This window comes from Streptomyces sp. NPDC059866 (assembly GCF_042731325.1).
GTDB lineage: Bacteria > Actinomycetota > Actinomycetes > Streptomycetales > Streptomycetaceae > Streptomyces > Streptomyces flavusporus.
Map to the genome: position 1 here is coordinate 54,549 of NZ_JBHWJT010000001.1, position 112,221 is coordinate 166,769.

At 70.9% G+C, this 112,221-nt stretch carries 104 protein-coding genes and 1 riboswitch (1 of these 105 cut by a window edge); of the genes, 46 read left to right on the forward strand and 58 right to left on the reverse strand.

What is annotated here, in order from left to right:
• Positions 1-143: 143 nt before the first annotated feature.
• From ACFV7R_RS00295 to cobI, 10 genes are all read left to right on the forward strand, one after another.
• Positions 144-893, forward strand: coding sequence for a lysozyme (locus tag ACFV7R_RS00295; protein ID WP_385258871.1), 750 nt, complete (start codon positions 144-146; stop codon positions 891-893).
• A 142-nt stretch (positions 894-1,035) separates the two neighbouring features.
• Positions 1,036-2,274: an anion permease gene (locus ACFV7R_RS00300; RefSeq protein WP_385258079.1), complete on the forward strand. Its 1,239-nt coding sequence runs from the start codon at positions 1,036-1,038 to the stop codon at positions 2,272-2,274.
• Between the two features lie 30 nt (positions 2,275-2,304).
• The gene (locus tag ACFV7R_RS00305) at positions 2,305-2,526 is read left to right on the forward strand and encodes a hypothetical protein (RefSeq protein ID WP_129797171.1); all 222 of its coding nucleotides are present in this window, start codon (positions 2,305-2,307) and stop codon (positions 2,524-2,526) included.
• Positions 2,527-2,635: 109 nt separating this feature from the next.
• Positions 2,636-2,780, forward strand: a riboswitch (cobalamin riboswitch).
• A 105-nt stretch (positions 2,781-2,885) separates the two neighbouring features.
• Positions 2,886-3,830 carry a cobalamin biosynthesis protein gene (locus ACFV7R_RS00310; RefSeq protein ID WP_385258082.1) on the forward strand — a complete coding sequence of 315 codons (945 nt, stop codon included), beginning with the start codon at positions 2,886-2,888 and terminating at the stop codon, positions 3,828-3,830.
• Positions 3,827-5,338, forward strand: coding sequence for a cobyric acid synthase (locus tag ACFV7R_RS00315; protein ID WP_385258084.1), 1,512 nt, complete (start codon positions 3,827-3,829; stop codon positions 5,336-5,338). Before ACFV7R_RS00310 ends, ACFV7R_RS00315 begins: the two co-directional genes overlap by 4 nt.
• A complete protein-coding gene (gene cobN / locus ACFV7R_RS00320) occupies positions 5,335-8,988 on the forward strand; it encodes a cobaltochelatase subunit CobN (RefSeq protein WP_385258087.1) in 3,654 nt (1,217 codons plus the stop codon). The genes ACFV7R_RS00315 and cobN overlap by 4 nt, the downstream gene beginning before the upstream one ends.
• Positions 8,985-10,979: a putative cobaltochelatase gene (locus tag ACFV7R_RS00325; protein ID WP_385258089.1), complete on the forward strand. Its 1,995-nt coding sequence runs from the start codon at positions 8,985-8,987 to the stop codon at positions 10,977-10,979. Before cobN ends, ACFV7R_RS00325 begins: the two co-directional genes overlap by 4 nt.
• Entirely contained in the window at positions 10,979-11,578 is a 600-nt protein-coding gene (cobO, locus tag ACFV7R_RS00330; protein ID WP_385258091.1) for a cob(I)yrinic acid a,c-diamide adenosyltransferase, read from the forward strand. The genes ACFV7R_RS00325 and cobO overlap by 1 nt, the downstream gene beginning before the upstream one ends.
• Positions 11,572-13,011 carry a cobyrinate a,c-diamide synthase gene (locus ACFV7R_RS00335; protein WP_385258094.1) on the forward strand — a complete coding sequence of 480 codons (1,440 nt, stop codon included), beginning with the start codon at positions 11,572-11,574 and terminating at the stop codon, positions 13,009-13,011. Before cobO ends, ACFV7R_RS00335 begins: the two co-directional genes overlap by 7 nt.
• On the forward strand, positions 13,008-13,757 hold the full coding sequence (cobI, locus tag ACFV7R_RS00340) for a precorrin-2 C(20)-methyltransferase (RefSeq protein WP_385258096.1): 750 nt from the start codon (positions 13,008-13,010) through the stop codon (positions 13,755-13,757). Before ACFV7R_RS00335 ends, cobI begins: the two co-directional genes overlap by 4 nt.
• Positions 13,758-13,768: 11 nt before the next feature.
• On the opposite strand, the gene ACFV7R_RS00345 is transcribed toward cobI, so the two are convergent.
• Positions 13,769-14,473, reverse strand: coding sequence for a ZIP family metal transporter (locus ACFV7R_RS00345; RefSeq protein ID WP_385258099.1), 705 nt, complete (start codon positions 14,471-14,473; stop codon positions 13,769-13,771).
• A 100-nt stretch (positions 14,474-14,573) separates the two neighbouring features.
• Here ACFV7R_RS00345 and cobM point away from each other — a divergent pair, with 100 nt between their 5' ends.
• From cobM to cobC, 6 genes are read left to right on the forward strand one after another with little or no spacing between them, the layout of a single operon-like run.
• Complete coding sequence (cobM, locus tag ACFV7R_RS00350) at positions 14,574-15,392, forward strand: precorrin-4 C(11)-methyltransferase (protein WP_385258101.1); 819 nt, start codon at positions 14,574-14,576, stop codon at positions 15,390-15,392.
• The gene (gene cbiE / locus ACFV7R_RS00355) at positions 15,389-16,624 is read left to right on the forward strand and encodes a precorrin-6y C5,15-methyltransferase (decarboxylating) subunit CbiE (protein ID WP_385258104.1); all 1,236 of its coding nucleotides are present in this window, start codon (positions 15,389-15,391) and stop codon (positions 16,622-16,624) included. Before cobM ends, cbiE begins: the two co-directional genes overlap by 4 nt.
• Complete coding sequence (cobJ, locus tag ACFV7R_RS00360) at positions 16,621-18,303, forward strand: precorrin-3B C(17)-methyltransferase (protein ID WP_385258106.1); 1,683 nt, start codon at positions 16,621-16,623, stop codon at positions 18,301-18,303. Before cbiE ends, cobJ begins: the two co-directional genes overlap by 4 nt.
• Positions 18,300-18,890, forward strand: a complete 591-nt coding sequence (locus tag ACFV7R_RS00365) for a precorrin-8X methylmutase (RefSeq protein WP_224739764.1) — start codon at positions 18,300-18,302, stop codon at positions 18,888-18,890. Before cobJ ends, ACFV7R_RS00365 begins: the two co-directional genes overlap by 4 nt.
• Entirely contained in the window at positions 18,887-19,816 is a 930-nt protein-coding gene (locus ACFV7R_RS00370; RefSeq protein WP_129797183.1) for a sirohydrochlorin chelatase, read from the forward strand. The genes ACFV7R_RS00365 and ACFV7R_RS00370 overlap by 4 nt, the downstream gene beginning before the upstream one ends.
• The gene (cobC, locus tag ACFV7R_RS00375) at positions 19,806-20,867 is read left to right on the forward strand and encodes an Rv2231c family pyridoxal phosphate-dependent protein CobC (protein WP_385258110.1); all 1,062 of its coding nucleotides are present in this window, start codon (positions 19,806-19,808) and stop codon (positions 20,865-20,867) included. Before ACFV7R_RS00370 ends, cobC begins: the two co-directional genes overlap by 11 nt.
• Here the strand turns inward: cobC and ACFV7R_RS00380 are convergent.
• The 6 genes from ACFV7R_RS00380 to ACFV7R_RS00405 form a co-directional block, all read right to left on the reverse strand.
• Positions 20,815-22,731 carry a DUF2264 domain-containing protein gene (locus ACFV7R_RS00380; RefSeq protein WP_385258112.1) on the reverse strand — a complete coding sequence of 639 codons (1,917 nt, stop codon included), beginning with the start codon at positions 22,729-22,731 and terminating at the stop codon, positions 20,815-20,817. The genes cobC and ACFV7R_RS00380 overlap by 53 nt on opposite strands.
• A gap of 174 nt (positions 22,732-22,905) precedes the next feature.
• The gene (locus ACFV7R_RS00385) at positions 22,906-23,952 is read right to left on the reverse strand and encodes a LacI family DNA-binding transcriptional regulator (protein WP_385258874.1); all 1,047 of its coding nucleotides are present in this window, start codon (positions 23,950-23,952) and stop codon (positions 22,906-22,908) included.
• A 44-nt stretch (positions 23,953-23,996) separates the two neighbouring features.
• On the reverse strand, positions 23,997-25,646 hold the full coding sequence (locus ACFV7R_RS00390) for a sugar ABC transporter substrate-binding protein (protein WP_385258114.1): 1,650 nt from the start codon (positions 25,644-25,646) through the stop codon (positions 23,997-23,999).
• Positions 25,647-25,685: 39 nt separating this feature from the next.
• A complete protein-coding gene (locus tag ACFV7R_RS00395) occupies positions 25,686-26,573 on the reverse strand; it encodes a carbohydrate ABC transporter permease (RefSeq protein ID WP_129797187.1) in 888 nt (295 codons plus the stop codon).
• Positions 26,570-27,424 carry an ABC transporter permease gene (locus tag ACFV7R_RS00400; protein ID WP_385258117.1) on the reverse strand — a complete coding sequence of 285 codons (855 nt, stop codon included), beginning with the start codon at positions 27,422-27,424 and terminating at the stop codon, positions 26,570-26,572. The genes ACFV7R_RS00395 and ACFV7R_RS00400 overlap by 4 nt, the downstream gene beginning before the upstream one ends.
• 212 nt (positions 27,425-27,636) lie before the next feature.
• Complete coding sequence (locus ACFV7R_RS00405; RefSeq protein WP_385258120.1) at positions 27,637-28,548, reverse strand: SCO1860 family LAETG-anchored protein; 912 nt, start codon at positions 28,546-28,548, stop codon at positions 27,637-27,639.
• A gap of 222 nt (positions 28,549-28,770) precedes the next feature.
• Here ACFV7R_RS00405 and ACFV7R_RS00410 point away from each other — a divergent pair, with 222 nt between their 5' ends.
• Positions 28,771-30,021 carry a serine hydrolase domain-containing protein gene (locus tag ACFV7R_RS00410; protein ID WP_385258123.1) on the forward strand — a complete coding sequence of 417 codons (1,251 nt, stop codon included), beginning with the start codon at positions 28,771-28,773 and terminating at the stop codon, positions 30,019-30,021.
• An 18-nt stretch (positions 30,022-30,039) separates the two neighbouring features.
• Here ACFV7R_RS00410 and ACFV7R_RS00415 read toward each other — a convergent pair whose 3' ends face one another.
• From ACFV7R_RS00415 to ACFV7R_RS00430, 4 genes are read right to left on the reverse strand one after another with little or no spacing between them, the layout of a single operon-like run.
• Positions 30,040-31,131 (reverse strand): amidohydrolase family protein, encoded by a 1,092-nt coding sequence (locus ACFV7R_RS00415; protein WP_385258125.1) that lies wholly within the window; start codon positions 31,129-31,131, stop codon positions 30,040-30,042.
• A 25-nt stretch (positions 31,132-31,156) separates the two neighbouring features.
• A complete protein-coding gene (locus ACFV7R_RS00420) occupies positions 31,157-31,951 on the reverse strand; it encodes an amino acid ABC transporter ATP-binding protein (RefSeq protein ID WP_385258127.1) in 795 nt (264 codons plus the stop codon).
• Positions 31,948-32,775, reverse strand: a complete 828-nt coding sequence (locus tag ACFV7R_RS00425) for an amino acid ABC transporter permease (RefSeq protein WP_385258130.1) — start codon at positions 32,773-32,775, stop codon at positions 31,948-31,950. Before ACFV7R_RS00425 ends, ACFV7R_RS00420 begins: the two co-directional genes overlap by 4 nt.
• A complete protein-coding gene (locus tag ACFV7R_RS00430; protein WP_385258131.1) occupies positions 32,772-33,617 on the reverse strand; it encodes a transporter substrate-binding domain-containing protein in 846 nt (281 codons plus the stop codon). The genes ACFV7R_RS00425 and ACFV7R_RS00430 overlap by 4 nt, the downstream gene beginning before the upstream one ends.
• A 174-nt stretch (positions 33,618-33,791) precedes the next feature.
• Between ACFV7R_RS00430 and ACFV7R_RS00435 the strand changes: the two genes are divergently transcribed.
• The 5 genes from ACFV7R_RS00435 (at position 33,792) to thpD (ending at position 38,415) form a co-directional block, all read left to right on the forward strand.
• Entirely contained in the window at positions 33,792-34,892 is a 1,101-nt protein-coding gene (locus tag ACFV7R_RS00435; protein WP_385258877.1) for a pyridoxal-phosphate-dependent aminotransferase family protein, read from the forward strand.
• Positions 34,893-35,237: 345 nt separating this feature from the next.
• Complete coding sequence (ectA, locus tag ACFV7R_RS00440) at positions 35,238-35,753, forward strand: diaminobutyrate acetyltransferase (protein WP_129797195.1); 516 nt, start codon at positions 35,238-35,240, stop codon at positions 35,751-35,753.
• 63 nt (positions 35,754-35,816) lie between these two features.
• Entirely contained in the window at positions 35,817-37,088 is a 1,272-nt protein-coding gene (ectB, locus tag ACFV7R_RS00445; RefSeq protein ID WP_129797196.1) for a diaminobutyrate--2-oxoglutarate transaminase, read from the forward strand.
• Between the two features lie 21 nt (positions 37,089-37,109).
• A complete protein-coding gene (locus tag ACFV7R_RS00450) occupies positions 37,110-37,514 on the forward strand; it encodes an ectoine synthase (RefSeq protein WP_129797197.1) in 405 nt (134 codons plus the stop codon).
• A gap of 7 nt (positions 37,515-37,521) precedes the next feature.
• Positions 37,522-38,415: an ectoine hydroxylase gene (gene thpD, locus ACFV7R_RS00455; protein ID WP_385258135.1), complete on the forward strand. Its 894-nt coding sequence runs from the start codon at positions 37,522-37,524 to the stop codon at positions 38,413-38,415.
• Between the two features lie 139 nt (positions 38,416-38,554).
• Here the strand turns inward: thpD and ACFV7R_RS00460 are convergent, their stop codons facing one another.
• The 5 genes from ACFV7R_RS00460 to ACFV7R_RS00480 form a co-directional block, all read right to left on the reverse strand.
• The gene (locus ACFV7R_RS00460; RefSeq protein WP_385258137.1) at positions 38,555-39,607 is read right to left on the reverse strand and encodes a maleylpyruvate isomerase family mycothiol-dependent enzyme; all 1,053 of its coding nucleotides are present in this window, start codon (positions 39,605-39,607) and stop codon (positions 38,555-38,557) included.
• Between the two features lie 25 nt (positions 39,608-39,632).
• Positions 39,633-40,232 (reverse strand): RNA polymerase sigma factor, encoded by a 600-nt coding sequence (locus tag ACFV7R_RS00465; protein ID WP_385258139.1) that lies wholly within the window; start codon positions 40,230-40,232, stop codon positions 39,633-39,635.
• 45 nt (positions 40,233-40,277) lie between these two features.
• The gene (locus ACFV7R_RS00470) at positions 40,278-41,327 is read right to left on the reverse strand and encodes an aminotransferase class V-fold PLP-dependent enzyme (protein ID WP_385258141.1); all 1,050 of its coding nucleotides are present in this window, start codon (positions 41,325-41,327) and stop codon (positions 40,278-40,280) included.
• Between the two features lie 96 nt (positions 41,328-41,423).
• A complete protein-coding gene (locus tag ACFV7R_RS00475) occupies positions 41,424-42,137 on the reverse strand; it encodes a DsbA family oxidoreductase (RefSeq protein WP_385258143.1) in 714 nt (237 codons plus the stop codon).
• Positions 42,138-42,231: 94 nt separating this feature from the next.
• Complete coding sequence (locus ACFV7R_RS00480; protein WP_385258145.1) at positions 42,232-42,840, reverse strand: DUF1349 domain-containing protein; 609 nt, start codon at positions 42,838-42,840, stop codon at positions 42,232-42,234.
• Positions 42,841-43,385: 545 nt separating this feature from the next.
• Here ACFV7R_RS00480 and ACFV7R_RS00485 point away from each other — a divergent pair.
• Complete coding sequence (locus ACFV7R_RS00485) at positions 43,386-43,754, forward strand: hypothetical protein (RefSeq protein ID WP_385258147.1); 369 nt, start codon at positions 43,386-43,388, stop codon at positions 43,752-43,754.
• A gap of 223 nt (positions 43,755-43,977) precedes the next feature.
• On the opposite strand, the gene ACFV7R_RS00490 is transcribed toward ACFV7R_RS00485, so the two are convergent.
• On the reverse strand, positions 43,978-45,507 hold the full coding sequence (locus ACFV7R_RS00490) for an aldehyde dehydrogenase (NADP(+)) (protein WP_385258149.1): 1,530 nt from the start codon (positions 45,505-45,507) through the stop codon (positions 43,978-43,980).
• Positions 45,508-45,640: 133 nt separating this feature from the next.
• Here ACFV7R_RS00490 and ACFV7R_RS00495 point away from each other — a divergent pair, with 133 nt between their 5' ends.
• From ACFV7R_RS00495 to ACFV7R_RS00510, 4 genes are all read left to right on the forward strand, one after another.
• Positions 45,641-46,414, forward strand: coding sequence for an IclR family transcriptional regulator (locus tag ACFV7R_RS00495; RefSeq protein ID WP_385258151.1), 774 nt, complete (start codon positions 45,641-45,643; stop codon positions 46,412-46,414).
• 4 nt (positions 46,415-46,418) lie between these two features.
• The gene (locus tag ACFV7R_RS00500; RefSeq protein WP_385258154.1) at positions 46,419-46,889 is read left to right on the forward strand and encodes a GNAT family N-acetyltransferase; all 471 of its coding nucleotides are present in this window, start codon (positions 46,419-46,421) and stop codon (positions 46,887-46,889) included.
• Positions 46,890-46,969: 80 nt separating this feature from the next.
• Positions 46,970-47,527, forward strand: a complete 558-nt coding sequence (locus ACFV7R_RS00505; protein ID WP_385258156.1) for a LuxR C-terminal-related transcriptional regulator — start codon at positions 46,970-46,972, stop codon at positions 47,525-47,527.
• A 55-nt stretch (positions 47,528-47,582) separates the two neighbouring features.
• Positions 47,583-49,025, forward strand: a complete 1,443-nt coding sequence (locus tag ACFV7R_RS00510) for a peptidoglycan D,D-transpeptidase FtsI family protein (RefSeq protein WP_385258158.1) — start codon at positions 47,583-47,585, stop codon at positions 49,023-49,025.
• A gap of 69 nt (positions 49,026-49,094) precedes the next feature.
• Here the strand turns inward: ACFV7R_RS00510 and ACFV7R_RS00515 are convergent, their stop codons facing one another.
• Positions 49,095-50,552: an NCS2 family permease gene (locus ACFV7R_RS00515; protein WP_385258161.1), complete on the reverse strand. Its 1,458-nt coding sequence runs from the start codon at positions 50,550-50,552 to the stop codon at positions 49,095-49,097.
• A 226-nt stretch (positions 50,553-50,778) separates the two neighbouring features.
• On the opposite strand from ACFV7R_RS00515, the gene ACFV7R_RS00520 reads away from it, so the two are divergent.
• The 3 genes from ACFV7R_RS00520 to ACFV7R_RS00530 all read left to right on the forward strand — a co-directional run bounded on the left by ACFV7R_RS00520 (position 50,779) and on the right by ACFV7R_RS00530 (position 53,140).
• Entirely contained in the window at positions 50,779-51,345 is a 567-nt protein-coding gene (locus ACFV7R_RS00520; protein ID WP_385258162.1) for a SigE family RNA polymerase sigma factor, read from the forward strand.
• Positions 51,342-52,220 (forward strand): hypothetical protein, encoded by an 879-nt coding sequence (locus ACFV7R_RS00525; RefSeq protein WP_385258165.1) that lies wholly within the window; start codon positions 51,342-51,344, stop codon positions 52,218-52,220. The genes ACFV7R_RS00520 and ACFV7R_RS00525 overlap by 4 nt, the downstream gene beginning before the upstream one ends.
• Positions 52,221-52,306: 86 nt before the next feature.
• A complete protein-coding gene (locus ACFV7R_RS00530) occupies positions 52,307-53,140 on the forward strand; it encodes a pectate lyase (RefSeq protein WP_385258166.1) in 834 nt (277 codons plus the stop codon).
• A gap of 152 nt (positions 53,141-53,292) precedes the next feature.
• On the opposite strand, the gene ACFV7R_RS00535 is transcribed toward ACFV7R_RS00530, so the two are convergent.
• On the reverse strand, positions 53,293-54,447 hold the full coding sequence (locus ACFV7R_RS00535; RefSeq protein ID WP_385258168.1) for a right-handed parallel beta-helix repeat-containing protein: 1,155 nt from the start codon (positions 54,445-54,447) through the stop codon (positions 53,293-53,295).
• Between the two features lie 344 nt (positions 54,448-54,791).
• Here ACFV7R_RS00535 and ACFV7R_RS00540 point away from each other — a divergent pair, with 344 nt between their 5' ends.
• Positions 54,792-57,002, forward strand: coding sequence for a family 43 glycosylhydrolase (locus ACFV7R_RS00540; RefSeq protein WP_385258169.1), 2,211 nt, complete (start codon positions 54,792-54,794; stop codon positions 57,000-57,002).
• On the opposite strand, the gene ACFV7R_RS00545 is transcribed toward ACFV7R_RS00540, so the two are convergent.
• The 18 genes from ACFV7R_RS00545 to ACFV7R_RS00630 all read right to left on the reverse strand — a co-directional run bounded on the left by ACFV7R_RS00545 (position 56,983) and on the right by ACFV7R_RS00630 (position 76,669).
• Positions 56,983-58,110, reverse strand: coding sequence for a dienelactone hydrolase family protein (locus tag ACFV7R_RS00545; RefSeq protein WP_385258171.1), 1,128 nt, complete (start codon positions 58,108-58,110; stop codon positions 56,983-56,985). The genes ACFV7R_RS00540 and ACFV7R_RS00545 overlap by 20 nt on opposite strands.
• Entirely contained in the window at positions 58,097-59,257 is a 1,161-nt protein-coding gene (locus ACFV7R_RS00550; protein WP_385258173.1) for a pectinesterase family protein, read from the reverse strand. Before ACFV7R_RS00550 ends, ACFV7R_RS00545 begins: the two co-directional genes overlap by 14 nt.
• Positions 59,258-59,351: 94 nt before the next feature.
• Positions 59,352-60,668, reverse strand: coding sequence for a polysaccharide lyase family 1 protein (locus ACFV7R_RS00555; protein ID WP_385258175.1), 1,317 nt, complete (start codon positions 60,666-60,668; stop codon positions 59,352-59,354).
• A gap of 18 nt (positions 60,669-60,686) precedes the next feature.
• Positions 60,687-61,499, reverse strand: coding sequence for a rhamnogalacturonan acetylesterase (locus ACFV7R_RS00560; protein WP_385258177.1), 813 nt, complete (start codon positions 61,497-61,499; stop codon positions 60,687-60,689).
• A gap of 125 nt (positions 61,500-61,624) precedes the next feature.
• On the reverse strand, positions 61,625-62,986 hold the full coding sequence (locus ACFV7R_RS00565) for an ABC transporter substrate-binding protein (protein ID WP_385258178.1): 1,362 nt from the start codon (positions 62,984-62,986) through the stop codon (positions 61,625-61,627).
• A gap of 52 nt (positions 62,987-63,038) precedes the next feature.
• Complete coding sequence (locus ACFV7R_RS00570) at positions 63,039-64,109, reverse strand: polysaccharide lyase family 1 protein (RefSeq protein ID WP_385258180.1); 1,071 nt, start codon at positions 64,107-64,109, stop codon at positions 63,039-63,041.
• 28 nt (positions 64,110-64,137) lie between these two features.
• Positions 64,138-65,661, reverse strand: coding sequence for a family 43 glycosylhydrolase (locus ACFV7R_RS00575; RefSeq protein WP_385258181.1), 1,524 nt, complete (start codon positions 65,659-65,661; stop codon positions 64,138-64,140).
• Entirely contained in the window at positions 65,658-66,539 is an 882-nt protein-coding gene (locus tag ACFV7R_RS00580) for a PmoA family protein (RefSeq protein ID WP_385258184.1), read from the reverse strand. The genes ACFV7R_RS00575 and ACFV7R_RS00580 overlap by 4 nt, the downstream gene beginning before the upstream one ends.
• Positions 66,536-67,726, reverse strand: coding sequence for a Gfo/Idh/MocA family protein (locus ACFV7R_RS00585; protein WP_385258186.1), 1,191 nt, complete (start codon positions 67,724-67,726; stop codon positions 66,536-66,538). The genes ACFV7R_RS00580 and ACFV7R_RS00585 overlap by 4 nt, the downstream gene beginning before the upstream one ends.
• Positions 67,726-68,601: a carbohydrate ABC transporter permease gene (locus tag ACFV7R_RS00590; protein WP_129797524.1), complete on the reverse strand. Its 876-nt coding sequence runs from the start codon at positions 68,599-68,601 to the stop codon at positions 67,726-67,728. The genes ACFV7R_RS00585 and ACFV7R_RS00590 overlap by 1 nt, the downstream gene beginning before the upstream one ends.
• A gap of 20 nt (positions 68,602-68,621) precedes the next feature.
• The gene (locus tag ACFV7R_RS00595; protein WP_224736891.1) at positions 68,622-69,557 is read right to left on the reverse strand and encodes a carbohydrate ABC transporter permease; all 936 of its coding nucleotides are present in this window, start codon (positions 69,555-69,557) and stop codon (positions 68,622-68,624) included.
• 79 nt (positions 69,558-69,636) lie between these two features.
• A complete protein-coding gene (gene araD, locus ACFV7R_RS00600) occupies positions 69,637-71,367 on the reverse strand; it encodes an L-arabinonate dehydratase (RefSeq protein WP_385258188.1) in 1,731 nt (576 codons plus the stop codon).
• On the reverse strand, positions 71,364-72,272 hold the full coding sequence (locus tag ACFV7R_RS00605; RefSeq protein ID WP_385258190.1) for a dihydrodipicolinate synthase family protein: 909 nt from the start codon (positions 72,270-72,272) through the stop codon (positions 71,364-71,366). Before ACFV7R_RS00605 ends, araD begins: the two co-directional genes overlap by 4 nt.
• Positions 72,269-72,937 (reverse strand): GntR family transcriptional regulator, encoded by a 669-nt coding sequence (locus tag ACFV7R_RS00610; RefSeq protein ID WP_129797229.1) that lies wholly within the window; start codon positions 72,935-72,937, stop codon positions 72,269-72,271. The genes ACFV7R_RS00605 and ACFV7R_RS00610 overlap by 4 nt, the downstream gene beginning before the upstream one ends.
• A 134-nt stretch (positions 72,938-73,071) precedes the next feature.
• The gene (locus ACFV7R_RS00615; RefSeq protein WP_385258192.1) at positions 73,072-73,824 is read right to left on the reverse strand and encodes an MBL fold metallo-hydrolase; all 753 of its coding nucleotides are present in this window, start codon (positions 73,822-73,824) and stop codon (positions 73,072-73,074) included.
• 41 nt (positions 73,825-73,865) lie between these two features.
• A complete protein-coding gene (locus tag ACFV7R_RS00620; RefSeq protein ID WP_385258195.1) occupies positions 73,866-74,456 on the reverse strand; it encodes a TIGR03086 family metal-binding protein in 591 nt (196 codons plus the stop codon).
• 111 nt (positions 74,457-74,567) lie between these two features.
• Entirely contained in the window at positions 74,568-75,731 is a 1,164-nt protein-coding gene (locus tag ACFV7R_RS00625; protein ID WP_385258196.1) for a hypothetical protein, read from the reverse strand.
• Positions 75,728-76,669 (reverse strand): 5-dehydro-4-deoxyglucarate dehydratase, encoded by a 942-nt coding sequence (locus ACFV7R_RS00630; RefSeq protein ID WP_385258199.1) that lies wholly within the window; start codon positions 76,667-76,669, stop codon positions 75,728-75,730. Before ACFV7R_RS00630 ends, ACFV7R_RS00625 begins: the two co-directional genes overlap by 4 nt.
• A gap of 232 nt (positions 76,670-76,901) precedes the next feature.
• Between ACFV7R_RS00630 and ACFV7R_RS00635 the strand changes: the two genes are divergently transcribed.
• The 8 genes from ACFV7R_RS00635 to ACFV7R_RS00670 all read left to right on the forward strand — a co-directional run bounded on the left by ACFV7R_RS00635 (position 76,902) and on the right by ACFV7R_RS00670 (position 84,603).
• On the forward strand, positions 76,902-77,726 hold the full coding sequence (locus ACFV7R_RS00635) for an NAD-dependent epimerase/dehydratase family protein (RefSeq protein WP_385258200.1): 825 nt from the start codon (positions 76,902-76,904) through the stop codon (positions 77,724-77,726).
• 282 nt (positions 77,727-78,008) lie between these two features.
• Positions 78,009-78,779 (forward strand): DeoR/GlpR family DNA-binding transcription regulator, encoded by a 771-nt coding sequence (locus ACFV7R_RS00640; RefSeq protein WP_385258202.1) that lies wholly within the window; start codon positions 78,009-78,011, stop codon positions 78,777-78,779.
• Between the two features lie 78 nt (positions 78,780-78,857).
• Positions 78,858-80,228: an ABC transporter substrate-binding protein gene (locus ACFV7R_RS00645; protein WP_385258205.1), complete on the forward strand. Its 1,371-nt coding sequence runs from the start codon at positions 78,858-78,860 to the stop codon at positions 80,226-80,228.
• A complete protein-coding gene (locus ACFV7R_RS00650; RefSeq protein ID WP_385258206.1) occupies positions 80,225-81,166 on the forward strand; it encodes a carbohydrate ABC transporter permease in 942 nt (313 codons plus the stop codon). Before ACFV7R_RS00645 ends, ACFV7R_RS00650 begins: the two co-directional genes overlap by 4 nt.
• Positions 81,163-82,008: a carbohydrate ABC transporter permease gene (locus tag ACFV7R_RS00655; protein ID WP_385258209.1), complete on the forward strand. Its 846-nt coding sequence runs from the start codon at positions 81,163-81,165 to the stop codon at positions 82,006-82,008. Before ACFV7R_RS00650 ends, ACFV7R_RS00655 begins: the two co-directional genes overlap by 4 nt.
• Positions 82,005-82,994, forward strand: a complete 990-nt coding sequence (locus tag ACFV7R_RS00660) for a zinc-dependent alcohol dehydrogenase family protein (protein WP_385258212.1) — start codon at positions 82,005-82,007, stop codon at positions 82,992-82,994. Before ACFV7R_RS00655 ends, ACFV7R_RS00660 begins: the two co-directional genes overlap by 4 nt.
• A gap of 102 nt (positions 82,995-83,096) precedes the next feature.
• Complete coding sequence (locus ACFV7R_RS00665) at positions 83,097-83,321, forward strand: hypothetical protein (protein WP_385258215.1); 225 nt, start codon at positions 83,097-83,099, stop codon at positions 83,319-83,321.
• A 64-nt stretch (positions 83,322-83,385) separates the two neighbouring features.
• Complete coding sequence (locus tag ACFV7R_RS00670; RefSeq protein ID WP_385258879.1) at positions 83,386-84,603, forward strand: TerD family protein; 1,218 nt, start codon at positions 83,386-83,388, stop codon at positions 84,601-84,603.
• A gap of 67 nt (positions 84,604-84,670) precedes the next feature.
• Here ACFV7R_RS00670 and ACFV7R_RS00675 read toward each other — a convergent pair whose 3' ends face one another.
• A complete protein-coding gene (locus ACFV7R_RS00675) occupies positions 84,671-86,254 on the reverse strand; it encodes a TROVE domain-containing protein (RefSeq protein WP_385258218.1) in 1,584 nt (527 codons plus the stop codon).
• A 520-nt stretch (positions 86,255-86,774) separates the two neighbouring features.
• Between ACFV7R_RS00675 and ACFV7R_RS00680 the strand changes: the two genes are divergently transcribed.
• Together ACFV7R_RS00680 and ACFV7R_RS00685 are read left to right on the forward strand one after the other, a co-directional pair.
• Positions 86,775-89,033, forward strand: coding sequence for a PQQ-binding-like beta-propeller repeat protein (locus ACFV7R_RS00680; protein WP_385258220.1), 2,259 nt, complete (start codon positions 86,775-86,777; stop codon positions 89,031-89,033).
• Entirely contained in the window at positions 89,030-91,351 is a 2,322-nt protein-coding gene (locus ACFV7R_RS00685; protein WP_385258223.1) for a protein kinase, read from the forward strand. Before ACFV7R_RS00680 ends, ACFV7R_RS00685 begins: the two co-directional genes overlap by 4 nt.
• Here ACFV7R_RS00685 and ACFV7R_RS00690 read toward each other — a convergent pair.
• Together ACFV7R_RS00690 and ACFV7R_RS00695 are read right to left on the reverse strand one after the other, a co-directional pair.
• Positions 91,317-92,765: an alkaline phosphatase PhoX gene (locus ACFV7R_RS00690; protein ID WP_385258225.1), complete on the reverse strand. Its 1,449-nt coding sequence runs from the start codon at positions 92,763-92,765 to the stop codon at positions 91,317-91,319. The genes ACFV7R_RS00685 and ACFV7R_RS00690 overlap by 35 nt on opposite strands.
• Before the next feature lie 158 nt (positions 92,766-92,923).
• Positions 92,924-94,357 carry a hypothetical protein gene (locus ACFV7R_RS00695; RefSeq protein WP_385258227.1) on the reverse strand — a complete coding sequence of 478 codons (1,434 nt, stop codon included), beginning with the start codon at positions 94,355-94,357 and terminating at the stop codon, positions 92,924-92,926.
• 260 nt (positions 94,358-94,617) lie between these two features.
• Here ACFV7R_RS00695 and ACFV7R_RS00700 point away from each other — a divergent pair, with 260 nt between their 5' ends.
• Complete coding sequence (locus ACFV7R_RS00700) at positions 94,618-96,444, forward strand: endonuclease/exonuclease/phosphatase family protein (RefSeq protein WP_385258230.1); 1,827 nt, start codon at positions 94,618-94,620, stop codon at positions 96,442-96,444.
• Positions 96,445-96,457: 13 nt separating this feature from the next.
• Here the strand turns inward: ACFV7R_RS00700 and ACFV7R_RS00705 are convergent, their stop codons facing one another.
• The 6 genes from ACFV7R_RS00705 to ACFV7R_RS00730 all read right to left on the reverse strand — a co-directional run bounded on the left by ACFV7R_RS00705 (position 96,458) and on the right by ACFV7R_RS00730 (position 99,830).
• Entirely contained in the window at positions 96,458-97,198 is a 741-nt protein-coding gene (locus ACFV7R_RS00705) for an SRPBCC domain-containing protein (RefSeq protein WP_385258231.1), read from the reverse strand.
• A 17-nt stretch (positions 97,199-97,215) separates the two neighbouring features.
• Positions 97,216-97,845, reverse strand: a complete 630-nt coding sequence (locus ACFV7R_RS00710; RefSeq protein WP_385258233.1) for an ArsR/SmtB family transcription factor — start codon at positions 97,843-97,845, stop codon at positions 97,216-97,218.
• 131 nt (positions 97,846-97,976) lie between these two features.
• Entirely contained in the window at positions 97,977-98,537 is a 561-nt protein-coding gene (locus ACFV7R_RS00715) for a DUF3618 domain-containing protein (protein ID WP_385258236.1), read from the reverse strand.
• The gene (locus ACFV7R_RS00720; RefSeq protein ID WP_385258237.1) at positions 98,534-98,983 is read right to left on the reverse strand and encodes a phage holin family protein; all 450 of its coding nucleotides are present in this window, start codon (positions 98,981-98,983) and stop codon (positions 98,534-98,536) included. Before ACFV7R_RS00720 ends, ACFV7R_RS00715 begins: the two co-directional genes overlap by 4 nt.
• Before the next feature lie 23 nt (positions 98,984-99,006).
• Positions 99,007-99,699: a hypothetical protein gene (locus ACFV7R_RS00725; protein WP_385258240.1), complete on the reverse strand. Its 693-nt coding sequence runs from the start codon at positions 99,697-99,699 to the stop codon at positions 99,007-99,009.
• Positions 99,696-99,830 (reverse strand): hypothetical protein, encoded by a 135-nt coding sequence (locus ACFV7R_RS00730; protein WP_276322797.1) that lies wholly within the window; start codon positions 99,828-99,830, stop codon positions 99,696-99,698. The genes ACFV7R_RS00725 and ACFV7R_RS00730 overlap by 4 nt, the downstream gene beginning before the upstream one ends.
• A 175-nt stretch (positions 99,831-100,005) precedes the next feature.
• On the opposite strand from ACFV7R_RS00730, the gene dapA reads away from it, so the two are divergent.
• A complete protein-coding gene (dapA, locus tag ACFV7R_RS00735) occupies positions 100,006-100,920 on the forward strand; it encodes a 4-hydroxy-tetrahydrodipicolinate synthase (RefSeq protein WP_385258243.1) in 915 nt (304 codons plus the stop codon).
• Between the two features lie 104 nt (positions 100,921-101,024).
• Here the strand turns inward: dapA and ACFV7R_RS00740 are convergent, their stop codons facing one another.
• The 4 genes from ACFV7R_RS00740 to ACFV7R_RS00755 all read right to left on the reverse strand — a co-directional run bounded on the left by ACFV7R_RS00740 (position 101,025) and on the right by ACFV7R_RS00755 (position 103,317).
• Positions 101,025-101,249 carry a hypothetical protein gene (locus ACFV7R_RS00740; protein WP_129797249.1) on the reverse strand — a complete coding sequence of 75 codons (225 nt, stop codon included), beginning with the start codon at positions 101,247-101,249 and terminating at the stop codon, positions 101,025-101,027.
• Positions 101,250-101,375: 126 nt separating this feature from the next.
• On the reverse strand, positions 101,376-102,365 hold the full coding sequence (dapD, locus tag ACFV7R_RS00745) for a 2,3,4,5-tetrahydropyridine-2,6-dicarboxylate N-succinyltransferase (protein ID WP_385258247.1): 990 nt from the start codon (positions 102,363-102,365) through the stop codon (positions 101,376-101,378).
• A 53-nt stretch (positions 102,366-102,418) separates the two neighbouring features.
• Positions 102,419-102,997 (reverse strand): TetR/AcrR family transcriptional regulator, encoded by a 579-nt coding sequence (locus ACFV7R_RS00750; protein WP_385258250.1) that lies wholly within the window; start codon positions 102,995-102,997, stop codon positions 102,419-102,421.
• Entirely contained in the window at positions 102,997-103,317 is a 321-nt protein-coding gene (locus ACFV7R_RS00755; protein WP_385258251.1) for a DMT family transporter, read from the reverse strand. Before ACFV7R_RS00755 ends, ACFV7R_RS00750 begins: the two co-directional genes overlap by 1 nt.
• A 189-nt stretch (positions 103,318-103,506) precedes the next feature.
• Between ACFV7R_RS00755 and ACFV7R_RS00760 the strand changes: the two genes are divergently transcribed.
• Complete coding sequence (locus ACFV7R_RS00760) at positions 103,507-104,328, forward strand: AbfB domain-containing protein (RefSeq protein WP_385258253.1); 822 nt, start codon at positions 103,507-103,509, stop codon at positions 104,326-104,328.
• Positions 104,329-104,396: 68 nt separating this feature from the next.
• On the opposite strand, the gene ACFV7R_RS00765 is transcribed toward ACFV7R_RS00760, so the two are convergent.
• From ACFV7R_RS00765 to ACFV7R_RS00800, 8 genes are read right to left on the reverse strand one after another with little or no spacing between them, the layout of a single operon-like run.
• Positions 104,397-104,729 carry a metal-sulfur cluster assembly factor gene (locus ACFV7R_RS00765; RefSeq protein ID WP_385258255.1) on the reverse strand — a complete coding sequence of 111 codons (333 nt, stop codon included), beginning with the start codon at positions 104,727-104,729 and terminating at the stop codon, positions 104,397-104,399.
• Entirely contained in the window at positions 104,726-105,190 is a 465-nt protein-coding gene (sufU, locus tag ACFV7R_RS00770; protein ID WP_129797255.1) for a Fe-S cluster assembly sulfur transfer protein SufU, read from the reverse strand. The genes ACFV7R_RS00765 and sufU overlap by 4 nt, the downstream gene beginning before the upstream one ends.
• Positions 105,191-105,201: 11 nt before the next feature.
• Positions 105,202-106,458 carry a cysteine desulfurase gene (locus ACFV7R_RS00775; RefSeq protein ID WP_385258258.1) on the reverse strand — a complete coding sequence of 419 codons (1,257 nt, stop codon included), beginning with the start codon at positions 106,456-106,458 and terminating at the stop codon, positions 105,202-105,204.
• Positions 106,455-107,219, reverse strand: coding sequence for a Fe-S cluster assembly ATPase SufC (gene sufC / locus ACFV7R_RS00780; RefSeq protein WP_129797257.1), 765 nt, complete (start codon positions 107,217-107,219; stop codon positions 106,455-106,457). The genes ACFV7R_RS00775 and sufC overlap by 4 nt, the downstream gene beginning before the upstream one ends.
• 7 nt (positions 107,220-107,226) lie before the next feature.
• Complete coding sequence (locus tag ACFV7R_RS00785) at positions 107,227-107,544, reverse strand: bifunctional 3-phenylpropionate/cinnamic acid dioxygenase ferredoxin subunit (protein ID WP_129797258.1); 318 nt, start codon at positions 107,542-107,544, stop codon at positions 107,227-107,229.
• Positions 107,541-108,725, reverse strand: a complete 1,185-nt coding sequence (gene sufD, locus ACFV7R_RS00790) for a Fe-S cluster assembly protein SufD (protein ID WP_129797259.1) — start codon at positions 108,723-108,725, stop codon at positions 107,541-107,543. The genes ACFV7R_RS00785 and sufD overlap by 4 nt, the downstream gene beginning before the upstream one ends.
• A gap of 59 nt (positions 108,726-108,784) precedes the next feature.
• Positions 108,785-110,206, reverse strand: a complete 1,422-nt coding sequence (gene sufB / locus ACFV7R_RS00795; RefSeq protein WP_385258262.1) for a Fe-S cluster assembly protein SufB — start codon at positions 110,204-110,206, stop codon at positions 108,785-108,787.
• Complete coding sequence (locus ACFV7R_RS00800) at positions 110,203-110,952, reverse strand: helix-turn-helix transcriptional regulator (protein WP_385258265.1); 750 nt, start codon at positions 110,950-110,952, stop codon at positions 110,203-110,205. The genes sufB and ACFV7R_RS00800 overlap by 4 nt, the downstream gene beginning before the upstream one ends.
• A gap of 181 nt (positions 110,953-111,133) precedes the next feature.
• Between ACFV7R_RS00800 and ACFV7R_RS00805 the strand changes: the two genes are divergently transcribed.
• The gene (locus ACFV7R_RS00805; protein ID WP_129797262.1) at positions 111,134-112,057 is read left to right on the forward strand and encodes an ABC transporter ATP-binding protein; all 924 of its coding nucleotides are present in this window, start codon (positions 111,134-111,136) and stop codon (positions 112,055-112,057) included.
• A 20-nt stretch (positions 112,058-112,077) separates the two neighbouring features.
• Positions 112,078-112,221, forward strand: the start of a protein-coding gene (locus tag ACFV7R_RS00810; protein WP_385258881.1) for an ABC transporter permease. Its footprint extends 612 nt past the window's final position; only the first 144 of its 756 coding nucleotides appear in the window; it begins with the start codon at positions 112,078-112,080; the stop codon falls past the right edge of the window.

A 112,221-nucleotide genomic window follows, 5' to 3' on the forward strand; every position in this document is an offset into this window, starting at 1 on the left:
GGCGGAAGCGGCACGTCCGGAAGGGTGCATATCAGCACAGATCCCCCTTCACCCCCATTTGGCCGGAGATCGATGAGCATTCAACGATCTTCCCGTACTCTCTGGGGGGATTTGTCATGCACGTTGCCATTCCGGGGGGAAACATGGCCCGTGACCGCAAACCGTTCCGCCATCGCAGCCGCCTTGCCGCGGCGTCGGTGGCGGCCCTCGCGATCGGGGGGACCGCACTGGCCGAGATTCCGGCCACGGCGGCGAGCAAGCCGAAGGGGCACGACGTCTCGTCGCATCAGAAGAACGTCAACTGGCAGAGCGCGAAGTCGAAGGGCGCCCGGTTCGTCTACGTCAAGGCGACCGAGTCCACCACGTACCGCAACCCGTACTTCAGCCAGCAGTACAACGGTGCGCGGAACGCGGGCCTGATACGCGGGGCCTACCACTTCGCGCTGCCGGACAAGTCGTCGGGCAAGGCCCAGGCGGCGTACTTCGTCCGCAACGGCGGCGCCTGGCGCGGGGACGGCTGGACGCTGCCACCCGCGCTCGACATCGAGTACAACCCGTACGACAAGAAGCACAAGTGCTACGGCCTGAGCAAGGCGAAGATGGTCAGCTGGATCAAGGCCTTCAGCGACGAGGTGAAGCGGCTCACCGGCCGCCGCCCCGTGATCTACACCACCACCCACTGGTGGAACACCTGCACGGGCAGCAGCCGCGCCTTCGCCGGCAACCACGCGCTGTGGACAGCGCGCTACGACTCGGCGAGCGCGGGAACACTCCCGGCCGGGTGGTCGTTCTGGACGCTCTGGCAGTACGACAACAGCGGCAGCCTGCCGGGTGACCAGAATCTCTTCAACGGCTCGACGACCCAGTTGAGGAAGTTCGCAAAGGGCTCGTAGCCGGGCAGGACGGGGCCGTCGATTCCTGACCGGACGACGGCCCCCACCTTGAGACACCCTGGCGCCCCCCTCAGTTCACCTTTCGTTCACTTGGGTTACGTACGTTCGTCCAGCCAATGACCTCGAACGATTGCCTGGGTAAATGGAAGGCATCTCGCTGATCCTCGCGATTGTGGTGGTAACCGCACTCGCGTTCGATTTCACGAACGGTTTCCACGACACCGCGAACGCGATGGCGACCACCATCTCCACCGGTGCCCTCAGACCCAAGGTCGCGGTGGCCATGTCCGCCGTCCTCAACCTGGTCGGCGCCTTCCTCTCCGTGGAAGTCGCCAACACGATCTCCAAGGGACTGGTCGACGAGAGCGGCATACGTCCCGAGGTCATCTTCGCCGCACTCGTCGGCGCGATCCTGTGGAACCTGCTGACCTGGCTCGTAGGCCTCCCGTCGTCCTCCTCGCACGCCCTCATGGGCGGTCTGATCGGCGCCACCATCGCCTCGGCCGGCGTGGGCGCCGTGCACGGCGACGCGCTCGTCACCAAGGTGCTGATCCCGGCGATCGCCGCCCCGCTGGTGGCCGGCATCGCGGCGATGCTGGCCACGCGGCTGACGTACCGGCTCGGCAGGAAGGCCGACGGCAAGGCGGCCGCGAAGGGCTACCGCGCCGGCCAGATCGCCTCCGCCGGCCTCGTCTCCCTCGCCCACGGCACCAACGACGCGCAGAAGACCATGGGCATCATCACCCTCGCCCTGGTCGCCGGCGGCTCCCTCGCCCCCGACTCCGACCCCCCGATGTGGGTCATCCTCTCGGCGGGCCTGGCCATCGCGCTCGGCACCTACCTCGGCGGCTGGCGCATCATCCGCACCATGGGCAAGGGCCTGACCGACCTCCAGCCGCAGCAGGGCTTCGCCGCGCAGACCAGCGCCGCGACGGTCATCCTGGCCTCCTCCCACCTGGGCTTCTCGCTGTCCACCACGCACTCGGTCTCCGGTGCGGTGATGGGTGCGGGCCTCGGCCGCAAGGGCGGGGTCGTGCGCTGGTCCACCGCCACCCGTATGTTCGTCGCCTGGGGCCTGACCCTGCCGGCCGCCGCGCTGGTCGGTGCCGTCGCGGAGTGGGTCACCGGCTTCGGCTCATGGGGCACCGCGCTCGTCGCCGTCTTCCTGGTCGCCTCCAGCGCCGCGATCTGGATGCTCTCCCGGCGTGAGGTCGTCGACCACACGAACGTCAACGACACGGCGGAGGAACCGGCCGGTGTCGTGACGACCGCGATGGCCGCCGTGGCCACTCCCCCGCCCGGCGCGGCCGAGGGCCTGACGGCCACGATCCCCGCGCAGCCCGCATCCCCGGACCAGGCGCCTTCCCGGGCCACCGTCTGAGCCCCCAGGTACGAAGGAAGCAGAAGCAGCATGAAGATCGACTGGGCGGCCCTCGGCTCCGTCTTCGGCGTCAGCCTCGTGGCCACCGTGGCCCTCGTGGGCCTGTTCACCCTCGGCATCGCGGGCCTGTCCCGCCGGGAGCGCGCGGTGGCGCAGGGCGATTCGGCCGCGCTCGCCGTCGCGGGGGCGTACGCCGCCTTCGCGGCATGTGCGGCGGCGGTGGCGTACGGGATCTATCTGATCGTGGCCTGAACCTGACTCAACCGACGCGCCGGGCGGTACGGGGTTTCCCGTACCGCCCGGCGCGTCGGTGTGTGGGCCTCAGCACACTCCCGCACCGCAGGTCACAGGCAAGTTGACGCCCCTTCCGACCCCGTGGTGGACTTCCGGGGCCATGTACGGCGGCAGGAGAGGAAGCCCGGTGTGAATCCGGCGCGGTCCCGCCACTGTGACCGGGGAAGGAACTCCCCGGGAGCCAGGAACTCTCACCGCCGGTCTCGTCGAACCAGGGCGTGGACACCCTGAGTGAGGACATATCGCGATGCTCGGCTGCCGTTCGAGGTTGAGGTTCAGTACCCGGGTTCTGCCCGACCCCACGATCGGCTGAGCCGATGCGTGCCGATCGCGTCTTCGCGTACGGCGCCGCTCTCGGTCTCCTCGGCGATCTGCTCCTCGGTGATCCGCGCCGGGGGCATCCGGTCGCCGCGTTCGGGCGGGCCGCCGGTGGGGTCGAGCGGGTGCTGTGGCGGGACCACCGCGGGTGGGGTGCGCTGCATGCCGTCGTGTGTGCGGGCTCGGCGGTGGCGCTCGGGACCGCGACCTCGCGTCTCGTACGGTCGTCCCCCGCCGCCTCCGTGGCCCTCACCGGTGTCGCCACCTGGGCGGTCGTGGGAGGGACGTCGCTGGCCCGCGAGGCCCGGGCCGTCGGCCGTGCCCTTCAGGCCGGTGATGTGGAGGGTGCGCGGGCGCGGCTGCCGCATCTGTGCGGGCGGGATCCGCAGGCGCTCGACGCGGACGGGATCGCCCGGGCGGTCGTGGAGTCGGTGGCCGAGAACACCTCCGACGCGGTCGTCGGAGCGCTGGTGTGGGGGGCCGTCGGCGGGGTGCCGGGACTGCTCGGGTTCCGGGCCGTGAACACCCTCGACGCCATGGTCGGGCACAGGTCGCCCAAGTACCTGCGGTACGGGTGGGCTTCCGCTCGCCTCGACGACCTCGCCGGGTGGCCGGGCGCCCGGCTGACCGCCGTACTCGCCGCGGTGGCCGGTCCCGATCCGCGGGGAGCCGTACGGGCCTGGCGCGCGGACGCCGACCGGCATCCGAGCCCCAACGCCGGGCCGGTGGAGGCCTCGTTCGCGGGGGCGCTCGGGGTACGGCTGGGCGGGACCCTGTCCTACGGGGGCCGGGTCGAGCGCCGGCCCGTGCTCAACGCATCGGCGGGGCGCACCGTCCGGGTCGCCGACGTGGAACGGGCGGTACGGCTGTCCCGGCGGGTCGGACTGCTCGCGCTCGGCGTCTGTGTCGCCGGGCGGCTGCTGACAAGGGGGCGTACGTCATGAGTGGTGGAGGTCTGCTGGTCGCCGGCACCACCTCCGACGCAGGCAAGAGCGTCGTCACCGCCGGGATCTGCCGGTGGCTGGTGCGCCAAGGCGTGAAGGTGGCGCCCTTCAAGGCGCAGAACATGTCGCTGAACTCGTTCGTCACGCGCGAGGGTGCCGAGATCGGGCGGGCGCAGGCCATGCAGGCGCAGGCGTGCCGCGTGGAGCCGACCGCACTGATGAATCCCGTGCTGCTCAAGCCGGGCGGTGACCGCAGCAGTCAGGTCGTCCTCATGGGCAGGCCCGTGGGCGAGATGAGTGCGCGCGGCTACCACGGAGGGCGGCAGGAGCGGCTGCTCGGGACGGTGCTGGAGTGCCTCGCCGAGTTGCGGGGCACGTATGACGCGGTGATCTGTGAGGGGGCGGGCAGTCCCGCCGAGATCAATCTGCGCCGGACCGACATCGTGAACATGGGGATCGCCCGGAACGCGCGACTGCCCGTGCTCGTCGTCGGCGACATCGACCGCGGGGGCGTCTTCGCCTCGTTCTTCGGCACGGTCGCGCTGCTGTCGCGCGAGGACCAGGAGCTGGTCGCCGGTTTCCTCGTCAACAAGTTCCGCGGCGATGTGTCGCTGCTCGAGCCGGGGCTGGAGATGCTCCACGGGCTCACCGGGCGGCGTACGTACGGTGTCCTGCCGTACCGGCACGGCCTCGGTATCGACGAGGAGGACGGACTGCGGGTCTCGCTGCGGGGTTCCGTCCGGGAGTCCGAGGTGTCCTCCCCCGTCGGCGAGGACATCCTCCGGGTCGCCGTCTGCGCCGTCCCGTTGATGTCCAACTTCACGGACGTGGACGCACTGGCGGCCGAACCGGGGGTCGTGGTGCGGTTCGTGGACCGGGCGGAGGAACTCGCGGACGCGGACCTCGTCGTGGTGCCCGGCACCCGGGGGACGGTCCGGGCCCTGGAGTGGCTGCGGGAACGCGGCCTCGCGGACGCCCTCGCCCGCAGGGCCGTGGAAGGACGGCCCGTCCTCGGCATCTGCGGCGGTTTCCAGATCCTCGGTGAGCACATCGAGGACGAGGTCGAGTCGCGCGTGGGCCATGTGGACGGGCTCGGACTGCTGCCCGTGCGCGTGCGGTTCGCACCGGAGAAGACCCTCACCCGGCCCGTCGGCAAGGCGCTCGGCGAGCCCGTCGAGGGGTACGAGATCCACCACGGGGTCGCCGACGTCGTAGGCGGAGATCCCTTCCTGGACGGCTGCCGGGTCGGGCAGATCTGGGGCACGCACTGGCACGGCTCACTGGAGTCGGACGGTTTCCGGCGGGCGTTCCTGCGCGAGGTGGCCGCCGCCGCGGGCCGCCGTTTCGTGCCGGCGCCCGACACCTCGTTCGCCGCGCTGCGCGAGGAGCAGCTCGACCGGCTCGGCGACCTGATCGAACAGCACGCGGACACGGACGCGCTGTGGCGGCTCATCGAGTCGGGCGCGCCGCAAGGACTGCCTTTCATTCCACCGGGAGCGCCCGCATGAGCACTGTGTTGTTGTTGTCGACCGCCGACACCGATCTGCTGGCGGCGCGTGCCTCCGAAGCCGCCTACCGGATCGGCAACCCGACCCGGGTGGATGTCCGGGAGGAGCTGCCGGGGCTGGTCGAGGGCGCCGACATCGCCGTCGTACGGCTGCTGGGCGGCAAGCGCGCCTGGGAGGAGGGCCTGGCCGAGCTGAAGGCATCCGGGATCCCGACCGTCCTGCTCGGCGGTGAGGCCGTGCCGGACGCCGAGCTGATGGCCGAGTCGTCGGTGCCGGCCGGTGTCGTGGCTCAGGCGCTGCGCTACCTCGTCGAGGGCGGGCCCGCCAACCTGACCGAGCTGGCGCGGTTCCTGTCCGACACCGTTCTGCTCACGGGTGAGGGCTTCGTCGAGCCGCAGAAGATGCCGGAGTACGGGGTTCATGGCTCGCGCGCGGTCCTGGACGGCCGTCCGACCGTCGGCGTGCTCTTCTACCGGGCCCACGAACTGAGCGGCAACACCGCTTTCGTGGACACGCTGTGCGAGGCGATCGAGGCGAAGGGGGCCAACGCCCTTCCGGTGTACTGCGGTTCGCTGCGCGGCGCGGACGCCAGGTTGTACGAGCTGCTCGGCCGGGCCGACGCCCTGGTCGCCACCGTCCTCGCCGCCGGCGGTACGCATGCCTCCCAGGCGTCGGCGGGGGGCGACGAGGAGGCGTGGGACATCGGGGCGCTGGCCGATCTCGACGTCCCTGTGCTGCAAGGACTTTGCCTGACGTCGTCCAGGAGTGCCTGGGAGGAGTCGGATGCCGCCCTGTCCCCCATGGACGCGGCGATGCAGGTGGCGATTCCGGAGTTCGACGGGCGGCTGATCACCGTGCCGTTCTCCTTCAAGGAGCAGGGGCCGGACGACGTGCCGGTGTACGTCGCCGACCCGGAGCGGGCGGCGCGGGTCGCGGGTGTCGCCGTACGGCATGCGCAGTTGAAGCACAAGGCCAACGCGGACAAGAAGCTCGCGCTCGTCTTCACCGCGTATCCGACCAAGCACTCGCGCGTGGGGAACGCGGTCGGCCTGGACACGCCCGCATCCGCCGTACGAGTCCTGGACGCCCTCAAGGCTGCCGGCTACAGCCTCACCGAATACCCGGACAACGGCGACGAGTTGATCCACCGGCTCATCGAGGCAGGCGGTCATGACGTCGAGTGGCTGACCGAGGAGCAGCTGGCCGCCGCGCCCGCGCGCGTGCCGCTGGCCGACTACCGGGCGTGGTTCGACAAGCTCGACCCGGAGCTCAGGGAGGGGATGCTGGAGGCGTGGGGCGAGCCGCCGGGTTCGCTGTACGTCGACGGGGACGACATCGTCCTCGCCTCGCTCCGGTTCGGGAACGTCGTCGTCATGATCCAGCCGCCGCGCGGCTTCGGCGAGAACCCGATCGCGATCTACCACGACCCGGACATGCCGCCGTCGCACCACTACATGGCGGCCTACCGCTGGCTCGAGAACAGCTTCGGTGCCGACGCGATCGTGCACATGGGCAAGCACGGCACGATGGAGTGGCTGCCGGGCAAGGGGCTCGGGCTCGGCGGCGGGTGCGCGCCGGACGCGGTCCTCGGGGATCTGCCGTTGATCTACCCGTTCATCGTCAACGACCCCGGCGAGGGCACCCAGGCCAAGCGGCGCGGGCACGCCACCGTCGTCGACCACCTCGTGCCGCCGATGGCGCGGGCCGACACCTACGGCGACCTGGCCAAGCTGGAGCAGCTGCTCGACGAGTACGCGCTCGTCTCCGACCTGGACCCGACCAAGGCCCCGGCCGTGCGCGCCCAGATCTGGACGCTGGTCAAGGCGGCCGAGCTGCACCACGACCTGCATGTCGACGAGCAGCCGGACGACGAAGAGTTCGACGAGTTCGTCATGCACATCGACGGCTATCTCTGCGAGATCAAGGACGTGCAGATCCGGGATGGTCTGCACATCCTCGGTGGTGGGCCGGTGGGCGAACCGCGCGTCAACCTGGTGCTCGCCGTGTTGCGCGCCTCGCAGGTGTGGGGCGGGCAGGCGAACGCGCTGCCGGGGCTGCGGGCCTCGCTCGCGCTCCACTTCGGCCTGGTCGAGAAGGAGTTGCTCGCCGAGCCGGGCGCTGCGGTGAAGGTACCGGTCGAACTGACGGATCTGGTCGAGGGGCCGTCCCGTACGGCCGCCGACGCGATCGACCTGCTGGAGCAGCTGTGCCGGCGGATCGCGGAGGGGATGGAGTCCCGCGACTGGGCGGCTTCCGAGAGCACCGCTCTCGTACGGGAGGTGCTCGGCACCGAACTCCCGGACGCCGTCTCGGTGGTGGAGTTCGCCTGTACCGAGGTCGTCCCCCGGCTCGCCCGTACCACCGACGAGATCGGTCACATCCTCAAGGCCCTCGACGGCGGTTACGTCCCGGCGGGCCCGTCGGGCTCCCCCACCCGTGGGCTCGTCAACGTCCTGCCGACCGGCCGCAACTTCTACTCGGTCGACCCCAAGGCCATTCCGTCCAGGCTCAGCTGGGAGGTCGGCCAGTCGCTCGCCGACTCGCTCGTGCAGCGGTATCTGCAGGACACCGGCGAGTACCCGAAGTCCGTCGGCCTGACGGTGTGGGGTACGTCCGCGATGCGCACCCAGGGCGACGACATCGCCGAGATCCTCGCGCTGCTGGGCTGCCGTCCGGTGTGGGACGACGCGTCGAGGCGCGTCACCGGCTTCGAGATCGTCCCGCCGGCCGAGCTCGGCCGCCCCCGCATCGACGTCACGGTGCGCATCTCCGGTTTCTTCCGGGACGCGTTCCCGCATGTCGTCGGGCTCATCGACGACGCGGTACGGGCGGTGGCCGAGCTGGACGAGCCCGCCGAGTCCAACTTCGTACGGGCGCATGTGGACGAGGACACCGCCGAGCACGGTGACCGGCGGCGCGCGACCGCCCGTGTCTTCGGGTCGAAGCCGGGAGCCTATGGGGCGGGGTTGCTCCCCCTCATCGACGCCCGCAACTGGCGCTCCGACGCCGACCTCGCCGAGGTGTACGCCGTCTGGGGCGGCTACGCCTACGGGCGCGGGCTCGACGGGCGGGCGGCGCGCGGGGACATGGAGACGGCGTTCCGGCGGATCGCGGTGGCGGCGAAGAACGTCGACACGCGGGAGCACGACCTCGTCGACGCCGACGACTACTTCCAGTACCACGGCGGCATGGTCGCCATGGTCCGCCATCTGACGGGCGCGAGCCCCGAGGCGTACGTCGGCGACTCCGCAACCCCCGACCAGGTGAAGACCCGCACCCTGGGCGAGGAGACCCACCGCGTCTTCCGGGCCCGGGTGGTCAACCCGCGCTGGATGGCGGCGATGCGGCGGCACGGCTACAAGGGCGCCTTCGAGATGGCGGCGACCGTCGACTACCTCTTCGGCTACGACGCCACCGCCGGGGTCGTCGACGACTGGATGTACGAGAAGCTCAGCGCCGAGTACGTCTTCGACGCGGAGAACCGGGACTTCATGAAGAAGTCCAACCCGTGGGCGCTGCGCGGCATCACCGAGCGGCTGCTGGAGGCCGCCGACCGTGGGCTGTGGGCCGAGCCGGACGCGGACACCCTGGAGCGGCTGCGCGCCACCTACCTGGAGCTCGAAGGCGACCTGGAGGGCGAGGACAAGTGACCACCCCGTTTCCGTTCACGGCCGTCGTCGGCCAGGACGATCTGCGGCTCGCGCTGCTGCTGAACGCCGTGTCCCCGGCGGTCGGCGGCGTGCTCGTGCGCGGTGAGAAGGGCACCGCCAAGTCGACGGCGGTGCGCGCGCTGTCGGCGCTGCTGCCTCAGGTGCCCGTGGTCGCCGGGTGCCGTTTCTCCTGCGACCCTGCGGCCGCCGACCCGGCGTGCCCGGACGGGCCGCACGAGTCCGGGCCGGGCGTGTCGCGGCCGGCGCGCATGGTCGAACTGCCCGTCGGCGCCTCCGAGGACCGGCTGGTCGGCGCCCTGGACATCGAGCGGGCGCTCGCCGAGGGCGTGAAGGCCTTCGAGCCCGGCCTGCTCGCCGACGCACACCGCGGGATCCTGTACGTCGACGAGGTCAACCTGCTCCACGACCACCTGGTCGACCTGCTGCTGGACGCGGCGGCGATGGGCGCGTCGTATGTCGAGCGCGAGGGTGTCTCCGTACGGCATGCCGCACGGTTCCTGCTCGTCGGCACCATGAACCCCGAAGAGGGCGAGCTGCGGCCGCAGTTGCTCGACCGGTTCGGGCTGACCGTCGAGGTCGCGGCCTCGCGGGAGCCGGACCAGCGGGTGGAGGTCGTCAGGCGGCGGCTCGCCTACGACGACGATCCGGCCGGGTTCGCCGCCCGGTGGGCGGACGAGGAGGCCGCCGTACGGGCGCGGATCGTGGCCGCGCGGGAACTGCTGCCGTCGGTGCGGCTCGGTGACGGGGCGCTGCGGCAGATCGCGGCGACCTGTGCCGCCTTCGAGGTGGACGGCATGCGGGCCGACATCGTGATGGCGCGGACCGCTACCGCGCTGGCGGCGTGGGCCGGACGGACCGATGTGCTCGCGGAGGATGTGCGGCAGGCTGCGCTGCTCGCGCTGCCCCACCGCAGACGGCGTAACCCCTTTGACGCGCCGGGACTCGACGAGGACAAGCTCGACCAGACGCTGGAGGAGTTCTCCGGTGAGGGCGACGAGGACCCCGACCCGGACGGGCCCGGCGGAGGTGGCGGGCAGCCGCCGTCCGAGGGGCCGCAGGCCGATGGTGGCTCCGGCGCGCGCCCCGAGGCCGGCGAGGACGGGGAGCCGCGGGCTTCCGGGGCCGGGGAGCAGACTCCCGTACGGGCGTCCGAGCCCTTCCGTGCGAAGGTGCTGAGCGTGCCGGGTGTCGGTGAGGGTGCCGCCGGGCGGCGTTCACGGGCGCGGACGGAGCATGGGCGGACCACCGGGGCTCGGCGGCCCCAAGGGGCGCTCACCAAGCTGCACTTGGCGGCCACCGTGCACGCGGCCGCGCCGCATCAGCGGGCTCGGGGGCGGTCCGGGCCGGGGCTGGTGGTGCGGCGGGATGATCTGCGGCAGGCCGTTCGGGAAGGGCGCGAGGGGAATCTCGTGCTGTTCGTCGTGGACGCCTCCGGGTCGATGGCGGCTCGGCAGCGGATGAGTGCGGTGAAGGGGGCCGTGCTGTCGTTGCTGCTGGACGCGTATCAGCGGCGGGACAAGGTGGGTCTTGTGACGTTTCGGGGGGCGGCCGCCGATGTGGCACTGCCGCCCACCTCGTCCGTGGATGCCGCCGCGGCTCGGCTGGAGTCGCTGCCGACCGGTGGGCGTACGCCGCTGGCGGCCGGGCTGTTGAAGGCCCATGAGGTGCTGCGGGTCGAGCGGCTGCGGGATCCGGCTCGGCGGGCGCTGGTCGTGGTCGTGACGGACGGACGGGCCACGGGTGGGCCCGAGCCGGTCGCGCTTGCCGAGCGGGCGGCTCGGCTGTTCGCCGCGGAGGGTGTCGCGTCCGTGGTGGTCGACTGCGAGTCGGGGCCCGTGCGGCTGGGGCTCGCGGGGCGGCTCGCGGGGGAGCTGGGCGGTACGGCGGTGACGCTGGACGAGTTGCGGGCGGACTCGATCGCCGGGCTGGTGCGGGATGTTCAGGGTGTGGCGAAGAGGAGGGCCGCGTAATGCCTCAGGGGCAGCCGAGTGTGGTGCCGGACGATGGCCTGACGACTCGTCAGCGGCGTAATCGGCCGCTGGTGGTCGTGCACACGGGCATCGGGAAGGGCAAGTCGACCGCCGCTTTCGGGCTGGCGCTGCGGGCCTGGAACCAGGGCTGGCCCATCGGGGTGTTCCAGTTCGTCAAGTCGGCCAAGTGGAAGGTCGGCGAGGAGAACGCGCTGCGGGTGCTCGGTGCCAGTGGTGAGGGCGGATCCGTCGACTGGCACAAGATGGGCGAGGGCTGGTCGTGGGTGCAGCGCGACGACCAGATGGACAACGAGGAGAAGGCCCGCGAGGGCTGGGAGCAGGTCAAGCGGGATCTGGCCGCCGAGACGTACAAGCTGTACGTCCTCGACGAGTTCGCGTACCCCATGCACTGGGGGTGGGTCGACACCGACGAGGTGATCTCCGTGCTGCGGGACCGGCCCGGGACCCAGCACGTCGTGATCACCGGGCGGAACGCGCCGGAGAAGCTCGTCGACATCGCCGACCTCGTCACCGACATGTCCAAGGTCAAGCACCCCATGGACGTCGGGCAGAAGGGCCAGAGGGGCATCGAGTGGTGACTTCTGTGCCCCGGTTGGTCATCGCCGCGCCGTCGTCCGGCAGCGGCAAGACCACCGTCGCCACGGGGTTGATGGCCGCGTTCGCCGCGCGGGGGCTCGCCGTGTCCCCGCACAAGGTGGGGCCGGACTACATCGACCCCGGCTACCACGCGCTCGCGACCGGGCGGGTGGGGCGGAATCTCGACGCGTATCTGTGCGGGCCGGAGTTGATCGGCCCGTTGTTCCTGCATGGGGCGCGTGGGTGTGACATCGCCGTCGTGGAGGGGGTGATGGGGTTGTACGACGGGGCCGCGGGGGAGGGTGAACTGGCGTCCACCGCTCATGTGGCGAAGCTGTTGCGGGCGCCGGTGGTACTCGTGGTCGACGCCTCGTCGCAGTCCCGGTCCGTGGCGGCGCTGGTGCACGGGTTCGCTTCCTGGGATCCGGAGGTGCGGGTCGGGGGTGTGATTCTGAACAAGGTCGCCTCCGACCGGCATGAGCTGCTGCTGCGGGATGCTCTGGACTCGGCCGGGGTGCCGGTGCTCGGCGTGCTGCGGCGGGCCGCTCAGGTGGACACGCCGTCGCGGCATCTGGGGCTGGTGCCGGTCGCCGAGCGGCGGGGGGCGGCCGTGGAGGCGGTGGCCGCCATGGCCGCGCAGGTGACGGCCGGGTGTGATCTGGAGGCTTTGGCCGGGCTGGCGCGGAGTGCGGGCGCGTTGTCGGGTGCGGGTTGGGATGCGGCTGAGGCCTTGGTTTCCTCGCCCCCACCGCCCCTTCCCGTTCCCGACCCTGGGGGCTGCGCCCCCAGACCCCCCTTTCGGCCCGAAGGGCCTCGTCCTCAAACGCCGGACGGGCTGGTTGTTGCTGTTGCCGGTGGGGAGGCCTTCACGTTCTCCTATGCCGAGCACAGTGAGCTGCTGGCCGCTGCCGGGGCAGAAGTCGTCCCGTTTGATCCGCTTCGTGATGAGGAACTGCCCGAAGGCACGCGCGGGTTGGTCATCGGGGGCGGGTTTCCCGAGGTGTACGCCTCCGAGTTGTCCGCCAACGAGCCGCTTCGTAAAGCCATCGGCGAGCTTGCGCTCGCGGGCGCGCCTGTCGCTGCCGAGTGTGCCGGGCTGCTGTATCTGTGCCGGGAGTTGGACGGGCTGCCCATGTGCGGCGTGCTCGATGCGGAGGCGCGGATGTCGGAGCGGCTCACGCTCGGCTACCGGGACGCCGTGGCCGTCAGTGACAGCGTGCTCGCCGGGGCCGGGACGCGGATGCGCGGGCACGAGTTCCACCGGACCGTGGTCGAGCCCGGGTCCGGTACCGCCCCTGCCTGGGGGATGCGGGCGCCCGAGCGGCGCGTCGAAGGCTTCGTACAGCGTGGTGTACACGCGAGTTACCTGCACACGCACTGGGCGTCCGCGCCCGGTGCGGCCCGTCGGTTCGTGGAGAGGTGCCGGACGTCATGAGCAGCAGGCTGATCGGAGTCGGGGTCGGTCCCGGCGACCCGGAGCTGGTGACCGTCAAGGGCGTCAACGCGCTGCGCGCCGCCGACGTGGTCGTCGTCCCGGTCATGGCTGCATTTGATGGAAAAGATGGCGGTGAGCGCGGACGCGCCGAGGCGACCGTGCTGCACTACGTGCCCGAGGAGAAGGTGCTGCGGGTGGTGTTCGCGCTGAACGAGCGGAGCGACCGGGCGCGGCGCGAGGCGGCCTGGGACGCGGCGGGTGAGCGGGTCGCCGGGCTGCTGAAGCGGCATGACTCCGTGGCCTTCGCGACGATCGGGGACCCGAACGTGTACTCCACGTTCACCTATCTCGCGCAGACCATCACCGAGCTGGTCCCGGGGACCGTCGTCGAGACCGTGCCCGGCATCACCGCCATGCAGGACCTCGCGGCGCGGTCGGGTGCCGTGCTGACGGAGGGGACCGAGCCGCTGACGCTGGTGCCGGTGACCGCCGGGGCCGCCGTGCTCAAGGAGGCGCTGAACGGGCCCGGGACCGTCGTCGCCTACAAGTTCGGACGGCAGGCGGCCGAGGTCGCGGAGGCGTTGCGGGAGAGCGGGCGGCTCGACGGGGCGGTGTGGGGGTCGGCGCTGGGGCTGCCGGAGGAGTCCGTCCGGCCGGCCGGCGAGCTGGACGGGACTGTGCTGCCGTATCTCTCGACGCTCATCGCGCCCGCGCGGCGCGAGGGCGGGCGGGGCGGCAAGTTGTGAACCTCAAGGGCTCACTCCGCGATGCCCACCACCAGCCAGATGAACGCCGCCCCCGCGACCGTGCACAGCAGCGTGGAACGGGCGGGGTGTTCGTGGTGGGCCTCGGGCAGGATCTCGGCCGCGGCGAGGTAGAGCAGTGCGCCGCCGAAGAAACCGAGGTAGGCGCCGAGCAGCGGCTCCGGGATGGCGAAGAGCAGGGTCGAGGCCGCGCCGGCGACCGGGGCGACCGCGGCGGCGAACAGCATCGTCAGCGCCCTGCGGCGGGCGTTTCCGTACAGGCGGGTGAGCGTGTACGTGTTGAAACCGTCCGCGAAGTCGTGGGCGATCACCGCGAGCGCCACGGCCACGCCCATGCCACCGCCGACCTGGAAGGCGGCGCCGATCGCCACGCCGTCCATCGCGCTGTGCCCGATCAGCGCGGCCGCCGCCGTCAGGCCCACCTCCGGGGTGCGGTCGGCGCGGCGGACGGCGAGCAGGCGTTGCACCAGATGGGCCAGCAGGAAGCCGGCCACGAAGAGGAGCAGCGCGGCCGGTACCCCGTAGAGCTCGGTGTCCGCCGCCGCCAGTGCCTCCGGCAGCACGTCCAGGCCGACGACGCCCAGCATCAGGCCGCCGGCCAGGCCCAGCACCAGGTGCCGGCGGTCGGTGACGCGCAGGGCCGTCCAGCCGCCCGCCAGCGTCATCAGGAACGCGCCGAGCGCGACGAAGACAGCCATGCGCCCTTGCTATCGGATCGACGGGCGTGTGCGCACTCCCCCACGCTCGGGCGTCACCAGCCGCAGTACTCGTAGGACTTGTAGGAGAGGACCGATTCCCATGGCCGATGCCCCCACCGGCAAGGTGACCTTCGTCGGTGCCGGCCCCGGCGCCGCCGATCTGCTGACGTTCCGTGCCGCGCGCGCCATCGCCGAGGCCGATGTCGTGATCTGGGCGGCGAGCCTGGTTCAGGCGGAGGTCCTCGAGCACGCCCGCGAGGGCGCGGAGATCCTCGACTCGGCGACGATGTCGCTGGAGGACGTGGTCGCCGTGTACGAGCGCGCGCACGCCGAGGGCCTGCAGGTGGCCCGCATCCACTCCGGTGACCCGGCGCTGTGGGGCGGCACGCAGGAGCAGCTCGACCGGTGCGCCGAGGTCGGTATCGCGACCGAGGTCGTGCCCGGTGTGTCGTCGTTCTCGGCGGTGGCCGCGCTCGCGCAACGGGAGCTGACCATCCCGGAGGTGGCGCAGTCGGTCGTCCTCACCCGGCTCGGCGGCGGCAAGACGCCGATGCCGCCCGGGGAGGAGGTGCGCGAGTTCGCCAAGCACGGCACGACCATGGCGGTCTTCCTGTCGGCGGCCCGCAGCGGGCAGCTGGTGCGGGAGCTGCTGGAGGGCGGCTATCCCACGACCACCCCGGTCGTCGTCGCCCACCAGGCGACGTGGCCGGAGGAACTGGTCGTGAAGTGCACGATCGGCACGCTGGAGGAGACGGTCAAGGAGCACAAGCTCTGGAAGCACACCCTGTTCCTGGTCGGTCCGGCCCTCGACGCGCACGGCACCCGCTCGCACCTGTACCACCCGGGGCACTTCCACGGGTACCGCAAGGCCGACCCGGAGGCCCGCCGGGCGCTGCGCGAGCGGGGTGCGAGCACATGATCACCGTCGTGGGTACGGGGACGGGGGCCCCGTTGCCCGAGGACGTGGTGGCCGGGGCGGAGCTCGTCGTGGGCGGGCGGCGGCATCTGGACGCCGTACGGCTGCCGGAGGGCGCCGAGCGGATCGTGCTCGGGCCGCTGGCGCCCGCGCTGGACACCATCGAGGAGTACGTCGCCAAGGACCGGCCGGTGGTCGTGCTGGCCTCCGGGGATCCGGGGTTCTTCGGGATCGTCCGGGCGCTTGCGGAGCGGTTCGGCGCCGGGCGGCTGGACGTGCGGCCCGGCGTCTCGTCCGTCGCCGCCGCCTTCGCCCGGATCGGGCTGCCCTGGGACGACGCCGTGGTGGTCAGCGCACACGGGCGGGAACTTCGGACGGCGGTGAACGTGTGCCGGGCCCGGCCGAAGGTCGCCGTGCTGACGGGACCTGGCGCCGGTCCGGCCGAGTTGGGGGCCGCGCTGCTGCACCGTGAGCGCGTCCTGGTCGTCGCGTCCGCGCTGGGCGATCCGGAGCGGGAGCGCGTGGAGCGGGTGACGCCCGCCGAGGCCGCGGCGCGTGACTGGGGTACGGCCGTGAGTGTCGTGCTGTGCCTGGACGAGACCCGTGCGCCGGGTGCCGTACGGACGGTCGCCGGGCCTCCCGCAGGGCCCGGTGGATGGGCGCTGGACGAGGCCGGGTTCGCCCACCGCGACTCGATGATCACCAAGTTCGAGGTGCGGGCGCTGGCCCTGGCCCGGCTCGGGCCGCGCCTGGGCGACCTGGTGTGGGACGTCGGTGCGGGCTCCGGCTCGGTGGCCGTCGAATGCGCCCGGCTCGGCGCCGCCGTCGTCGCGGTCGAGAAGGCAGCCGACGGGGTCGAGCGGATCCGCGCCAACGCCGGGGCGCACGGCGTCGACGTCCAGGTCGTGCACGGGGCGGCGCCGGACGTCCTGGCCGGTCTCGACGATCCCGACGCGGTGTTCGTGGGCGGCGGAGGGCGCGAGCTGCCGGCCGTCGTCACCGCGTGTGCGCGGCGCGCCCGGCGGGCGGTGGTCGTCGCGATGGCCGCGCTGGACCGGGTGCCGGCGGCACGCGAGGCGCTCACCGGTGCCGGATTCGACTGCGACGGCGTGCTGCTCCAGTCCTCCCGGCTCGCGCCGCTGCCGGGGGACGTGACCCGGCTGGCGGCGACCAATCCCGTTTTCCTGCTGTGGGGCACGAGGCCTCAAGTCTGTCGTGAAGGAGTTGACCGATGATCGGCCTCATTTCCGCCACCGCGGCGGGGGCGGCGGCGCGGGACCGGCTGGCCGCGGCGTGGCCGGACCGGACGCGGGTGTACGACGGTCCCGTGGGGGGCGCCGTGCGGGCCGCGTTCGCGGAATGCGAGCAGCTGGTGTGTTTTCTCGCGACGGGGGCGGTGGTACGGCTGGTCGCGCCACTGCTGTCGGACAAGAAGGCCGATCCCGGTGTGGTGTGCGTGGATGAGAGTGGGCGGTTCGCTGTCTCGCTGGTCGGCGGGCACGGCGGCGGCGCCAATGAACTCGCCCGGGAAATCGGCGAGTTGCTCGGCGCCGAGCCCGTGGTGACGACGGCGACCGACTCTGCGGGAATGGCCGGGCTGGACACTCTGGGTCTGCCCGTGGAGGGCGATGTGGCCGCGGTGTCACGGGCGTTGCTGGACGGCGAACCGGTCGCTCTGCGGGCGGAGGTGGCCTGGCCCCTGCCTCCCCTGCCGGTCGCGGCGGAGGGGTCGTACACCATCCGTCTGACGGACCGGGCGACCGACCCGGCGGAGCATGAGGTGCTGCTCCGCCCACCGTCCCTCGTCGTCGGCGTCGGCGCCTCCAGGAACGCCCCCGTCGACGAGGTCCTCGGGCTCATCGAGGGCAGCCTGCGCGACGCGGGACTGTCCCCTCGGAGCGTCGCCGAACTCGCCACCGTCGACGCGAAGGCCGGCGAACCCGGAATCGTCGAGGCGGCCGAGCGGCTCGGCGTGCCCCTGGTGACGTACTCCGCCGAGGAGCTGGCGCGGGTCGACGTGCCCAACCCCTCCGACGCGCCCCTCGCCGCCGTCGGGACACCGTCCGTCGCGGAGGCGTCGGCGCTCGTGCGGGGAGGCGAACTCCTCGTCCCCAAGCGGAAGTCGGCCATGGCCACCTGTGCCGTCGTACGGCGGCCGGGGCGCGGGCGGCTCGCGGTGGTCGGGCTCGGGCCGGGGGCCCGCGATCTGCTCACCCCGCGCGCGAAGGCGGAACTGCGGCGCGCCGCCGTGCTCGTGGGGCTCGACCAGTACGTCGACCAGATCCGCGACCTGCTGCGGCCCGGCACCCGGCTCCTGGAGTCGGGGCTCGGGGCCGAGGAGGAGCGGGCGCGCACGGCGGTCGAGGAAGCCCGGAAGGGACACGCGGTCGCGCTGATCGGCAGCGGCGACGCGGGCGTCTACGCCATGGCGTCACCGGCGCTGGCGGAGGCGGGCGCCGACATCGACGTCGTGGGCGTGCCCGGGGTGACCGCCGCGCTCGCGGCCGGGGCGATCCTCGGCGCGCCGCTCGGGCACGACCATGTGTCGATCAGCCTGTCCGACCTGCACACGCCGTGGGAGGTCATCGAACGCCGGGTGCGGGCCACCGCCGAGGCGGACATCGTCGTGACGTTCTACAACCCGCGCAGCCGGGGCCGCGACTGGCAGCTGCCGAAGGCGCTGGCGATCCTCGCCGAGCACCGCGAGCCGACGACACCGGTGGGTGTCGTACGGAACGCCTCGCGGCCGGACGAGACCAGCCGCCTGACGACCCTGGCCGCGCTGGACCCGGCGACGGTCGACATGATGACGGTCGTGACCGTCGGCAACACGGCCACCCGTGAGATCGCGGGGCGCATGGTGACGCCGCGCGGCTACCGCTGGCAGAACGACGCGCAGGAGGGCGCCCGGTGAACCGTGTGGTCCACCCCATCGAGCAGGAGTCCTTCCGGCGGCTGCGCGCCCGCCTGGACACCTCGCACTTCCCGCCACTGACCCGGGCGGTGGTGGAGCGGGTCATCCACTCCGCCGCCGACCTGGACTACGCGAGCGACCTCGTCATGGACGAGGGCGACCTGGCGAAGGCGTACACCGCGCTGCACTCCGGGGCCCCGGTCGTCGTCGACGTCGAGATGGTGGCGGCCGGGATCACCCGGCGCGAGACCGTCTGCCGGCTGAAGGACGCCGAGTCCGGGCCGGGGCTGACGCGTTCCGCGCACGCCATGCGGCTGGCCTACGAGGAGGTCGGACCCGGCGCCCTGTGGGTGATCGGCTGCGCGCCGACCGCCCTGGAGGAGCTGCTGACGCTGGATGCCGCGCCCGCGCTCGTCATCGGCCTGCCCGTCGGTTTCGTCGGCGCGGCCGAGTCCAAGGCCGCCCTGCGGGAGAGCGGACTGCCCGCCGTGAGCAACGTGTCCGAGAAGGGCGGTTCCGCGGTCGCCGCGGCCGCGCTCAACGCCCTGCTGTACCACCCCACTTCGTATTCCGAGGAGAAACAGTGACCACCCCGCCGCCCGCCCTGCTCATCGCCGGTCACGGCACCCGGGACGACGCCGGGGCCGAGGCGTTCCGCGACTTCGTACGGGAGCTGGGCCGCCGCCACCCCGACCTGCCCGTCGCGGGCGGCTTCATCGAGCTGTCCCCGCCGCCGCTGGGCGATGCCGTGACCGAACTGGTGGAGCGCGGTGTACGGCGGTTCGCCGCCGTTCCGCTGATGCTGGTGTCCGCCGGCCACGCCAAGGGGGACATCCCGGCGGCGCTGGCCCGCGAGAAGGAACGGCACCCGGGGATCTCGTACTCCTACGGGCGTCCGCTGGGCCCGCACCCGGCGCTGCTGAGCGTCCTGGAGCGGCGGCTGGACGAGGCGCTGGGGACCTCGGGGCGCAGCCCGCGGGACCGGGCCGACGTGACCGTGCTGCTGGTCGGCCGGGGGTCGACGGACCCGGACGCGAACGCCGAGGTGCACAAGGCGGCGCGGCTGCTGTGGGAGGGGCGCGGGTACGCCGGGGTCGAGACGGCGTTCGTGTCGCTGGCGGCGCCGGACGTGCCGAGCGGGCTGGACCGGTGTGTGCGGCTGGGGGCGAGGCGGATCGTCGTGCTGCCGTACTTCCTGTTCACCGGCATCCTGCCGGACCGGGTGCAGATGCAGACGGAGGGCTGGGCGGCCGCGCACCCCGAGGTCGAGGTGCGCTCTGCGGACGTGATCGGGCCGGAGCCGGAGCTGCTGGACCTGGTGATGGAGCGGTACGAGGAGGCGGTGCAGGGGGATCTGCGGATGAACTGCGACTCGTGCGTGTACCGGATCGCGCTGCCGGGCTTCGAGGACAAGGTGGGGCTGCCGCAGCAGCCGCACTACCACCCCGACGACGACGGTCACCACCATCACGGGCACCACCACGGCGGACACGCCCACTCCCATGCGCACTGAGGGCGATGCGCACGACCTGCGGCACCACGGGGACGCCGAGGTCCGGGACGAGGGGCGGTCACTGGTCGACCTGGCGGTCAACGTGCGCGCCGGCACACCGCCCGCGTGGCTGCGGGAGGTGATCGCCGGGTCGCTCGGCGGGCTGGCGGCCTACCCGGACGGGCGCTGCGCGCGGGCTGCGGTGGCGGCCCGGCACGCGGTCTCACCGGACCGGGTGCTGCTGACGGCTGGTGCGGCGGAGGCCTTCGTGCTGCTCGCCCGCGCCCTGAAGGTCCGCCGGCCGGTCGTGGTGCACCCGCAGTTCACGGAGCCGGAGGCGGCGCTGCGGGACGCGGGCCACACCGTCGACCGGGTGCTGCTGCGGGCGGAGGACGGCTTCCGGCTGGATCCGGCGGCGGTGCCCGAGGACGCCGACCTGGTCGTGATCGGCAACCCGACCAACCCGACGTCGGTGCTGCACCCGGCCGACGCCATCGCCCGACTGGCCCGTCCCGGGCGGACGGTGGTGGTCGACGAGGCGTTCATGGACGCCGTGCCGGGTGAGCGGGAGGCGCTGGCCGGGCGGACCGACGTTCCCGGGCTCGTGGTCCTGCGCAGCCTGACGAAGACCTGGGGGCTGGCCGGACTGCGCATCGGATACGTGCTGGCGTCCCCGGAGACCATCGGCGCCCTCGAACGCGCCCAGCCGCTGTGGCCCGTGTCCACGCCGGCGCTGGCCGCCGCTCAGGCGTGCGTGGGACCGCAGGCCCTGGCGGAGGCGGCACACGCCGCGCACCGCATCGCCGCGGACCGGGCCCACCTCGTGGCGGGGCTCTCCGGGATCGCCGGACTGCAGGTCGTGCAGCCCGCCGAGGGACCCTTCGTCCTCGTACGGCTGCCGCGGGCCGCCGTCGTACGCCGGCACCTGCGCGACCTCGGGTACGCGGTGCGGCGCGGGGACACCTTCCCCGGGCTGGGCGAGGAGTGGCTGCGGCTGGCGGTCCGGGACCGGGCGACGGTCAGCTCGTTCCTCGGGGCGCTGGAGCAGGCGGTGACACGGGCGGACCGCTGAGCCGGGGCACCCGCTCCCGGGTGCCGTCCGGGAAGCGGATCTCCACGGTTCCGTCGGCGTCGACCGTCGCGCCGGCGCCCGTGCGCAGAGCGTGCGGATCGGCGCTGAGCACCACGAGGGTGACCAACAGGCCGGCGCCGTCGGGCCGCTGAAGAACGGGCGTCGCCGAGTGGTGTCCGCAGGCATTGGCCCCGACGGCCTGCGCCACCGTGCCGTCGGCACCGCTCCAGCCGTACAGCCCGACGATCGCGCTGGTCAGACCGTCGGCGCGGCGGGCCAGCGCCCAGCCGGGCCCGGTGCGGGCGACCGGCGGCGCGGTGTCGTCGGCCACGGACCAACCGCCCTCGCGCACCGGCGTGCCGGGCGGTACGTCGAGACGGTGCACCCGCACCTCCCACGGGCCGTTCACCACGCTGACCGTCTCGATGCGATGGCCGCCGCCGGCCTGCCAGGAGGCGGCGCGGCGGCCCTCGGCACCGAGGGGGTGGATACGGCCGCGCGGGGACGGTGTGCCGTCGGTGGCCAGGACGGCGATGTGGTTGTCGGGGCCCGGTGTCTCGGGGGCCGTGGCGCTGGAGTAGGCGAGCCTCGCGTAGTGCGGGCTGTCCTCGGCCGTGGCGGGCGGGGGCGGCAGCCGGTCACTGCCGTGGTTGACCAGCCGTACGATCCCGTCGGCCGCGGTGGAGTGCAGCAGCCAGCCCGGTGCGGGCAGGGCCAGGCACACGTCCGTGGTGTCCACGGGGGCCGGTTCCTCGGGCGCCGTCCACACGGGGTGGTCCGCGGGCAGGAGCAGACCGAGGAAGGCCTTGCTCGCCCAGTACGGGGAGGCGGGGCCGGAGTACCGCTGGGTCACGCCGGGGAACGGCCGGTACCAGCCCAGCGTCAGCAGGCCCCGCTCGTCCGGCGCCCCGCGCTCGGCGAAGTGCTTCAGCGCGCCCGAGGCCAGTCGGCGGGTGCGGCCCGGCGGCAGCGGCGTGGCGTCGGCGAGCGCGCCCGCCCAGAGCGGGGCGGTGGTGGCGAAACGGTAGGTGAGGGAGCGGCCCTGGTGGACCGGGGCGCCGTCGGAGCCGAAGAAGTGCTGGTGGACGGCGAGGAATTCGTGCAGGCGGGCGCGATGCCGGGCCACCGTCTCCGGGTCCGCCCGCGGGCCCGCGATCCGCGCCCACAGCACCGGATACAGATGCAGCGCCCAGGCGTTGTAGTAGTCGAACTTCCGGCCGTCGCCGTCGGTGTACCAGCCGTCACCCCGGTACCAGTCGTCGAGCCGGGCGAGCCCGGCGTCGATCTCGGCCCGGCTGTGCGGGGCCCCGACGGACGCGAGGAACTCCTCGGTGATGACCTGGAACAGCCGCCAGTTGGAGTCGTTGGCACGGGCACCGACAAAACCGCCGAGCCAGTCGGTGACCTGCTCGCGTACGCGGTCGTCGAGGTGGTCCCACAGCCAGGGGCGGGACTCGTGCAGGGCGATGGCGACGGAGGCGGCCTCGACCATCGGCTGGGCTCGGTCGGTGATGGGCGGCCAGTGTTCCCCGTCGTGCGGGTCGGTGCCGGCGGCGAGTCCGGTGGCGTACCGCTCGATGAGGCCCGGGTCGATGCTTCCCCGTGCACCCGCGATACGGAAGGCGGCGAGCAAGAAGGAGCGCGCGAAGCCTTCCAGGCCGTCCGACCAGGGACCGGAGTGGCTGGGCGGTCCGGGGAGCCGGTACTGGGCGAAGCCGGGGGTCGCGTAGGGCACGAGCCCTTCCAGCAGCCGGTCGGCGACGGCCTCCCAGTGGGCGCGGGTCCAGCCGGTGACCGGCGAGAGGAGGGAGTCGAGCTCGGGCAGGCGCGTCGGGTCGGGGAGCGACACATGAGGGGCGCTCATACGGGGTTGGGTCCTCCTGAGTCGGGTGGCGCCGCTTCTTGACAGGCGCGGGGGACAGCGCCCCGTAAGGGGCGCGGGGCTGTATCGATGTGCGGCTCCGCCGCGATGGGGGTCCCCCCGCTCGAGCGAAGCCGAGAGTGGGGGAGCGACCAGCCACAAATCACCCGCAGTCGCCTACGGCGCCCCGAGCGAAGCGACGCTACGGCGCACAACGATGTGTGTCCCGAGCAGATGGTGATTCCCCCCGGCATGCTCGGGATCACGCAAAGCGATACGCACGGCGGCACGACCAAGCTCCTCCGCAGGAGTACGCACCGTGGTGAGCGGCGGATTGAAATCCTCGGCCAGCGGAATGTCGTTGTACCCGACAACAGAGATGTCATCGGGGACGCTCAGCCCAGCATCGGCAATCGCGCGGAGCGCCCCCGCAGCGACCATGTCGTCCCCCGCGAACACGGCCGTGAACTCCCGCGTCTCCTTGAGCAGTTCGGTCATCGCACGCAGCCCGGCCGCACGGCCGAGCCCACAGTCGACCACGCGGCCGGCGCTCCGCGGCAGCCCATGCTCGGCGAGCGCCGCCCGATACCCGGCGACGCGGGCGTCGAGCGCGGTGTTGCCGGGCAGTCCACCGAGGAACACGATCCGCCGGTGCCCGGCGGACAGCAGGTACCCGGTGATGGCCCGCGCCCCCGCCTCGTTGTCGAACTCGACGACCAGCGCCGGGATGTCAGGATCCGGCGCCGGTCGCCCGCACAGCACAAGCCGGCCCCCGGAGGAGTCCAGCGCCTGCGCATAGTGAGCGACGCGCGAGCGATACGCGTCGTCCTCGACGACCCCGCCGACCAGGATCACCAGCCGTGCCCCCTCCTCCCGCATCAGCTGCACGAACTCCATCTCGCGCTGCGGGTCCCCGCCGGTCGCGCCGACGACACACAGCCAGCCCCGGTCGGCGGCCTCCGCCTCCACGCCCTCGGCGACCTGGGCGTAGAACGGGCTGGTGACCTGGCGGACGACGACCGCGGCCATCTTCCGGCCGCCGCCCACCAGCGCCCGCGCATGCGCGTTGGCGACGTAGTCGAGGTCGCGGGCGGCGCGCAGCACACGGGCCCTGGTCGCCGTGGGCACCGGGTGGTTGCCGCTGAGCGCACGGGACGCGGTGGCCATGGACACGCCGGCCCGTTCGGCGACGTCGCGGATCGTGACCCGCCGTTTGGCGCCCATGTCGTTCCCCATCCCCCGCCTCTCCCCTTCCTGCCAGTGGTTCTTCAGGTGTTGGCCGCGTAGTCCTGCGCGAACTCCTCGGCCATTCTGTCGCCGCCCCGGTCCCGCCACCGCTTCACCGTCGCGTCCCATTCGGACAGCGGGATGCGGCCCGCGACGATGCCGGTGACGGTGTCGTCGAGGAGTGCCTTGAGTGTGGTGCCCTGGGCGTTGTTCGTGCGGGACTGCAGGCCGAAGGAGGCGTTGCGGATGGCGTGCGGGACGACCTTCTGCTGCCAGGCGTGCAGGGCCCGTACGGCGTCGGGCATACCGGGCACGAACAGCACCTGGGGGCCTTCGGCGAGGTACTTCAGCGGCAGGTTGGTGTTGTTCTCGACCTCGCCGAGCTTGGTGGGCTCGGGCGCGCCGCCCTTGCCGCGGGTGAAGTGGGTGCCCTCGACGCCGTAGTGGACGAGTTCCCACTCCTGGCTGCCGAAGGGGGCGGCGAGATAGTCGAGGATGCGCAGCAGCAGCTCGATGCGTTCCTTCTTCGCCTTCTTCAGCACGGTGTAGCCGAAGGAGCGGCGGGCGGCGACGATGCCGCCGGGCTCGCCGCCGACGCTGTAGGGGAGGGCGGCGGCCGGGGTCATCCCCGCCGGGGCTTCCTGGTACTTGGGCAGGTAGGCACCGAAGCCGTCCTGCATGGAGCCGACGGTGCCGTTGTAGTAGAGCGTGGTCAGGTCGATCTGGGAGATGGACGTGGCGTCGGGGTGGTACGAGCCGTTCTTGCGGAGCTGCGCCTGGAAGGCGATGGCCGCCTTGTAGCGTTCGTCGGCCCAGCCCGGCTGGAAGGTGCCGTCCTTGGTGACGGCCCAGCCCTGGGGCGCGTTGTGGGCGGCGGAGTGCACGGCGTTGCCGAACAGGGAGCCCTGGGCCGCGCCGAGGGCGTACGTCCGTCCCTTGGTCGCCTGCTTGGCGACGGCGGTGAAGTCCTCGGACGTCCAGCCCTCCCTCATGCCCGCGTCGGTGAACATGCCCTGGTTGATCCAGAGGGTGGAGCCGGGCAGCGGGCGTTCCAGGGGGATGCCGTAGAGGCGGCCGCCGATGCGGCCCATGTCCTGCCAGGCGTGGGTCGGGATGTTGGCGAGGTTGGGGTAGTCGGCGATGGCGTCGCCGGAGAGGAAGGGGGTGAGGTCCTCGGCGCGCCGCTGCACGAACTCGGCCTCGCGGGGCAGTACGAACCCGGAGAAGAGGTTGATGACGTCCGGCAGGGAGTCGGCGTCGCCGGCCATCACGGTTGCCATCTTCTTCTGGTAGTCGGCCTGGGAGACGATCGTGTACTCGATCTTCACGCCGAGGGCCTTCTCGACCGCGGCCCAGAACCGGTTGGCGGAGGCCGGTTTCGGGGGTGTGCCGAACGAGACCGACATGACCTTGATGGTGGAGCCGTCATCCGGGGTGCGGGCGACGGACCTGACCAGGTCGGTGGGATAGGAGGTGTAGCCGGCCTGGACGCCCGCCTGTGTGGGGGCGAGATCCGGCTCGGGACCGGTCGCGGGCTTGTACGCGGGCCAGGGCGCGAGCTTCTTGCCGGCGTTGGAGACGTCGCTGTCGCCGCCGGAGGAGGAGCAGGCGGTCAGCAGACCGGGGACGGAGACCGCGGCGCCACCGGCGGCCAGGGAACGCAGCAGGGTACGTCGGGACATGCGGGGCATGGGAGACCGGCCTTTCTGGATGCGGCTCTTGATGGGGTGTCAGCTCTTGATGGCGCCGGTGAGCACGCCCTTGGTGAAGTACTTCTGCAGGAAGGGGTAGACGAGCAGGATCGGCACGGTGGCGATCACCAGTACCGCCATCTGCACGGTCTGCGGGGCCGTGATGGTGGCCTCGCCGGTGGTCGCGTCGGTGAGCCCGGATCCGGCCACCACATAGGTGCGCAGCACCTGTTGCAGGGGCCAGTGGTCGCTCTCCAGGTAGAGCGAGGCGTAGAACCAGGAGTTCCAGTACGCCACCGCGTAGAACAGGCCCACGACGGCGAGCGCGGCCTTGGACAGCGGCAGCACGATCGAGAACAGCACCCGCCAGTCCCCCGCCCCGTCGAGGCGTGCCGCCTCGTACAGCTCCTCGGGGATGCCCTGGAAGAAGCCGCGCAGGACGACGAGGTTGAACACGTTCACCAGGACGGGCAGAACCAGGGAGGCGTAGTTGTCCAGCAGGCCCAGCTCCTTGACCAGCAGGAAGCTGGGGATCATGCCGGGCGGGAAGAGGAACGTGAACAGGATGAGCAGCAGCACCGGCCGACCGCCGAACACACCGGGGCGGGACAGCGCGTAGGCGAGGGTCACCGTGCAGGCGAGGCTGAGGAGCGTGCCGACGATCGTGACTCCGGCACTGACGCCGAGGGCATGGGTGACGATGCCGCCGTCGAGGATGTCCCGGTACGCGTCCAGGGACGGCTCCGTCGGCCACAGCACCCAGCCGCCGTTGGCCACGACCTCGTCCGTGGAGGCCAGCGACGTCGACACGATCACCAGGAACGGCACGCACACCAGCAGTACGACCGTGGCGAGCGCGAGGACCTTGCCGGCCTGGGTGAGGGGCCGGGGCTTCTCCAGCCAGCCCGGCCGTGCGGATGCGCTCACTTGTAGACCCCCTGTTCGCCCAGGCGGTGGGCGACCTTGTTGGCGGCGTAGACGAGGAGGGCGCCGATGACGCCCTTGAACAGGCCCGCGGCGGCAGCGAATCCGTAGTCGCCGCCGACGATGCCCTGGTAGTAGACGAAGGTGTCGATGATCTCGGCGGCCTCGGGACCGACCGCGTCACGTTGCAGCAGCATCTGCTCGAAGCCGACGGAGAGGATGTCGCCGAGCCGCATGATGAGCAGCAGCACGATCACCGGGCGGATGGCGGGCAGGGTGACGTGCCAGAAGCGCCGCCAGGGACCCGCCCCGTCGATCGCGGCGGCCTCGTACTGCTGCTCGTCGACCTGGGACAGCGCGGCGAGGAAGATGATCGTGCCCCAGCCGGCGTCCTTCCAGATGACCTGGGCGACGACGAGCGGCTTGAAGGCGTCGGGATTGCCGATGATGTCGACGGTGTGCAGCCCGGCACCGCTCAGGGTGCTGTTGAGCAGTCCGGTGTCGCCGAGCACCTGCTGGAAGAGGGCGACGACGATCACCCATGAGATGAAGTGCGGCAGATACGCCACCGACTGCACGAAGCGCCGGACCATGCTCCAGGTGAGGCTGTGCAGGAGCAGGGCGAGCGCGAGCGGCACCGGGAAGTAGAAGACCAGCTGGAGGACGGCGATCCAGAGAGTGTTGACGACGGAGGACCAGAAGGCCCCGTCCTCGAACATGCGCTGGAAGTTGCCCAGTCCGACCCAGGGGCTGCCCCACAGGCCGTCGAAGGGCACGTACTCCTTGAACGCGATGACGTTGCCGACCAGTGCGCCGTAGTGGAACAGCAGGAAGGAGGCGAGGCCGGGCAGCATGAGCAGGAAGAGAGTTCGGCTCCGTCCGTGAAAGCGCTTTCGCCGAACAACGGCCACGGTTCCCCCTCATGTCTCTGGATCGGCGTGAGGGGAAGTTAAAGCGCTTTCATTCGACAGTCAACAGCCCTGGCACAGAAAAGACGTTGGCCCACGTCAGGGCAGGTGCCTCGACGTGGGCCACAGGATGAAAACGCTTCCACTCCTGGTCTGTGTCAGCTCCGCTTGCGGCGCGCCAGGGCCACCGCTCCTCCGCCCGCCGCCAGCAGTGCGACGGCGCCGCCCGCGATGTACGGAGTCATCGAGCTGCCGCCCGTCTCGGCCAGACCCGACTCGGCGGGCGCACCCTGGGGCTTCACGCCGCCGACCGGATCCGCGCTCGGCGACGCGGCCTGCTCCGCCGGGGCCGCCGGCGCCTCGCAGGTCGCCTTCGCGAGCGTGAGCGTGCCCTCGACCTCGGCGACGTTCAGCTTCAACGGGTTGACGGAGACCTTGAGTTCGAGGGCGGTGGCAGCCGCCGTACGGGAGGTCGTCTCCCGCTGCGAGAGGTCCAGGCGCACCTCGCCCACGCCGGGGACCGTCACGTCGGTCGGACCGCCGGCGGTCAGCTTCACGCGCTTGCCCAGTACCGTCACCGCGCCCAGCACGTTGGAATCGGCGACCGGCGCCTCCCCGGCCGCGCAGGTCGCCGTCGAGGTGATGCCCTCGACCTCGATGAGGGACAGCAGCGGCAGACCGGGGACGTGGAGCTGGGCGTTGGCCAGCCGCGTGGAACCCTCCGCCTTCTCGGCGGTCACCGTCGCCTTGGCCTGCGCCACGTCCGCGCGCAGCACGGTGAACGGGTTTCCGCCGTCGACGCCGTCCAACTGGGCGGTCAGCGCGGTCTTCTCGGCGCTCTGCGGCGCCTGCACCTCGTTGAGGGAGACCGCGAGCGGGACGTTCACGGTCTTGTTGAGCAGGGACACATCGAGCCCGGTGCGCAGCACGACGGCGCTCGCGCGGCCCTCGTCACCGGTCGCGTGGGCGGAGCCCGCGCCGGCCAGGGCCGCGGGACCGGCGGCGAGGACGGCGGCAGCCGCCACGGCGGCCGAACTACGGGCAGGTCTGCGGAAGTTGAAGCTGTTCAAGGATGGGACTCCCGTGAGAGACGAGCTTGGGACCCGGCAAGGATTACGCACTGAGAGTGAACCGTCAGCCACGAGAGGTGACTTCACCCCAACGTGTGGTTTTCGTGCGCTGCTTCGAATCTCTGTGCCGACAGGCGACGGGGAACGAGCGCTCCTATGGTGGTGGTGAAGGGCCTTGCGGCCCAGGTCGCGGGCCTGGCCCGACGTGCCTGGAGTCAGCCCATGACGCGTTCGTTCGGACGTCTGCGCAGGGGGGCCGTCATCGCCGCGGCGGTGGGCATGCTCGTGGTGCCGGTCGGGGGCGGAACCGCCGTCGGTGCGCCGTCGTTCGCGCCCACCACCGCCATGGAACAGCCGTCGCCCTCCCCTTCCCCCACGGACGAGTTCCGCGCGCTCACCCCCGAGGTGAAACAGCAGGTCGACGAGGCCGTGCAGCGGGTCATGCGCGAGGCGAACGTGCCCGGGGTGACCGTGGGGCTGTGGACGCCGGACAAGGGGAATCACGTGAGGTCGTTCGGCGTCGCCGACAAGGACAGCGGCCGGAGGATGTCGCCGGATCTGTACATGCGGATCGGCAGCGAGACCAAGACCTTCACCGTGACGGCACTGCTGAAACTGGTCGACGAGGGCAGAGTCGGCCTGGACGACACGATCGGCCAGTACGTCGAGGGGGTGCCCAACGGAGACCGGATCACCCTGCGCCAGCTGGCCGGGATGCGCAGCGGGCTCTTCAACTACACCGAGGACCCGGACTTCTTCAAGGCGCTGACATCCGATCCCCAGCGGCCCTTCACACCGCAGCAGCTGCTCGACTACGCGTTCAAGCACCCGGTGCTGTTCCAGCCGGGCGAGGAGTTCTACTACTCCAACACCAACCTCATCCTGCTCGGCCTGGTCGTAGAGGAAGCCGGCGGACAGCCGCTCGGCGAGTACATCGAGGAGAACATCCTCGAACCGGCCGGCATGGACCGCACGATCTTCCCGACCGACGCGGCGTTCCCGAGTCCGCACGCGCAGGGGTACACGGACCAGACCGCGGACGGAAAGGTCGCCAACAGCACCGACTGGAACCCCTCCTGGGGCTGGGCGGCCGGCGCGATGATCTCCACGCTGGAGGATCTGCGGACCTGGGCACCCACCGTCGCCACCGGCGTCCTGCCCGACGGGGACATCCTGATCAGCCCCGCCGTCCAGAAGCAGCGGCTCGACACGCCGCCCACCACCATCCCGGGCGCCGGGTACGGCCTCGGCATCTTCAACGTCCAGGGCTGGATCGGCCACAACGGCTCGCTGCCCGGCTACGAGTCCCTGACCATCTACCTGCCGTCGGCAGAGGCCACCATCGTCGTGCTGCTGAACACCGACATCAACCACGACGGCACGGAGCCCAGCACACTCTTCGGCGATGCGATCACGAAGATCGTCAGTCCCCGGCACGTCTTCAACCTGCCCGCGCAGCCCGCGGCCCGCTGACCCGCCCGCACGACCGCCCTACCCGACGACCCGCCCGTTCAGCACGATCCGCCGAGGCGCCGCCAGGACGCGTACGTCCGCTCGCGGGTCGGACGCGTACACCACCAGGTCCGCCGCCGCGCCCTCCTCCAGGCCGGGGCGGCCGAGCCATTTGTGGGCCGCCCAGGCCGTCGCCGAGAGCGCCTCGACCGGTGGGATGCCGGCGGTGACCAGTTCCGCGACCTCGGCCGCCACCAGACCGTGGGGCAGGGTGCCGCCCGCGTCCGTGCCGACGAAGACCGGGATGCCGGCGTCGTACGCCGAGCGCACGGTGTCGTAGCGCCGCTCGTGCAACCGTCGCATGTGCTCCGACCAGCGCGGGAACCTGGACTCGCCGCCGTCGGCCAGCTTCGGGAAGGTGGCGATGTTGACGAGGGTCGGCACGATCGCCACCCCGCGATCGGCGAACAGCGGAATCAGGTCCTCCGTCAGGCCCGTCGCGTGCTCGATGCAGTCGATGCCCGACTCGACCAGGTCCCGCAGGGAGTCCTCGGCGAAGCAGTGGGCGGTCACGCGGGCGCCGAGGCGGTGCGCCTCGGCGATTCCCGCCTCCACCGCCTCGCGCGGCCAGCAGGCCGACAGGTCGCCCACCTCGCGGTCGATCCAGTCGCCGACCAGCTTCACCCAGCCGTCGCCGCGCCGGGCCTCCTGGGCGACGTAGGCGACCAGGTCGTCCGGTTCGATCTCGTGGGCGTAGCCGCGGATGTAGCGGCGGGTGCGGGCGATGTGCCGGCCGGCCCGGATGATCTTCGGCAGGTCCTCGCGGTCGTCGATCCAGCGGGTGTCGGAGGGTGAGCCGGCGTCGCGGATCAGCAGGGTGCCCGCGTCGCGGTCGGTCAGCGCCTGCTTCTCCGCGATGTCGTCGTCGACGGGGCCGTGCGCGCCGAGGCCGACATGGCAGTGCGCGTCGACGAGGCCGGGCAGGGCCCAGCCCTCGACGGTACGGATGTCGCGGGCGCCGACGGGACGGTCGTAGGAGATCCGGCCGTCGACGACCCACAGCTCGTCCCGGACGTCGTCGGGTCCGACGAGCACCCGTCCCTTCACCCGCAGCACAGCGCCATTCCTCATGAGCTGCACTGTAGTCAGGCAGGCCCTACTCGCTCTTCCCGCCCACCTGGTCCGAGGTCTCCTCCTCCACGTTCGCCATCGCCGGGTCGAGGAGACGGGAGAGGAAGTGGCGGGTGCGTTCGTGGCGGGGGTGGGCGATGACCTGGTCGGGGGTGCCGTCCTCGACGATCACGCCGCCGTCCATGAAGACGACCCGGTCGGCGACCTCGCGGGCGAAGGTCATCTCGTGGGTGACGACCATCATCGTCATGCCCTCGTTCGCAAGCATGCGCATGACGGCCAGGACGTCCCCCACCAGCTCCGGGTCGAGCGCCGAGGTCGGCTCGTCGAACAGCATCACCTCGGGGCCCATCGCCAGCGCGCGGGCGATGGCGACGCGCTGCTGCTGGCCGCCGGAGAGGGAGGAGGGGTAGGCGGTCGCCTTCTCCGACAGGCCCACACGCTCGAGGTTCTCGGCGGCGACCCGGGCCGCCTCCGCCTTGCCCCGCCCGAGCACCCGGCGCTGCGGCAGCGCGAGGTTCTCGGTCACCGTGAGGTGCGGGAAGAGGTTGAACTGCTGGAAGACCATGCCGATCCGGCGGCGTACCGCGTCGATGTCGACATCGGGGTCGGTGACCTCCGTACCGCCGACGAAGACCTGGCCCTTGGTCGGCTCCTCCAGGAGGTTCACACAGCGCAGCAGCGTCGACTTGCCGGAGCCGGACGGGCCGATGACACAGACGACCTCGCCCTGGCCGATCTCCAGGTCGATGCCGCGCAGCACCTCGTTGTCGCCGAAGGACTTGTGCAGCTCGCGGATCTCGATTTCCGGACGGCTCATTTCACGGCCTCCTGGGCCTTCGTCTCCATACGGCGTACGACGAAGCCGAGCGGGATCGTGACCAGCAGATAGCACAGGCCGGCGACCAGGATCGGCGTGGAGTTGGCGGTCTGGCTGGCGAGGTCACGGCCGAACTTGGACAGCTCCCGCTCCTCCAGGGTGACACCGAGGAACAGCACCAGCGAGGAGTCCTTGAAGAGCAGGACGAGTTCGTTGGTGAGCGGCGGCAGGATGATCCGGAAGGCCTGCGGGAGGATGATCGAGACCATGGCGCGGGCGGGCGAGAAGCCCAGGGAACGGGCCGCCTCCATCTGCCCCTTGGGCACCGCCTGGATGCCCGCGCGGAACGTCTCGGCCATGTACGCGGCGGCCACCAGGCCGAGTGCGAGGGCGACCTTGCCGTACGTTCCGCCGGGGATCTCGGTGCCGGGGAAGGCCAGCGGGACGGCCACCCCGATGAAGATGAAGATCAGCAGGGCGGGCAGGCCGCGGAAGATCTCGATGTAGATACCGGCGATCCAGCGGTACGGGCCCACGGAGGACAACCGCATGAGGGCCAGCACCATGCCGAGCACCAGGCCGACGAGGAAGCCGGACACGGTGTAGAGCACGGTGTTCTTCAGCGCCAGCGTGATGACGTCCGGGAACATCTGCTCGGCGATGTCCTGCTGGGCGAACTGGTTCTGCAGCCGGCCCCAGTCGGCGCCGACCGCGAGGGCGACCAGGGCGCCGACGAAGACGACGTACTGCACACCGCGGGACACCCGGCGCTTCTGACGCCGGGTCAGCCCCTTCTTCTTCGGCTGTACCGTCACCTCGGTCATGAGGCGGACGGGGAGGCCGCGGACTCCTCGTACGGTCCGATCCACTGCTCGTACAGCTTCTTGTACGTGCCGTCGGCCTTGGCGTCCGCGATTGCCTTGTTGACGGCCTTGAGCAGCGGCTCGTTGCCCTTCTTCACCGTGAAGCCGTACTGCTCGCCGGTGTTGATCTGCTCGGCGACCTCGAAGGCGTCGGCGTTGGCCTGGTCCTTGAGCCAGCCCTGGACGACCGGGTAGTCGATCACGACGGCCTCGACCTGGCCGGTGCGCAGGCCGTTGATGACGGCGTCGGAGGACTCGAAGGAGACCGGGTCGAGGCCCTGGCTCTTGGCGTAGTCCTCGCCGGTGGTCTGCGCCTGGGCGCCGACCTTCTTGCCCTTGAGGTCGGCGAAGGAGCCGATGCCGCTCTTCTTGTCGACCAGGACGGCCTGGGTCGCCTCGAAGTAGGGGTCCGAGAAGTCGACGTTCTTCTTGCGCTCCTCGGTGATGGTCATGCCGGCGGCGGCGAGGTCGCACTGGCCGGCGTTGAGGGACCCGCCGGTCTTGAAGTTCTCGAAGGGCTGGTCGATGATCTGCTGCTGCACGCCCAGATCCTCGGCGACCAGGTCGACGAGGGAGACGTCGAAGCCCTGCACCTTGCCGTCGATCTCCGACTGGAAGGGCGGGTAGGGCAGGTGGGTGCAGGTGGTGAGCTGGCCGCCCTTGACGAGAGTGACCCCGCCGGCGGCGGTCTGCGTACCGCTCGCGTCGCCGTCGTCCGACCCGCAGCCGGCCACGAGCAGCAGCCCGGCCGTCGCAGTGGTGGCGGCCAGAATGCGGGCTCGGCGCCCGAGGACCGTGATCACGGGGACCTCCTGTGAGGGAACTATGGGTTCCGATTATAAGGAGAACTTTGAACCACTCAAACCAAACCCATGGCCACGAGACCGTCAGGCCTGAGAAGTCTCCGGTAACAGGGGGTGTGCGGCCCGCCGGTTAGGCTCGACAGCGTCGATCCCGTGAGCGAAGAGAGCACCGCCGTGACCCACCCCCTCCTGGACCTGGCCCCGCTGACCGCGGCGCACTTCGCCGCCATCGAGGACCGGGTGGCCCGGCTGCTCGGCACCCGCCAGGACGTGGTGATCATGCAAGGTGAGGCGCTGCTGCCGCTGGAGGGCGCCATCCGCGCCACGGCCGGTCCCGGGACGACGGCACTGAACGTGATCACCGGACCGTACGGGCAGACCTTCGGGAACTGGCTGCGGGACTGCGGAGCGACCGTGATCGATCTCGCGGTGCCCTTCCACACGGCGGTCACGGCCGAGCAGATCCGCGCGGCCTTCGCCGAGCATCCGGAGATCGACTTCGTGTCCCTGGTGCATGCGGAGGCGGCGACCGGCAACACCAACCCGGTCGCGGAGATCGGCGAGGTGGTCCGGGAGCACGGGGCGCTGTTCTACCTGGACGCGGTGGCGTCGATCGGCGCCGAGCCGGTACTGCCGGACGCGTGGGGCGTGGACCTGTGCGTCATCGGGGCGCAGAAGGCGATGGGCGGCCCGGCGGGCGTCTCGGCGGTGTCGGTGAGCGAGCGGGCGTGGACGCGGATGGCGGCGAACCCCAGGGCGCCGCGCAGGTCGTATCTCTCGCTGCTGGACTGGAAGGAGCGCTGGATCGACGGCGGCCGCAAGGCCCTGCTGCACGCGCCGGCCCAGCTGGAGATGCTGGCGCTGGAGGCGTGCGTGGAGCGGATCGAGGCGGACGGCCCGCAGACGGTGATGGCCCGGCACGCGGCCGCCGCGGCGGCGACCCGCGCGGGGGCGCTCGCGCTGGGCGGTGGCCTGGAGCCGTACGTGCACGAGGCCGCGGAGGCGGCGCCGGTCGCGACCACCCTGCGAGCACCCTCCGGCGTCGTGGCATCGGAACTGGTGGCCAGGGCCCTGGAGAGCGACCCCGCGCTGCCGCTGGCCGCGGGTGGGGGCGCGCTGGCCAAGGAGATGATCCGCGTCAACCACTACGGTCCCGACGCGACGCCGGGCGCGGTCCGGGCGAGCCTGGCCGCCCTGGGCGCGGCCCTGACCGAGAAGGGTCTGACGGTGGACCTCGATGCGGCGCGGCGGGCTGCGGAAGCCGCCTGGCAGTAAGCGCCGGGCATTCTCTTCACGGTTGATTTTCCGGGATTCCCTTTCCGCAATTCCAACCAATTTACCGGGAGCAGCTTCCCGTATTCTTCTGCCCGCTTTCTCCGACCCTAAACGCAAAGATTTCGCGAACACCAAGCGGCGTAATTCGGGCAGATCTCCTGAGGGTTACACGGCTGTGACGCGTTCCACATCGCGCCCGTTTTGCGCACTATATGGCCGACAAACCGGGGCATTCCGTCGCACCTTCACGCGGCTGCACGCGCACGCGTGATAACACAGGATGCGCCGACACGTAAGCCCCTCCGGCCATGCAATTTCGAATTTCGCTCGGTAAATTTAATTCGCATGACTGCCGCACAAGCAGACCTGCACATCGACCGTCCGGCGGTTACGGACGGGGCCGCTGTCTGGCGGCTCGCCAAGGAATCCGGAACCCTCGACCTGAACTCCTCGTACAGCTATCTGCTGTGGTGCCGGGACTTCGCCGCCACCTCGGCGGTGGCGCGGGCGGACGACGGGGCGGCCGTCGGCTTCATCACCGGGTACCTGCGGCCGGACCGCCCGGGGACCCTGCTGGTGTGGCAGGTGGCCGTCGACGCCGCGTACCGCGGACGCGGACTGGCGGCGCGGCTGCTCGACGGACTGACCGCCCGGGTCGCCGCCGAGCAGGGGCTGACCTCCGTCGAGACCACCATCACGCCGGGCAACACCCCCTCCGAGCGGCTGTTCACCTCGTACGCCGCCCGGCACGGCGCCCGTGTCGAGCGTGCGGTGCTGTTCGACACGGGTCTGTTCCCGGACGGCCCGCACGACCCCGAAGTCCTGTACCGCATCGGCCCGTTGACCCACCTCTCGCAGTGACCCGTCGCAATTGACCGTTGCAACTGACCGTCGTATGACCGTCGCAATGAGGAGCGATTCTTCGTGACCATCACCCAGCCCGACCTCAGCGTCTTCGAAACCCTGGAGTCCGAGGTGCGCAGCTACTGCCGCGGCTGGCCCACCGTCTTCGACCGGGCGCGCGGCAGCCGCATGTACGACGAGGACGGCCACGAGTACCTCGACTTCTTCGCCGGAGCCGGCTCGCTCAACTACGGACACAACAACCCGGTGCTCAAACGGGCCCTGCTCGACTATCTGGACCGGGACGGCGTCACCCACGGTCTCGACATGTCGACCACGGCCAAACGCGCCTTCCTGCAGACCTTCCAGGACCTGGTGCTGCGGCCGCGCGACCTGCCGTACAAGGTCATGTTCCCGGGGCCGACCGGTACCAACGCCGTGGAGTCCGCGCTGAAACTGGCGCGGAAGGTGAAGGGGCGCGAGGCCATCGTGTCGTTCACCAACGCCTTCCACGGCATGTCCCTCGGCTCCCTCGCCGTGACCGGCAACGCGTTCAAACGGGCCGGCGCCGGGATTCCGCTCGTGCACGGCACGCCCATGCCCTTCGACCACTACCTGGACGGCAAGGTCGAGGACTTCCTGTGGTTCGAACGGCTGCTCGAGGACCAGGGCTCCGGGCTCAACAAGCCCGCCGCTGTGATCGTCGAGACCGTGCAGGGCGAGGGCGGCATCAACGTGGCCCGGCCCGAGTGGCTGCGGGCGCTGGCCGAGCTGTGCGAACGCCAGGACATGCTGCTGATCGTCGACGACATCCAGATGGGCTGCGGGCGCACCGGCGCGTTCTTCTCCTTCGAGGAGGCCGGGATCGTGCCCGACATCGTCACCGTGTCGAAGTCCATCAGCGGCTACGGGCTGCCGATGTCGCTGTGCCTGTTCAAGCCGGAGCTGGACGTCTGGGAGCCGGGCGAGCACAACGGCACCTTCCGCGGCAACAACCCCGCGTTCGTCACGGCCACCGCCGCGCTGGAGACGTACTGGACCGACGGCTCGGCCATGGAGAAGCAGACCCGCGCGCGCGGTGAGCAGGTCGAGCAGGCGCTGATCGCCGTCACCGAGGAGAACCTCGCCGACGTCAAGGAGTACCGGGGCCGCGGGCTGGTGTGGGGCATGGAGTTCCACGACAAGGGCCGGGCCGAGCGCGTCGCCCGCCGCGCCTTCGAACTCGGGCTGCTGATCGAGACGTCCGGCCCCGAGAGCGAGGTCGTCAAGCTGCTGCCCGCCCTCACCGTCACCCCCGAGGAGCTGGACGAGGGCCTGCGCGTCCTCGCCCGTGCCGTACGCGAAACCGTCTGAGAAAAGGAGCTGTTCAGCACCGTGATCGTCCGTTCGTTCAAGGACATCGAAGGCACCGACCGGCATGTGAAGGCCGCGTCCGGCACCTGGGAGAGCAAACGCATCGTCCTCGCCAAGGAGAGGGTCGGCTTCTCGCTGCACGAGACGATCCTGTACGCGGGGACGGAGACGTCGATGTGGTACGCCAACCACATCGAGGCCGTGGTCTGTGTGCAGGGCGAGGCCGAACTGACCGACCACGAGACCGACCGGACGTACACGATCACGCCCGGGACGATGTACCTCCTCGACGGCCACGAGCGGCACACGCTGCGCGTCAAGGAGGACTTCCGCTGTATCTGCGTCTTCAACCCGCCCGTCACCGGACGGGAGGACCACGACGAGAACGGCGTCTACCCCCTGCTCACCGAACCCGAGGAGGTGTGACATCCCCATGACCACCAGCACTGTCACGGATCTCTACCCCAGCCGCGGCGCCACCGAGGTGTCCGTCCCCCGCCAGGACCCCGTCGTCTGGGGCGCGCCCGGCACCCCCGGGCCGATCGACGTCGCCGGTCTCCAGTCCTACGAGCGGGACGGCTTCCTCGCCATCGAGGAACTCATCACCGACGACGAGGTCGCCGTCTACCGGGAGGAGTTGAACCGGCTGGTGGCGGACCCGGCGATCCGGGCCGACGAGCGGTCGATCGTCGAGCCGAAGTCGCAGGAGATCCGGTCCGTCTTCGAAGTGCACAAGATCAGCGAGGTGTTCGCCGCGCTGGTGCGCGACGAGCGGGTCGTCGGGCGGGCCCGGCAGATCCTCGGCTCGGACGTGTACGTCCACCAGTCGCGGATCAACGTCAAGCCGGGCTTCGGGGCCAGTGGCTTCTACTGGCACTCGGACTTCGAGACCTGGCACGCCGAGGACGGTCTGCCGAACATGCGGACGGTGTCCGTCTCGATCGCGCTGACCGAGAACTACGACACCAACGGCGGGCTCATGATCATGCCGGGGTCGCACCGGACGTTCCTCGGATGCGCGGGGGCCACGCCGAAGGACAACTACAAGAAGTCGCTGCAGATGCAGGACGCGGGCACGCCCTCGCACGAGGCGCTGACCGCGATGGCCTCGCAGTACGGCATCAAGTTGTTCACGGGCAAGGCCGGTTCGGCGACCTGGTTCGACTGCAACTGCATGCACGGGTCGGGCGACAACATCACGCCGTTCCCGCGCAGCAACGTCTTCATCGTCTTCAACAGCGTGGAGAACGCGGCGGTCGAGCCGTTCGCGGCGCCGGTGCGGCGGCCGGAGTTCATCGGAGCGCGGGATTTCACTCCCGTCCGGTGAGCCCGGCCGGGGGTCCGGGGGTTGGCCCCCGGAGTATGCAGCATCGGGGCGCGGGACTTCACGCCGGTGAAGTGACGTAGTCGGACGTGTCGGGTCGGGGTCCCTCTCCTGGAGGGGCCCCGACTCGTTGCATTGCCATCTACAGCCACGCCAGCGACGCCGCGCGCTCCAGTACGTTCCGTACGGCCGACTCGTCGCCGGCCGCTCCGCGCGGGACCTCCTGCGGCGGGTACCGTCCGCCGACCAGCAGGCAGAAGTCGACCGGATCCAGGGCGAGTTCGGCGCGTACGGGTTCGGCGTCGGAGCCCAGCACCCATTCCGGGCCGCCGGTCACGGAGAAGAGGACGGGCGGTGCGGTGGGCCCGAGGGCCGCACCGAGGATGCGCACCGCGAGCCGGATCAGGTGCCGCAGGTGTTCCTCGGGCGGCGGCGGGACGGCCAGGCCCAGGGCGCGGCCGATGTCGTCGGCGTGGATCCAGGTCTCGAACGCGCGCACGAGGAAGTGGTCGGCGACCGGCAGCCGCAGCCCCATCAGTGTCACCGCACGGGCGGCCGACTGCGCATCGCGGGCCTCGGGTGCGCCGAGCAGGGCGGCCGCCTGCGCGGACCAGGCAGCGACGGTCTCCCCGGGCGGGCGCCCGCGCTCATGGGCGATCATCTCGGCGGTACGCCGGTTCCAGGCGGCGTCCCAGGGCGTGCCCTCCTCGATCCCGGAGGGCGGCCGGCCGGTGTCGACCCCGAGCTCCCTCGCGAGCGGCTCGTCGGCGGCGAGCAGATGGGCCACGGTCGCGTGCACGTCCCAGTCGTGCACGACCGGCGTGCCCCACCGGCCGTCCGCCTCGGACAGCAGCGCCTTCAGCCCGGAGACGGCAGCGGCGTAGGGGGCGGCATGCGGGGCGACGGCGGGGGCGGCGGCACGGTGGCGAAGGGCACGGGACAGGACGGTGGAGGAGGGCCCCTCGAGCGGGGCCGATGCCGGGGGCCGCGCCTCGGACGGCGACCCGTCCGAGGCAGACGCGGCCGGCGCCGGCCCTTCCAGCATCCGTACCACTGCCCTCAGCCGTTCCGCCTCCCTGGCGCATGTTTCGCAGGTGGCGAGGTGGGGCGGGATCGTCTTCTCGTCGGCCGGTTCCAGGGTGCCGAAGGCCCAGGCGGCCAGGAGTTCCCGTACGGCGTCGTGATCGGTGGTCACCGTGTGCCTCCTTCCACTGCTGCCATCATGCGCCCCTTTCGAGGGCCGGGTCCGGCGGGTCGGCCAGGGATTCGGCCAGGGTGCGCAGCGCGGTGCGCAGGCGGGTCTTGGCGGTGCCCTCGGGGATGCCGAGTTCCACGGCCGCCTGCCGATAGGTGCGGCCGGCGAAGTAGGCCAGGTGCACCACCTCCCGTTGCGGCTGCGGGAGTTCGGCGAGGGCGGAGTGCAGCAGCAAGGAGCGTTCCCGGTCCACGACCGTCTCGTCGGGTCCGGGACCTGGCTCCGGGATGGCGTGCAGCGCGGAGTCGTCGGCGCGGGCGTCCTTGCGGTGCCGGGCCTCGCTGCGCACCCAGTCCACGGCCCGCCGGTGGGCGAGCAGGGACAGCCAGGTGCGCAGCGAGCCACGGCGCGGGTCGAAGGCGTACGGCCTGCTCCACAGCTGGGCGAACACCTCCTGCGCCACGTCCTCCGCGGCGGCCGCGCTGCGCGTCACCCGCACGGCGACGCGCCGCACCAGCCCGCCGTACGCCGTGTACACCTCGGCCAGCGCGGACTCGTCGCCGTACACCAGCCGCCGGTGCAGTTCCGCATCGGCCCCGACGTCCGCCTGCTCCACCGGCACCACCCCCGGTGCCCTTCCTAGCGTCCGCGGCCCGGCCGCGCCAGTGGTTCAGGCGGACAGCACGTCCAGCAGGCGGTCGACGTCGGCCGGCGTGTTGTACAGGTGGAAGGCGGCGCGCAGGTTGCCCGCGCGGTCGGAGACCTCGACTCCGGCGCGGCTCAGGTCGGGCTGGCGCTGTCCGAGGCCCGGCACGGAGACGATCGCCGAGCCGGGCGCCGGGAGGGGTTCGTGGCCGAGCGTCGCCAGGCCCGCGCGGAAGCGGTCGGCGAGCGACAGGTCATGCGCGTGTACGGCGGCCACGCCGAGCTCCTCGACCAGGGCCAGGGAGTGCCGGGCGCCGGTGTAGGCGAGGAGGGCGGGGCTCTCGTCGAACCGGCGGGCGGAGTGGGCGAGTTCCGTGACCGGGCCGTAGGTGCTGTCCCAGGGGTTTTCGCCGGCCGCCCAGCCCGCGAAGACGGGAGTGAGTCCGCCGAAGTCCTCCGGTACGACGAGGAAGGCCACGCCGCGCGGGCAGACGACCCACTTGTAGGCGACGGAGGAGACATAGTCGAAGTCGTCCGCGGCGAGCGGCAGCCAGCCGACGGCCTGGGACACGTCGATGAAGGTGCGCGCCCCGTGCGCGCGGGCCGCCTCGCGGATCGCCGGCAGGTCGGCGATCCGGCCGTCCACCGACTGCACGGCGCTCACGGCGACGAGCGCGGTGTCCGGGCGGACCGACTCGGCGAGCCGCTCCAGGGGCACGCTGCGCACCTTCAGGTCCCGGCGGACGTGGAAGGGGTTCACCAGGGAGCTGAAGTCGGCCTCGGCGGTGAGCACCTCGGCGCCCTCGGGCAGCGCGGCGGCGATCAGCCCGCTGTGCACGGCGACGGAGGCCCCGGCCGCGACCCGGCTCGCCGGCACCCCGACGATCCGGGCGAAGGCGGCCCGGCAGGCCTCCACGTCGGCGAACATGTCCTGCGGCACGCCTTCGGCCAGGGACAGTGCGGCGGCGCGCAGCGCCGCCACCGTGCGGGCCGGCAGCAGGCCGGTGCTCGCGGTGTTGAGGTAGGTGTGCTTCGGGGCGAACTCGGCGCGGACGAGGCTCTCGAAGGTCTCCATGGGGTCCACTCTGCGGTCCCGGGAAGCCCACGTCCATTGCGTATTTCTACGTGGTTTCCCTAAGGACCGCTTATGGACCGGCCCTCACCTGTGGCTTCAGTGCTGCGGCACCGCGCACCCGTCCGGACCGCACGCCTCGGCGCCCGCCTCGTCGATCAGCTTCAGCGGCGACCGCTCGCCCCACGCCTGCGTGAGTGCCTGGCCGAACACCTCGGCGGGCTGCGCGCCGGAGACGCCGTACTTCCGGTCGAGGACGAAGAACGGCACCCCGGTGGCACCGAGCTGCGCGGCCTCCCGCTCGTCGGCCCGCACCTCCTCGGCGTAGGCGCCCGGATCGGCGAGCACCTTGCGGACGCCGGCCTCGTCGAGCCCGGCGGCGACGCCGATCTCCACCAGCCGCTCGTCGTCGCCGAAGACGGACCGCTCCTCGGCGAAGTTCGCCTCGTACATCAGCTGGACGAGCTCGCCCTGCCGGCCGTGCTCCTTGGCGAAGTGGAGCAGCCGGTGCATGTCGAAGGTGCTGCCGTGGTCCCGCCCGCGGGTCCGGTACTCCAGCCCCTCGGCGGCGGCCTGCGCCCCCAGGTTGTCCTCGCCGGCCTGCGCCTGGGCCTCGCTCATGCCGTACTTCTTCGTGAGCATCGTCAGCACGGGCTGCACGTCGCCCTTGGCCCGTCCGGGGTCCAGCTCGAACGACCGGTGCACGACCTCGACCTCGTCGCGGTGCGGGAACTCCGCCAGCGCCTTCTCGAAGCGGGCCTTGCCCACGTAGCACCAGGGGCAGGCGATGTCGCTCCAGATCTCGACGCGCATGGGTTCTCGCTCTCTCAGGCTCGTACTGGGTACGGAGACTCCCTCCGTCGGTGCGTGAACGTTCAAGCGACCGGTTTCATTCCCGTACGCCGGCTCAGCTGCCGTCCCGCAGATCCCGCGGCCAGCTCGGCCGGAACTCTATGTGGTCGTACGTCACCACGCAGCCCTCCCCCAGTGGCGACTGGGTCATGAAGCCGACCAGGGCAGCTCCCGTCTCCTTCTCGCCGCCCAGCGTGAACAGCCGCACGAAGGTCCAGCGCTCGCCGTCGCGGGAGGCGTGGAAGGCGAACGCCCTGCCGGTGCGGCTGACGCGGAGCCAGACGCTGCTGCCGTCCACGACGAAGGAGTTCGCGTCGTCGGAGTGGTCCCGGGTCACCACGGTGCACACGGTGGGCAGATCGGGCGAGCGCTCCAGGCAGAGCTTCGCCCACGCCCGCTCACCGACGTGCACGTACAGCACACCCGCGTCGAAGGCGGCGGCGAAGCCGACCGTGACATGGGCGATCAGCTGGAAGTCCCCCTCCGGCGCACCCAGCAGCCGGGGCGCGTCGGAGGCGGAATCCAGGGCCTCGTCCGTGGGTGGCACGAAGCGGTCCTGGCGGGCTCCCGCCCAGCCGGTGAGCGCGCCGTCCTCGTACGACCAGTGGCCGTCGGGGCCGTAGGTACGCAGCGGAAACGGGAGTTCGGGGAGTTCGAAGTCCATCCCGCCAGTGTTCCAGCCGGGCCGGGAGCCCTGCCCACCGGTCGGTGGAACGGGGCCGGAGCTCCCGGCAGGCATACCTGCTGAAGCCGCTCGGAACTCCATCCGGCCGTTGAAGCGACGCGACAGCCCCAGCGGGTACCTGACGGACCGTCACGCCCGCCTCCCGGGGTGGTCGGGGTCGCGGCTTTACCCAGCACCAAGTCGCTTGCGTAGCACCGGGGTTCGACCCGGGGCCGATGATCACGCCGTGGCCGTTCCTGTTCCCGGCCGGTCCAAGCATGATCGCGAAGTCAGACTGGACCATTAGGCCATAAATGGACACATCTCGCACGGCTCGATACGGTCGAATTACAGGCGCTACCGCTGCAGCAGTGACCAGCGAGCAGAGAAGTCGGCGCCAGAGGCCGGAATCCACCGGCCCGAATGGTACCCAGCGCATCGCGCTGCTGTGCAGGTACCGGCCCCGGTCCGCACCCTCACAACTGACGCTTCGACCGGGGCAAGTCACCGTCTGCACGTGCCAGTCCCGAAGGAAGAAGATAGTTATGCGCCCGAAGCGAACCATCGCACTAGTGGCGAGCCCCCTCGTCGCGGCCGCGGCCCTGGCGCTCCCCGCCACGGCCATGTCGCAGAACTCGGACACCTCGGTGGCGTCCGCCCCGCAGGCCCCGAACCAGCCCCCTCCCTCTCCTACCCCGACGCCGAAGCCGACGAAGACACTTACACCGGAGCAGCAGGGCAATCGGGACGGACGGGTGGCCGGGAGGGCTGACGGCCAAGACTGCAATTACAAGCAGTCCTTTGCGCCGAAGCTGAAAAACTCGAGGTACCTGGCGGCCTACAACACCTCTTACGAGCGGAACTACGACGCGACCTGCGTCGAGGAGGAGGAGGAGCAGCCGCCGGCGCAGTAGAGCATGTCGCGGAGCCCCGCGTCGGATGTCCGGGGTCTGCGAAGGCAGGCCCCGCCACTTCGACTGCGGGGCCTGCCGCGCGAGCGAGGCTCCCCCAACTGCCCTGCACACATGGCGAACCGCCGGAACCGACGGCCCGGGGAACACGCTTGGCGCAACGCGCACGGCCGGACGCCCCGAACACGGGCGCCCGCCCGTGCGTACGCCGGTCCGGGCCGCCGGGTCAGACCTCCATCCGCCCGTTGAACCGCCGCGGCAGCCCCAGCGGGTTGTCGTCGCGCAACTCCGGCGGGAGCAGTGCCTCGGGCGTGGTCTGGTACGTCACCGGGCGCAGCCAGCGCTCGATGGCCGTGCCGCCCACCGAGGTGGAGGTGGACGTCGTCGCCGGGTAGGGGCCGCCATGGTGCTGGGCGGGGGCGACTGCAACACCCGTCGGCCAACCGTTGACCAGCACGCGTCCGGCGAGCGGGGTGAGCTCGGCGAGGATCTCGGCGCCCTTGCCCTGTCCCTCGGCCTCCTCCGTGGAGAGGTGGACGGTCGCGGTCAGGTTGCCGGGCAGCCGGGACAGGACGGCGTTGACCTCGGCGTCGTTCTGGTAACGGGCGACCACGGTGACGGGTCCGAAGCACTCCTCCAGGAGCAGGTCGTACTCCCCCTCCTGCGCGAGCTTCTCCGCCGGAACCGTCAGGAAGCCCGCGCTCACCGTGTGCTCGCCGCCCGCGCCCGGCGTCACGGGCGACTCCACGTCGGGGAGTTCCGCGCGCTCCGCGACACCGGCGACGAAGTTGTCCCGCATACGGTGGTCGAGCAGCACGCCCGCCTCGGTGTCGCTGACCGCCTCCGTCAGCGACTTCACCAGCCGGTCCCCGGCCGCACCCTGCGGCGCCAGCACGAGCCCCGGCTTCACGCAGAACTGTCCGACGCCCAGCGTCATGGAGCCGGCGAGCCCGCCGCCGATCTGCTCGGCGCGCTCCGCTGCCGCGGCCTCGGTGACGAGCACCGGGTTCAGGGAGCCCAGCTCGCCGTGGAACGGGATCGGCACCGGACGCGCGGCGGCGGCGTCGAACAGGGCCCGGCCCCCTCGTACGGAACCGGTGAAGCCCGCCGCGGCGACCAGCGGGTGCTTGATCAGCTCGATGCCCGCCTCGAAGCCGTGGACGAGGCCCACGACCCCCTCGGGGATGCCGTGCTCCGCGGCGGCCCGGCGCAGCACGGCCGCGACCAGCTCGGACAGCGCGGGGTGGTCGGGGTGGGCCTTGACGACCACCGGGCAGCCCGCGGCGAGCGCGCTCGCGGTGTCGCCGCCGGCGACGGAGAAGGCGAAGGGGAAGTTGGAGGCGGAGTAGACGGCGACGACGCCGAGCGGGACCTTGTAGCGGCGCAGGTCCGGGATGGGCGGGGTGGCGGTGTCGTCGGGGTGGTTGATGACGACACCGAGGAAGGCACCCTCGTCGACGATGTCGGCGAAGGCCCGCAACTGGTAGCAGGTGCGGGCGAGTTCGCCGGTCAGCCGGACCGGGCCGAGCGCGGTCTCGGCGTCGGCGGCCTCGACGAGCTGGTCCTTGGCGTCCTGGAGCCGGTCGGCGGCGGTGCGCAGGAAGGCCGCCCGGACCGTGCGGTCGGCGAGGTCGCCGCGGACGGCGTGGGCGGCGCGGACGGCAGCGTCCACCTCCTGGGCTGTGGCCTCCACCGCAACCTGTTCACGCTGCTTCCCGGTTCGGGGGTCGACACTCCAGACTGGTGCTGCTGCCACCGCGGGTCCCTCCACACATGTATTGCCGCAGTTCTGGGTCATCCACCAGGGTCGTTCGATATACTGAACAATGTCTCTGATGGTGAATATGCTGTTGGAGACTATTTCCCGTCGAACGAAGGGGTCAAGGGCGATGTCGGCAGGCGAGACGGGGGGCGGGGCGCAGGTCAAGTCCGCGGTACGGACGGTTGAACTGCTCGAGTACTTCGCCGGACGTCCAGGTATGCACTCGCTCGCGGCGGTCCAGGAGGCCGTGGGCTATCCCAAGTCGAGCCTGTACATGCTGCTGCGCACGCTCGTCGACCTCGGCTGGGTGGAGACCGACGCGACGGGCACGCGGTACGGGATCGGCGTACGGGCGCTGCTGGTGGGGACGTCGTACATCGACGGCGACGAGGTGGTCGCGGTGGCCCGGCCGACGCTGGACCGGCTGTCGGACGACACGACGGAGACGATCCACCTCGCGCGCCTGGACGGGACGAACGTCGTCTACCTGGCCACCCGGCAGTCGCAGCACTACCTGCGCCCCTTCACCCGCGTCGGCCGCCGCCTGCCCGCGCACTCCACCTCCCTCGGCAAGGCGCTGCTGAGCACGTACACGGACGAGCAGGTCCGCAAGATGCTGCCGGAGACCCTCCCCGCCCTCACCGAGCACACCATCACCGACCGGGAGAAGCTGATCGAGGAGCTGCACCAGGTACGGGAGCAGGGGTACGCCGTGGACCGCGAGGAGAACACGCTGGGCCTGCGCTGCTTCGGCGTGGCGATTCCCTACCGCACGCCGGCCCGGGACGCGATCAGCTGCTCGATCCCGGTGGCCCGCCTCACCCCGGCGCACGAGCAGATGGTGAAGGACGCCCTGTTCGACGCCCGCGACCGGCTGACGCTCGCCACTCGTAGGCTCTGACTCCATGGATGTGAAACTGCGCGAAATCCACGACAGCGACCTGCCCGTCTTCTACCGGCAGATGAACGACCCGGAGGCCCTGCGCATGGCGGCCTTCACCCCCGAGGACCCGGCCGACCGGGACGCCTTCGACGCGCGCTGGAAACGGATCCGCACCTCGGCGTACGTCCTGCGCACGATCCTCGCCGACGGAGACGTGGTGGGGAGCGCGGCCGTGTACGGGGAGCCGGGCGAGCGCGAGGTGACCTACTGGGTCGACCGCGCGTACTGGGGCCGGGGCGTCGCCACGGCCGCCCTGCGGACGCTGCTCGCCGAGGTCCCCGAACGCCCGCTGTACGCACGGGCGGCGGCGGACAACGAGGGCTCGCTGCGGGTGCTCATGAAGTGCGGCTTCCAGGTCAGGGAACGGGCCCGGGGATTCGCGCACGCGCGCGGCGAGGAGATCGACGAGCTGGTCCTGGCGTCGGAGGGCTGAGCGGGCCTCCCCCATGCGGCGGAGACGGATCACCGTCGCGCAGGAGGTGGACCCCTGCCGTCGCGCGGGAGCGCGGACGCATGACGCAGACACTCGCTTCTGAGCAGGTGACGCAGGAGGGGCTGAGCAACGCCCTCAAGCACACCGGTGACGGGGCGGCCGTACGACTGCGGATCGAAGTGACCGACGGGCACCTGGAGATCACCGTCGAGAATCCCGTCGCCTCCACCCCCGAGCTCCGCCCCGGTGGCGGTCACGGCCTGCGGGGCATTGCCGACCGGGCGCGGCTGCTGGGCGGGACGACGCGGGCCGACGCCGACGCGCTCGTCCAGGCCGTACGGCTCGTCTCGCACAGCGACACCCTGCTGTTCCCGTCGGCCGTGCGCACGCTCGCGGCCGAGCACGCGCGCGCGTGCCCCGCTCCACCGCCCTGGGCGGCGCGGCTCACCGGCCGCGAGAGCGATGTGCTGCGACTGATGGCGCAGGGCCTGACCAACGCGGAGATCGCGCGGCGCATGGAGGTCGGTCCGGCCACCGTGAAGTCGCATGTGGCGGCGCTCCTGGCGAAGACCGGCACCCGGGACCGCACACAGGCGGTCATCGCCGCCTACGAGGCGGGCTTCATGAACGCTCGATGAGAAAACGGGGCGCAAGGGAACGATTGCCCCCATCCTGATCGTCCCTGGGAGTGGGATGAACAAGACGATCAGGCGGGCGTCCGTCTTCGTGCTGCTGCTGGTGTTCGCTCTGCTGGTCAGGGCGACCTGGGTGCAGTTCTACGAAGGCCAGGCACTCGCGGACGACAAGAACAACCGGCGGAACGCGATCGAGCTGTACAGCGAGCCGCTCGGCAACATCGTCGTGGGCGGCGAGGCGGTCACCGGCTCGGCGCGGACGAAGAGCGGCGACCTCGCGTACAAGCGGACGTACACGGACGGCGCGCTGTACGCGGCCGTCACCGGGTACAGCTCGCAGGCGTTCGGAGCCACCCAGCTCGAGGGCATCTACCAGGACCTGCTCGACGGCACCGACAACCGTCTGAAGAGCGTGCTGGACACCGTCACCAACAAGCGGTCCGATCCCGGCAACGTGATCACGACGATCGACCCGGATGTGCAGAAGGCGGCGTACGACGCGCTCGGCGACAAGAAGGGCGCGGCCGTCGCGATCGACCCCACGACCGGGAAGATCCTGGCGGTCGTCTCCACTCCGTCGTACGACCCGTCGCGGATCACCACGGGTGACTCGGCCGCCTGGGAGCAGCTGACCAAGGACTCCGACAAGCCGATGACGAACCGGGCGCTGCGCCAGCCGCTGCCGCCGGGTTCGACGTTCAAGCTGGTCGTCGCGGCGGCCGCGCTGGAGGACGGCCTGTACTCGTCGGTGGACGAGAAGACGGACAGCCCGGACCCGTATCCGCTGCCGCAGTCGAGCGACGAGCTGACGAACGAGAACCCGTCCGCCCCGTGCGAGAACGCCTCGATCCGGGTGGCTCTTCAGTACTCGTGCAACAACGTCTTCGGGAGCATGGCCGTCGACCTGGGCCAGGACAAGGTCCGGGCGATGGCGGAGAAGTTCGGCTTCAACGACGACGAGCAGGACGTGCCGGTGCGCGCGTACGAGAGCGTGTACCCGTCGGACATGGACGACGCGCAGACGGCCCTGTCGGGCATCGGCCAGTTCGATGTCACCGCGACGCCGCTGCAGATGGCGATGGTCTCAGCGGCCATAGCCAACGACGGCAAGCTGGTCTCGCCGCATATGGTGTCGCAGATCACCGACAGCAGCGGTGATGTGCTGCAGGACTACGACGACAACGCCTCGGCGGAGGAGATCGTCAGCTCCTCGACCGCCGAGCAGCTCCAGTCGGCGATGCAGACGGTGGTCGAGGACGGCACGGGGACGAACGCGCAGATCGCGGGCGCGACGGTGGGCGGCAAGACCGGCACGGCCCAGCACGGCGAGAACAACAGCAAGACGCCGTACGCCTGGTTCACGTCCTACGGGAAGGCCGACGGCAAGGAGGTCGCCGTCGCGGTCGTGGTGGAGCAGTCGGACGCGGCGCGTTCGGAGGTCAGTGGTAACGGGCTGGCGGCGCCGGTGGCCAGGGCGGTCATGGAAGCAGCGCTCGGGTAGCGGCCCCGAAGGGGCGCGAGGAACTGCGCGACCAGCCAAAACGAACCCGCACTGGCCGCGCAGCGTTCCTTACTTCACGCCCAGAATCTGTTCGATCGGGTCGATCGCGAAGTACACCAGGAACAGCGCCGAGGTCCCCCACAGCAGCCAGTGGACCTCCTTCGCCTTGCCCAGCACCGTCTTGATCAGGACGTAGGCGACGAAGCCCGCGCCGATGCCGTTGGTGATGGAGTACGTGAACGGCATCACCGCGATGGTGAGGAACGCCGGGATGGCGATCTCGTACCTGTCCCAGTCGATCTGCTTGACCTGGGTCATCATCAGGAACCCGACGGCGACCAGGGCCGGGGCGGCCGCCTGGAGCGGAACGATGGTGAGCAGCGGGGTGAAGAACAGGGCGAGGGCGAACAGGCCGCCGGTGACCAGGTTGGAGAAGCCGGTGCGCGAGCCCTCGCCGACGCCGGCCGCCGACTCGATGTAGGAGGTCGCCGAGGACGACGAGGCGGCGCCGCCCGCGACGGCCGCGGCGCCGTCGATCAGCAGGACGCGGCCGAGGTTCGGGACCTTGCCGTCCTTGTCCAGCAGCCCGGCCTCCGTGCTGATGCCGACGACCGTGCCCATGGTGTCGAAGAAGTCGGACAGGATCAGCGTGAAGACCAGCAGGACGACGGTGATGACGCCGACGCCGGGCTCGCCGAACGCGCCGAACAGGCTGAAGTCGCCGATCAGTCCGAAGTCGGGGGCGTCGACGACCTGGTCGGGCCACGCGGGCGTGGTCAGGCCCCAGGTCTTGATGTCGGCGATGGAGTCGATGACGATCGCGACGACGGTCATGGTGACGATGCTGATGAGGATGGCGCCCTTGACCTTGCGGGCGAGCAGTCCGATGGTCAGCAGCACGCCGAGGCAGAACACGAGAATCGGCCACCCGGTGAGCGTGCCGGAGCCGCCGAGCTGAACCGGCACCGTGGTGTTCGCGGCGTCCGGGATGCGGCTGACGAAGCCGGCGTCGACAAAGCCGATGAAGGCGATGAACAGGCCGATGCCGACGCTGATCGCCTGCTTGAGCGCCTGCGGGATGGCGTGCATGACGGCCTCGCGCAGCCCGGTGACGACAAGGACGCAGATCAGCAGGCCTTCCAGGACGATCAGGCCCATCGCGTCGTCCCAGCTCATCAGCGGGGCGATCTGGAAGGCGACGACCGCGTTGAGGCCGAGTCCGGCAGCCAGGGCGAGGGGCAGATTGCCGCCGATGCCCATGATGACGGTCATGACCGCGGCCACCAGGGCGGTGGCGGTGGTGAGTTGAACCGCGTCGAGCTGCTCTCCGTACTTGTCCCTGGCACTGCCCAGGATGATCGGGTTCAGGACAAGGATGTAGGCCATGGTGAAGAACGTGGCGAAGCCGCCACGTATCTCCCGGCCGAAGGTGGACCCCCGTTCGGAGATCCTGAAGAACCCGTCGATGCTGTTCGCCGCCGGTGGCGGGGCACTTGGCCGGTCGGTCACCTTCTGCGTTTCGGACATGGCGGACACTCCTTGGCGCCTGAATGATCTGTGTGCGGATGCTGGCTGGATTGTTCCCTCGTTGAACCTGTTCCAGGTTTTCTCCGTGTTACGGAATCGGGTTCGGTCCGCCATACGGCGTTCGAAGTCCCGTACGAGACATATGAGTATCGCTGGTACAGTTCCGGATCTCATCCCGGCGTACGGCAGTTCGATGCCGGGCCAACGCTTCGAGGAGAGACCGCCCGTGGGGACAGTCGTCGACGACGCCGCCTCCGTGGAGTTCCATGCCTTCTTCGAACGCCACTACGCCGAACTGGCCCGCCTGGCCCATCTGCTGACGGGTGAGGCGGACGCCGCCGACGATCTCGCGGCGGATGCGCTGCTGGCGCTGTGGCACCGCTGGGACCGGGTGCGCGCGGCCGACCATCCGGTGGCGTACGCGCGCGGAGTGGTCGCCAATCTCGCCCGCACCCGTGTCCGCAGCGCGGTGCGCGAGCGGCGCCGGATCGCCCTGTTCTGGTCCCAGCGCGAGGAGAAGACCGAGAACCCGGACATAGCGGGCTCGGTGGATGTACAGGCGGCGCTGCGCAGGCTGCCGTTCCGCAAACGGGCCTGTGTGGTGCTGCGGCACGCCTTCGATCTGTCGGAGAAGGACACCGCGCTCGCCCTGGGTGTGTCGGTGGGTACGGTGAAGAGCCAGACCTCGAAGGGAATGGCCGAGCTGCAACGATTGCTCGGCACACAACAAGCTCCGCAGAAGGTGCACGCTGCGATGGCGCGCACCGGTGAGGCCGGAGGAAGGGACCGATGACGATGCAGCGGGACGTGCACGGCGAGCTGCGCGCCCGGCTGCACGAGGCGGCCGAGGCGCACGAGCCCGACCGCGCGCGCATCCTGGCCCGGATCGAGCGCGGTATGACCGAGGAGGTCCGTGGCCGCAGCGGCCACCGGGCGACCCTCCCGCCGGCGTTCGGCTGGCTGCGGGTCGCGGGTGCGACGGCCGCGGTCGCGGGTGTGCTCGCGGTCGGCGGGTACGCGGTCGCGTCCGCGGTGAAGGAGGAGGCTCCTCCGCAGCGGAAGGTCGCCGTGTCGGCGACGCCCACGCCGTCGCCGGAGGCGACGAGCCGGCCGCCCGCGTTCCCGGTGGACCCGGACCCGGAGCCCAGCAGCCCGGTGGAGTCCCGGGAGGAGCCCAGCTCGCCCCCGGCGCAGTCGCCGTCCGCCTCGGCGTCCGCACCGGCACAGCTGCCCGCCGACGCCGGCGTCGAGGACGGTCCGCTGTGGTCGGACGGCTCGGTGGACCCGCACAGCAACGACTTCTGGGCGCAGAGCAACATCACCGTCAAGGCCAGCGAGCAACTGACCGAGCTGACCGTGCAGTTGAGGATCGCGCAGACCGGCGGGGTCTCCTCGACCGGCGCCTGGCGGTCACTGCCGGAGGACGACTTCACGCTGTCGGTCGGCGAGCAGGACGGCTTCCTGGTGTACACCTGGGTGCTCAAGGAGGGCCGTACGGTCCCGGAGGGCGAGTGGGTGTTCGCCGGGCAGTACGACCACGAGCGCGGCGGCCGGGACGCCAAGGACGACGGCTACGCGGCGACCGCGCGGGCGGGCACCGAAGAGCTGTCCGTGGCCGGCGACTTCGCCGCCCAGGACGACGACGACTCGTCCGAGGGCGACTCGTAAAAAATTTCTGGAGACACGGCAACCCGTTCCTCACCGGTGACGACCACAAGGCGCAAGAGTCACCACCCCACTTGAGGAATCGGTACATGACTGCACCAGCAGAACAGCGCGTGAGGCACCGCCGCCGGGTCACCAGGCGGCGGGCCGTGATCGGCTCCGTGGCCGCGCTCGGCATCACCGGAGCGGCGTTCGCCACCACGTCGCTGCTGTCCACCGCCGGCGCCGCGTCCAGCTGGCCGACCGCCAAGGGCAACAAGGCGGTGAGCAGCACCATCTCGGTGTCGGGCACGTACGACGGCGGCTACCAGCGTTTCTACGGCAGCGGCGGACTGGGCGGCAACGGCCAGGAGGAGGGCCAGGACCCGATCTTCCAGCTGAAGGACGGCGCGGTCCTGAAGAACGTCATCCTGGGCTCCCCCGCCGCCGACGGCATCCACTGCCAGGGCAGCTGCACGCTGCAGAACGTGTGGTGGGAGGACGTCGGCGAGGACGCCGCCACGTTCAAGGGCAAGTCGGCGTCGTCCGTCTACACCGTGCACGGCGGCGGCGCCAAGAGCGCCAGCGACAAGGTCTTCCAGTTCAACGGCGCGGGCAAGCTGGTCGTGACGAAGTTCCAGGTCTCGGACTTCGGCAAGCTGGTACGCACCTGCGGCAACTGCTCCACGCAGTACAAGAACCGCTCGATCATCATCAACGACGTCGATGTGACGGCGCCGGGCAAGTCGATCGTCGGCATCAACTCCAACTTCGGCGACACGGCCGCCCTGCGCAAGGTGCGCATCCACGGCGACAGCAGCAAGAAGATGAAGGTGTGCACCCGCTTCCAGGGCAACAACACCGGTGCGGAGCCCAAGGAGCTCGGCAGCGGCCCGGACGGCACGCACTGCCGCTACACGGCCTCCGACGTCACCTACAAGTGAGTCGCTGAGAGCTGCCGGCCCGAGCCCCCTCGGGCCGGCCTGTCGGACCGAGCCCCCTCGGGCCGGCCTGTCGGACCGAGCCCCCTCGTCCGGCACACGGAACGCCCCCGCCGGTGACGACCGGCGGGGGGCGTTCCCCTGTGTTTCCCCGGCTACTTCATCGTCGCGCCGATGCTCGTGGATCCGGTGGTCAGGAAGGTGGTGGACGGCAGCGACCCGTCCACCCGCCGGGAGGCGTACGCGGTGGTCGCGTCCGTGGTGGCGAACGCCGGTGTGGCGACACCCGCGTCCCAGTTGTTGGCCGCCGAGACGGTGGCACCGCCGAGCTTCGCCTTCGCGTCGCCGTTGCCGACGGCGAGGTTGCGTGCGAGACGCGCCTTGCCGGTGGCGAAACAGAAGCCGTCCTCGGTGTTGGCGTAGGCGGTGTTGCGGTACAGCACGATGGCGCCGGTGTTGGAGTTCTCGGTGAAGCCGTGCAGGGTGTTGTCCCAGGCGGCGTTGTTCTGCACCTGGTGGGCGACGGAGGCTCCGCCGCCGCCCAGCTTGAAGCCGTTGCCGTTGCCCTCGAACGCGGAGTCGGACCAGCGGTTCTTGCCGTTGCCGAACGCCCAGGAGTTCTTGATGGTGACCGGTGAGGAGAACTGCCACAGGTCGAGGCCGTCATCCGAATTGTTGTAGAGGCGGGCGCCGTCGAGGACGTTGCCGGTGCCGGAGCCGAACTTGACGGCGATGCCGTCGGCGTTCTGGCCGTGTCCGGCGGGGTCGTAGTTGCCGTGACTGTCCAGGTTCTGCACGAGGTTGTTCACGGTGCCGTCGCCGCGCAGGGTGAAGCCGGAGTCGCCGTTGTTCGCGGTGACGAGGTTGCGGAAGATGCCGCCGGTGGAGGAGGTGACGACGAAGCCCTGGGCCGGGGAGTTCTGGAAGGTGAGGTTCTCGACGGTCCAGTAGCTGCCGTAGATCCCGGCGAGCCAGGAGCCGTCGGGCAGCTTGGAGCCGTCGATCTTCACCTTCTCGCTGCCGTACGCCTTCAGCGTGATCCGGCTCGAACTCGTCCCGCTGGTCGTGGACTTGAGGCTCGCGGTGGGGGTGTAGGTGCCGCCGCGCACCTGGATGGTCGTACCGGCGACGGCGCTCTTGACGGCCGACTCCAGTTCGGGGGTGGTGGAGACGGTGACCGTCGTCGAGGCGGCCTGGGCACCGCCTTCGGACAGGCCGAGGTACACACCGCCCGCCCCCGCGGCGACGGCCACTGCCGCGGCGATCGAGAGGGTGCGCGTCCTGCGGTGGCGTCCGGTGCTCTGACGCACTGGGGCGTTCCTTTCGTTTGCATTTGGCCGCCTCCGGGGCGCTACAGCCGGTGTCGAGAGCCCGACCGTGCTCAGCCCTTCGGGCCTCCGCGCGCTCGACCTCTCGACACCGGCGCGCCCCTTCGGCGCGGGGATGGAGCGAAACGGGCCGGAGGGGCCGCCCCGGCCCGTTTCTGAGATCCGGTCGTCGCAGTGGCCGGAAAGGTTGCCGGGCCGCGCGAAAAGGACCGAAACTTTCGGTCCCCTCCGGCCCCGGCAGCACCGATTGACGCACCGTCCTCAGCAGATGACACTCCGAAGGCACGTCACCCAACAAAAATCCCCACACTCACACAGGATGTGCCATGCGCCGCCCCACCGTCCGCACGTTCCTCCCGCTTCCCTTCCTCGCCCTCCTCTTCACCCTGTTGACCGCCCCGCCAGGCAGCACGCAATCAGGAGCACCACCTGTGAAGGACACCCAGTACGCCGGTTATCTCTTCGCCTACTTCACCGGCGAGGGCACCGCCGACGGTGAGCAGATCCGCTACGCCCTCAGCCGCGGCAACGACCCGCTGCACTGGCGGGAGCTGAACGCGGGCAAGCCGGTCCTGACCTCCACCATCGGTGAGAAGGGCCTGCGCGACCCGTTCGTGATCCGCTCCCCCGAGGGCGACAAGTTCTACATGATCGCAACCGACCTGCGCATGTACCGCAACTCCAGCGGCAGTTGGGACCACGTGCAGCGGCACGGCAGCAAGTCCGTCATGGTGTGGGAGTCCACCGACCTGGTGCACTGGACCGACCAGCGCCTGGTGAAGGTGTCCCCCGACAACGCGGGCAACACCTGGGCGCCGGAGGCCTACTGGGACGACACGCTCGGCGAGTACGTCGTCTTCTGGGCGTCGAAGCTGTACGCCGACGACGACCCGGACCACACCGGCTCGACGTACAACAAGATGCTGTACGCGACGACGAAGGACTTCCGCACCTTCAGCGAGCCGAAGGTCTGGAACGACCCCGGCTACTCGGTGATCGACTCGACGGTGGTCGAACACAAGGGGACGTACCACCGCTACACCAAGGACGAACGGGACCCGAGCTCGTCCAGCCCCTGCTCGAAGTTCATCACCGCGGAGAAGTCGACGACGCTCACCTCGACGACGTACGACTTCGTCGCCGACTGCATCGGCAACGGCTCGATGGACCGCGGTGAGGGGCCGACGGTCTTCAAGTCCAACACCGAGGACAAGTGGTACCTGTTCATCGACGAGTACGGCGGCCGCGGTTACCTCCCCTTCGAGACGACCGACCTCGACTCGGGGCAGTGGACGCCCTCGCAGAACTACCAACTGCCGGCAAGTCCCCGGCACGGCACGGTGATTCCGGTGACGCAGGCGGAGTACGACCGGCTGCTGGCTGCGTATCCCGCGAGCCCCGCCTCGGTCGTGGACGCGACGGTGAAGGACCAGAAGGGGTACGGGATCGTCACCGAGAGCGCCTCGAAGGTCGTGCTCCCGATGCAGCCGGACGCCGACCTCACCCGCCTCGCCCCGAAGCTCTGGGTCGCCGAGGGCGCCACGGTCAGCCCGCGCTCCGGCACTCGGCGCGACTTCCGCAAGCCGCAGACGTACACGGTGACGGCCGCGGACGGAACCAAGCGCACCTGGACGGTCGAGGCCGTGCGGACCCGCAGCCCGATCCTGCCCGGTCTGTACGCCGACCCCGACATCCGCTACATGGACGGCCGCTACTGGATCTACCCGACCACGGACGGCTTCCCGGGCTGGAGCGGTACGCAGTTCAAGGCGTTCTCGTCGAAGGACCTGGTCCACTGGAAGGACCACGGCGTGATCCTGGACCTGGGGCCCGACATCTCCTGGGCGGACAAGAACGCGTGGGCGCCGGCGATCGCCGAGAAGAACGGCAAGTACTACTTCTACTTCTGCGCCGAGCAGCAGATCGGCGTCGCGGTCGCCGACTCACCCGCCGGTCCCTTCAAGGACGCGCTCGGCAAGCCGCTGGTCGCCAAGGGCGGTTCCTGGAGCGGCCAGATGATCGACCCGGCCGTCTTCACGGACGACGACGGGACCTCGTATCTCTACTGGGGCAACGGCCGCGGATACGTGGTGCCGCTGAACGACGACATGGTGTCGTTCGACCCGGCCCAGGTGAAGGACATCACCCCGGCGAACTTCCGTGAGGGTGCCTTCGTGGTGAAGCGCCAGGGCACCTACTACTTCATGTGGTCCGAGGACGACACCCGCAGCGAGAACTACCACGTCGCCTACGCCACCGGCCCCACTCCGCTCGGCCCGTGGACCAAACGGGGCACCATCCTCCAGAAGCGCCCCGAGTACGGCATCCTCGGCACCGGCCACCACTCGGTGGTGAACGTCCCCGGCACCGACGACTGGTACATCGTCTACCACCGCTTCGCCCTCAACGGCCCCGGCAGGCCGGGCGGGGACGGCACCCACCGGGAGACCACCGTCGACCGCCTTCGGTTCGCGGCCGACGGGACGATCGAGCCGGTGGTGCCGACCCTGGGATCGATCAGGCCCGTGCGGGACTGACCGCCGGACCGGGTTGCTGCCGAGGGCCTGGTTCCAGGACGGCGTCGAGCCAGCGCAGGACCTCGTCCTGCATACGGTCGACGAAGACGTGACCGAGATCCGGCCAGGTCCTCAGCAGCAACGCCTCCTCGGCACGGCAGGAGCGCCAGACGGCCCGCAGCCTGTCGTACGCCTCGCGGACACCGGCGGCGGGAAACAGCGGATCCAGTGCGCCGTTGAAGAAGAGCATCGGCCTGGGGGCGGCGATGCTCGCCACGTCGGGGATGTCGAGGTGCCGGGCGAGCCCGGGGTGGAGCATGTAGTACGCCGACTGCCCGCGCAGCGTGTTGTTGCCGGGCACCATCATCTCCTTCAGGACGGTCATCCAGCCCACGCAGGCCGCGGCCGCGATGTCGTCCGTGAGCGCGGCGGTCTGCCAGGCCCGGTAGGCGCCCATGGAGAAGCCGAACGCCGCGACGCGGTGCGGGTCGACGCGGTCCAGGCCCGCCAGGAATCCGGCGGCGCGGACGTCCTCGCGGGCCATGAGCCCGGCGAGGGAGGAGCCGAGGTGGTAGAGGTTGGCGGCCAGCGCCTGCTGCTGGCCGTAGGAGAGGGGGCCTCGGTCGCCCCAGCCGAGGGCGTCCACGGCGAACACGACATAGCCGCGCCGGGCGAGTTCGTCGCCGATGAACCGCCCGCTGAAGTGCCGGTCGGCCCAGGCCTGCGCGGCGGCCTCCCGGGTGTCGTCGTACCAGGGCCGGACGAGTTTCTCCTTGCCGATGTCGAACCTGGCGCCGTGGTCGTGCAGAAGCAGCACGGCGGGGAAGGGGCCGGCGCCGTGCGGGGTGAGCAGGGCGCCGCGGACGCGCTCGTAGCCGGTGAGGGAGAGGGTCACCAGCTCCCTGGTGAAGCCGTCGCCCGGGGAGCGGGGGCCGAATGCGGGGGCGTACGGGATCGCGTCCTGGCGTCCCACGACGAGCAGTTCCTCGACCTTGACCCGGGCGGTACGTCGCCACGCCGGGAAGGAGCGGACCGGCGAGCTGCCCCAGGCGAGCGGGAAGTCCAGCTCCGCCTTCAGGGCGGGGTGGAAGTCCGGCAGCGGCCCGTCGACGGAGTCAGGTGCGCTCATACGGCCTCCAGTCACCGAGATACGCGCGCCGGGTGTGTCCGGCCGCCGTCTCCGGCGTCAGCTGCGGCCGGTTCTCCGGCACCGAGATCACCGCCCCCGGACCCGAGTTGGCGTACTCCGCGAAACGCATCGACTGCCACGGATAGGTCTCGCGCATGTTCGCGTAGGGCGCGACCGCGTCGATGCCGGTCCCGAGCCAGGTGTCCCGCACGGTGAGCATCGGGTGGGCGGTGGTGTCGGAGCTGGGCACCCAGGGACGGGCCAGCTTGTAGAAGGCGTCCGGGGCCTCGCTGCTGACCCGGCTGCGCGTCACGAGGTAGCCGCGCGGGTTGGCACCCGCCGTGGAGGGCGCGAAGACGAAGCCGTACGGGGCGCCGGTCAGGTCGGTGCGGTTCAGCGTGCGGAAGTGGCAGTGCTCGTACACCGCCGTCGCCCGGCCGAAGACGAAGTCGACATCGCCCTCCACATAGCAGTGGGCGTAGTACTGGCGGGCGAACAGGCCGAGGTCGAACGAGTCGGCGTACAGGGTGTCCTGGTGGCCGAGGAACCGGCAGTGGTGGAAGGCGGAACGGTCGCCCTGCACCTTGATGGCGACGGCCTGGGTGCCGGAGACACCGGGGTGGTCGGCGCGCAGCCAGTCGTTGGCGAAGGTGATCCAGCGGGCGGTGAAGCCGTCGGTGCGGATCAGGGTGGTGGCCGAGCCGCTGGTGCCGTAGGTGCCGGAACCGTCGGGCTTCGGGGTGCCGGCCGCGTTGTCGTACACGATCACCACGTCCCGCGGATCCTCGCTCGCACCGATCCAGGTCATCTCCGTGGCGGCCTCGGTGCGCTGCCCGGTGGCCGGGGCGACGACCCCGGCGCTCACCGTCTCACGGTAGACGCCGGGCGCGATGACCAGGGTGAATCCGGCGGTGGTGGCGGCGTCGACGGCGGCCTGGACGGTGGTGAAGTCGCCGTGTCCGTGCGGATCGACGTAGACCGTCTTCGGTGTCAGCCGCCGGGCCGGTGACCCGTAGCGGCCGAACGGGCGCCGCTGTTCATGGGCGTGCGCGGACAGCGGCGCCAGGCCGAGGGCGGCGCCGGCACCGGCGCTCGCCATGAGGAATCCCCTTCTGGACAAGGGGAGTCGGAGGTGGGACGAGGGCATGCGGGTGCTCCTTCGCGGTGCGGATCGGTCGGTGGGTGAGCGCCGGGGCGGACTGCGATCGGCGCAGCCCGCCCCGGCCCGTACTGGGCGGACGTCAGCGCAGCCGGCCGGCGCCGGCGCGGTCGCCGACGATCCTGGGGACCCACCGCACCGGGTCGACCTTGGTGCGCAGGGTGGGCGTCCAGCCCGCGCCCGACTGGAGGGTCTCGCCCGGGATCTCCGCGTTGTGCACGGCGATGAGGTCGGTCGGCTTCCCGTTGACGTGGTTGCCGGCGGCGGTGACGGGCGCCTCGTTCCACTTCTTCAGGATCTTCGCCGGACTGACCCCGTCCGGCAGGGTGAACGCGTTGTGCTCGGCGACGAGTTGGGACTCCTTGCCGATGCCGAAGCTGTAGGAGTAGCCGGGGCCGGCGACGAAGTGGTTGTTGTACGAGTCGACCTGTCCGAACCGGACGCGCGGCGCGCGCTCGACCAGGTTCGCGAACAGGTTGTGGTGGAAGGTGACCTTCAGATGCCCCCGGTCGCCGACGGCGGTCGACTCGCTGTCGCTGTTGCCGATCAGGATCGTCTTGTCGTGGTCGGCGAAGACGTTCCACGAGGCGGTGACGTAGTCGGCGCCCCGGACGATGTCCAGCTCGCCGTCGTGCTGCTGGTACAGCATGCCGAAGTAGGTCGGCGCGGCGCTGTCGGGGTGGTCGCCGTCCGTGAAGGTGTTGTGGTCCAGCCAGACGTGCGTGGAACCGTAGACGACCGCGCTGTCGTACTCGGAGTTCCAGTTCCCGGTCGACCCGTCCGTGGGGTCCCACTGCGGGAAGCAGTCGACGGGGCTCTCGAGGGTGAGGTTGCGGACGATGACGTTGTCGACGCCCCTGATCTGGAGGCTGGCGCCCTTGAAGCCGGCGTTGCGCCCAATGCCGATGATGGTGGTGTTGGCGGGGACGAAGGCCTTGATGGCCGCGTCCTGCCGGGCTGCGGAGGCGCGGCGCAGCCCCTCGGGACTGTCGGCGGGCTCGGCACTCAGGTCGGTGTCCAGCCCCCACTTCTCCGGCGCGTACTTCTCCAGATAGGCGTCGAAGTCGTACCCGGGCGCGGCGAGGGCGTCGCACCCCTCGGCGACCGCGTCGATGGTGCCCTTCACCTTGATGATCTTCGGCGCGTCACCGCCATCGGCGAGCGCCCGTCTGAACTCGGCCCAGCTGGTGACGGTGTACACCTGCTCGGCGTCGGCGGCGGCACCTCCCGTGGTGCCGGTGCCGTACGCACCCCAGCCGTCGTGGGCGCCGAGCACCTGACGGGCGGTGTCCCGGTGCCCGTCCGCCCCGGCGGAGGCGGTCCCCGCGACGGACAGCACCAGGGCGGTGCAGCCCACGAGCGAAGTAATGACAAGTCCATGACATCCATATCTACGCATGGTGCGGCTCTCCTCGCGTTATGCGCCCGCGGCGTCGGCCGCCTCGGGCCAGGTGATCCAGGAGGTGGGAATGTCGTCCTCCAGCCGGACGACGTCCCGCGGCGCGAGCACCCTCGTACGCAGCAGCTCCCGCGCCACCAGCCGGGCCACGGCGATCGCGCCCGGCGGATTGAAGTGCGTGTTGTCCTGCTCGGTCGCGGTCCAGTTGAAGTACGCCTTGGTCCCCTCGACCCCGAGCTCCTGCCACAACCCCAGTGACAACGCCTGAACGTCGAGCAACGCCACCCCCTCCTCCTCGGCGAGCGCACGCATCGCCGCCGGGTAGTCGCCATGGCTCGGCACCGCGTTGCCGCCCACATCGAACCTCCGACGCTCGACGGGAGTGACCAGCACCGGCCGCGCACCACACGCACGGGCACCGTCGACGTACAGCCGCAGGTAGTCCTGGTACGTGGTCCAGGGCTCGGTGTAACGCGCGGGGTCGGTGACCTTCTCGTCGTTGTGCGCGAACTGGATCAGCAGGAAGTCGCCGGGCCGAATGGCGGCGAGGATGACATCGAGCCGCCCTTCATCGACGAAGCTCTTCGAACTGCGCCCGTTCACCGCGTGGTTCGAAACGGCCCGGCCCTTGTGCAGAAAGAAGGGAAGAGCCATTCCCCACCCGCTCTCGGGCGCGGCGTCGGCGTATTTCTGGGCGGCGGTTGAGTCGCCGGCGATGTAGAGAGTTCGGGTGCGGCGGGGGCCGGTTGCGTGCGCGGGCCCGGCAGCGGCCACCGAGACCGGCACAGCGGCAAGGGCAGCGGCGGCAACCTGTCTACGCGTGAGTGACACGACAGTTCCTTTCAAGAAAGGGGGGCCTGACGCCCTTGAGGGGCGCGGGGAACTGCGCGACCAGCCGTGGACGGCCCGCAGCCTGCACACCACAGACCGCCCACGGCGAAACCCAGCACCAAGAACTAACCGTTCTGCTGCTTCCACTCGGCCTGAGCCTCATTCAGCTGATCGGCCAGCGTGTCCAAGAACTCCTTGGCACTCATGTCCCCCAGCAGCACCTTCTGGAAGTTCGGCTCGTTGTCCGCCTTGGAAATCGTGTTCCAGTCCGGCAGGTAGTACGGCAACTGCACGATGGTCGTGGACCCGTCACTCAGCGCCTCCGCAGCCAACTTCGTCGGCTCCGCCTCGGAGATCCACGCGTCCTTCGCCGCATCGGTGTGCGCCGGCACCTGCCCCGCAGACTCGTTGAACTTCGAGTTCGCCTCGGGCGAGGTCGCGAACTCGATGAACTTCCACGCGGCTTCCTTGTTCTTGGAGCTCTTGAACACCCCGAGCCCGTCCACCGGGTTGGACACCTGCACCCGCTTGCCGCCGGGCCCGATCGGCTGCGGAATGCCCCGGAACTTGTCCGTGCCGAACGCCTTCACATGGTCCTGGTACGAGCCCAGGTTGTGGTTCAGCATGCCGATGGTGCCGGAGTCCCACTGCGCGACCATCTTGGTGAAGTCGTTGTTGAGGTCGGCGGCGGGGGTGACCTTCTTGTACAGCGCCGCGTACTTCTCCAGCGCCGCCACGTTCTTCGCGTCGTTGACCGTGGTCTTCTCGCCGCTCGCGTCCCAGAAGGACGTGATCCCGGACTGCCCGTACATGGCGTCCAGCGCCTGGGCGATCGACCCCGCCCCGCCCCGGATGGTGTACCCGAACTCGTTCTTGCCCGCGTCGGTGAGCTCCTCGGCGGCCTTGTAGAAGGCGTCCCAGGTGGTGGGGTCCTCCAGTCCCGCCTTCTTGAACAGGTCGGTGCGGTAGTACAGGACACCGTTGTTCGCGGAGGTCGGGATCGAGTACAGCGTGTCGTCGCCACCGCCGGCCGCCTTCAGCGACTCGACCATGTCCTCGTTGAGCTTGCCGTTCAGCGACGACTTGGTGAGCCGCTCGTCCAGCGGCTCCAGCGCGCCCTGCGCGGCGAACCCGGCGAGCATGGCCGCGCCGACGCCGCCGACGTCCGGCAGGCCGCCGCCCTGGATGGCGGTGTCGACCTTGGACTGGTACTCGGTGGAGGCGATCCCGACGTACTCGACCTTGATGTCCGGGTTCGCCTTCTCGAAGTCGGCGATGATCTCCTTCCAGATATCGGTGCGGACACCGCCGTTGTTGTCCCAGAAGACGATCTTTCCCTTGCCGTCGCCCTCGCCGCCCTTGTCGCCGGCCGCACCGCTGCCGTCGTCGCCGCAGGCGGTGACGGTCAGCGCGAGCACGGCGCCCAGGGCGACGGCGGCCGGCATACGACGCCTGCCGGTGCTGCTTCTGCGATTGCTGATCTTCATTGGTCGGCTCTCTTCTTCTGGATCCAACTTCAGATGTGAAGGTGTGTGGGGGTCAGTGGTGACCGGCGGGGCCGTGCGGCCCGGTGCCGATCTGCTTCTGCGGTCCTGCGAAGCGCTTGACCAGCGCCGGGACGGCTGAGGCCGGGTCCAGCCGGTAGTCGTAGAAGGCACGCGGGTCGAAGGCCGCGCCCCACTCGTCGTGCCGCCCGGTCGTGCCCTTGAGGATCGACCCGCGCTGCACCAGCTCGGCCGTGCCGTCGGCCTGGTAGGGGTGCTGGACGTTCTCGTAGTAGGAGTTCTCGATGACCATCCGGGTCCGGCCGCGCGACCAGTTCCCGTACGTCCACACGGGGTCGCCCGGATCCGCCTGCGCGGTCAGGTGGTTGTTGTAGAGGTGCGCGTAGGCGGCGTTGTCGACGGAGGGGTTGCGCTGCTTGGTGTTGGCGAACAGGTTGTGGTCGATCGTGATCTGCGTCCTGACGTCGGTCGTCCAACCGAGCCCGAACGTCTTGTTGTTGTTCTCGAACCGGTTGTAGGAGACGGTCACGTACTCGCTGTTCTTGCGGACGTCGAGCTGCCCGTCGCAGATGTTCGAGAAGCGGTTGTGGTCGACCCACACATGGTGGACGGTGTCCATCTGGATGCCGTCGAAGTCGGTGTCCTTGCAGTCCCAGTTGCCCTCGATCGCCGAGTCGCGGATCGTCAGGTTGCGGATGATCACGTTGTGGGTGCCGGGGCTGAGATGGAACTCGCCCTGCACCAGCTCACCGCTCGTCCCGACGCCGACGATCGTCTTGTCCGAGGCGACCTCGATGCTCGCGCCGAACGGCTGCGCGGTGATCGTGCCCTGGACGCGGATGACGTACGGCTCGGGCGCCGCCGCGTACCGCGCCAGCGAGGCCTGGTCGGTGACGGTGACGACCCTGCCGCCCGCACCGCCGGTCGTGCCGCCGGCCAGGGAGGCAAAGCCGTGGGGGCGGTCGGTGAAGCGGTCGGCCGTGACCGGAGCGGTCGGGGCGGCGTCCGCCTCGACCGCGCCCAGTCCCAGCGCGGCGACCAGACCCATGACGGCGGCCAGGGCTCTGCCGGCTCCTGGCAAGCGCTTGCTCCGGAAGTGCGTCATTGCGGCTCCCCACAGGCGTGCGGTGACTTCACATGGCGGTGATGCGGAAGTGCGTGAACATGCCCGCGCCGGCATGCCCCGGCCCGTCCTCGGGCGCGAGGGCGAACAGGCCGAGCAGGGCGCCGACCCACCGCCAGGGGGTGGCGGCGAAGACCTGCCCGGAGGGACGCGGGCCGTCGCCGACGTCGTGGAAGAAACGGCAGCGCGCCCCGGATCCGATCTCGATCCGCAGCAGCGCCCGCCCCTCGGGTGCCGGCCGCGGATGATCGGCGTCCCGCTCCTGCTCGGCCACCCCCTCGGCGAACCGGTGCACGAGCTGGACGGTCCCGTCGGCCGCCCGCTGCAACCCGATCCAGCTGAACGCGTCCCCGAGCACCGCGAGCCCGGCCCGTGCCCCCGGCTCCTCGCTGTCGAGCCGCAGTTCCACCTCGACGACGGCCGGCCTTCCGGGCAGCCGCTGGGTGAGGATGCTCGGCAGTCTGCGCAGGTCGTGCGCGTCGGCCGAGCGGACACAGGTCAGCCGTAGCCCGTCGCCGGAGTGCTGGGTGGCCCAGCCGTCCTGGGGGTTGGCCGCCCACTGCCACTGGCGGCCGTACCGCCCGCCGGGGAAGTCGTCGTCGGTGGCGGGCGCGGCCGGCGGCTGCGGTGGCAGATCGGGCCGTTCGTGTACGGCGACGGGGGCGCCGTCGGCCCCGAGCACCGGCCAGCCGTCGGCCCCCCAGCGCATCGGCTGGAGGTGCACCACCCGGCCGTAGGCGCCGCGCTGCTGGAAGTGCACGAACCAGTCCTCGCCGGACGGGGTGCGCACCCAGCCGCCCTGGTGCGGTCCGTTGACGTCGGTGTCCTTCTGCTCGAGGACGACCTTCTCCTCGTACGGCCCGAAGAACCCGCGTGAGCGGAAGGCGCCCTGCCAGCCGGTCTCCACTCCCCCGGCGGGCGCCAGGATCCAGAACCAGCCGTCGTGCCGGTAGAGCTTGGGCCCTTCGAGGGTGAACCAGCCGGGGATGCGGTCGCCGTCGACGATCACCTTGCCCTCGTCGAGGAGGGAGGTCGCGTCGGGGTGCATACGGTGGCCGGTGAGACGGTTCTTGATCCCGGAGCGGGACCTGGCCCAGGCGTGCACGAGGTAGGCCTCGCCCGTTTCGTCGTCCCACAGGGGGCAGGGGTCGATCAGGCCCTTGCCCGCCTTCAGGAGGTGCGGGCGGGTCCAGGGGCCGCGTATCTCCGGGGCGTTGATCTGGTAGATGCCCTGGTCGGGGTCGCCCCAGAAGATCCAGAAGCGGTCGTCGTGATGGCGCAGGGACGGTGCCCAGACGCCGCAGTCGTGCCGGGGCGTGGCGAACGCGTCCGCCGGTTCCAGGCGGTCCAGGGCGTGTCCGACCAGCGTCCAGTTGACCAGGTCGCGGGAGTGCAGCAGGGGAAGGCCGGGGACGCGGCCGAAGCTGGAGGCGGTGAGGTAGAAGTCGTCGCCGACGCGGATGACGTCCGGGTCGGACCAGTCGGCGTCGAGGATCGGGTTGCGGTAGGTGAGGTCGGTCTGCTGTGCGGTCACTGGGTCACCGCCTTCCGGGTCAGGGCCGCGGCCTCGTCCCGGCCGAGCCGGCCGTCGGCGACGACGGTGACGATCCGGCGGACGACGGTGTCGCCGGGCGGGATCGGCAGCCGCTCGTCGTGGGCGAGCGAGGAGCCGACGCCGGGGTATTCGGCGGTGCGGACGAACCAGGGGTCCCGGCGGGTGGCCTCGGTGGCGCCGGCGAAGACCAGCGTCCAGCTTCCCCCACTCTCGGCTCCGCTCGAGCGGGGGGACCCCCATCCCGCGAGGGCCAGCCAGTCGGCGCGGGTGCCGTGCACCTGCTCCTCGCCCTCGCTGCCCGGAGTGAAGACGTCCGGCACCGATGCCTCCTTGCGGGCGCGCCAGAAGAAGCCGCCGTAGGCCGCTCCGGGGCGCCCGTTGGTGGCGGGACTGCCGATCGACAGCGGGCCGGAGGTGATGTTGGTGAGGGCGAAGGTGAAGTCCAACGCCCAGGCGGTATCGGTGAGTTCGGTAGCGGCGACCGTACGGCGCTCGCGCAGCACCTCGGCTCCCGCGGCCACCCAGCGCAGTTCCTCGACGAATCCGTCGGGATCGCGGAGCTGGAAGGCGACGTGCCGCTGGGCGCCGTGGTTGTCGAACTCGGTCGGGCCCCGGTCGCGGACATAGGTGCGCCCGCCCCAGAAGTTGTGCCCCTCGACGTCGGGAACGGCGACACCGACGCCGAGGTGGTGCAGGTGGTCGGCGGGGCTCAGCTCGGTGACCGTCGTGCCGGCCAGGGTGGTGACGGGGTGCAGGTACGGGCGCGGGGAGAGCCGGTCCGGGAGTTCGGGCCGGGTGACGTACCGGCCGACCGGGCGGCCCGCGACGCGCAGGACCGGGGAGTCGTGGGTCGTCATCGGGTGCTCACCTCCTTGTGGTCGTTCCGCAGCGCGTTCCCGGGCGCCCAGGGAGCGCCCAGCTCCGAGTAGAGGGCCAGGGTGTCGGCGGCGGCCGCGACGAGTCCGTCGACGCCGGGCACCACCCGTCGGTGCTCGCCGGGGAGGAGATGCCAGGCGGAGTCGGGCAGCGGGGCCGGGTCCGGGGCCTGCCGGATCGCCTCCACGACCCGCATGAAGGCGCCCGTCGTGTCCGGCGGGACCAGCAGGTCGGCGCCGGTGGTGAGGTGCTCGACCAGGTTCTCCAGGAGGTCGGTGCGGCCGTGATCGAACTCCTCGGGGCCGTGGTCCGCCCGCTGGAGCAGGACGCGGTCCTGCTTGTACCAGAAGGTGATCCGGCCCTGGCTGCCGTGCACCAGCACGTACGGCTCGTCGGGCCGCTCGGCGCACAGGGTGGCGGCAACGGTGACCGGGCGGCCCTCGGTGGTGGTGACGCGGACGCAGGAGGTGTCGTCGGCCTCGATGGCGTTGGCCCGCCACAGCTCGGTCTCGATGGCGGTGACGTCCTCGGCGCGGGTGGCGCCGCTGAGGGCGAGCGCGGTGGCCACGGCGTGCGCGAGCGGGTTGGTGAGCGCCCCGTCGATCACGTCGACGCCGTTCATCCTGCGCCGGCCCGCCCACGGCGCCCGCCGGTAGTACGCCTCGTCGCGCCCCCAGGCGCCGGCCCCGCCGACCCCGGCCACCTCGCCGATCGCACCGTCGGCGATCAGCTCCCGGATCGCGGGCACGGCGTGCGAACCCAGCGACTGGAAGCCGATCTGACAGGCGACGCCCGCCTCGGCGATCCCGTCGGCCATCCGGCGGAACTCGGCGTACGACGGCGCCGGCGGTTTCTCCAGCAGGAGGTGGACGCCGCTGCGCGCGGCCGTCAGCGCAAGGTCGGTGTGCGTGGGGATCGGCGTGCAGATGACGGCGACGCGGGCGCCGGTGGAGTCGAGCAGCGCGTCGAAGTCGGCGGACTGCGCCGGGAGTTCACCGCCGAACTCCTCCTCGGTGAGGGGGGTCAGCTCACAGATGCCCGCCAGGCGGACGAGACCCCGGTCCTGGAGCCGGCGGATGTTCTGCACGTGCCAGCGGCCGTGCCCTCGGGCGCCCGCGAGTACCACGGGCAGTGGTGTGGTCATGGGATCCTCCGCGCGCCCGCTCATCACCCCTTCACCGCCCCCGCGCTGAACCCGGTGATCAGCCACTTCTGGATGAAGGCGAACACGAGCACCACCGGGACGGCGGCGATGATGCCGCCCGCCGCGAGGGCGCCCAGGTCGACGCTGTCCGCGCTCATCAGGGTGTTCAGGCCGACCGGGATGGTCTGCTTCTGCTGGTTGTTGAGGAACATCAGGGCGAACAGGAAGTGGTTCCAGGAGTGCACGAAGGCGAAGGAACCGACCGCGATCAGCCCGGGGCGCAGCAGCGGCAGGACGACGACCCGGAAGGCGGTCATGCGGTTGCAGCCGTCGACCCAGGCCGCCTCCTCCAGGGAGTACGGCACGTTCTTGATGAAGTTGCTGATGAGGATCATCGACAACGGCAGCTGGAAGACCGTCTCGGCGAGGATGACGCTGCCGAGCGAGTTGATCATCTGCAGTTCGGCGAAGATCTCGAACAGCGGGACCAGCAGCAGCGCGCCCGGCACGAACTGGGAGCAGAGCAGGGCGAGCATGAAGGCCCGCTTGATGCGGAAGTCGAACCGGGCGAGCGCATAGCCGCCGGCCAGGGCGACGACGGTCGTCAGGAAGAGGGTGGCGAGACCGACGAGCACGCTGTTCTGGAAGTAGGTGCCGAAGCTTCGCTCCGTCCAGACCTTCTCGAAGTGGTCGAAGGTCATCGGCCAGGGGACCAGGGAGGTGGAGCCGGCCGGGCGCAGGGCGAAGAGCAGGATCCAGTAGAAGGGGATGAGGGTGAAGAGCAGGTAGATCGACAGCGGCAGGTAGATCTGCCAGCGCGGGGCCTCGTCCCAGGCGCGGCGCTTCTTCGCCGGACGCTGCGGCTCGCGCACCGTGCGCCGGGGCGCGGGCGCGACCATGGTGGCCTCCTTGGTGGTGCTCACTTGTCCTCACCTCCGAACTTGCTCAGCCGCAGATAGACGATCGAGCAGAAGAGCAGGATCACGAACGCGACCGTGGTCAGGGCCGACGCGTAGCCGAAGTTGTGGGCGTCGACGCTGGTGTTGGCGATGTACAGCGGGAGTGTCGTGGTCTCGCCGGCCGGTCCGCCGCCGGTGAGGGTGTACAGCAGGTCGACGTTGTTGAACTCCCACACCGCACGCAGCAGCGTCGACAGGACGATGGCGTCCTTCAGGTGCGGCAGGGTGATGTGCCAGAACTGCTTGAGCCGGCTCGCCCCGTCGACCTCGGCGGCCTCGTACAGGTCCTTCGAGACGGACTGGAGGTCGGCGAGGATGAGGATCGCGAAGAACGGCACGCCGCGCCACAGGTCGGCGACGATCGCCGCCGGGAACACGGTGGAGGTGTCCGACAGCCAGCTGGTGCCGTACGAGCCGATGCCCATGTCGGCGAGGTAACGGGTGATGCCGGTCTGGGAGTTGTAGAGCAGCACCCAGATCGCGGAGGTCAGCACGCCGGAGACGGCCCACGGGGAGAAGACCATCGCCCGGCCGAGGGCCCGGCCCACGAACGTCTGGTTGACGATGAGGGCCAGCGCCAGACCGAACAGCAGCTGGAGTCCGACCTCCACGACGACCCACTTGGCGCTGAAGATCAGCGTGTCCCAGAAGAGCGGGTCCTCGGTGAAGGCGTGGACGAAGTTGTCGAAGCCCGCGAAACCGTTCCGCCATGGCTTGGTGGGGTTGTAGTCCTGCAGGCTGTAGTAGAAGACGCTGAGCACCGGGTAGGCGATGAAGCCCAGCATCAGCAGGGCCGCCGGGGCGATCAGCAGGTACGGCAGCCTGCGTGGCGTGGCGGAGGCACGGCGCCGCCTCGGTGGCGCGGGCGGTTTCGCCACGGCTGCGGCTTGGGCCATGACTGTTCTCCGTTCTCGTACGTCGCGCGGGAAGCGCTTTCTCGAAGTGCAGGGTGATGCGAGGTCGTGCTGCTGCGGGTCAGCCGGCGTACGGGTCCTGCACCTTTCCCGGCCGCGCCAGGAACTCGAAGTCGCAGCCGGTGTTCGCCTGGGTGATCTGTTCGTTGTAGAGGGCGCCGTAGCCCCGCTCGTAGCGCACGGGCGGCGGCGTCCATTCCGCCCTCCGACGCTCCAACTCCTCGTCGTCCACGTTGAGTCGGAGTGTCCGCTCCTCGACGTCGAGGGTGATGCTGTCCCCGGTCCGGACGAGCGCCAGCGGTCCGCCGATGTACGACTCGGGCGCCACGTGCAGCACACACGCGCCGTAGCTCGTGCCGCTCATCCGGGCGTCGGAGATCCGCACCATGTCCCGTACGCCCTGCTTCAGCAGGTGGTCGGGGAGCGGCAGCATGCCGTACTCGGGCATGCCCGGGCCGCCCTTGGGTCCGGCGTTACACAGCACCAGCACGCTGTCGGCGGTGATGTTCAGCGACGGGTCGTTGATGGTGCGCTGCATCGTCCGGTAGTCGTCGAAGACGACCGCGGGGCCGGTGTGCTTGAGCAGGTGCGGCTCGGCGGCGATGTGCTTGATGACGGCGCCGTCCGGGCAGAGGTTGCCGCGCAGGACGGCGACCCCGCCCTCGCTCGCGACCGGGTTGTCGCGGGGCCGGATGACGTCGTCGTTGTGCACCTGCGCGCCGGCGATCTGCTCGCGCAGGGTGTCGTACGACACCGTCGGCCGGTCCAGGTGGAGCAGGTCCGGGATCCGGGACAGGAACCCGGGCAGGCCGCCGGCGAAGTGGAAGTCCTCCATGAGGTACGTCCGTCCGCCCGGCCGTACGTTGGCCAGCACCGGGACGGTGCGGGCGATCCGGTCGAAGTCGTCCAGCGTGAGCCGGACCCCGGCCCGGCCGGCCATGGCGATGAGGTGGATGACGGCGTTGGTGGAGCCGCCGAGGCCGAGGACGGTCGTCACCGCGTCCTCGAAGGCCTCCCGGGTGAGGATCTCGCTCAGCTTCCGGTCGCGGTGGACCAGTTCGACGGCGACCAGGCCGGCCTTGGCGGCCATCCGGTCGTGCCCGGAGTCGACGGCCGGGATGCTGGACGCGCCCGGCACGGTCACGCCGAGCGCCTCGGCGGCGGCGGTCAGGGTGGACGCCGTACCCATCGTCATGCAGTGACCGGGCGAGCGTGCCAGGCCGCTTTCCAGTTCCTGCATCTCGCAGTCGCCGATGAGGCCGGCGCGCTTGTCGTCCCAGTACTTCCACATGTCGGTGCCGGAGCCGAGAACCTCGTTGCGCCAGTGGCCCGGCAGCATGGGCCCGGCGGGCACGAAGACGGCCGGCAGGTCGGCACTGGCCGCCCCCATGAGGAGGGCGGGCGTCGACTTGTCGCAACCGCCCATCAGCACGGCCCCGTCGACGGGGTACGACCGCAGCAGCTCCTCGGTCTCCATCGCGAGCAGGTTGCGGTAGAGCATCGGGGTCGGCTTCTGGAAGGTCTCGCTGAGCGTGGAGACCGGGAACTCCAGCGGGAAGCCGCCCGCCTGCCACACGCCCCGCTTCACTGCCTGGGCGCGGTCGCGCAGATGGACGTGGCAGGGGTTGATGTCGGACCAGGTGTTGAGGATCGCGATGACGGGCTTGCCCAGGTGTTCCTCGGGCAGGTAGCCGAGCTGGCGGGTGCGGGCCCGGTGACTGAAGGAGCGCAGTCCGTCGGTCCCGTACCACTGATGACTTCTGAGCTCCTCGGGGCGCTTCCGGTCGGTCATATGGACCATCCGGCGGCGATGGCGGCGACCTCGGCGCGCTCGCTCTCGGGCAGCGGTCTGCTGGGCGGGCGGACCTCGCGGCGGCACAGCCCGAGCGAGGCGAGGGCCTCCTTGACGACCGTGACGTTGTTGGCGGAGCCGTTGGCGGCGCGCAGCTCCTCGAAGCGGCGAATCTGCTCCCAGACCTTCATGGCGGCGGGGTAGTCGCCGGATCGAAGCGCTTCGATCATGTTCAGCGAAACGGACGGGGCGACGTTCACGAGTCCCGAGGTGAAGCCGGTGGCGCCCGCGGAGAAGTACGAGGGGGCGTACGGCTCGGCGAGGCCGGCCACCCACACGAACCGCTCCAGGCCGGCGTCGCGGGCGAAGGCGGCGAACCGGGCGGCGTCCGGGACGGCGTACTTGACGCCGATCACGTTCGGGCAGGCGTCGGCCAGCTCGGCGAGGCGGGCGCCGGTGAGCTGGCCGTTGCGGAGGTACGGGACGACGCCCAGCTCGGGCACGGCCTCGGCGATGGCCCGGTGGTAGTCGACCCAGCCGCTCTGCGAGACGTACGGATGGACGGGCTGATGGACCATCACCATCTGGGCGCCGAGTTCACGGGCGTGCCGGGCGGAGGCGACGGCGGTCGGTACGTCGTGGCCGACGCCGACCAGGATCACGGCGCGGTCGCCGGCCTCGTCGATGGTCAGCTCGGTGACCAGCTGCCGTTCCTGCGGGGTGAGGGCGTAGAACTCGCCGGTGTTCCCGTTGGGGGTGAGGGTCCTGATCCCACCGTCGAGCAGACGACGCAGCAGGGCCCGGTGGGCGCCGGCGTCGACGGAGCCGTCCTCGGCGAACGGTGTCACCGGGATCGCCACCACGTCGGCCAGGGCCGCCCGCTGGGTCTCGAACGTCGTTGTCATTCCTGACCGTCCTCTCCCTGGGCCTCGGTCCCCGCGTCCGGGAAGGCCCGCTCGACGAACGACGCGATGTGCGCGTGGAGGGCGCGCGCGGCGCCGTCGGCGTCGCCGTCCAGCGCGAGCCGCAGGATCTCGCGGTGCTCCTGGGCCTCCCGGTCCCAGGAGGGGTCGGCGGCCCAGGCCACGGCGGAGACGAGGGCCGCCTGGTCGCGGACCTCGTCCAGCATCCGGCCGAGCAGCGGGTTGCCGCACGGCACGTACAGGGCGCGGTGGAACTCCCGGTTGGCCAGCGAGCGTTCGGCGGTGTCCGTGGCGTCGTCGGCCCTGGTCAGCGCCGACCGTGCGGCGTCCAGGGAGGCCCCGCGCCGTACGGAGCGCCGCAGCGCCTCCGGCTCGAGCAGCAGCCGCACGTCGTAGACCTCGCGCGCCATGTCCGCATCCACCATGCGCACGGTGACGCCCTTGTACTGGCTCATCACCACCAGTCCGGTCCCGGCCAGGGTCTTGAGCGCCTCACGCACCGGGGTCTTCGAAACCCCGAACTGTGCGGCGAGTTCGGTCTCCACCAAGGCCTGACCGGGCGTCAACTGCCCGGTGAGGATGCGGCGTTTGATCTCCTCCAGCACGTACTGCGTGCGGGAGGGGATCGGCGTGGGCACAGAGGTCATGCGCGCCTCTCGGATCTCGCGTATGGGATCTCGCGTATCGCGTCTCATATATGACGTACGAAGTACGACGCGTTGAAGGTAGGAGCGGCCCTGTGTTTCGTCAATGCTTCTGACAAAGGAAGTCGAGGTTGCCGTCAGGCGCGCCGGAGGTCGCCCTCGCGTGCGGTGGCGGTGGGCCCGCCGAAGGCCGCCGCGGCACGGGCGGTCGCCGATTCGGGGGTGAGGGTGGGTCTGACGTGCGTGACGAGCAGCTCCCGTGCGCCTGCCGTGCGGGCGGTCGCGCCGGCGTCCTCGGGCGTCAGATGGACCTGTTCGCCTTCGCGATGCGCGTCGATGTCGGCCTCGCACAGGAACAGGTCGGCGTCCCGGGCCAGTTCGGTGAGGGCGGTGCAGGGTCCACTGTCGCCGGAGTACGCCAGCACGCTCCCCGCGCACTCGGCGCGCAGCCCGTACGCCTCGGTGTCATGGACGACGGCCCGGGCGGTCAGAAGCAGCTCGCCGTGCCGGGCCGTATGGCCGTCGTACAGCGGCCGGAAGTCGAGAATGCCGCGCAGGAAGGCCACGTCCGGCCGGCCGAGGAACCCCGCCAGGCGCCCGGGGCAGTCCGCCGGGGCGTACACCGGGATGGGCGTCGGCGGGGTGAGACCGCCGAAGGCGAACGCGTAGACCGCGGACAGCAGGTCGGCGCTGTGGTCGGCGTGCAGATGGGAGATCCAGATCGCCGTCAGCCGTGCGGGATCGGTGTGCCGCTGCAATTCCGCGAAGGTTCCGGGCCCGGCGTCCACCCACACCTCGGCGCCTGAGCCGCGCAGCAGATACCCGGAACACGGACGATCCGGCTGCGGGTGCGGGGAGGCGGTGCCGAGGACGGTGAGGGTGAGGGGCATGCGGGGAGCGTACGTTCAGTCTCCCGCGCCCCGCCCGCGCGTCACGGCTTCCAGTCCGGCTCCCTCCCGCTCAGCCCCACCGCGCGGTCCAGCAGCGGTGCGTCGGCCGGGACGGAAACGACGGGGCCGAAGATGCCGCCGCCGCGGTCGTCCTCGTCGGCCGCCGCGCGCAGGAAGTCGTACGACACCTGCAGGGCGGCCGGGTCGGGGGCGTACTCCTGGCCGGTGGCCCGCGCGAGGTCCCAGCCGTGGATCACCAGCTCGTCGACGGCGACGGCGCCCGCGACGGCGCCGGGCAGGTCCACGCCGCCCGCGCGGGTCATGCCGGTCCAGGCGGCCGGGTCGCGCCATGCGTCGGCGAGCTCGTCCAGGACCTTGGGCAGCTCCTGGCGCCAGCCGGGCCCGATGTCCGGGACGACCGCCTCCGGGCTGGTGTCGGTGGTGACGCCGAGGTGCTTTCGGCCGGCGTCACGGAAGGCCACGGAGAGCCCCGTCAGGTGCCCCAGCAGGTTGCGCACCGCCAGCTCCGGGCACGGTGTCCTGTCGGACAACTGCTCGTCACGCACGCCGCCCGCGAGGCGGGCGATGATCCGGGTCTGCGGTCCGAGGTCGAGGGTGGTCAGGTCGGTCATCAGCTGTCTCCTCAGTGGTGCGTCCAAGGAGGTAGACCGAGGCCCGCCCCGAAACTCATCGCCTGCGCGCACGCCCTTCCGCGGCACCTCCCCGATCCCCTCCCCCGCTCCTCAGGCCGACGAGAGCGCCGCCCGCACGGACCTCAGGTCGCCGTCCGACGCCAGCCCGGCGTGATAGAGCCGCAGTTCCGTGGCACCGAGGTCCCGCGCGCGTGCGGCGTCCGCGGCCAGGGTGCCGGGGCGGCCGCCCATCCCGGAGACCACGGTGAAGTTGGCGGCGAGCACGGCACCCTCGCGCCGCTGCTCGGCGAACGGCGTCAGCAGACCCGCGCCGCCCGTGCAGGGCACGACCACACCGTCGGCCACGGACAGAATGTGCGCGGGGTCCACACCCGCGTTGGCGCCGCAGTGGTACGACACCGGGTCGGCGTGCAGGAGGACCTGGAAGCCGTCGGGCGCCGCGGCGCGGACCGCGGTGACGGCCGCCTCCTGGAGCGTGCGGGCGGTTTCGTCCCGCCACGCGCGCGTGCCGGCCGCTTTTGTCTCCCCGAGGAGTTTCCCGACCCCCGGCCAGCCCCCGTCGGAGGGCGCCCCCTGCCACACCGGTTCGAGCGCGGTGCGTACGGCGTCCGCCAGCTCGTCGGGGTCCAGGCCCTGTGCGCCGTAGCCGGCCCGGCAGGCGGGGCAGAAGCACAGCGACATCAGGTACTGACCGGCGTCCCCGAGGCCGACCCCGGCGGTCTTGTCATGGGCGTGCAGATGCGCCAGCCCGTACCAGCCGAGGGACTCCAGCTCCGTGCCGCGCGCGCCGGGGCGTACGGCGGCCTCCGCGGCCAGATCCACGAGGTACGCGCGCGTGGCGGGCTGGGCGATGCACGGCGCCCAGGGGTAGCGGTCGCCGTAGGCGTTGACGACCGAGGTGTCCGGATGCTCGGCGCCCAGGCGGGAGTTGTGCGCGAGCACCACCCAGGTGTGCACCTGAAGTCCTGCGCCGGCGAGCTGCTCCGCCGCTTCCCCGTAGGCGTCGCCGGGCGCCCAGTCACCGGCCGGGTACGGGCGCAGGGTCCGGCCCTCCCAGCGGGCGTCCGTGGGGTAGAGCACGGCGGCATGCTCGGCCGTGACGATGCGGTGGCGCGGGTGGCGGGGCGTGACGGCGCGGGTGGAGTGATAGGCCGCGGCGAGCGTCACCTGTGCCACGCCGAGCGCGGCGATCCGCGCCGGTGCCTCTGGGTCCCCGTTGACGTCCCAGGGGTAGACGAACGCCGACGTCTTCACATGTCCTCCTCGAGCAGCGCGTACCCGCGCTCGATCACCTGAGCGAGCTGCTTGACATGATCCTCGCTCGGCTCGTGCAGCGGCGGCCGTACCTCCCCCACGTCGAGCCCGCGCAGCCGTACGCCCGCCTTGACAAGGGAGACGGCGTAGCCGCGGCCCCGGGCGCGCAGTTCGACGAACGGCCGGTAGAAGCCGTCGAGCAGGCGGCGCACGGTGGCGTCGTCGCCGGTCTCGAGCGCCCGGTGGAAGGCGAGGGCGATCTCCGGGGCGAAGCAGAACGCGGCCGAGGAGTAGAGGGTGATGCCGATGCCGCGGTAGGCGAGCTGGGTCTGCTCGGCGGTCGGCAGTCCGTTGAAGTAGAGGAAGTCGCCGGGGGCCTCGGTGCGCACGGCGCTGACGATGCGCTGCATCAGGTCCAGGTCGCCGAGGCCGTCCTTGAGTCCGATGATCCCGTCCGTGCGGGCCAGTCCGACGACGGTCTCGGGTGTGAACACGGCGTTGTCGCGCTGGTAGACGACGACCGGCAGTGGGGTCGCCGCCGCGATCTCCCGGTAGTGCCGCAGCAGCCCCTCCTGCCCGGGGACGACGAGGTACGGCGGCATGGCGAGCAGCCCGTCCGCTCCCGCCCGGGCCGCGAGCCCCGCATACCGTACGGCGAGCGCGGTCCCGTACCCGGCGCCGGCCACGACCGGTACGCGTCCGGCGGACTCCGCCACGGCCGCTCGCAGGCACGCCTCGTACTCCTCCGGCGTGAGCGCATGGAACTCTCCGGTGCCGCAGCACGCGAAGACGGCGGCGGCTCCGGCCTCGATGCCGCGGCGGATGTGGGCACGGTAGGCGTCAAGGTTGACGCAGCCGTCGGGGCCGTAGGCGGTGACCGGGAAGAACAGCGGCCCGCTGGGGACGCTGAGGCGGGCGGCGAGCGGGGCTGACGTCACGGGCACTCCAAGGTCCACTGTCCAAGGCCCACATTCGTGTTCTGCGTCCACATTCCTGAACTCGCTCACGCTATGGCGGGCCCCCAGGAGGGGTCAAGCGTGCCAACCCCAACACACCAGCGGATTCCTCTCCTCCGCGGCACACTTGACGCACAACGGCCCGCTCCTTAGCGTGTCCACGCATGTGAATGCGGTATATGAATGCGGCCGTTCGATTCAAGGAGACCCGAGGATGCCCGCTCCCCGCACCGTTCTGCTCACCGGCGCCGCCGGCGGCCTCGGCACCCTGATGCGGGACCTGCTCCCCGGCCACGGCTACGCACTGCGCCTGCTCGACCTGCGCCCCGTCGAGGGCGCACCGGACGCCATCACCGCCGACCTCGCCGACAGGTCGGCCCTGCGCGAGGCCGTACGAGGCGTCGACGCGATCATCCACCTCGCGGGCATCTCCCTGGAAGCCCCCTTCGAGAAGATCCTCAAGGCGAACATCGAGGGCACCTACAACCTGTACGAGGCCGCCCGCGAGGAGGGCATCCGGCGCATCGTCTTCGCCTCCTCCAACCACGCGGTGGGCTACACCCCGCGCCCGCAGGGCGACACACCTCTTGATTCGAGCGCGCTCATCCCGGTCGACACCCCGCGCCGCCCGGACACCTTCTACGGCCTGTCCAAGTCCTTCGGTGAGGATCTTGCGCAGTTCTACTGGGACAAGCACGGCATGGAGACCGTCTCCGTGCGCATCGGCTCCTGCTTCCCGGAGCCGACCAGCGTGCGCATGCTGTCGGTCTGGATGAGCCCCGCCGACGGCGCCCGTCTCTTCCACGCGGCCCTGACCGCCGAGAACGTCGGCCACACCGTCGTCTACGGCTCCTCCGCCAACACCCGCCTGTGGTGGGACCTGTCCACCGCGCGGGCGCTCGGCTACGCACCGCAGGACGACTCCGAGCCGTACGCCGAGAAGCTAATCGCCGAACAGGGTGAGCTCGACCCGGACAACCCGGCCCACGCCTGCCTGGGCGGCCACTTCGTGAACGACCCACCGATCTGGCCGTACTGATCTCCCCGTACTGATCTCCTACTGACCGAAAGCCGACGACGGGCGGGCACCGAACGGGCCCGCCCGCCGTCGTGTTCGGGCGCGCGCCCCGCCCGATCTCACACCCCGTCCCGCAACGCCGCAGGTCCGAGGCGGGCACACACCGCGTCGAACGGGCACACACGGGCAGCATCGGGCCCGCATCAGACCTGGTCAGTGCCGCACACCCGCTGTAGAACTTCACCCAAGGGCCGCACCGGGCCCGAACGGGCAGCACAGCACCACTGAAGGCAGGTGTCGGCCATGAGCACGAGTTCGGCGGAGGAACGCCAGCGGGAGATCGTGCGGGTCGCGCGCGCCGCAGGGTCGGTCGACGTCACCGCGCTCGCCGGCCTCCTGGGCGTGGCCAAGGAGACCGTACGGCGGGATCTGCGCGCCCTGGAGGACCACGGTCTGGTCCGCCGTACGCACGGCGGCGCCTACCCCGTGGAGAGCGCCGGCTTCGAGACGACCCTCGCCTTCCGCGCCACCAGTCACGTCCCCGAGAAGCGCCGGATCGCGGCCGCCGCGGCCGAGCTGCTCGGGGACGCCGAGACGGTCTTCGTCGACGAGGGCTTCACCCCGCAGCTCATCGCCGAGGCACTCCCCAGGGACCGGCCGCTGACCGTGGTCACCGCGTCCCTGCCGGTCGCGGGCGCGCTCGCCGAGGACGAGGGCTTCTCGGTACTGCTGCTCGGCGGCCGGGTCCGCTCCGGCACGCTGGCCACCGTCGACCACTGGACGACGAAGATGCTCGCCGGCTTCGTCGTCGACCTCGCCTACATCGGCGCCAACGGCATCTCCCGGGAGCACGGCCTGACCACCCCCGACCCCGCCGTCAGCGAGGTCAAGGCGCAGGCGGTGCGGGCCGCGCGGCGCACGGTCTTCGCGGGCGTGCACACCAAGTTCGGGGCGGTCAGCTTCTGCCGGTTCGCGGAGGTCGGCGCCCTGGAGGCGATCGTCACGAGCACGCTGCTGCCGACGGCCGAAGCGCACCGCTACTCACTGCTCGGACCCCAGGTCATCCGCGTCTGAAAACCCAACTCATCCCCCTGTAGGGCACCTTCACGCCCGACAGTGCCCTTTATCTCCCTATATGTTCAGGAGCGATCCATGCGAACCCAGAGCCGACGGAGGCCGCGAGCCACGCTCGCCGCGGCCGCCGCAGGGACGCTGCTCGCCCCGCTGCTCTCCGGCTGCTGGGTCGGGGCGGGCGGGGCAGGATCGGGCGGCAACTCGATCAACGTCCTGATGGTCAACAACCCGCAGATGGTCGAGCTGCAGAAGCTCACCGCCGCCCACTTCACCAAGGACACCGGCATCAAGGTGAACTTCACCGTGCTGCCGGAGAACGACGTCCGCGACAAGATCAGCCAGGACTTCGCCAACCAGGCCGGCCAGTACGACGTCGCCACCCTCTCCAACTACGAGATACCGATCTACGCCCGCAACGGCTGGCTGCACGAGATGGACTCCTACGTCGCCGAGGACCCGGCGTACGACGAACAGGACGTCCTGAAGCCCATGCGCGAGTCCCTCACCGGCGACGACGGCAAGCTCTACGGCCAGCCCTTCTACGGCGAGTCGTCCTTCCTGATGTACCGCAAGGACGTGTTCGAGAAGGAGGGCCTGACGATGCCCGCGCACCCCACCTGGACGCAGGTCGCCGACCTCGCCGCCCGGGCGGACGGCGCGGAGCCCGGCATGAAGGGCATCTGCCTGCGCGGACTGCCCGGCTGGGGCGAGGTCATGGCCCCCCTGACGACCGTCGTGAACACCTTCGGCGGCACCTGGTTCGACGAGAACTGGAAGGCCCGGCTCGACTCCCCCGAGTGGGAGAAGGCGACGAAGTTCTATGTCGATCTGGTCCGTGAGCACGGCGAGTCCGGCGCCGCCCAGTCCGGGTTCGCCGAGTGCCTCAACAACATGACCCAGGGCAAGGTCGCCATGTGGTACGACGCCACCTCCGCGGCCGGTTCCCTGGAGTCCGCCGACTCCCCGGTCAAGGACAAGGTCGGCTACGCCCCCGCCCCCGTCGAGAAGACCGAGTCCTCCGGCTGGCTCTACACCTGGGCCTGGGGCATCCAGGACGCCTCCCGCAACGCCGACAAGGCGTGGCAGTTCGTGTCCTGGGCGTCCAGCAAGGAGTACGAGCAGCTGGTCGGCGACGAGATCGGCTGGTCGAACGTTCCCGCCGGCAAGCGCGCGTCGACGTACGACAACCCCGACTACCGGGCGGAGGCCGCCGCCTTCCAGGAGATGACGAAGGAGGCCATCGAGGGCGCCCGCCCGGGCGACCCCGGTGTGCAGCCCCGTCCCGCGCCCGGCATCCAGTTCGTCGGCATCCCCGAGTTCACCGACCTCGGCACCAAGGTCTCCCAGGAGATCAGCGCGGCCATCGCCGGACGCCAGTCCGTCGACGAGGCCCTGAAGAAGTCCCAGCAGCTCGCCGAGCGCATCTCCGAGGAGTACGAGGGACGATGACCGCCACCACCACGGCCCCCGTGGCCGCCCCGTCCGTCCGCACCGACAACCGCGAGCCCTCGGCCCGGCTGCGCGCCTGGGCCACCCGGGCCCCCCTCCTCCCCGCCCTGATCTTCATGATCGTCGTGACCCAGCTGCCGTTCGTGGCCACGCTGGTGATCTCCTTCTTCGACTGGAACTCCCTCTATCCCGACGCCCGCCACTTCACCGGCGTGGACAACTACCGCCAGGTGCTCACCGACACCGACCTGCGCAACTCGGTGTGGACGACGATCCTGCTGACGGTGACGGTGGTGCTGGTCAGCCTGGTCCTCGGCCTGGTCCTGGCCCTGCTGCTGGACCGCAGGTTCAAGGGCCGGGGCGTCGTCCGCACCCTGCTGATCGCGCCCTTCCTGGTCGTCCCCGTGGCGGCGGCGCTGCTCTGGAAGCACGTCCTCTACAACCCCGAGTACGGCCTGCTGAACGGGTTGTTGCACTACGTCGGCGGCCCACAGCCCGACTGGATCTCGGGCACCCCGCTGCTCGCGGTCGAGGCCTCGCTGGTCTGGCAGTGGACCCCGTTCATGATGCTGATCATCCTGGCCGGCCTGCAGAGCCGCGACCCGCAGCAGATCGAGGCCGCGAAGGTCGACGGCGCGAGCGACTGGCAGATCTTCCGCCACCTCACGCTCCCGCATCTGCGCCGCTACCTCGAGCTCGGCGCCCTGCTCGGCTCGATCTACATCGTCCAGAACTTCGACGCGGTCTTCACGATCACATCCGGCGGCCTGGGCACCGCGAATCTTCCCTACACCGTCTACCAGAGCTTCTACCAGGCCCACGAGAACGGCCTCGCCTCGGCCGCGGGCGTCCTGGTCGTCATCGGCTCCATCATCATCGCGACCTTCGCGCTGCGCGTGGTGTCGTCCCTGTTCCGTGAGGAGGCCTCCCGCGCATGAGCGACATCGCCGTACGCATCCGCAAGCGCAAGGGAACGAGCCTGGGCCTGGTGGCCTGGCTGGCCGGCATCGTCTTCTTCCTGCCCATCGCGTGGATGGCCCTGACGTCCTTCCACTCCGAGGAGGACGCGGCGACCAACCCGCCGTCCTTCGGGGCCGCCCTCACCCTGGACGGCTACCGCGAGTTCTTCGGCACGGGCGGCGGGGCGAGCCCATGGCCGTCCCTGATCAACTCGATGGTGGCATCGGTGAGTTCGACCCTCCTGGTCCTGCTCCTGGCGCTCCCGGCGGCCTACGCCCTGTCGATCCGGCGGGTGCGCAAGTGGACCGACGTCCTGTTCTTCTTCCTGTCGACGAAGATGCTGCCGGTGGTGGCGGGCCTGCTGCCGATCTACCTCTTCGCCAAGAACGCGGGAATGCTGGACAACATCTGGCTCCTGGTCATCCTCTACACCTCCATGAACCTGCCGATCGCGGTGTGGATGATGCAGTCGTTCCTGGCCGAGGTCCCGGTGGCGGTGATCGAGGCGGCACGGGTGGACGGCGCCCGCCTCCCCACGGTCCTGACCCGCGTGATCGCCCCCATGGCCCTCCCCGGCATCGCCGCCACCGCCCTGATCTGCTTCATCTTCAGCTGGAACGAGCTGCTGTTCGCGAGGGTGCTGACGGGCGTCGTAGCCGAAACAGCCCCTGTCTTCCTGACCGGCTTCATCACCAGCCAGGGCCTGTTCCTGGCGAAGGTGTGCGCCGCGTCGCTCGTCATCTCCCTGCCGGTGCTCGCCGCGGGGTTCGCCGCCCAGGACAAGCTGGTCCAGGGCCTGTCGTTGGGAGCCGTGAAATGAAGGCCGCCGTCATCGAGTCCGTGGGCAAGGCCGTCGTCGCCGAGGTCCCGGACCCGACGCCGGGCCCGCGCGAGGTCGTCGTCGAGGTCGCCGCGTGCGGCCTGTGCGGCACGGACCTGCACATCCTCCAGGGGGAGTTCGCACCCGAGCTCCCCATCGTGCCGGGGCACGAGTTCGCGGGCGAGGTGGTCGGGGTCGGCACCCAGGTCACGGAACTGTCGGTGGGCGACCAGGTGGCGGTGGACCCGTCCCTGTACTGCTACGAGTGCCGCTACTGCCGCACCGGCCACAACAACCTGTGCGAGCGCTGGGCAGCGATCGGCGTGACGACGGCGGGGGGCGCGGCGCAGTACGCGGTGGCGCCGGTGGCGAACTGCGTGAAGCTCCCCGAGCACATCCGCACGCAGGACGCGGCACTGGTGGAGCCGCTGTCGTGCGCGGTACGTGGCTATGACGTGCTCCAGTCCCGCCTGGGCGCCCACGTCCTGGTCTACGGCTCCGGAACGATGGGCCTGATGATGCTGGAGCTGGCGAAACGGACGGGCGCGGCGAGCGTGGACGTGGTCGACGTCAACCCGACCCGCCTGGAGACGGCCCGCCGCCTCGGCGTCTCGGCGTCCGCCGCGAACGCCGACGAACTGGACCGCCCGCAGGGCTGGGACGTCGTGGTCGACGCGACGGGGAACGCGGCGGCGATCCAGGACGGGCTGGACCGCGTGGCGAAGGCGGGGACGTTCCTGCAGTTCGGCGTCGCGGACTACGCGACCCGGGTGACGATCGATCCGTACCGCATCTACAACCAGGAGATCACGATCACCGGCTCGATGGCCGTCCTGCACAGCTTCGAACGAGCGGCGGAGCTCTTCGCGACGGGCGTCCTCGACCCCGAGGTCTTCATCAGCGACCGCCTGCCGCTGACCAGCTATCCCCAGGCCCTTGAGCAGTTCGCCTCGGGCGTCGGCAGGAAGATCGTGGTTGTGCCGTAGGGGTTTTCCCGCCCCGCCGCCCCCTGCCCGTCCCGTCCTCCAGGGGGCGGCGGGGGCGAAAACCGCTGGGCCCGTCACCCCCCGCCCCCCTACGATCCGGACATGCCGCGCCCCCATGGATTCCGCTACGACACCCACGCCGACGGCACCGTCACCATCACCCACCACAACCGCCTCGCCACCACCCTCCACGGCCCCCGCGCACAACAGTTCCTCGCCGAGACAACCTCCGCCGCGGACCCCCAGCTGGTCATGGCCCGCTGGACCGGCAACTACAAACGCGGCAACGAACGCACCGCCCGCAACCACCCCCGCAACCGCCGGTGACCCGATCGGCCGCCCGGTAAGGGAACGGTAAAGCGGCGTCGATCGTTCACCCGGCATGACAGCTATGACCCCCGGCTCGAACATCCCTCTCCCCACCGCCCGCGTGACGGTGGACGTCGCCGCCCCGGTGCGGCTCGACGTATCGGGCCTGCTGCTCACCGCCGACGGCAAGGTGCGCTCCGACGACGACTTCATCTTCTACAACCAGCCGGCCGGCCCGGGCGTGACGTACCGCTCGGGCGGCGGCACGGCCCCCGACGCGATCACCGTCGACACCACCGCCGTCCCCCCGGGCATCGAGAAGATCGTCGTCACGGCGAGCCCGGACGCCGCGGGCCAGACCTTCCAGGGCATCGAACCCACGGCCACGATCCGCAACGCGGACGACAACAGCGTCCTGGCCACGTTCACGCCCCCGCAGCTCGGCGCCGAGACGGCCCTGGTGGTCGTGGAGATCTATCTGCGCAACGGCGCCTGGAAGGCCCGCGCGGTCGGCCAGGGCTACGCCAACGGCCTGGCCGGCATCGCCACCGACTTCGGCGTCACCGTGGAGGAACCGGCCCCGGCCCCCGTCGCCCCGCCCCAGCCGGTCACCCCGCCGCCCGCCACGATGCAGCCCCCGGTGACCCCGCCGGCCCCGCCCATGTCCACTCCCCCGGCCCCGGCAGCGCCCCCCGCTCCGGCCGCTCCCGCCCCCGGCGCCGGGAAGATCAACCTCGACAAGGGCCGGGTCAGCCTCCAGAAGAACCAGACCGTCTCCCTGGTCAAGGGCGGCCGCCCGCTGCTCTCCCAGGTCAAGATGGGCCTCGGCTGGGAGCCCGCCTACCGCGGCAAGGACATCGACCTGGACGCCTCGGTCATCGCGTACGGCCCGCAGCGCAACCACATCGACAGCTGCTACTTCGGCAAGCTCCAGATCGTGGGCGGCGCGATCCGCCACTCCGGCGACAACCTCACCGGCGAGGGCGGCGGCGACGACGAGGTGATCACCGTCGACCTCGGCCGCCTCCCGCAGGAGGTCACCGGCCTGGTCTTCACCGTGAACTCCTTCTCCGGCCAGAAGTTCACCGAGGTCGCCAAGGCCTACTGCCGCCTCATGGACGCCGCCACCGGCGAGGAACTCGTCCGCTTCGACCTCACCAACGCCGAGCCCCAGACCGGCGTCCTCATGGCGAAGCTCATCCGCCAGTACTCCGGCGAGTGGGACATGACGGCCATGGGCGACTTCGTCAAGGCCCGCACGGTCCGCAACATGGTCAAGCCGGCGGCCCAGGCGCTGTAACGGCCGCCACGAGCACGGGGCGCCCCCGACAGAGGGGGCGCCCCGTACCGTTCCCGCTCGTGCCCGTTCACTCAAGCCATGGCCAGCGCCCGTCCCGGCCTCGCTCGAGCAAGGGCACCATCCGGAACGCCGCGTCCGACAGGCCGCCGAACGTGTGCCGGTTCCCCTTCCCGGACGGGCCGTGACCCGCCCGGTACCCGGCCAGATTCCAGGTGTAGACCGGCACGTCGGCCGGGACCTGCTCGGTCGGGTCGCCGTAATGGCTGTGGGCGTACTGCTCGTCGGTGACGATCAGCACCCGGTCGTGCTTCTTGTAGTGCCGGCGCACCGCCTCGGTGGTGTTGGTGCCGCCCAGGCCGCCGAAGCGCTCCAGGACCTTGAGCACCGACTCCCCCTTACGGAACCGCACCCGGTTGCTGCTGGTGCCGAACTCGACGAGATCCGCGTCCGCCGCCCGCAGCGCCAGCGCCGTCCCGAAGATCGCCGCCGCGTCGGCCCGGTTGAGCTCCGAGCGGTCCGACAGCTGCGAGTAGAACATGGAACCCGAGCGGTCCACGAGCACCAGCGTCCGGCCGGGCAGCGCGGGCACGTGGGCCAGCGAGTGGCCGAGTGCCTGCTCCAGCGGGTACGACCAGCGCAGCGACGGCGCGTGCTGGTACGCGGCAAGGTACCGGAACGGGAACTGCCGCGACCGCGCGACCTCCGCCGGGTCGCTGATCCGGGCCGCGACCTGGGCGGCCACCTCGTCGGAGACGCCCGCCTCGTCGAAGTTCCGCAGGTTGCGGACCAGCGCCATCGTGCCCATGGACGGAATCACGGCCTCCCAGGCCGCCTTGTCCATCGGCCCCTGCAGCCAGCCCGCAAGCGCCTCCCAGGTCATCCCGGCCGCCGCGAGCCGCTCGGCCCCGCCGTCCGACGTGACCACCGCGCGCCGCTCCTCGACCGGCAGCGCCATCAGCTCGCGGTGCGCGACCAGCGTCCGGTTCGACGCGGGCGGCACGGCCGTGTCCGGGTTGTGCCGGCGGTCCAGCGCGTACTGGAACAGCTCGCCCTGCCACGGCTTGTCCGGGTCCGGGGCCGCGTGCACCAGGTTGAGGATGTCGCCGAAGCGGTAGCCCTTCGACGCGGTGTCGTACTTCAGCAGCGACCTGCCGCTGTAGAGGCGCCGTACGGCGTCGGCGATGCCGCGCTTCACGGGCTTCGGGACGTTGCGGCCGTACATCGCTGTCCAGTACGCGAGCAGCTCACCGGGCTCGTCGGGACGCTGGAGCACGGAGGCGACGACCTGCCGGTTCGACGGACCGCCGGTCGCCCCGGCCTCCAGCCGCGCCTTCACGTACTCGGCGGCGCCCACGACCGCCGCCGTACGCAGGTTGCCCTCGCCGCGCAGCCAGCCGAGCAGGCCGGCCGTCCACTCCGGGTCGGTGACGGCGAGCTCGCGCACGAGTGTGGCGAACCGGTCGTCGCGGGCGGCGCCGGTCTCGTAGAAGGTCTGCTGGGAGACGAAGTTGGAGACCGCCAGCAGGAAAAGCTCGGAGTGGGCGTCGCGCTCGCGGCCGAGGCCGCCCTCGTACGTACGCAGTACCCGTCCCGTCGAGGTGACGCGCGAAGTGGGCCGTGCCTTCGCGGCCTTCGTGTTGAATCGCGCCATGGTGAATTCCCCCGAATTCATGAGAGGTTTCGGAGGGAGGCGCAGCAGAAGGAGGATGCCCGAGATCAGGAGTCGGCGACGGACTTAGCCTGGTGCTCTGCCGAATTGAGCTACACCGACCCGAAGTCGATGACGGGATTCGAACCCGCAGCCGCCAGATCCGATGAAGTAACCGTTGCCTGCGCACCGGGCACCCACCATGAGCTGCGCCTCCCGAGATCAAGTCGGCGGCGGCTGTGGATTCTTTGGAAGAGAAGTAGCCGCTGCCATCGCACCGGGAGGTGCGTTACCGCACCGGACGGTGCGGAACGTGCATGAAGTTGTGGTGTCCATTGAAGGGGAAGCAGGTCCTGCCTTCGCACCTGGACGGGAATGACTCTAAGCGAGCGGGAGTTGGCGATGCCAAGGATTTTTTGCGGGGTCCTTGCAGGCCGCAACCTCACGGTGCCTCCCAGGCGTCGCACTGATCGTCGCTGTCATCGTGAGTGCCGTACGACAGGTTCGAGGAGGAGGCCGCTCCATGGTGCGTCTCGCGGGGTACCGGCTCGTCACGCAACTCGGCGAGGGCGGGATGGGCCGGGCCCATCTCGCGCGCTCCGCCTCCGGACGGCTGGTCGTGGTCAAGACGGTGCATGCGCACCTGGCCGCGGAGCCGGGCTTCAGAGAGCGGCTGCGCCGCGAGTCGGCCGCGGCGCGGGCCGTCGAGGGACCGTTCACCGCGGCGGTGCTGGATGCCGATCCCGATGCCCGGCAGCCCTGGCTTGCGGTCGAGTACTGTGCCGGTCCCTCGCTCTCCGAGGCGGTCGCAGCACTGGGCCCGCTCGGCTCCGGCGATCTCGCGGCGCTCGGCGCGGCGCTCGCGGAGGCCCTGGCCGCCGTCCATGGGGCGGGACTCCTGCACCGCGACCTCAAACCCGCGAACGTCGTCGTGACCGGCGACGGGCCCAAGGTCATCGACTTCGGCATCGCCAAGGTGATGGACCCGGCGGCGGGCGAGGAGACGCTGACGGCCACCGGTGAAATCGTCGGCTCGCCGGGCTTCATGGCACCGGAACAGATATCCCGTGACACCGAACCCGGCCCGGCCGCCGATGTGTTCGCGCTCGGCGCGCTGCTCGCACTCGCCGCGACGGGACGCGGTCCGCACGGCTCGGGCACCGCGCCCCAGGTGCTCTACCGGACGCTGCACAAGGAGCCCGACCTGCTGGGCGTGCCGGACGCGCGGTGGGACGCGTTCCTCACACGCTGCCTCGCCAAGTCGCCGGACGACCGCCCGACGGTCCCCGAGATCCTGGCCTGGTGCGCCACGCGGGCGGCCACGCCTCCGTGGTGGGAACGCCCGGCGTTCACGTCCGTGCTCCGGAACCACGAGGACGAGATCGCGGAGCGGGTGGCAGCGGCCGAGGAAGAGGAGGAGGGGGAGACGGCAGAGGAAACCGCCGTCGAGGAAACCCCTTCCCCGAGGCCCACCCCCGCCAACGCCCTCGGCCGCCTGTCACGCCGACGCCTGCTCACCTGGACCGGCGCCGCACTGGCCACCGCGGCCACAGCCACCACGGCAGCGTTCCTCCTCGACGAGAACGACACCGACGGCAAGGGATCCGCCTCCGCCTCACCCCGTCCGTGGAAGAAGGGCACCTCCGTGTGGACGAGAGAGGTGGGCGCCCTGGAGTACGGGGGTTCCCTGACCCGCCACGGAGAAGCCCTCTACGTACAGGTGGACGGGACCGTCACCTGCCTCGACCCCGTCACCAACTCACTGCGCTGGCGCTTCGAGGACGCCTCCGCCCTGGTTCCGCGCGGCGACACGGTGTACGTCCTGCGCCAGGGGGACGCCTTCACCCCTTCGTTCTCCACCCGGATCGCCGCATTGGACGCGGCCACAGGCGAGATCCGCTGGGAGACCGACCCGATCCTCCACAACCCGTACCGTCGGGCCGCGGCCGGCGAGACGGACGGTGAGACGGACGGCGACCATGCGTCGTTCGTCGTCTCGGAGCGGACCGTCTGCCTGGTCACCTACGCCTCGTACGACACGATCCAGGCCCGTCGCGCCGCGCAGGGCCGGCGGTGGCGGGCCTACGGCTACGGCATCACACGCGGCGAGGCTCTCTGGTTCCGGGCAGGTACCCCGGCCGAGGTGATCGCGATGCACGCGGCGGGCGGGCGCTTCGCTCTGGCCCTCAACTCCACCTCGATGACGGGTGATGCACCACCCACCGGCCCGCTCATGGTCCTGAGCGAACGCAAGGGAACGGTCGAGTCGCGCGTCAGCGGCGGCGCGGCCCGCCCCGAGGCCCACCGCGGCGCCACGGGAACGCGCTACTACGCCACCCAGAGGGCAGTGCAGTGCGTGGATCTGGCGACGGGCCATGTGCGCTGGTCGAAACCGCCGGGGCAGGCCGGGGTCACCCCTGCCGCCGCGCACGGTCTCGTCCATGCCGCGACGAGCGAGGGCGTCGGCGCGCTCGACGCGGCGACCGGCGGCAAGCGCTGGTGGCGCGACGACGTGCGGGGCCTCGCGGGCGCGGAGGAACCGCCGCTGCGGGAGGGCGGCCTGCTGTACGTGGCCGGGCCGGACCCGGACGGGGCGCCCGGCACGTCGGGGGACTGGCCGGTGTGGGGCGTGCACGCGCTGCACGCTGCGACGGGTGAGCCGGCCTGGGCGGTCCCGGCGGACGGCCTGAGCGGCGAGGTGATCGCGGCTGCGGGCGGCGGTCTCCTGCATCTGTCCACCGGCAGGACCCTGCAGACGTTCCGCGGGCCGGGGTCGGCATGAGGGGGGCGACGAGCGACGCGCTGGTCCCCGGCGACCCCGAACGGCTCGGCAGGTACGAGCTGATCGGGCGGCTCGGTTCCGGTGGTATGGGGCAGGTGTATCTGGGGCGCAGTCCCGGCGGGCGGCTCGTCGCGGTGAAGACCGTGCACGAACACCTCGCTGCCGACCCGCACTTCAGGGAGCGGTTCCGGCGTGAGGCGGCGGCCGCGCGGTCGGTCACCGGGGTGTACACGGCACCCGTCGTGGACGCGGATCCGGACTCGCCGATGCCGTGGCTGGCGACCGCCTATCTGCCCGGCGTCACCCTGCGCCAGGCGGTCGTGGCGGCCGGACCGCTCGCCCCCGGCGCCGTACGTGCGCTCGGCGGCGCGCTCGCCGAGGCGCTGCGGAGCATTCATGCGGCGGGGCTCGTGCACCGTGACCTCAAGCCGTCCAATCTGCTGGTGACCGGTGACGGTCCGCGGGTCATCGACTTCGGGATCGCCCGGCTGGTCAGCGCCCACGCGCTCACGGAGACCGGGGACGTCATCGGTACACCGGGCTATATGGCGCCCGAGCAGATCACCGGGGACATGCAGGTCACGGCAGCGGCCGATGTCTTCGCGCTGGGTGCGGTGCTGGCGTACGCGGCGTCCGGGCGGGGCCCGTTCGGCGGCGGTGGCGCGGCCGCGCTGCTCTACCGTGTCGTCCACGACGAGCCGGACCTCATCGATGTTCCGGAAGCGGGCGGGCTGCGGGAGCTGATCGCGCAGTGTCTGCACAAGTCCCCCGAGCGGCGGCCCGGTCCGGCGGAGGTGCTGCGCCGCACGGCGGACCGCAACCCGCCCCTGTGGTGGCGTGCGGAGCCGCTGCGCTCGCTGGTCTCGGGCGTCGCGGACGCGGTGCCCGAGCCGGGGCCGACGGTGGTCGTGCCGACGGTCGTCGACGAGGCGGCGCGGGACGCGGCGCGGCGGGCGGTCCGGCGCCGCGAGCTCACCCGGCGCGGTCTGCTGCTGGGCGGGGGCGGCGGCCTGGTCGCGCTGCTGGCCTGTGCGGTGGGCCGTACCTCCGGGCCGGCGGGTGAACGGTCGACCGGACCGGCCTGGGAGGTGAAGAAGGGCTCCACCAGGCCAGGAGCCCTGCGTTGGACCCTCTCGGCCGGGTCGGGCACGCTCGACGCGATGCTGGTGACCGCGGGCGGGATCGTGCTGCACGGCACCGAGGACGGCGTCAGCGCCGACGGCACGGTCCAGTTCCGTACGACGGCGGGCGGTACCAGGCGCTGGGCCGTCGGCTCCCTCGCCGAAGCCCCGACGGCCTGGGGCGTGGTGGACGGTGTGCTGACCGCGGGCGATCTGGGTCTCGAGGCCCTCGACCTGGCAACGGGCAAGCGCAGAACACCGGTGGAGAAGGAACTGCTGACCCTTCTCTGGTTCACGGTGTCCGGCTCCACCCTCGTCACGCTGTCCCGGAACGGGAGCGGCGAGAGCCTGTTGCGCGGGGCCTCCCTCAGGACCGGGCAGCTGCTGTGGCAACGCAAGGGGGACGGCGAGTGGCCCCGTCCGGCAGTCGCGGGCGATGCACTGCTGTTCACGGACGGATACGACGAACAGGAGTGCGTCTTCGCGGACGACGGGACGGTGCGGTGGCGCTACTCGGGTGTGGGGAAGGGCGACCATGTGGCGGCCGTCGGCGCTCTGCCGCCCGATCGGTTCGCCGTCCTCACCACCGGCAGAGTCCTGCACCTCGTCGACGTACGTGACGGCCGCCGGATCAGCGCACGAGAGCCGGAGGTTCCGGCGGCTCCGGGGGCAACGGCCTTCGCCCGCGCGGGCGGCACCGGACAGCAGCAGCCCGGTGCCGCCCGCGCGGGCGGCACCGGGCTGCTGCTGTCCGGAGAACGGCTGTACGGTCTGGATCCCGACGCCGGCACGGTGCGCTGGAGCCGTCCCGCTCTCGGCCTGGACGCCTGCTGGGCGCCGCATCCCGGTGGCGGCCGCTCCCCCGTCCTCGCCGGAGGGCGGCTGCTGCACTGGGCCGCGGACGGCCGCACCCTGGAAGCCCTGGATCCCGCCACCGGCCGGCCGCGGTGGCGGCGGGAGCTCGGCGACGGCCCCGCGCAGTGCCCGCCCGCCGTATCGGGCGGCACGGTCTACGCGGCGGCGGGACGCAGGTGCACCGCGCTGCGCCTCTCGGACGGGGTGCCGCTGCGCGACGACTGGGCGCCGGACGGCACGATCACCGGCCTCGCGGCCGATGCGAGCGGCTGGTACGCCCGCATCGGCCGTGGGTCGGTCGTCGCGGTCAACGGGATCGCTGCCGCTTCCAGGGACCGGTGATCGCGACCAGGATGCCCGGGTCCTGGATGTTGGCGAACAGCGTCCGGCCGTCGGGGGAGAAGGTGACGCCGGCGAACTCGCTGTACTCCGGCTCCTCTTCGGTGCCGACGTTCAGGTCGTTGCGGGCGATGGGGTACGTGCGGCCGCTGTCCGTCGCGCCGAAGAGGTGCGAGACGCCCTCGCCGTCCTCGGCGAGGATCAGGCCGCCGTACGGGGAGACGGTGATGTTGTCGGGGCCGTCGAAGGCGCCGTCCTCGGAGGGGTCGGGGTTCACTCCGAGCAGGACCTTCAGCGTCAGCGTGCGGCGCTTGGGGTCGTAGAACCAGACCTGCCCGTCGTGCTGCACCGGGCTCTCCTCGCGGGCGTACGAGGAGACGATGTACGCGCCGCCGTCGCCCCACCACATGCCCTCGAGCTTGCGGGCGCGGGTGATCTCACCGTCGGCGAACTGCTTGCGCACGGCCACGGTCCTGGCGTCGCGGTCCGGTACGTCGACCCAGTCCACTCCGTACACCGTGCCGACCTTCGTGGCGCGGGAGAGGTCGTCGACGAACTTGCCGCCGGAGTTGTAGCACTTGGGCGCCTGCAGGACGCCGGCGTCGTCGGCGAGGGTGCGGAACCTGCCGCGGCCGTACTCGAAGCCCTTGGGCGGGGTCCAGCGGTAGAAGAGGCCGTTGGGCTCGTCGTCGTCCTCGGTGAGGTAGGCGTGGCCGCGCCGGGGGTCGATGACGACGGCCTCGTGGTCGTAACGGCCGAAGAACTTCAGCGGCTTGGGGTCGCGGTTGGCACGCCGGTCGCGGGGGTCGACCTCGAAGACGTAGCCGTGGTCCTTGGTCATGCCGTTGGTGCCGGCCCGGTCGGAGTTCTCCTCGCAGGTGAGCCAGGTGCCCCAAGGGGTGCTGCCGCCCGCGCAGTTGGTGGAGGTGCCGGCGATGCCCACCCATTCGGCGACCTGTCCGTCGGGGCGGACCTCGACGACCGTGCAGCCGCCGGAGGCGGCGGGGTCGTAGACGAGACCCTCGGTGAGCGGGACCGGGTACTTCCAGTTGGCGCGCGGGCCCTTCAGCTCGTGGTTGTTGACGAGGAGGGTGGTGCCGCGCGGGCCGTCGAAGGTGGCCGTGCCGTCGTGGTTGGAGGGGGTGAACTCGCCCGACTCCAGCTTGGTCTTCCCGCTGTGGGTGATGATGCGGTACTTGAAGCCGGCGGGCAGCGCGAGGATGCCCTTCGGGTCGGGGATCAGGGGGCCGTAGCCGACCCCGCCGGACGCGTCCGCCGGCTCCTCCCCCGCGCTGTCGGTGTCGTAGGACGCAAGGGCACCCGGAGCGGTGGCGAGGGCGCCGACGCTGCCCGCCAGCGCGACACCGGCGCCGGTGATCGCGGATTTTCTGGCGAAGTCCCTGCGGGTGAGCGACATGGTGTCTCCTGTGACGGTGGGAATGCCGTGGAGGGTGGCGTGCGGACCTCGGTCGGCGCCACGGTTCCGCCCGGTTCTGAACGCGAGTTGAACACCGGGCTACTCCCCCGGGCTCGCTTCCGTGAATCCGTACGCCCCGTCACAGGCTGTGACAGCCGTCAGCCGCCCTGCTGGGACCGTGCCTTGAACGCGGCCTTCCGGGCCTGCTTCGCGATCTTCTTGTCGGGGTGGATGCGCCCCATCGCCTCCAGGACGTCCGCGGTGGCCGGGTGGTCGACCCGCCAGGCCGCCGTGAAGAAGCCACTGTGCTGCTGCGCGAGGCCCTCGACGAGGGCGCGGAGTTCCTCGGAGTTGCCCTCGGCGGCGAGCTGGGCGGCGAGGGTGTCCACGGTGAGCCAGAAGACCATCGCCTCGGACGGGGGCGGTACGTCCGTGAAGCCGTGCTCGGTCAGCCAGACCCGGGCGAGGCCGCCCAGTTCGGCGTCGTCGAGGACCTCCCGCAGAGCGGGTTCGGCGTCGGTGCCGACCAGGGAGAGGGCCTGCTGGCAGCGCAGCCGGCGCAGGGGGGCGCCGGAGTCGTTGCCGCGCGCCGCGGACAGCAACTCGCGTGCGGCGGCGAGGGGTTCACGGCGGGCCAGCCACTGTTCGGTCTCGGCCTGTGCGGCGCTCGGCCCGAAGCCGGCCGTTCCGTCGAAGAGGGCGTCGGCGCCCTTGTCGGCCAGGTCACCGACGGCGGGCGCCTCGAAGCCGGCTTCCAGCAGTCGCGCCCGCAGCCCGTACAGGCCGAGCGGGGTGAGCCGGACCATGCCGTAGCGGGTGACGTCGGTCTCGTCGAGGGCGGACGGTTCGTCGGCAGCGTCCTCGGTGTCCGACATCAGGGCGTCGTCGACCGGCTGGTACTCGACCAGCCCCACCGGTTCCAGCAGCCGGAACCGGTCGTCCAGCCGCATCATCGCGTCGGACACCTGCTCCAGCATGGCGTTCGTGGGCTCCGCCAGGTCGCCGGGGACGATCACCGACGCGGCGAGCACGGGCAGCGGCACGGGCGCCGGCCCCGGCCCGTCCTCGCTGACGGACAGCAGGTAGAGGTTGCCGAGCACCCCGTCGAGGAACTCGGCCTCCGCCTCCGGGTCCCAGTCCAGCGAGGAGAAGTCGACCCGGCCGCCCTCGTCCATGGCGTCGATCAGATCGTCGAGGTCGGGCACGCTCGCGTCGGCGAGCACCGTCTCCAGGGCGGCCAGCCACACGCCGAGCACGTCGTGCGGTGAACCGCCGGTGAGCAGGGCCAGCTCCGCGCCCGCCGCGACCGTGCCGGCCGCCTCGTCGACAACCTCGACGAGGCCGGTGTCCACGGCCACCCGCCAGGCCTCGCTCGCCGGCGCCGCGGCGTCGTCCCCGCTCAGCCCGAGCGCCTCGGCCGCGGCCGGCAGCTGCTCGTCGACCAGCCCGCCCCCGGCGTCCACGCGGGTGTCCGGCCCGGCCCAGCGGGCGAGCTGCGCGGCCCGGGACAGCAGCGGCGTGGACAGCGCGTCGCGCGCCAGCTCCGCTTCGGAGGTCGGCCGGACCGGCGGCAGGGGGGCGCTGTCAGACATCGGGAGGTTCTCCTAGGGCGACATACGGCTCAGCCGCTCAGCCTAGACGGATTTCCACCGATGCCGCCCGGTTCATCTCCTCGTCAGGCCCCGTACATGGCCGAAACCTTGACAACTGGCCCGCGCAGGCTGGAAATTGACGCGCGTAGAAACCGGGAGGACAACTGTTCACTACGTTCCCTGTTCTCTACGCGCGTCGCCATGTCTGCACATGCTCCACCCTCGTCCCAGCGCCCACATATGTCCCCGGGGGGATCCCGTTGCCGAGCAAGTCTTCCGCGCGCCTTGCCGCGCTCACCGTCGCCGCCGTCTGCTCCGCGGCGTCCGTCGTCGTCCTCACCTCGCCCGCGCACGCGGACAGCGTGCGCATCCGTGACATCCAGGGCAGCACCCGAATATCCCCGTACGCCGGTCAGCAGGTCACGGACGTGGCCGGAATCGTCACCGGTGTGCGGACCTACGGGTCGTCGAGAGGCTTCTGGATCCAGGACCCGACCCCGGACGACGACGCGGCCACCAGCGAGGGCGTCTTCGTCTTCACCGGCTCGACCCCGAAGGTCGCCGTCGGCGACTCGGTGACGGTCTCGGGCACGGTCTCGGAGTACGTCCCCGGCGGCACCTCCTCCGGCAACCAGGCCCTCACGGAGATCACCCGGCCGACGGTGACGGTCGTTTCCGGCGGCAACGCCGTCCCGGCGCCGACGGTCGTCGACGCCCGCTCCGTACCCTCCCGGTACGCCCCGGCTGGCGACACCGCCGCGAACGGTTCGATCAACGGCCTCACCCTGCAGCCGGCGCAGTACGCCCTGGACTTCTACGAGTCCCTGGAGGGCATGAACGTCCAGGTCGCCGACACCCGTGTGGTCGGCGCCACCGACCCGTACACCGAGCTGTGGGTCACGGTGAAACCGCGGGAGAACACCAGCCGCCACGGGGGCACCGTCTACGGCTCGTACACCTCGCAGAACACCGGCCGCCTCCAGATCCAGTCCCTCGGCAAGGCCGCCGACTTCCCGGACGCGAACGTCGGCGACACCCTCACCGGCACCACGACCGGCCCGCTGGACTACAACCAGTTCGGCGGCTACACGCTCGTCGCCAACGAGATCGGCGCACTGAAGCAGGGCGGCCCGGAGCGCGAGACGACCCGCAAGCAGCGGCGCGGCGAGCTTGCGGTGGCCACCTACAACGTCGAGAACCTGGACCCGACGGACGCCACGTTCGAGGAGCACGCCGCCGCGATCGTGAACAACCTCCAGTCGCCCGACATCGTGTCCCTGGAGGAGATCCAGGACAACAACGGCGCCCAGAACGACGGCACGGTCGCCGCCGACCGGACGATGACCAAGCTGATCGACGCGATCGTCGCGGCGGGCGGCCCGGCCTACGAGTGGCGCTCCGTCGACCCGGTCGACCTCGCCGACGGCGGCGAGCCGGGCGGCAACATCCGCCAGGTGTTCCTGTTCAACCCGGAGCGGGTGTCCTTCACCGACCGTGCGGGCGGCGACGCGGCGACCGCCGTCGGTGTCACCAAGGTGCACGGCAAGGCGCGGCTGACCGCCTCGCCGGGCCGGATCGACCCGGCGAACCCGGCGTGGGCGAACAGCCGCAAGCCGCTGGTCGGCGAGTTCGTCTTCCGCGGCGAGACGGTGTTCGTGATCGCCAACCACTTCAACTCCAAGGGCGGCGACCAGGGTCTGACCGCGCAGTACCAGCCGCCGACGCGCAGCTCGGAGACCCAGCGGCACCTCCAGGCGACCGCGGTGAACGCGTTCGTCAAGGAGATCCTGGACACGCAGAAGAACGCGGACGTCGTCACGCTCGGCGACATCAACGACTTCGAGTTCTCCGGCACCACCGAGATCCTCGAGGGTGACGGCGAGCTGTGGTCGGCGGTCAAGTCGCTGCCCAGGAGCGAGCGTTACTCGTATGTCTACCAGGGCAACAGCCAGGTCCTGGACCAGATCCTGATCAGCCCCTCGATCCGGCGCGACTGCGACTTCGAGTACGACAGCGTGCACATCAACGCCGAGTTCCACGACCAGATCAGCGACCACGACCCGCAGGTGCTGCGCTTCCGCCCGTAGCAACCCCCGGTGCTCAGGGCTGGCTGAAGACCCCCTTCAGCCAGCCCTGCCAGGCGGTCTCGGCCGCCTTTGCGTCGGCGTCCGGTGCGAAGTCGTGGACGCTGATGCCCACCACATAACCCCAGTGGTTGCGCCCGAAGAAGCGGATCAGGGCGTCGTCGGTACGCAGCCCGATGAAGTAGGGGTTGCGGTAGTCGACGACCGCGTCCAGGGTCTTTCCGCCGGGTCCCTGGGCGCTCACCCTGGCTCCCTCGGCCATGTCGTCCGACAGCCCGAGGGCCCTGCCGACGGTGGCGAGGGCATCGGGGGCGCCGGACGCCTCGGGCCCGTCGAAGGTGGTGAAGGCGACGGGGCGGCCGCCGAAGTGCGTCAGGTACTGGCGCAGGGTGTGCAGATAGAAGTCGGTGTGCTTGCTCGCGCCGTCGTACTGGTTGTCCCAGTCGTCGACGAAGATGCCGCTGTGCACGTACCGCACCCAGGCGCGCCGGCCCTCGTCGCGCGGTTCGACCGTGTAGTCGAGCTGGTTGACGGTCTGCTCGGAGATGCCCTCGACGTCCTCGACCCGGTTGGTGTAGCGGTGCGGGGGGTCCCAGGCGAGGATCGTGGACCCGAAGGGCCCCCTGCCGCCCTCGCGCGGCTCGGGCGGCTCCATCGGCCACAGCCAGCCGCCGGTTCCTTCCGTGACGGCTTCCCACACCTGCTCCGGCGTGGCGTCGACCTCGAACTCGCGGGCGATCTCGAATTCCTTGGACATGACGGGCTCCTGGGTTCTCAACTCTCGGAGGTCTCGGGGATCTCAGGGGTGGTCTCGTGGGTCTCGGGCTTGACCGTGGGATGGACGGCCACGACGATCCGGTGGTCCCGACCGCCCTCGGCGTCAGGGGCGTCGTACTTGCGGATCAGCGCGCTGACTCCGGCGGTCAGCTCCTCGACGAACGCGGCCCGGTCGGCGGCCGAGGCGAACCGCACCTCGCCGTCCAGCGCATAGGTCGCGAGCCGCTTGCGGGCCTTCACCGCACCGGTGATCAGCGTGCCGACGTCCCGCACGAGCCGGGCGCCGACCGCCAGCAGCCAGCGCGCGGACAGTTGGTCCCGGAAGCGGTCCGGGTCCGGCTGTACGGCGGCCAGGGCGAGCGGCGAGATGACGTACGACGCGGCGGTCGCCCGCATCAGCCGCTCGGTGACGTTGCCCTTGCGGCGCTCCCCCGCCAGCTCGACCAGGCCGTGCCGCTCCAGGGCCTTCAAGTGGTAGTTCACCTTCTGTCGCGGCAGCCCGACCTTGCCGGCCAGCATGGCGGCCGACGCGGGGCCGGCCGCGAGCTCGGCGAGCAGTCGGGCCCTTGTGGGGTCCAGGGAGACGGCTGCGGCCTCGGCGTCCTCGATGACGGTCACGTCCAGCATGAGTCCACCGTCTCACCGAAAACTTTTTTTGTCCAGACGGTCTGAGTTTTCGGCGTGTTTCAGTCCAGCACAGTAGAAAGGCTGGTCGGTCGGCATGCCGACCGACCAGCCTTCAACCTGGGCGCGCGCCCCTACCGCCCGTCGTGCCGTCGCCGCAGCAGCACCGCCGCGGCGATCACCGCGACGGCGGCCGTGGCGGCGAGCAGCGGCCGAGGGTGCCGGAGCCCCGCCTGCACGACCGTGCGCACGGGCTGCGGCGTACGGCGCTCGACGGCGTGACCGGCCCGCGTCGCCCGTCCCTGAACCACGCTGCTGGCCTCCGCCGCCTTGCCCTGCACGGCGTGGCCGACGTGCGCCGCCTTGCCCTGCACCGCATGGCCCGCCTGACTCGCCCTGCCCTGCACCGCATGGCCGGCATGACTCGCCCTCCCCTGGACCGCATGGCCGACCTGCGTCGCCCGGTCCTGGACCGCGTGGCCCGCCTGGGCGGCGGTGCTGCGCAGCTGGACGGTCATCGCGCCCGCCTTGTCCCTCAGGTCGGCCGCCCGGGTCATGGCCCGGCCCTTCACGTCCGCCTTGGCCGCCAGTTCCTCGATGGTGTCGCCGAGCTGGCTGCGGGTGTGCTCGATCTGCCGGCGCAGCTCGTCGGGCCCCTTGGCGCCGCCGGTGCCGCGCGTCCTCCTGTGTGTCATCGATGTGCCCTTTCCCTGATCTCCTCGACATCGGCCCTGACGCTGCCGAGAGTCACCTCGGGTGTGGGGGGTACCGCGCGGCGCAGCTGGGCGCGGCCGGCCACGGCCAGCACACCGGCGAGTGCGAAGAGCACCGCCGTGACGATGAGCGCCGCGGCCCAGACGGGCAGCGTCAGCGAGAGCGCGGCGGTGGCCGTGGCGGCGAGGGCGAGCAGTCCGGCGTAGGCGAGGGCGCCCGCGGCCCCCAGGAGGCCGCCACCGCGGCCCGCACGCCGGCCCTTCTCGGCCAGTTCCTCCTTGGCGAGGCCCACTTCCTGCCGTACGAGACGGGAAAGCTGTTCGGATGCCTGGCCGACGAGTTCGCCCACCGAGTGGTGTTCGTCGCGCACGGGCTTGACGTCCGGGATCCCGGTCACGGTGTTCCGCCTCCTCTCGGTTCGGAACATCCGGGTACCCGGCCCGGCCCGCGCTACCCGTTCCCCGCGCTGCCGCTGCCGGGCTCGCCGAGCCGTGCCAGCTGGGTCTGGAACCAGTCGAGCCGGGCCTGCAACAAGGCTGCCTCCGCGACGAGTTCGGGCACGCCGAGCCCGTCGGACGCGTCGAGCCCGGCCGGCCCCGCCCGGCCGCCGCCGGCGGCCGCCACGCGCAGCCCGTCCCCGGCCAGCCGGGCGAATCCGGCCAGGGACACGGACGTACGGCCGCGCAGACAGCCCGCGCAGGAGGGGGCGAGGGCGTGCCAGCCGGGCCTGCCCCAGCCGGCGTCGGCCAGCGCCACGGCGGTCGCACCGCAGGCGCAGGGGCCGACGGTCGCCGTGCGCACCCGCTGACGGGCGTAGCGGAAGCCGCGCTCGAACCGGATGTAGCGGCCGAGCACCAGGACCTCGAGCAGGACGGCCGCCCGGTGCTCGGCGGTGCACAGCAGCCCTTCGGCCACCGAGCGATCGTGCACGCAGTGGAAGCCGCAGTCGCAGCGGCGGTGCGGTGCCGCGTGCCGCAGGCCGTAGACGCAGGACGCGTCGGCCACGACTCCGTACGGCAGCGCGCCGCCCAGCGACACGCCGGTGAAGGCGGCCCGGGTGCCGTCCTGGGACAGCACCGGGTGGGCGATCTTGTATCCGGTCGGCGGCTCCGTCGGGCGTTCCCCGGGAAGCCGCAACCTCATCGCGCGGCCGGGACCTCTTCGGGCGCGACCTGAGCGAAGTCCTTGGTTTCTTCGGGGAGTTCGAGTTCTTCGTCGTGCACGACCGGCCGCTCTTCCGCGACCCCGGTGGCGAGTGCCTTGCCGAGCTTCATGACGCCTCCCATGTCCCATGTCCGGTGATGGACCGTCCCGGCCATGGTGACCCAGGAGGGCCGCATTGGACATAGGGCCCCGGAGCAGGAAACCCCACACTTCGCAGTAACGCTTATCAATATCTCGTAGAAGAATTAAGTGGAGCTGAACGGTTGGGCTGCCGAGACTGCTCCTATGACGAACCTTGACGAACCCCACCACCTCCGCCCTCCCTTCGGCCGCGTGCTCTGCGCGATGATCACGCCCTTCACCGAGTCGGGCGCACTCGACGTCGACGGCGCCGGGCGGCTCGCCGAGCGGCTGGTGGCGCAGGGCTGTGACGGTCTGGTGCTCAACGGCACGACGGGCGAGTCGCCGACCACCTCGGACGCGGAGAAGTCGGCGCTCGTGCGGGCGGTCCGGGAAGCGGTCGGGGACCGCGCGTCGGTCGTCGCGGGAGTGGGGACGTCCGACACCCGGCACACGATCGAGCTCGCCCTTCAGGCCGAGAAGGCGGGCGCGGACGGGGTGCTGGTGGTGACGCCGTACTACAGCCGGCCGCCGCAGGACGCGGTCGAGGCGCATTTCCGCGAGGTGGCGGACGCGTCCGGGCTGCCGGTCGTCCTGTACGACATCCCGGGCCGCACCGGCACCCGGATCGAGCCGGAGACGATCATCCGTCTCGCCGGGCATCCGCGGATCGTCGCGGTCAAGGACTGCTCCTACGACTTCCTCGGCACCCAGAAGGTGCTGTCCCGCACGGACCTCGCCTACTACGCCGGTTGCGACGAGCACAACCTCGCCCTGTACGCGGTGGGCGCGGCGGGCTGCATCAGCACGGTGGCCAATGTGACGCCGCGTCATGTCCGTTCCGTACTGGACGCGTTCGACGCCGGCGACACGGCCGGCGCGGCCCGCCGCCAGCAGCGGGCCACCGGGCTCATCGAGGCGATGATGTCCGCGGACCTGCCCGGCACGGTCACCGCCAAGGCCGTCCTCAGCGCGCTGAACCTGCCCGCCGGCCCGGTCCGCCCACCCCTGCGGCCCGCCGGCCGTGCGGCGACCGACCGGCTGCTGGCGGAGTACGAGCGGCTGACGGCCACCGGCTGACCGTCAGGGTGTTCGCGACTTTCAGCACGGACGCGTGGGAAAGGCCCGTGGCCCGTACCGCGTCGGTGTGCGGTACGGGCCACAGGCCGTGCGGGGATGACCGGTCAGCCCCAGATGTACTCGTCGCCGATCAGGCCGACGTGCTGCAGCACGTCCTCCATCGGGTCGTCGACCTGGCCGGTGTTGATCAGGCCGATCCGCGGGCCGTTGTGCGAGGCCGTGTTGGTCTCGTCCGCGTGCGCGGCACCCGCCGGAAGCCAGCACACCGTCGCCGCGGCAACCACCCCGGCCAGCCGGCGCACCGCGATCCTCACCCGCTCGTTCGTCATTGCTCGTCCTCGTCTCAGCGGTTCGGCATCCGATCGGACCTTGCGTCCACCCGTTCATCTGCAGAAGCCGCCCCGAGGACACGGACGGTAATCCTTTTAAGCGATCGTCGCGAGCGAGGCGTGACGTCAGTTGTGACTGTGCAGCACCTCGTTCAGACCGCCCCACTCGGCGTTGTTCGGGCGGGCCTCGACCGTGCCGGTGACGGAGTTGCGGCGGAAGAGGATGTTGGAGGCGCCGGACAGTTCGCGGGCCTTGACGATCTGGCCGTCGGGCAGGGTGACGCGGGTGCCGGCGGTGAGGTAGAGGCCCGCCTCGACCACGCAGTCGTCGCCGAGCGCGATGCCGATGCCGGCCTCGGCGCCGATGAGGGAGCGCTCGCCGATCGCTACCCGCTCCTTGCCGCCACCCGAGAGCGTGCCCATGGTGGACGCGCCGCCGCCGATGTCCGAGCCGTCGCCGACGACGACGCCCTGCGAGATCCGGCCCTCCACCATCGACGTGCCGAGGGTGCCGGCGTTGAAGTTGACGAAGCCCTCGTGCATGACGGTGGTGCCGGCGGCGAGGTGGGCGCCGAGGCGGACCCGGTCGGCGTCGGCGATGCGCACGCCGGCCGGGGCCACGTAGTCGGTCATGCGCGGGAACTTGTCGACACCGAAGACGCTCAGGTGCAGGCCGCGGGCGCGGGCGGCGAGGCGGACGGTCTCCAGGGTGTCGACGGCGACCGGGCCGAGCGAGGTCCAGGCGACGTTGGCGAGGAGACCGAAGATGCCGTCCAGGCTCTGCTCGTTCGGCCTGACCAGGCGGTGCGAGAGCAGGTGCAGGCGCAGATAGGCGTCGTGGGTGTCGAGCGGCTTGTCGTCCAGCGAGGAGATGACCGTACGGACCGCCACGACCTCCACACCGCGCACATCGTCCTTGCCGAGGGCGGCCACGCCGTGCTCGCCGAGCAGCTCGGCGGTGCGCGCCTCGTCGAGGCGCTCGGAACCGGCGGGGCCGGGCTCGGCGGTGAGCTCGGGGGCGGGGAACCAGGTGTCGAGGACGGTACCGTCGGCGGCGATCGTGGCAAGGCCGGCGGCCACGGCGCCGGTGGTGCGAGGAGCAGTCTTGTCGGTCATGAGGGCAACCTAACCGGCCGGGGCCCACCGATGCGAACCCACAGCCGGGCGTCTCAGGTGCCGGGCGCGTCGACGGGCCGCGCACCGCTTCCACCGTCGGGGATCACCCGGGCCAGCACCTCCCGGGCGTACTCCTTGTCGTATGCCACGTCGGTGAGCAGCACCTGCAGACAGAGGCCGTCCATCAGTGCGATCAGCGCCCGTGCCGTGACCGGGTCCGTGCGGCGGGTGAGCAGCTCGGCCACTCCGTCGGCCCACTCGGCGGCGACGGGGCGCAGGGCGGGGCGGCGCAGGGCGGCCAGATAGAGCTCGTACTCCAGCTCGACGCCGGTGCGGTCGCCGGCGAGCCAGTCGCCCAGCAGGGCGGCGAGTTCGCCGGCCAGGTCCGTGCCGGGGTCGCTCAGGGAGCCGTGCGCGGCGATCACCTTGGCGAAGCCCTCGCCCGTCTGCCGCAGCGTGGCGACCAACAGCTCGTCGAGCGTCCTGAAGTGGTACGTGGTGGAGCCGAGGGGCACATCGGCCTCGGCGGCGACGGACCGGTGGCTCAGCCCGGCGATGCCCTTGGCGCCGACGACCCGGATCGCCGCGTCGATGATCCGCCGGCGCCGCTCGGGGTCGTACCGCCGGGCCATCAGTGCGCGCCTCCCAGGTTGAGCACCACGACCCCGACGATGATCAGCGCGATCCCCGCGGCCTTGGTGAGGCTCATCCCCTCTCCCAGGAACAGCATGCCGATCACCGCGACGGCGGCCGTACCGACGCCGGCCCAGATGGCGTACGCCGTGCCGACCGACACCGTCTTCAGCGTCTGCGCGAGCAGCGCGAACGCGACGGCGTACCCGAGGGCGGTCAGCAGGGAGGGCCACAGCCTGCTGAAACCGTCGCAGTACTTCATGGCGGTGGTGGCGGCCACCTCGGCGGCTATGGCTCCGGCGAGCAGCAGATATCCCATGTGTACGACCGTACACAACGATGCGTACGCCCGTACACATCCCGACTCGGGCAACACCTGGAACCGATACGGAAAACGCTTGCGGAATCGGCTGCTGAACGGTCGTCGTCTCCACTAGTGTTTCACCGCTCAAGTACCGGACCGTCACGGCCGCGACCGTCGCCACGGGCTCCGCTGGAGGAACCGCGCATGCCAGAAAGCACGTCTCGGCGCCCGCAGAACCAACCGTGGGAGAACAACTGGACCCCCGACACCTCCCGGGTGCCCGGCACCCGACGGCTCTGGCTGGCGGGCGCCCTCGCCTTGGCCACGATCGTCGCGTGCGTGACCGCGATATCCGTCATGCAGACGCAGCCTGACGAGCAGTCACCCCTGAGTCAGTCCCCCGCGGCCGACGAGGCGTCCATACCCGGGCTGATCTCCTTCGCCACTCCCTCGGCGAGCGCCACCATCACCCCGCCCGGCGGGAAGAGCGCCCTGCCGTCCGCACAGCCCACCCGGACGGCGTCCCACCGGCCCACCCCCACCGTCACCGCGTCCAAGTCCCCCGCGCCCCACACCACTTCACCGGCCCCGAAGCCGCCGTCGACCACCTGGCGCTCCCTGCGCTCGGTCAACTACCCGGACCACTACTGGCGGGTGAGCCACGGACAGGTCACGCTCGAGGCGATCACCTCGTCCTCGGACCGCAGGGACGCGACCTTCAAGCTGGTGCAGGGCCTGGCCTCCCCCTCCTGCCACTCCTTCGTCACCGCCGACGGCAGCTACCTGCGCCACCGCGACTTCCAGCTGCGCGCCGAACGCCACGACGGCTCCCGCCTCTTCCAGCAGGACGCCACGTTCTGCCCCCGCTCCACCGGCCACTCCGGCGTGATCATGCTGGAGTCCGTCAACTACCCGGGCCGCTTCCTGCGCCACCAGAACTTCCGTCTGCGCCTGGACGAGTACCGGCACGGCGACCGGAACTTCTCCGCCGACTCGGCGTTCCGCCTGGTGGACGGCCTGAACTGAGGCCGGGCACGACAGTGGCCCCCGGCGCTGCCGCCGGGGGCCACTGAAACAGCCGGGGGAAAACAGGCTCAGACGTTGAACCCGAGCGCCCGAAGCTGCTCGCGCCCGTCGTCCGTGATCTTGTCGGGACCCCACGGCGGCATCCAGACCCAGTTGATGCGCAGCTCGCTGACGAGGCCGTCCGTGGCGGACTTGGCCTGGTCCTCGATGACGTCGGTGAGCGGGCAGGCCGCGGACGTCAGGGTCATGTCGACGGTCGCCACATTGGAGTCGTCGATGTGAATGCCGTAGATCAGGCCGAGGTTGACGACGTCGATGCCCAGCTCGGGGTCGACGACGTCCATCAGGGCCTCGCGGAGCTCCTCCTCCGAGACCGGCTTCATCTCCAGGGTCTCGCTCATGCCGTCTTCCTTTCCGCGTCGGCGCCCAGCGCCTGGGCCGTCGCGTCCTTCCACGCCATCCAGCTCAGGAGGGCGCACTTGACCCGGGCCGGGTACTTGGACACCCCGGCGAACGCGACCGCGTCCTCCAGGACGTCCTCCATCGCGTCGTCGGGCTCGATCCTGCCCTTGGACTGCATCAGCTCCAGGAAGGTCTCCTGGATCTTCTGCGCCTCGGCCAGCTCCTTGCCGACGAGGAGTTCGTTCAGTACAGAGGCGGAGGCCTGGCTGATCGAGCAGCCCTGGCCCTCGTAGGAGACGTCGCTGATCGTCGTGCCGTCGTACTTCACGCGCAGCGTGATCTCGTCGCCGCACGTCGGGTTGACGTGGTGCACCTCGGCGTCGCCATCCCTCAGACCACGCCCGTGCGGGTTCTTGTAGTGGTCCAGGATGACTTCCTGGTACATCGAATCCAGCTTCACCGATCAGCCTCTCAGCCGAAGAAGTTCCGTACGTGCTCCAGTCCGTCGACCAGAGCGTCGATCTCGGCCGGCGTGGAGTACAGATAGAACGACGCTCGCGTGGTCGCAGGAATTCCGTACCTCAGGCAGACCGGCCGTGCGCAGTGGTGGCCGACCCGGACCGCTATGCCCTGCTCGTCGAGGACCTGGCCCACGTCGTGCGGGTGGATGTCACCGAGCGTGAAGGAGATCGCGGCGCCGCGGTCCTCTGCCGTCGTCGGACCGATGATGCGCAGGTCGGGGACCTCGGCCAGCCGCTTCACCGCGTACTCGGTGAGTGCGTGCTCATGGGCGAGGATCTTGTCCATGCCGATCGAGGTGAGGTAGTCGATCGCCGCGCCCAGACCGACCGCCTGCGCGATCGGCGGGGTGCCCGCCTCGAACTTGTGCGGGGCGGGGGCGTACGTCGACGAGTGCATCGACACGGTCTCGATCATCTCGCCGCCGCCGAGGAACGGAGGCAGGTCCTCCAGCAGCTCCTGGCGGCCCCAGAGGACGCCGATGCCGGTCGGGCCGCACATCTTGTGGCCGGTGAAGGCCACGAAGTCGGCCTGCAGGGCCTGCACGTCCAGCGGCATGTGCGGGGCGGCCTGCGAGGCGTCGACGCAGACCAGCGCACCGACCTCCTGGGCGCGCCGCACGATCGCCTCGACGGGGTTGACCGTGCCCAGGATGTTGGAGACCAGCACGAAGGAGACGATCTTCGTCTTCTCGGTGATGATCTCCTCGATGTTGGACAGGTCGAGGCGGCCGTCGTCGGTCAGGCCGAACCACTTCAGCTTCGCGCCCGTGCGCTGCGCCAGCAGCTGCCACGGCACGATGTTGGAGTGGTGCTCCATCTCCGTGATGACGATCTCGGTCTCGGAGTCCACCCGGTAGGGCTCGTCGGCCCAGCCGAGCATGTTCGCCACGAGGTTGAGCGACTCGGAGGCGTTCTTGGTGAAGATCACCTCGTCGCGGCTCGGCGCGTTGATGAAGGCGGCGACCTTGTCGCGCGCGCCCTCGTACAGCGCCGTGGCCTCCTCGGCGAGCACATGCACACCGCGGTGGACGTTGGCGTTGTAGCGCTCGTAGTACTCGTTCAGGGCGTCCAGCACCTGGCGCGGCTTCTGCGAGGTCGCCGCGTTGTCCAGGTACACGAGCTTCTTGCCGTCGTGGATCTGTCGGTCCAGAACGGGGAAGTCCTTGCGGATCGCCTCGGTGTCGAGGAGGCCCGGCAGCTGTGTCACGCGGATGCGCCACCCTTCACGTATGCCTCGTAGCCCTCGTTCTCCAGCTTGTCGGCGAGCTCGGGACCGCCGGACTCGGCGATCCGGCCGGCCGCGAACACGTGGACGTGGTCGGGCTTGATGTAGCGCAGGATGCGCGTGTAGTGCGTGATCAGCAGGGTGCCGACCTCGCCCGTCTCGCGGACGCGGTTCACACCCTCCGACACGATGCGGAGCGCGTCGACGTCCAGACCGGAGTCCGTCTCGTCGAGGATCGCGACCTTCGGCTTGAGCAGCTCCAGCTGGAGGATCTCGTGGCGCTTCTTCTCACCGCCGGAGAAGCCCTCGTTGACGTTGCGCTCGGCGAAGGAGGGGTCGATGTTGAGGCGCTCCATGGCCTCCCTGACCTCCTTCACCCAGGTACGCAACTTGGGGGCCTCGCCTCGGATGGCGGTGGCGGAGGTGCGCAGGAAGTTGGAGACCGAGACGCCGGGGACCTCGACCGGGTACTGCATCGCCAGGAACAGTCCCGCGCGGGCGCGCTCGTCGACGGACATCTCCAGGACGTCCTCGCCGTCGAGGGTGACGGTGCCCTGGGTGATCGTGTACTTCGGGTGACCCGCGAGCGAGTAGGCGAGGGTCGACTTGCCCGAGCCGTTGGGGCCCATGATGGCGTGCGTCTCGCCCTGCTTCACGGTGAGGTCGACGCCCTTGAGGATCTCCTTCGTGGCGTTGTCGGCCTCGACGGTGACGTGCAGGTCTCGGATTTCAAGCGTTGCCATGGGTGCCTCAGGACTCCTGGGTGAGGGAGACGAGAACGTCGTCCCCTTCGATCTTTACGGGGTATACGGGGACGGGGCGCGTCGCGGGGAGGCCGGACGGCTTGCCGGTGCGCAGGTCGAAGCTGGAGCCGTGCAGCCAGCACTCGATCTGGCAGTCCTCCACCTCGCCCTCGGAGAGCGAGACGTTCGCGTGGGAGCAGATGTCGTAGATCGCGAACACCTCCCCCTCGGTGTGCACGATGGACACCGGCGTGCCGTCGAGTTCCACCCGCTTCGGGGTGTCCTCCTCCAGCTCACTCAGCGCACATACGCGTACGAAGGTCATCCGACCGACGCCTCCAGCTCCTCTTCGATCCTGGCGATCAGTCGCTCCTCGATGTCCGCGATGCCGATCTGCTGGACCAGCTCGGCGAAGAAGCCGCGGACCACCAGGCGGCGGGCCTCGTGCTCCGGGATACCGCGGGCCATCAGGTAGAACAGCTGCTCGTCGTCGAAGCGGCCGGTGGCGCTCGCGTGGCCGGCGCCGACGATCTCGCCGGTCTCGATCTCCAGGTTCGGCACCGAGTCGACCCGCGCGCCGTCCGTGAGGACGAGGTTGCGGTTCATCTCGTAGGTGTCCGTGCCCTCGGCCGCGGCCTGGATCAGCACGTCACCGATCCACACCGCGTGCGCTTCGTCGCCCTGGAGCGCGCCCTTGTAGGCGACGTTGGACTTGCAGTGCGGGGTGTTGTGGGTGACCAGCAGGCGGTGCTCCTGGTGCTGCCCGGCGTCGGTGAAGTACAGGCCGAACAGCTCGGCCTCGCCGCCGGGGCCGGCGTAGGTCACGCGCGGGTGGAGGCGTACGACGTCGCCGCCGAAGGTGACGACGATCGACTTGAAGCTCGCGTCCCGCCCGACGAGGGCGTTGTGCTGGGCGACATGGACGGCCTTCTCGTCCCAGTCCTGGACCGAGACGACGGTCAGCTTGGCGCCGTCACCCAGGATGTAGTCGACGTTGCCGGCGAGAACGGTGTCACCGGTGTGGTCGATGACGACGACGGCCTCGGCGAAGGCTCCGAGCTCGATGACCTGGTGGCCGTAGGCGACCCCGCCCTGGCCGTGCACGGCGATCCGGATCGGCTCGGTGAGCACCGTCTCCTTGGGGACGGTGACGACACCGGCCTTCTCGAACGCCGAGTACGCCTGGGCGGCGATGCGGTCCACCGGGGTGCCGGCCCTGCCGAGCCGCGCGTCGTCGCGGCCCACGGTCTCGACGACGACGCCCGCGGGGGCCTCGACCTCGACCTTCACGCCCTCGCCGGTGGCGACGGCGGTGCCGTCGTGCAGGCCGCGCAGGCGCTCCAGCGGGGTGAACCGCCACTCCTCCTCACGGCCGTGCGGGACCGGGAAGTCCGCCACGTCGAAGGACGGGGGCGCGCTCATGCGCGTGGCGACGGTCGACTCGGCCGCAACGGCGATCGAGCCGGCGGTGGTGGAGCCCACCGGGATGTTCTGAGCCTCAGCCATGGCTGTCGTTGTGCTCTCTTCCTACGTCAGAAATCTGCTGCTGCTTCTCGGGGGTACGGTCAGCCGACCGCGCCTTCCATCTGCAGCTCGATCAGCCGGTTGAGCTCAAGGGCGTACTCCATGGGCAGCTCCTTGGCGATCGGCTCGACGAAGCCGCGCACGATCATCGCCATCGCCTCGTCCTCGGAGAGACCACGGCTCATCAGGTAGAAGAGCTGGTCCTCGGAGACCTTGGAGACAGTCGCCTCGTGACCCATGGACACGTCGTCCTCACGGACGTCCACGTACGGGTAGGTGTCGGACCGGGAGATCGTGTCGACGAGCAGAGCGTCGCACAGCACGTTGGACTTCGCGCCCGGAGCGCCCTCGCCGATCTCGATCAGACCGCGGTAGGACGTACGGCCGCCACCGCGTGCCACCGACTTGGAGACGATGTTGGACGAGGTGTTCGGCGCCATGTGGACCATCTTGGCGCCGGCGTCCTGGTGCTGGCCCTCGCCCGCGAAGGCGATGGACAGGGTCTCGCCCTTGGCGTGCTCGCCCATCAGGTAGACGGCCGGGTACTTCATCGTCACCTTGGAGCCGATGTTGCCGTCGATCCACTCCATGGTCGCGCCCTCGTAGGCCACGGCGCGCTTGGTGACCAGGTTGTAGACGTTGTTCGACCAGTTCTGGATGGTCGTGTAGCGGCAGCGGGCGTTCTTCTTGACGATGATCTCGACGACCGCGGAGTGCAGCGAGTCCGACTTGTAGATCGGGGCGGTGCAGCCCTCGACGTAGTGCACGTAGGCACCCTCGTCGACGATGATCAGGGTCCGCTCGAACTGGCCCATGTTCTCCGTGTTGATCCGGAAGTAGGCCTGGAGCGGGATCTCCACGTGCACGCCCGGCGGCACGTAGATGAAGGAACCGCCGGACCACACGGCGGTGTTCAGCGACGCGAACTTGTTGTCACCGACCGGGATGACCGTGCCGAAGTACTCCTTGAAGAGCTCCGGGTGCTCCTTCAGGGCGGTGTCGGTGTCGAGGAAGATGACGCCCTGCTCCTCCAGGTCCTCGCGGATCTGGTGGTAGACGACCTCGGACTCGTACTGGGCGGCGACACCGGCCACGAGGCGCTGCTTCTCCGCCTCGGGGATGCCGAGCTTGTCGTACGTGTTCTTGATGTCCTCGGGCAGGTCCTCCCAGGACTCCGCCTGCTTCTCCGTGGAGCGCACGAAGTACTTGATGTTGTCGAAGTCGATGCCCGACAGGTCCGAGCCCCAGGTCGGCATGGGCTTCTTCTCGAAGAGCCGCAGGCCCTTGAGACGGAGCTTGGTCATCCACTCCGGCTCCGACTTCTTCGCGGAGATGTCCCGGACGACGTCCTCGTTCAGGCCGCGCTTGGCAGAGGCACCGGCCTCGTCGGAGTCGGCCCAGCCGAATTCGTAGTTGCCCAGGCCCTCGAGCTCAGGGTGAGCAGTCTCCGTGGGGAGAGTCATGCGGGGTTCCTCCCGGCCGTGCTTGCAGATGCGTTCTGGGTGGTGGAAGTTTTCGGGGTCTTCGGAATGAAGGTGGTGCAGACACCGTCGCCGTGCGCGATGGTGGCCAGCCGCTGTACGTGAGTACCGAGCAACTCGGCGAAAAATTCCGTCTCGGCCTCGCACAGTTGCGGAAACTGCTCGGCGGCATGGGCGACCGGGCAGTGGTGCTGGCACAACTGCTCGCCGGTGGGGGCGCTGCGCGCCGTAGCAGCGTACCCGTCCACGCTCAGGGCCTTGGCCAGCGCTTCCGTCCGCTCCTCGGGGGCGGCCGCCTCGACCGCCTTGCGGTACGCGCCCGCCTGGGCGGCGATCCGGGCGCGGGCGAAGGCGGCGACCGCCTCGCTGCCGCCCTCCCGCTCGGCGATCCAGCGCAGCGCGTCGACGGCGAGCTTGTCGTACGACTGGTCGAAGGCGTCCCGGCCGCAGTCGGTCAGGGCGAACACCTTGGCGGGCCGGCCGCGCGTCCGCGCCCCGTAGACCCGCTGCTCGCGCGCCTCGACGACATCGTCGGTGACCAGCGCATCCAGATGCCGCCGTACGGCCGCCTGGGTGAGTCCGAGCCGTCCGGCGAGTTCGGCGACGGTCGACGGGCCGTGGTCCAGGATGGACCGCGCGACCCGGTTGCGCGTCGAGCGCTCCCCGGTCGCGAACTCCTCCTGAGGGGCCCCCGTGGGGGTCTCCCGAGCCTCGCCGACGTTTTTCACAACGCCATTGTTGCGTAATTCCTCAGAGCGTGACAAGCGGCGTCCGGATCGGCGACTGGTGCGCTGCGTCACTTAGGCATACCTAAGCTGACCTGCGAAAACGATCATTGATCGATCAGATCGAGCAGTTCCCGCCCCCGCCCGACCGAGGGACCGGGCCCCTTACCTAGACTCTGGACCCATGCGAAGTGAGCCCGTGCTCCAGGTCCAGGCCTTGGTGAAGCGGTACGGCGACAAGACCGCGGTGAACGGCCTCGACCTGGTGGCCGGGGCGGGCATCACCGCCGTTCTCGGACCCAACGGCGCCGGCAAGACGACCACCGTCGAGACGTGCGAGGGGTACCGCAGGCCGGACTCCGGCACCGTGCGCGTCCTGGGCCTCGACCCGGTGCGGCAGACCCGCGAGCTGCATCCGCGGATCGGCGTGATGCTCCAGTCCGGCGGCGTCTACTCCGGCGCCCGCGCGGACGAGATGCTCCGCCACGTGGCCCGGTTGCACGCGCACCCGCTGGACGTGGACGCGCTGATCGAACGCCTCGGCCTCGGCAGCTGCGGCCGGACCTCCTACCGTCGCCTCTCCGGCGGCCAGCAGCAGCGGCTCGCGCTGGCGATGGCCGTGGTCGGGCGCCCGGAACTGGTGTTCCTGGACGAGCCGACCGCGGGCCTCGACCCGCAGGCCCGCCGCGCCACCTGGGATCTCGTACGGGACCTGAAGGAGGACGGCGTCTCCGTGATCCTCACGACCCACTACATGGACGAGGCCGAACAGCTCGCGGACGACGTCGCGATCATCGACGGGGGCAGGGTCATCGCCCAGGGCTCCCCCGAGGAGCTGTGCCGCGGCGGCGCCGAGAACACCCTGCGCTTCACCGGCCGCCCCGGCCTCGACGTCGGCTCGCTGCTCAAGGCGCTCCCCGCGGACTGCGCGGCCGCCGAGCTGACGCCGGGCTCGTACCGGGTGGCCGGCAAGGTCGATCCCCAGCTGCTGGCGACGGTGACCTCGTGGTGCGCACAGCACGGGGTGATGCCGGACCGGATCTCGGTGGAACGGCACACCCTGGAGGACGTCTTCTTGGAGCTGACCGGCAAGGAGCTGCGCTCGTGACGATCACGGCCGACAAGGGCATGTACGCGCCGAAGCCCGGCGCCGCCCCGCTCTCCCGCATGATCACGGCGCAGGCGGCGCTGGAGACGAGGATGCTGCTGCGCAACGGCGAGCAGCTGCTGCTGACGGTGATCATCCCGACGCTGCTGCTCGTCCTGTTCAGT

Excerpts from the sequence above, each read along its gene's own strand:
- ACFV7R_RS00295 (WP_385258871.1), top strand. The coding sequence starts at position 144 with ATGGCCCGTGACCGCAAACCGTTCCGCCATCGCAGCCGCCTTGCCGCG.
- ACFV7R_RS00300 (WP_385258079.1), top strand. The coding sequence starts at position 1,036 with ATGGAAGGCATCTCGCTGATCCTCGCGATTGTGGTGGTAACCGCACTC.
- ACFV7R_RS00305 (WP_129797171.1), top strand. The coding sequence starts at position 2,305 with ATGAAGATCGACTGGGCGGCCCTCGGCTCCGTCTTCGGCGTCAGCCTC.
- ACFV7R_RS00310 (WP_385258082.1), top strand. The coding sequence starts at position 2,886 with ATGCGTGCCGATCGCGTCTTCGCGTACGGCGCCGCTCTCGGTCTCCTC.
- ACFV7R_RS00315 (WP_385258084.1), top strand. The coding sequence starts at position 3,827 with ATGAGTGGTGGAGGTCTGCTGGTCGCCGGCACCACCTCCGACGCAGGC.
- cobN (WP_385258087.1), top strand. The coding sequence starts at position 5,335 with ATGAGCACTGTGTTGTTGTTGTCGACCGCCGACACCGATCTGCTGGCG.
- cobO (WP_385258091.1), top strand. The coding sequence starts at position 10,979 with ATGCCTCAGGGGCAGCCGAGTGTGGTGCCGGACGATGGCCTGACGACT.
- cobI (WP_385258096.1), top strand. The coding sequence starts at position 13,008 with ATGAGCAGCAGGCTGATCGGAGTCGGGGTCGGTCCCGGCGACCCGGAG.
- ACFV7R_RS00345 (WP_385258099.1), bottom strand. The coding sequence starts at position 14,473 with ATGGCTGTCTTCGTCGCGCTCGGCGCGTTCCTGATGACGCTGGCGGGC.
- cobM (WP_385258101.1), top strand. The coding sequence starts at position 14,574 with ATGGCCGATGCCCCCACCGGCAAGGTGACCTTCGTCGGTGCCGGCCCC.
- cbiE (WP_385258104.1), top strand. The coding sequence starts at position 15,389 with ATGATCACCGTCGTGGGTACGGGGACGGGGGCCCCGTTGCCCGAGGAC.
- cobJ (WP_385258106.1), top strand. The coding sequence starts at position 16,621 with ATGATCGGCCTCATTTCCGCCACCGCGGCGGGGGCGGCGGCGCGGGAC.
- cobC (WP_385258110.1), top strand. The coding sequence starts at position 19,806 with ATGCGCACTGAGGGCGATGCGCACGACCTGCGGCACCACGGGGACGCC.
- ACFV7R_RS00380 (WP_385258112.1), bottom strand. The coding sequence starts at position 22,731 with ATGAGCGCCCCTCATGTGTCGCTCCCCGACCCGACGCGCCTGCCCGAG.
- ACFV7R_RS00385 (WP_385258874.1), bottom strand. The coding sequence starts at position 23,952 with ATGGGCGCCAAACGGCGGGTCACGATCCGCGACGTCGCCGAACGGGCC.
- ACFV7R_RS00390 (WP_385258114.1), bottom strand. The coding sequence starts at position 25,646 with ATGCCCCGCATGTCCCGACGTACCCTGCTGCGTTCCCTGGCCGCCGGT.
- ACFV7R_RS00400 (WP_385258117.1), bottom strand. The coding sequence starts at position 27,424 with ATGCTGCCCGGCCTCGCCTCCTTCCTGCTGTTCCACTACGGCGCACTG.
- ACFV7R_RS00410 (WP_385258123.1), top strand. The coding sequence starts at position 28,771 with ATGACGCGTTCGTTCGGACGTCTGCGCAGGGGGGCCGTCATCGCCGCG.
- ACFV7R_RS00415 (WP_385258125.1), bottom strand. The coding sequence starts at position 31,131 with ATGAGGAATGGCGCTGTGCTGCGGGTGAAGGGACGGGTGCTCGTCGGA.
- ACFV7R_RS00420 (WP_385258127.1), bottom strand. The coding sequence starts at position 31,951 with ATGAGCCGTCCGGAAATCGAGATCCGCGAGCTGCACAAGTCCTTCGGC.
- ACFV7R_RS00425 (WP_385258130.1), bottom strand. The coding sequence starts at position 32,775 with ATGACCGAGGTGACGGTACAGCCGAAGAAGAAGGGGCTGACCCGGCGT.
- ectA (WP_129797195.1), top strand. The coding sequence starts at position 35,238 with ATGACTGCCGCACAAGCAGACCTGCACATCGACCGTCCGGCGGTTACG.
- thpD (WP_385258135.1), top strand. The coding sequence starts at position 37,522 with ATGACCACCAGCACTGTCACGGATCTCTACCCCAGCCGCGGCGCCACC.
- ACFV7R_RS00470 (WP_385258141.1), bottom strand. The coding sequence starts at position 41,327 with ATGGAGACCTTCGAGAGCCTCGTCCGCGCCGAGTTCGCCCCGAAGCAC.
- ACFV7R_RS00475 (WP_385258143.1), bottom strand. The coding sequence starts at position 42,137 with ATGCGCGTCGAGATCTGGAGCGACATCGCCTGCCCCTGGTGCTACGTG.
- ACFV7R_RS00480 (WP_385258145.1), bottom strand. The coding sequence starts at position 42,840 with ATGGACTTCGAACTCCCCGAACTCCCGTTTCCGCTGCGTACCTACGGC.
- ACFV7R_RS00485 (WP_385258147.1), top strand. The coding sequence starts at position 43,386 with ATGCGCCCGAAGCGAACCATCGCACTAGTGGCGAGCCCCCTCGTCGCG.
- ACFV7R_RS00495 (WP_385258151.1), top strand. The coding sequence starts at position 45,641 with ATGTCGGCAGGCGAGACGGGGGGCGGGGCGCAGGTCAAGTCCGCGGTA.
- ACFV7R_RS00500 (WP_385258154.1), top strand. The coding sequence starts at position 46,419 with ATGGATGTGAAACTGCGCGAAATCCACGACAGCGACCTGCCCGTCTTC.
- ACFV7R_RS00505 (WP_385258156.1), top strand. The coding sequence starts at position 46,970 with ATGACGCAGACACTCGCTTCTGAGCAGGTGACGCAGGAGGGGCTGAGC.
- ACFV7R_RS00510 (WP_385258158.1), top strand. The coding sequence starts at position 47,583 with ATGAACAAGACGATCAGGCGGGCGTCCGTCTTCGTGCTGCTGCTGGTG.
- ACFV7R_RS00515 (WP_385258161.1), bottom strand. The coding sequence starts at position 50,552 with ATGTCCGAAACGCAGAAGGTGACCGACCGGCCAAGTGCCCCGCCACCG.
- ACFV7R_RS00525 (WP_385258165.1), top strand. The coding sequence starts at position 51,342 with ATGACGATGCAGCGGGACGTGCACGGCGAGCTGCGCGCCCGGCTGCAC.
- ACFV7R_RS00530 (WP_385258166.1), top strand. The coding sequence starts at position 52,307 with ATGACTGCACCAGCAGAACAGCGCGTGAGGCACCGCCGCCGGGTCACC.
- ACFV7R_RS00540 (WP_385258169.1), top strand. The coding sequence starts at position 54,792 with ATGCGCCGCCCCACCGTCCGCACGTTCCTCCCGCTTCCCTTCCTCGCC.
- ACFV7R_RS00545 (WP_385258171.1), bottom strand. The coding sequence starts at position 58,110 with ATGAGCGCACCTGACTCCGTCGACGGGCCGCTGCCGGACTTCCACCCC.
- ACFV7R_RS00550 (WP_385258173.1), bottom strand. The coding sequence starts at position 59,257 with ATGCCCTCGTCCCACCTCCGACTCCCCTTGTCCAGAAGGGGATTCCTC.
- ACFV7R_RS00555 (WP_385258175.1), bottom strand. The coding sequence starts at position 60,668 with ATGCGTAGATATGGATGTCATGGACTTGTCATTACTTCGCTCGTGGGC.
- ACFV7R_RS00565 (WP_385258178.1), bottom strand. The coding sequence starts at position 62,986 with ATGAAGATCAGCAATCGCAGAAGCAGCACCGGCAGGCGTCGTATGCCG.
- ACFV7R_RS00570 (WP_385258180.1), bottom strand. The coding sequence starts at position 64,109 with ATGACGCACTTCCGGAGCAAGCGCTTGCCAGGAGCCGGCAGAGCCCTG.
- ACFV7R_RS00580 (WP_385258184.1), bottom strand. The coding sequence starts at position 66,539 with ATGACGACCCACGACTCCCCGGTCCTGCGCGTCGCGGGCCGCCCGGTC.
- ACFV7R_RS00585 (WP_385258186.1), bottom strand. The coding sequence starts at position 67,726 with ATGAGCGGGCGCGCGGAGGATCCCATGACCACACCACTGCCCGTGGTA.
- ACFV7R_RS00590 (WP_129797524.1), bottom strand. The coding sequence starts at position 68,601 with ATGGTCGCGCCCGCGCCCCGGCGCACGGTGCGCGAGCCGCAGCGTCCG.
- ACFV7R_RS00595 (WP_224736891.1), bottom strand. The coding sequence starts at position 69,557 with ATGGCCCAAGCCGCAGCCGTGGCGAAACCGCCCGCGCCACCGAGGCGG.
- araD (WP_385258188.1), bottom strand. The coding sequence starts at position 71,367 with ATGACCGACCGGAAGCGCCCCGAGGAGCTCAGAAGTCATCAGTGGTAC.
- ACFV7R_RS00605 (WP_385258190.1), bottom strand. The coding sequence starts at position 72,272 with ATGACAACGACGTTCGAGACCCAGCGGGCGGCCCTGGCCGACGTGGTG.
- ACFV7R_RS00610 (WP_129797229.1), bottom strand. The coding sequence starts at position 72,937 with ATGACCTCTGTGCCCACGCCGATCCCCTCCCGCACGCAGTACGTGCTG.
- ACFV7R_RS00615 (WP_385258192.1), bottom strand. The coding sequence starts at position 73,824 with ATGCCCCTCACCCTCACCGTCCTCGGCACCGCCTCCCCGCACCCGCAG.
- ACFV7R_RS00620 (WP_385258195.1), bottom strand. The coding sequence starts at position 74,456 with ATGACCGACCTGACCACCCTCGACCTCGGACCGCAGACCCGGATCATC.
- ACFV7R_RS00635 (WP_385258200.1), top strand. The coding sequence starts at position 76,902 with ATGCCCGCTCCCCGCACCGTTCTGCTCACCGGCGCCGCCGGCGGCCTC.
- ACFV7R_RS00640 (WP_385258202.1), top strand. The coding sequence starts at position 78,009 with ATGAGCACGAGTTCGGCGGAGGAACGCCAGCGGGAGATCGTGCGGGTC.
- ACFV7R_RS00645 (WP_385258205.1), top strand. The coding sequence starts at position 78,858 with ATGCGAACCCAGAGCCGACGGAGGCCGCGAGCCACGCTCGCCGCGGCC.
- ACFV7R_RS00650 (WP_385258206.1), top strand. The coding sequence starts at position 80,225 with ATGACCGCCACCACCACGGCCCCCGTGGCCGCCCCGTCCGTCCGCACC.
- ACFV7R_RS00655 (WP_385258209.1), top strand. The coding sequence starts at position 81,163 with ATGAGCGACATCGCCGTACGCATCCGCAAGCGCAAGGGAACGAGCCTG.
- ACFV7R_RS00660 (WP_385258212.1), top strand. The coding sequence starts at position 82,005 with ATGAAGGCCGCCGTCATCGAGTCCGTGGGCAAGGCCGTCGTCGCCGAG.
- ACFV7R_RS00665 (WP_385258215.1), top strand. The coding sequence starts at position 83,097 with ATGCCGCGCCCCCATGGATTCCGCTACGACACCCACGCCGACGGCACC.
- ACFV7R_RS00670 (WP_385258879.1), top strand. The coding sequence starts at position 83,386 with ATGACCCCCGGCTCGAACATCCCTCTCCCCACCGCCCGCGTGACGGTG.
- ACFV7R_RS00675 (WP_385258218.1), bottom strand. The coding sequence starts at position 86,254 with ATGGCGCGATTCAACACGAAGGCCGCGAAGGCACGGCCCACTTCGCGC.
- ACFV7R_RS00680 (WP_385258220.1), top strand. The coding sequence starts at position 86,775 with ATGGTGCGTCTCGCGGGGTACCGGCTCGTCACGCAACTCGGCGAGGGC.
- ACFV7R_RS00685 (WP_385258223.1), top strand. The coding sequence starts at position 89,030 with ATGAGGGGGGCGACGAGCGACGCGCTGGTCCCCGGCGACCCCGAACGG.
- ACFV7R_RS00690 (WP_385258225.1), bottom strand. The coding sequence starts at position 92,765 with ATGTCGCTCACCCGCAGGGACTTCGCCAGAAAATCCGCGATCACCGGC.
- ACFV7R_RS00695 (WP_385258227.1), bottom strand. The coding sequence starts at position 94,357 with ATGTCTGACAGCGCCCCCCTGCCGCCGGTCCGGCCGACCTCCGAAGCG.
- ACFV7R_RS00705 (WP_385258231.1), bottom strand. The coding sequence starts at position 97,198 with ATGTCCAAGGAATTCGAGATCGCCCGCGAGTTCGAGGTCGACGCCACG.
- ACFV7R_RS00710 (WP_385258233.1), bottom strand. The coding sequence starts at position 97,845 with ATGCTGGACGTGACCGTCATCGAGGACGCCGAGGCCGCAGCCGTCTCC.
- ACFV7R_RS00715 (WP_385258236.1), bottom strand. The coding sequence starts at position 98,537 with ATGACACACAGGAGGACGCGCGGCACCGGCGGCGCCAAGGGGCCCGAC.
- ACFV7R_RS00720 (WP_385258237.1), bottom strand. The coding sequence starts at position 98,983 with ATGTTCCGAACCGAGAGGAGGCGGAACACCGTGACCGGGATCCCGGAC.
- ACFV7R_RS00725 (WP_385258240.1), bottom strand. The coding sequence starts at position 99,699 with ATGAGGTTGCGGCTTCCCGGGGAACGCCCGACGGAGCCGCCGACCGGA.
- ACFV7R_RS00730 (WP_276322797.1), bottom strand. The coding sequence starts at position 99,830 with ATGAAGCTCGGCAAGGCACTCGCCACCGGGGTCGCGGAAGAGCGGCCG.
- dapA (WP_385258243.1), top strand. The coding sequence starts at position 100,006 with ATGACGAACCTTGACGAACCCCACCACCTCCGCCCTCCCTTCGGCCGC.
- ACFV7R_RS00740 (WP_129797249.1), bottom strand. The coding sequence starts at position 101,249 with ATGACGAACGAGCGGGTGAGGATCGCGGTGCGCCGGCTGGCCGGGGTG.
- dapD (WP_385258247.1), bottom strand. The coding sequence starts at position 102,365 with ATGACCGACAAGACTGCTCCTCGCACCACCGGCGCCGTGGCCGCCGGC.
- ACFV7R_RS00750 (WP_385258250.1), bottom strand. The coding sequence starts at position 102,997 with ATGGCCCGGCGGTACGACCCCGAGCGGCGCCGGCGGATCATCGACGCG.
- ACFV7R_RS00755 (WP_385258251.1), bottom strand. The coding sequence starts at position 103,317 with ATGGGATATCTGCTGCTCGCCGGAGCCATAGCCGCCGAGGTGGCCGCC.
- ACFV7R_RS00760 (WP_385258253.1), top strand. The coding sequence starts at position 103,507 with ATGCCAGAAAGCACGTCTCGGCGCCCGCAGAACCAACCGTGGGAGAAC.
- ACFV7R_RS00765 (WP_385258255.1), bottom strand. The coding sequence starts at position 104,729 with ATGAGCGAGACCCTGGAGATGAAGCCGGTCTCGGAGGAGGAGCTCCGC.
- sufC (WP_129797257.1), bottom strand. The coding sequence starts at position 107,219 with ATGGCAACGCTTGAAATCCGAGACCTGCACGTCACCGTCGAGGCCGAC.
- ACFV7R_RS00785 (WP_129797258.1), bottom strand. The coding sequence starts at position 107,544 with ATGACCTTCGTACGCGTATGTGCGCTGAGTGAGCTGGAGGAGGACACC.
- sufD (WP_129797259.1), bottom strand. The coding sequence starts at position 108,725 with ATGGCTGAGGCTCAGAACATCCCGGTGGGCTCCACCACCGCCGGCTCG.
- sufB (WP_385258262.1), bottom strand. The coding sequence starts at position 110,206 with ATGACTCTCCCCACGGAGACTGCTCACCCTGAGCTCGAGGGCCTGGGC.
- ACFV7R_RS00805 (WP_129797262.1), top strand. The coding sequence starts at position 111,134 with ATGCGAAGTGAGCCCGTGCTCCAGGTCCAGGCCTTGGTGAAGCGGTAC.